Origin of the sequence: Sphingobacterium sp. BIGb0116 (assembly GCF_024808035.1) — a bacterium.
GTDB classification, from domain to species: domain Bacteria; phylum Bacteroidota; class Bacteroidia; order Sphingobacteriales; family Sphingobacteriaceae; genus Sphingobacterium; species Sphingobacterium paramultivorum.
Genome location: NZ_JANUDT010000001.1, coordinates 634,384 through 749,726 on the forward strand (window position 1 = coordinate 634,384; position 115,343 = coordinate 749,726).

A 115,343-nucleotide genomic window follows, 5' to 3' on the forward strand; every position below is an offset into this window, starting at 1 on the left:
TATGCGCCGATAGATCTTGCTGTAGACTATAGTGATAACAAAACAGCAGCTAAAGATCTTGGTGCGATCAAACTGGACAATGACACGCGTAAACTCGATGAAGTCACTGTTACGGGCCGCAAAGCACTACTCGAAATGGACATCGACAAAAAAGTCTTCAATGTAGAGAAAAATATCGTTGCAGCTGGCGGTACAGCGATCGATGTACTCCGAAATATGCCTTCTGTACAAGTAGATATCGACGGAAACGTAAAACTGAGAAATGCAGCCCCTACAATTTTTGTCGATGGAAAACCTACAACACTCACCCCCGACCAGATTCCTGCCGATGTGATCGATAAAATCGAAATTATCACAAATCCTTCCGCCAAATATGATGCTTCGGGAAGTATGGCCGGTATCCTCAACATTATTCTGAAGAAAAATAAGAAAGCTGGATACAATGGTATGGTCACCTTAGGTGGAGACCGCTTTGGTGGAACCAACTTTATGGGTAGTTTAAATCTGCGTCAAAATAAATTCAACATCTCACTGACGGGAATGAATATGCGCATGCGGACCAACACCGAGGGCGACAGCCACCGTACCAGTACAATTAATGGCATAGAATCAACAGTAGATCAAGATATTGAAGGCAAAACAAAAGGTATGATTACCTTTGGCCGACTCGGCATAGATTACGACTTAAGTCCCAAAACAACGCTATCTGTAGCCGGCGTATTGGTTCAGGGTAAATTTAAGCCAAATGAGAACTCGTCGATCTTAACCACCTCTAGCAACATCGAATCACGCAGCGATCGGATTTCCGAATCTGAAAGAAGCTTTAAGCCACGCGGGTTGCAGGCAGGTCTTGTTCAAAAATTCAAAACTGAAGGCGAAGAATTATCTGTCGATTTCAATTATTTTGGCGGTAACAACACATCCAATGGTTTATACACCACCAATTACCGCAATGCAAGCAGGGAAATCAGCGGAACTCAAATCCAAAAAAACATCGGTTCCGGTGACAATAAGTTCATGACTGTGCAGGCAGATTATGTCAAACCATTCAAAAATGGCATGAAACTCGAAACTGGTGTGCGTGCACAGATCAATAAACTCAAAAATCTCAATAATAATTCCTTAAAAGCAGTGGACAAAGATGATTTTGAGAATATCACCGCAGCTTCAGCGAACTATAACAATAAGAACAGCGTCTATGCAGCCTATGCCTCACTTGGAGGAAACCTCAAAGACTGGGTATCCTATAAAGTTGGGCTGCGCGCAGAAAGCTCAACTTACGACGGTGAACTTTTGAATACAAACGAAAAGTTCCACAACAAGTATCCCCTGAGCTTATTTCCTTCTTTGTTCTTGAGCAAAAAGCTAACCGAAAAAGACCAAATACAGATGAGCGTAACCCGTCGCGTCAACCGCCCGAACTTCTTTCAGCTCATCCCATTTGTTGATTACACGGACAGCTTGAATATTACACGCGGTAACCCTGACCTTGTTCCTGAATTCACAACATCCGGCGAACTTTCCTACAGCCGTACACATGGAAAAGGTACATTTTTGGCAACGGTATACTATAAACGCACAAACAATCTAATTACACGTTACCTGACACAGGAAGTCAATCCAGTCACGAACAAAATGGATTTCATTAACACCTATATCAATGCCAATTCCAGCAAGAATTATGGGGCAGAATTCACTTATACCAATAATCTCAAAAAATGGTGGGATCTGACTGCAGACCTTAACTTCTATAATTCCAAAATTGAGGTGGATGAGAAAACGCCTTCGGAAGGTATGTGGACAGTATTTGGAAAATTGAACAATACATTTAACTTACAGAAAAACTGGAATCTACAGCTAGCGTTTGAATATCAAGGCAAAACAAATATGCCAGTTACGCAGGGTCAAACATTCGGTCCACCAATGAACCAGGCGCAAAGCTCTTCACAAGGCTATATCAAACCATTCTATGGTATCGACTTTGCCATTAAGAAAAGCTTCTTGAAAAATCAGGCTGCCTCAGCAACATTGGCAATCAATGATATCTTCCGAACACGTGGCAATACCATTGTTTCATCGGGTGAAGGATTCTCTCAAACCTATTATCGACTGTCGAATCCACAGTTGATCAAATTGAATCTTTCCTACCGTTTTGGAAAAATGGATATGAATATGTTTAAGAAAAACAAAAACCAGAATTCAATGGAAGGCATACAAATGCAATAACATGTGGATCATATCACAATCAAAAGCGGGTATTTCTTGTAGGAAATACCCGCTTTTTTATTAAACAGCGTCAAAGACTAAACGACTGTATTGGATATATTCTTCTTTTCAAGTATTTCAACAATTTCCAGTAGATCATCAATCACATAATCGGGATTTGCCGATCTGAGTTGAGCCGCATCATGTGCGCCTGTTGTTATGCCAATACTCAAAGCGCAACCCGCTTGTTGCCCCTCCTGTATATCAATAATAGAATCACCAATTTTAACGACGAAACCCGGATCCGTAATTTCAAATTTTTGCATGGCCAGATGAATCATATCTGGATAAGGTCTGTTTCGAGGTACATCAGAAGCAGTAATTAACGCATCTACATCTTTGCCAACTTTCCAATTAAGCTTCTCCAAAAGTGACTCGGCTGTCTTACGATCATAGCCCGTATTGAGCACACGCAAGATACCCCGCTCTTTCAAGATCGCAAAAAGTTCTTCCGCATTCGCATTAGGGTAAATTTCCTCGACTTCATAAGCATGTTCCAAGTCTTTCAAAAACAAAGTAAACATCCGTTGAGCCAATTCATCATCATCAACATCCAAACTATTTTTGAGTACAGTCTTGATCGCCTGTAACTTCTCCTTACCTGCAGCGTGGGCCAATACCTCTGTTAATGTCAGTTCGTATCCCCCTACCGTATTTATAGCATTTCTAAGTGTCTTATAAACAATATTATTTTCGTTTACTGTCGTACCTGCCATATCAAATACGACCATATTGATGGCTTCTTTCATTCTATTCAATCTAAAAGTTTAGCAAAAATAAAAAAATGTTAAATAAAACTAAACAAAACCGTGTTAATTTATTGCTATGATTTGGTTAAGAAAACTACTTTAACGCACCACAAAATAATAGGTCCAGGCGATCAGCAAGATTTGAAACGGAATACGAAACCACAAATAGTTTGGACCGGCGCCATCAAAAGTAGCCGTCTCGTAATTGATACGCCTTAAGTTTGCCCGAATATTTGTAGGTAATACCAGTAGAAAAAAGACAATTAAAAGGATTCCCGTTATGCGACTCACCTGTGGGACAAATAGTCCAATTGCAGCCATGAATTCCATTAAACCGGTTCCATAGATCATTTCTTTTTTAAATGGAACGAAGTCGGGTAACATCAACATCATTCCTTTGGTATAAAGTAGGTGTCCCAATGCAGTGAACAACAGCATCACCGCCAACCCAACTTTACCCGCTAAAAGAATATCCATCTCCCCCTTCAACAGCAATAGGATGAGATTGGATATAATGCAAAAGACAATTAAAACAAAAAATGGTTTCATCTTTTTTATAACAAAAATAGGTGCCCTTCCTTTTGTTATCAATGAACATTTGTTAATAAATTTCTTTCCTGATCCGGCTTAACGATTGCGGTCTAATGCCAATATAAGAAGCCAGATATTTTAAGGGAATGTTGCGAATCAGTTCGGGTTGCTCACGCATCAAATTGATATACCTGGTTTTTGCCGAATCTTCAAGTAGCGTCAGTTCCCGTTTCATTTTTTTTAGAAAAATGTCCTCAACCGCTTTCCGACCAATTAGGTTCCCAACCGTTGTTGTTTGATATACCGCATGGAGATCCTCAAACGATATCCGCCATAAAATACAATCTGTTATTGCCTCGAGATGATACGATGAAGGCTGCTGCGTCAAGAAGGAATCGTACCCACTTACAAAAGAGTTTTCGAAAGCAAATCCAAAAGTAAAATCATAGTCCAGTTTTGGGATATTGAAACGTACAATTCCTTTTTCAATAAAAGATAAATACTGTTCAGTTTTTCCGATTTCCAAAATCAATGACTTTTTTGGAAACTCCATCTTAACAAGCTTAGCGGAAAATACTTCCCAGTCCGTATCATTCATGACAACGAGCGATTCAAAATATTCTTTGATCTTGTCCATGATTCTTATTTTTTAAGAGCAAGATAAAAACTTCTATTCAAATACATCGTAATGATTATTTACTATTTAATCGATTATTTATTTCAATAAACATACGACCTATTTTATCAAAAAATATTAACTTAAATACTATAAACTTTAATCATGAATATTCTTAACGAAAACGGCCCAGAACGGTGGCCTGCCTTTAGAAAATTAGGTTTTCGATTTTCCTTTATTTTCATTTTGTCGTTTATTCTTGTTTTTAATAACGGCACTTATCCCTTATATGGATATATCAGCACCCCTCTTACCCATTTTATGCAAAGGTTGACTCCCTGGTTTGCAGAAAATATATTGGGCTATTCTTACGACCACAGCATCTTCATCAACGGAAGTGGAGATACCTCCTATGCCTGGGTATCCCTATTGATCCTACTCCTACTGGCATTAGTTGGGGCAGCTTTATGGTCCATATTGGATCGAAGAAGAGCCAGCTACACAATCCTTTCCTATTGGTTAACCACAGCAATACGCTATTATGTTGCTTTTATGCTTATTAACTATGGACTATACAAAGTCTTCTATATGCAAATGCAGCCGCCGAGGTTAACACAACTTCTCCAGCCATTGGGCGAGTATTCTCCTATGGGGCTGGCATGGACCTATATTGGTTACTCTCAAGGCTACAATATACTTATTGGTTCAGTAGAAATATTATCCGGCTTATTGCTTTTCAGAAAAACGGTGGTTGCTGGTGCACTAATTACAGTTGCGACAAGTATTAATATTATGGCCGTTAATTATTTTTATGATGTTCCTGTTAAAATGGTCTCCACAGCACTCCTGCTATTTTCCATATTTCTACTGCTTCCCTACCTAAAAGCATTGTTCGCAATTTTTATTTCAGGAAAACCTGCGCAGTTACTCCCGATCCAACAACCCCTATTCAACAAAAGCTGGAAAAGAAAAAGTTTGTTTATCGCCAAATTGGTGGTGTTACTGCTCTTTATCGTGCAACAGGGCATGGGCATATTAAGTACAAAAAAAAAGATAGCTGAGTACCAAACGAAGTCACCACTATATGGAATCTACCGTATTGAACAAGCGGGAACACAAGGCAAATCAATCCCCGAAGATTGGCGACTTATTGTTTTCGAAATTGATAACAACCAGGTATTAATACGCAACACAGACTATACCCCACAAAGGGAGAGTGTTGTAATTGATGCAGCCGCGAAGAAAATTACCCTAAACAATTATCAATTTGATTATCAGATCAACCCTGACGGAAATATTCTTCTGACAAAAACCTTTAATGAACATACAGCGCACATTAAACTTATTAAACAAGAAGTGCAAGCGTTCGAATTAATACAGCGCAAGTTTCATTGGGTACAGGAATATCCCTATGGCCACTAAAATAAGAATCGTAAAAACTCAATAAAACAAATCGTACACTTAATACCTCCCCAGACCAAAACAACTATGTTTAATGCTGCAAACATAACAACATGCGACAACGAGGTAGAGCATCTCGGTTTTTTATATCGAATGCGGAATATCAGGGTCCACACCTACCATATGCTCAAAAGTAAAGAAGTGGTGACCCTTATCTTAATACATTCGAGCGGAGGTAGGCGTGAGATTGATCAGGGGCAACATAATATCATGGGTTATCAAATTCATCTAATGTTCCCCGGTCAGTCAAGTTCTTTCTATTTTTTCAAAGAAACCGCTGTTTATCATTTTAGAATTCCCTGGCAAAATTTTGAAAAATTATGTCATTCGCTTTCAATCAACATAAAACTCCTTAAAGATTATCCGATACTTCAGGTCACGCCATATGAATTTGAAACGCTCCGCTATGAATTCGATAAGATCCGTAACGAACTCTATCGCTATCAGCCACCATTATCACTCATTTTATCACGTTTGGCAACTAGCTTACTAGAGATTAACCACTCCTTAATCAAACACATCGATAATTTAGCACCATACGCTTATCCAGCCATCCTGAATCGCTTTCTTGAATTAGTAGAACTTCATTATAAACAAGAACACCATGTCGCTTATTACGCAAATTTACTGAATATAACTGCAAAAAGTCTTTGGATGCAAACACAGCAATACATGGAGACTAGCCCCCTCAAACTGATTCATAATCGTTTATTAAAGGAAGCTATGCACCTGCTGAGTTTGGGGGCCAATCCAATAAAGACTACACTGATTGAATTGGGTTTTGAGGACTCCGCTACTTTCTCTCATTTCTTCAAAAAACAGACAAATATGTCACCTTCAGCATATCAAAAGAAACATTTACCGCATAAAAAAACATAAAAAAGGCTCCTACGTGATATACATGGAGCCAATATTTATTAAGAAAACCGCATTATAACTATCTTTTCTTCAACGTGATATTATCCAAAGATGCGTTTCCCTTTCCTACATTGGTAAATCCGATCCGAACAATTTTTTTATTCGGATTGATCTCCTTGCCAGTAACAAAATCAAGCTCCTGCTTGCCCCCTTTTTTTCCTAAATCAGGTATTAACGTCTTTAAATTCGACAACTTTCCTGTTACGACAGCGACATCATCGACTTCCACCTGGACTTTGTCTCCTTTACTCCAATAGACAAGTTTGAAGTCTTGTTGGGGATCCAAATAAACATATTGCTCTATTTTTTGACCCGGCGCAAGTACCACCGCTTTACTCCCCTTTTCTCCGCGCCCTTCTTCGATGACCGCTGCTCCTTCCCAAGGTGCAAGGGCAGACTTACTCTCAAAATCTGGATTAGGCAATTCATTACCATCTTTTAAAGGCCAATTATACGCCCGAATATAATCGACCTCCATATTGACTCCGCCTTCAGATCCATAAGCTCCAAGAAATACGTTCAAAAAGTGGTTGGGTGAATAAATCTGATTTTTATTCGTATACGCTTTGATCAGATCTCCATTGATATAATGTTTAATACTTGTAGGTGTCCACAATACCCCATGTGTTACCCATTGTCCGACATGTTCATACCCCTCCGCAATATGTGTAGCAAGATTACGTTGAAATACCCCTTTTTGATCAACATGTCCATGTATCACAAACTGAGCTGTAATATATTCGAAAACGTCGATTTCGAAAAGCTGTCCCTTGGGGCGAATGCCTTTAATTCCGTCGACTTCGGATCCTTCTTGAAGATAATAACGAATATCTGGTCCAGGTGAATCAAACCAAAAAGCTGTATTTGTTCCCTTGGGACTACCCTGTCGGTTACGTCTTACCTTAACTTCAAAGTACCCACCTTTGCTGTTGTCCAGTAAATTTTCATTGGACTTCCAATCGTAGGTTTGGATGGATGAAATCTTCTGGTTGCCACCCGCTGTAAAAATCCGTTTGGGAATAGTATCATTGACATACAAATTGATCGCTGATCCATTTAAAGTATAAGCGGGTTGTGGCAAACGATCATGCAACATTTCATCCTTGGATTTTGCATTCAGATAGTTCAAGGATGAAAAATAGTTGGTCGTCCATTTATTCCGATTAAGTAATTGATCGTTAAATTCATCCTGCCAATAGACTTCCATACCAACAGGAACTGCTCTTGAACTTGGATTCTTTTGCTCTTCATCGAGTTCAGTATCATCCAGCTGCCATCTCTTGCTCGTATACACTTTTCCATTCGCCAAGGATTTTCCTGTAGCAGATTCTATCCAGATATAATAGGTCGTTTCAGGATCTACCTGCTGAATATAATAACGTTTGACACCTTCTGCCAATATCGCATTGGCTGTCTGCGGTTTCTTATTCGTTTTTGCCCAAAAGACTTTCGATCCGGACATGCTCGGTTGATTATCCTTCATGTCTACACGGATCCAGCTCCGGGTACCAAATAGCTGTAATGGTACATTTGACCTTGTCATTTGAGCCGATAGCCCTAGCACTGACAATACCTGAATACCTGCAAGAAATAGATATTTTTTCACAATTTTCTTATTTTATAAACGAACAAACTATAGTCAATCTGCTTACGAACAGGCTATAACCTTACGATAATAACGAGAATTATCAGCATTGACAACTCTGATCAAAACGCAACCGTTTGTTCAATTTAGCTATTCCGAAAAATAATAGACCCGCGAAGGTTTCAACCGAAGCTTGACTAAAAAAAATCTCCACAGGACGACTTGTGGAGATTTTTTCGGTTAATTTAAGGTGATACTGATTGCCTGCTGGCTCAAAATTGGTTTTTGAATGAGTTGACCATCTTGCTGTTTCACGATAAGAAACTCTTGTTTGCCTTTCCGGGATACCTCAATATCAAACACCCGGTCAAAAGCCTTTATACGTCTAAGCCGCATATACTTCCATTCCTTTGGCAAACTGGGACTTATACTAAACTTTCGAAAACCAGTGGGTACAATATGAAATAATCCTTCTGTTATGACCCGGCAATACAAGGCACTTTCGGCACTTAAATGCCTTTGTCCACCTTCAGGCCAGGCCTCAACCGGATAGGGTACATGATCCCCCAAAAGACGCATTGAAGAGTAATACTTAAAATAAGGCAGCGCCCTTTCGGTTGCTCCCGTCATAAAAAATCCCTTAAAAGCATATAAGGTTGCCCGATCCCAAAATACCTTATCTCCGGATTGTGTGAGTATACCGTTGTTTGTCCAGAGATATTTTGATAATAATGCATCAACTGTTCCAGCACTCCGCTCGGTGATCCCCATGGTCATAGGCAAACATATCCAAGCCCTTAAGATGGTATTGCCATCGTAATAACGGTAGGTGGAGTAGCCTTGCACATCAGCACCAAAATAACGCACAATCGAATGACGGAGTTCTTCAGCCTGTCGTCTGTATTGCAGAGAAAGATCCTCCTTTCCCAATTCATGAGCAAGGTCTGCCGCACTCTGAAAGGCACCATAGGCGATACTGTTTGTCGACAGATTAATTTTACCTGCCGGTGCTCTCCCCTCCAGTTCGTCACTATCCGATCGATAAACTCCTTCACTTGTCTTTTGCCGTTCCAGGTACTCAAAACACCAGTGGATCAATGGCCATAATTCGACAGCAATATCTTTCTTTCCCAATGCCAACGCATACCGGGATGCTCCATAGGCAATCATAGCCATGTCCCCTCTATCTTTAGCACCATTCCAATAACTATCGCCCTCCGCTACAATTGAGCTCGGAATTGGTTTATAATCCGAATTCATAAAATGGGCAAAATGGCGAAAAGAGTTTATGGCGCTTTCATTGCCGTTGCGATTGCCCAAGAAAGGAAAGAAAGGATTGGCATATTCAGCCTGATCATTTGCCCAAATAGCAGCATAGTAGCTTAAGCCCCCTGGACCGTGCATCAATCCGCCTTTCGTATCATAAATACTTTCAGTTGCACGAATCTTAGCAAAAGCAAATGCTGTATTAATCGTATCATTAGGGGTTTCCAGCATTAGATCGTCGGCTAAACTTTTCACAAAATCCTCCCTTTTCTGTAATTCATAAGAAGGAGAATACTGATAAACAGGTGTTGAAATTTTCTTCCCTTCATACACAATATCAAACAGATAACTCTGCTTTGGCTCAAGATTTGGCACCAGACTATCTCTTACCAACGCCTGTACAACATATTGTCCATAAACACTTTTCACAGGGTCGGACAGGAATTTCGAATACTTGTTAATCAGATCGATTCGCAGGGGTTTATTCCCCGTATTCACCAACTTAACGCGTTCAATCAAAACAGGTTTATCGACAGATGGGAATAACGTCCGCTGTACTTCCAGTGCTGAATTCGTCGTTGAATAAACAGCTAATTTTCCGTCAAGTACAAAACGTCGCGGATACTCATCGACCGCTACGCCATCTACTTTTATCAATAAAGACTTAGTATCCTGAAAAGGTACGGTTAAACTTGCATGTGTATTGTTGGGAACTGTCCGCAACATGGGAAATACGATCTTTTTGTCCAATAACAGACGACCTTCGCGAACACCGTAGTAAACGACCGCAGCGGATTGTAAACCGGCCATTTCAATATGATCTTCGTGATTCTCACCCTGCTTAACCTTCCATTCAATCCTATTCCCATTTAATAGTGCCCATTTTTTTGAATTTTGAGCTAACGTCAAATTCCACTGCAACAGGCTCATGGCAATGATGCCCAAATAATATAATTTAATTTTCATGACGATCTATAATTGAGTTGCTACGGTATATTGCCTATCGCGGCCAATCTTCACCTCGATATAGCTGTAAGTAAAACCATTTTTCTGACCAATATGACTTTTCTGCTTGATACCATTAACGTAAAGATAAGGGTGACTTCCCGGAAAACCAGCCTGCCAGTACTGCGTCGCCTCTCCTCCTGAGTACGACAAAGTAGTTCCCGATATCCCCTGTTGATTCACCGTATACATTGCTCGACCAATCTTCACATTCGACACTTTAACCCGCTCAATATCCTGAGGAAGGTGGGAACAAGTTTCTAAAGAATTACCTTTTGCCCCAGGGTTAATCCCCATCATATCTTGCACAACGTTGCTTATCAGCACAAAAGAAACTTCGGGGTAATCACCATTGGTACCCGTCAATGTAGCCATGGCATGCACCGTATTAATTTTTGATATAATATATTTCAGCCATTTCCAACCTCGTTCGTTCTGTCCATATTTGAAAAACAATTCGGGAACATAAGTGATTGCTTCGATATTTTCGGGTAGTCCTTCTTTTGAGCCAAGTTGTGCATCGATATAATCCAAATAATTCAGATGTCTATTTGATCGCTGGTCCGTAATTTCTTTTAAGGGGAGAAACCAAGAATTTTCTTTCCCCCATCCAGACACGGGCAGATTATTTTTATCGTAGCCTCGATTATACAGTTCTTTATTGTTTTTTACCCCCCATTCTGTATTAAAATAGTTCCACAATACTTTTGCCTTCTTGTTGTAGGCCTGAGCTTGGGAGCGTTTACCCGTTAATCGTAAAAGTTTAGCGAAGGCCAAATAAGCCTGATACTGACTTCCAATACCGTCACCGGCCTCAATTAAAGTTTGGTCACGGTGTTCATTGTAGGTAGCCGTACCTTTGAAAATATTGCCCGAACCTTCGCTTTCGGCCACGCCGTTTGGTTTTTTAATATCATGCAATGCTACAAAATCACTTACCGCTTTTGTGTTGAATAACAACAAAGCCGCATCATTAAGATACCGTTGATCCTTGGTCCAGTCATAGAGCTGCGCATTCTTTTCAACCAACTCAAACACTGCCGGTATCTCACGGACAAAGTCATCGTCATTTCTGTAGTCTAACGTATAAGGGCTCCCATCAAAATTGATCGCCCACAGAGGAAACCACTTTCGTTCCTTCGTAGCACTTGCCGCGAAAGCCCGAAGCATCGTAAAATTCTCTTCTTCCAAACCCAACAGATGCGCTCCCACCGCTTGGTGACAGAAATCACGCGAATAGAAGGCTGTTCGTAAAGGATATCCCGCCCAATAAGCCGGTTGATACGAAGCAATGTCTGCAGATTGATTTTTCTTGTAAACATTGACTGGTCCCCGCGTTCCGGTAACAACAAAAGATCGTGCTTTCTGCTTAGCCCAGTCGAAGACCTCCTGGAGTTCCTTTTGGTCCGTATCGATTGAAATATCTTGCTTCTGCGCAAAAACACTGACAGAAAGCATAGTCTGTACTGCAAATAATAAAAAGGTTTTCATAAGGAGTAGCAATTTAATAAACCAAGGATCTGCATAGGACAGACCCTTGGAGGTTGGTTGATTAGTCGTAACTTGGATTCTGTTTCAACAATGCATTTCGTTGAATCTCACTGCGTGGAATTGGAAGTAAGTAATGCTGAGGAAAGAACTTCCGCTCCTGAAGCACCTCAATTTTATAACTTTTCTTCTTCGTTTGGTCGTCCCGTACAATGATTATTTTTCGTGCCGGTTTGTTTTCAGTCTGTTCAGCAATTTTCCAACGTCTTACATCAAAAAAACGATGATCTTCAAAGGCAAGTTCTATGCGTCGTTCCTGCTGTATCTTTCCCAAAAGCGCGGCACCCGTGCTCGTAATTGCAGGAAGTACGCCTACCTTCCCACCACGTGCACGCTCTCTAATCTTATTGATGTACGCGCGAGCTACCTCTTCATTACCCAATTGATACTGGGTTTCTGCATAATTTAGATATATCTCACCCAGACGCATATAAATCCAAGGTTGTGCACTTTTATCATTCCACGGATTACGCAAACTTTCATCCATAAACTTACGAATCGTATAATGGGTCTTCGATGCATTCCAATCATCAATACCGAATTCGCTATCCTTACCACTATTAGCCCGGTTTCCTGTTGAGGATACATAAAACTCAATCTCTCTACCCCTGAACTGCTGACCATCACAAACAATAGAGGCATAGAATCTAGGCTCACGGTTTTCCCAAGGTTTGCCATCCGCATAGGCCTGTGCAGAAGGCATAGAACCATCTTCCATCTCATAGGCATCGACCATGTCCTGAAGCACACAGGTTCTTGACCAACCTGTAAAACCATTCGGAGAATCGGACCAGTCAAAAGAATGTCCAAATTCAGTATTGAACTGCTTCATAAAGATGATCTCTTTACTCTTATTACTTGTAAAAAGCTGTTTGTAATTTGCATCAAGCTGGTATTGATTGAGGTCCAGCACAGCCTTTGCCGCATCAGCAGCTTTTTGCCATTTCGCTTTATCATTGGATGGATTCCAATATGGACTTGCAGCATACAATGTTACCCGTGACTTCAGTGCCAATGCTGCACCTTTAGTTGCCCTACCAAAATCCTTTCCTTCGTAACTGAGGGGGAGCAACCCAGCAGCTTTGTCCAATTCTTTCACAATAAAGTCTATACATTCATCGTAGGAATTACGCGGCACCATCATATCGCTGTTCAGATCGAAAGTTTTTGTGATCAACGGAACACCTCCAAAACGCGAGACAAGATCCGCATAAAAGAATGCGCGAAGAAAGATCATCTCGCCATTCAACCGATCGACTTGCCCTTTGTCGGCTTTCAACTTATCAATATTATCAAAGAAGATATTGCAGTTCTTAATCGCTTCATAATAAGCATTCCATGTGGAATAATCCCCAAACTGGTCTGCCGTCACTTCTCCCCGGTTATATAAATAAGGATTTCCCGAATTGAAATTATGATAAGCCTCGTCCGAAATATACCTTAAACCAAGATTTCCAAAACCGTCCTGTATTTCTGTATAACGTTTATTTACATACGTTTCGGTCAATTTCAGATCCGAGAATATAGCATCTCCGGTAAAGGAATCCAACGGTTTAACATCCAAATAATTTGAACAGGATGTCAAACAGCTTGCAAAAAAGATCGTTATATATAATTTTATCTTTGTATTCATCTGTCAATAAATTTTCTTTAAAAACTCAAATTCACCCCTGCACTATAAATCCGTTGTTGTGGATAGTACATACCACCTGCATTTGTTCCTTCAGGATCCTGTATCTTGATCTGATCGATCGAAAACAAATTAAATCCACTAATGAATACCCGTAAGTTTTTCATTTTGATTTTTTCCAGCACTTTAGGCGACAATGAATACGCCAACTCCACATTTTTCAGTCTTAAAAAAGAGGCATTCTTTAACCAGAATGTCGAATTCATGCTATTGAATGTATCGTCACGGTCGAAGGCTCTTGGATACAGGGCATTGGGTGTCTCTGTTTCAGAAATCCATCTGTTCTCAAAATAAGTTACATCTCTGTTGTAACTCCCGGGTTTAATGATCTGTTTTGCACGTCCCTGTCCTGACCACAGGATATTTAAATCAAAATTTTTCCATTTGGCCCCCATTGTTATACCATAGGTAATTTCAGGAATCGGACTTTCATAGATACGGACCATATCATTGCTGGTAATTTTTCCATCGCCATCAACATCCATATACTTGATATCCCCTGGCATTGTATTCAGCAAATGTGGTGAGGCATCAATCTCAGCCTGATTTTGATAGATACCGTCTGTCTTATACACCAGCCATGAGTCTATACTATGGTCTGTCCGACGCTGCCATTCCGGTGTATTTTGTGCTTCGTCAAAAAAATGAATCTTATTACGTACAAAAGTGAAATTTCCACCTACCGAATAGCTAAAATCATTGATCTTATTGCGATAAAGCAAACTACTTTCCACCCCTCTGTTTGATATTTCACCAATATTTTGGTCAGGCAGCGTTAATCCTGTATAGCGTGGTACAGAAGCTTGTTTGGGTGTTAGGATGTCCGTACGCATCGAATAAAAATACTGCAAATCAAAACTCAAGGTATTCTTGAAGAAAACAGACTCAAAGCCGACGTTTTTCGTATCCACTTTTTCCCAGGTAATATTTGGGTTAGCCAATCTCCCGACGGTAAAACCCTTTGTTCTTTTGGGGTCAAGACCAAACATGGCACCATCTCCAAGAACATAGGTACTGATATATTGAAAAGGATCCACCCGGTCATTTCCTAGCTTGCCCCAGGAAGCCTTGATTTTCAACTCATTGATAAAAGACACATTTTCCTTGAAAAAATTCTCCTGAGAAATACGCCAGCCTGCCGATACCCCTGGGAACCAACCCCAACGTGCATTGCTGATAAAGTTTTGTGAGCCGTCTCTTCGCACTGTAATATCAGCCAGGTACTTATCCTTAAAACCATAACTTACACGACCAAAATAATTCTGCCTTGCCGAAATCGTTGCTTTTCCGTCATTATTTTTTTGATTGTCACTTCCCGCAAATAGGTAATCTACGGCATCACTCAAGAAGTCTCTCCGATATGCCGAAAACCAATCACCTCTGTTCTTGCTCTGCTCATAAGCAATGAAAGCATTGACACTATGTGAGCCGAATTTCTTATCGTATCCGATTTTAAAATTCCAGGTCTCAGTACGTATATCATCGTTTCTTTCAGTAAGGTTGATATTTGCATCGCCCGTTGTCTCACGGATATTATCGTAATTCTTTGTTGCAGGATTATAACGATAAGCATCCCACATATCATTCAGCTTCTTTTCATGTCTATATTGTGAATCGAATGCTGCATAACCCGAAAAACTTAATCCATCTAATAACCAGGGTGTTTTGAGATCAAAACCTGCTTTTGTATTGACAAAATTATCCTTTACACGCTGATAGCCGGTCTTGCCCGAAGCCAAAATCGTTAAATTGTTACCCCACGAAAGACCTGGACCAGGTAATCCATTCGGATAATAGTCAGGCAAAAAAGGATAGGCATGGAACGCTTCCCAAAAGAAGGTTCCCATATCGTAGTTTGAATTATTCCGATTTTCCTGTCTGGTGGCTACCTCAACTAATACCGAAAGGTCTTTGGTTACCTTAGCATCCAAGTTGGTACGAAATTGAACCGTCCTAAAATTTAGATCTGTATTTCTAAATCCTGGCTTTTGATAAAGGTATCCTCCAGAAACATAATAACGCACTTTTTCGTCTCCGCCACGAAGTGACAAAGAATGTTGCGTTTGTGGAGAAGATTTAAATATGGACTTCATCCAATCGGTGTTGGCATACAATAAGGGATCAATCGTTCCATCCAGATATTTCCCCTTGATATCTTTATACTTTTCAGCACGCCCAAAATGTGCATTGATTTCATCATCATACACCATAAATTGATAAGAATCCATCAGCTTTGGTGTTCGTGTATGTTCGGAGAAACCGTAACTACCATCATAGGTGATCGTAGGTTTATCACCATTACCGCGTTTCGTAGTTACCAAAATAACCCCATTCGCAGCTTGGGCACCATATATTGCCGCCGAAGCATCTTTTAAGACTGAAATTGTCTCGATATCGCTTGGATTTAGCCGTTCTATTCCTCCGCGATTGGCCACACCATCAATGACATACAAAGGACTGTTGTTCCCCAAAGATCCCTTGCCGCGGATATAGATCTGCGATTGATCATTTCCAGGTTCACCTGAGCGATTATTTGCCACTACACCCGGCATTCTTCCTGCTAGGGAATTGGACAAATTCGGCGCAGGAGATCGCTGCAGCTCGCTTCCTGAAACCTGGCTCACCGAGCCGGTCAATGTTGCTTTCTTCTGTGTTCCGTACCCAATGACCACAACCTCTTCAAGCTGTGCGAGATCTTCCTGGAGAACGACGTCAATAGCCTGCCGCTGATAGGCAATCTCTTGCGAAAGGTATCCCAAATAAGAAAATTGTAAAATACTATTTTCTTTTTCAACAACAAGCGAAAATTGGCCGTCGCTATTCGACTGCGTCATTTTATCCGTACCTTTTATACGTACAGATACTCCTGCCAAAGGCTTTCCTTGCTGGTCTTTGATTGTACCGGAAGCGATTCTGTCCTGAATCTTCGCTATGGAACGTATAATAATACGGTTTTCGCTGACCATATCCATTTCTAAGGATTCTTTAGCCAAAATAGGCGACAAAAGATCGATCCATTTTTTATTGCGGACGTCAACATGTTTTATTTTAATCGCATTGATCGTATTATCGTTGTAGATAAAATTGATCTTGGTCTGCTCTTCAATTGAAGTCAATAGGTTTTTGAGTCGGATCTCTTCAAAACGTAAAGAAACTGTCTTCTGCGCTTTCGACTCTTTTGCAAATCCAGTGGCAACACATGCAAATAAGAAAATGATTACAAACTTGGCCATTAACAACCATTTTAGATAATACGAGATAGGCACATGATAAAGAACATGTGATTTTTTTTTCATAATTTTGGTATTTAAGAAATAATCGATTGGCATCCTACTTTCCTAGGGTCCGATGCCATTGGTTAAAACATTGGGTATTGCTCACTATGAGGGATACCCTTTTTTTATATTACTTTACATAAAGCGTATCATTTTGGGTATAATAATTTAGTTTAGTACCTGTGCGCTTGATGACATTCAAGACTTCTTCACAGGTTGTTTCGTCAAATATACCGGTGATGGGCTCTTTTGCGAGCTGCTCATTTTCGACTACAATGGGTTTACCGAACCAACGCTCCATCTTCTTCGCAACCACTTCAAAACCTTCGCCATTGAAAACCAATCTATTTTTCATCCAAAGTGTTTCAGTAACTTCGGCATCAACGAGGTCAAGCTTTGCAAAGGTCACTTTTGGTTGCAGGACAACATGCTTGCTCCGATGATCATTCGTTGATACAGGTTGATTGATCACAGACACCTTATTTCCTGGCAGGAGTTCATATAACTTCTCCTGCTTATTGTCCATAACCTTCAGTCGTACTTTCCCTTCGATCAGGGAGGTCGTCGTCATGTTCTCATCCGGAAGCGCACGAAGGTTAAATTTTGTACCTAAAACCTGTACCTCTGCGTAGGCAGTTTTGATCTTCAAGGGTAGATTGGGATTCTTGGCAATAGCAAAATACCCTTCACCAACCAATTCCAATACGCGATCAGTTTTACCAAATCCAGCCTTCAATCGCAATACACTTTCATTGTTAAGCCATACCTCCGAGCCGTCGCTCAATTTGATCGATTTACGCTCGCCCTTTCCTGTAGCAATCGTCTGCCATTCCGTATCTTCAGCTACCTTTTTATCATTTTTGATAAACCAAAAGGACAATACTCCAAAAACTATAAATAGGCTAGCCGCAATGGATAGTAGCTTAACTTTATGGCGACCTATAAATGGACGGGCGGTTATATCCTCGACAGCAGTAAGTTCTATTGGTCTTGACTTTTCATAGCTTATTTCAGCTTCTAGATCTTCTTCCCCATGCTTCTGCTCTAAATAGGCCAATAATTCCCTCTTACTTTTGTCGGCACGTAGCAAGTCATCCAGCGCGATTCTCTCCTCTGCTGTGAGCTCTCCCGCTAGTAACTTAGCCGCTAAAAATAAAAAGTATTGTTCCTCAGATGAAAACATGTGCATTCGGTCTATTTGGGGTAGAGACACCAAAAGAAACCAAAACCCCCAATAGAAAAATTATTTTTTTTCTTTAATACAGGACCACAGCTTTTCTAAAGCAATTTGAATGTGTCTGTCTACCGTTTTCTTGGATATCCCCATCATTTCCGCAGTTTCCAAATACGTTTTTCTTTCCTCTTTCACCAGTTTAAAAGCCTCCTTAGTTTTGGGCGGGAGCCCTTCGACAGCCCGTTGAATCCGCTGTATGCTTTCTGTAGATATTAAAATCTGTTCCGGGGTATTTTTATCGATCAACGTATCCTGATATTCCGTTCCGTCAGTGAGTATGACCTGACGGATGCGCAGGAGGTTAAGGCATTTGTTTTTTATCGCCCGAAGCAAATAGCCCTCGACGTTTGCGATGTTCATTAGATCAGGACCCAGGTACCAAATTTTCCAGAGGACTTCGGAAACCACATCTTCGGCTAGTTGCTTATCCTTGATAAAAGAAATAGCATTACTCTTCAAAACCCCATAATTGGCCACGAAATAAGCCTTAAACGAGCTTTCATCTCGATCAATGGCAATATTCTTCTTATTTTCCGCAGATAAGGGTTTCAAATACATTGGTTACGTTGCAATTCGCAGCACAAGTTAAACAAATTCATTCCAAGAATGCAAAAAAAATCGAAAGCTCCGTGCCGGGGCTTGCTCATCAAGTACACAAACTACATGTTCAAATCGTGTATAAAAAATGGATCAGACAACTCGAATTTTCCGCGCCAACGCGTTCTGCAGCATTAGTAAAGTCAAGAAAAAAGCCGCTTGGAAAATCCAAAACGGCTTGATATATAGCGTAAAAAAAGTTTCCACTCAGATTATTCATGCAAAACCAAAATCGCTTTAACTGATCGGTTCAAAACTTCATTCACCGTACTACTTGCAAATAAACGGTAAATCATATTATGGTTGCGTTTGACCAAACACAGAATATCGGTCTGATTGTTTTCAACAAAATCAACGATCGCATGTGATGGGCGTGTATCATCCTCATCCACATAATTAAAGTTGATATCTACGTTAGGAAGCAACTGACGCATTTTTTTCTCCCCATTGCGCACTAGCTTTTCGTCCAAATCCCTTTCTGAGACGTGTAGAATTTCCAACTTCTTGGGGTCCGAAAGTTTTAAAATACGATTGAGTGCCTTGACATCACGAACAGACAATTTTGTTGTTTTATAATCCGTTGCCAATGTAATGACCGGAATAGCGGACAGATTACTTTCAGGAGGTACAATCAAGGTTGGAATACGCAATTTTGTCACAGCCATACTCGCATTACTACCGACAATTTCTTTAATGCCTGTCGCCCCGGTAATTCCCATCACCAAAAAAGAAACATCTGTATATTCAACATACTTTGTGACTACATTACGCAGATAACCTACTTCAACAACGGTTCTCACTTTGAGGTCATTGTATTTATTTTCCTGGACCACCTGATCAGTCCATTCTTGCAAAGCAGCACGTTTTCTAGCGTAATAATCTTCTATAAAGATCGCGTTATAAGTACTGTTGTTGATCCCTTCTGTCGGGTGTATGGCATGTACAACAGCAACTTCCATATTCAAACGAGAAGCCAAAGACAAGGCGTAACGCAAAGCATGACTTGCATTGATTGAAAAATCGGAGGCAACAAGAATTTGTTTCATTTTTTAAGTTTTTAATATTAACCTGTCAATAGCCATGTGTACAAATGCAATGGATGACAAAAACATTTAGATAACAATCAACTAAATAAAAAGATGGAAGAATACAAATAGTAATAATGCCAAGCCAATTGACACGGGTAAAGTAAGTACCCAAGCAAGACCGATGCTTTTGAGTGTCCCTTTATTCAGATTGCTCTTTCCTCCGGAAGCGACCATTGAACCGGCAATACCACTTGAAAGCACATGCGTTGTACTAACAGGCAAACCCAATACGGTACTGATACCAATTGTCGAAGCGGCAACAATCTCGCTTGAGGCCCCTTGAGCATAACTCAAATGTTCATTTCCTATTTTTTCACCAATCGTTACTACAATACGTTTCCAACCGATCATTGTCCCAAGACCTAAGGCGATTGAAATAGTTAAGATCACCCAGATCGGTGCAAAGTCCGTAAGATGTTTCAACTCGCTCAACTTACGATTGAGCTCCAGTCGATTTTCAGTATTGATATCGATCTGTTTATTGCTCTCTAATGCAGCAATGGATTTGACTAAACCTTCAACCTCTTTTCTGAATTTAAAAGTCCCGGCTTTATCCGTTACACTTTTATCCATCAAATGCAGCTTGACTTGCTCAATCTCCTGGTTGACTTGCACAAACATCGTTCCCTGAGCGACATTACTGGAAGCAATTGTCTGTAACACGATTTCCGTTTGATCGAGCGTTTTAATGACAGCCGCATCTGGTACGGAATGGTTTATTGCAAAACGAGCAGGCAGAAATGCAATTAAGATCAACATAAACAGTCCTACTCCTTTTTGTCCATCGTTGCTACCGTGAAAAAAACTGACCAATGTACAGGTCAGTATAAGAATACCGCGTACTAACAAGGGAGGTCTGTCATCTTCCCCCTGTGGGATGTGAAAAAGTGCTTTATAACGGACGACATGCTTTAAAAAGAGCATCAATAACACCGCTAGACCAAAACCAATCAAAGGTGAGAGAATCAAAGAAAGACCAATTTCCTCGGCCTTATGCCAATTGACACCACTGCCACCATAATACCAGGTGAAGCCTATACCCGCCCCGATAAGGGCACCAATCAAGGTATGTGAACTCGAACAAGGAATACCAAAATACCAAGTCCCCAAATTCCAGATAATAGCCGCTAATAATACAGAAAGGACCAAACAAGCGCCTACCGAAACCGGTAGTGCCATTAAAGTATCTAGAGGCACCAATTTAAGTATTCCCATAGCCACTGCGATCCCACCTGCAAAAACACCTAGAAAATTCCAAAAGCCAGACCAAGGAATGGCTACAATTGGTTTAAGTGCTTTGGTATAAATTACCGTTGCAACGGCATTCGCGGTATCATGAAATCCATTGACAAATTCAAAGGCCACAACGGCAAATAAACAAAGGGCAAAAACAATAAGAAGTCCAGTACTAAGATCGGTTTCCCCTAAGAGAGGAATCATGTTGCAGAAAATTTGCATATTATTCTTTCATAAGATTTATGGTTGTCCTTGCTGAGTTTTTCTTACTTGTTGAGTTTTCCTTAAGGAAAACTACCGCAGGAACAATCGCTTCATTCAGCTCAAAAATAATTTTCAGATGTTAACTTTTGATAAAGGATATATTACGTTATACAACACGAAAGAAAAACTTAAAACACTGTTAACGAATCTTATTCCGCCGCTATTTTATTTCCTACAAATTCTCTTAATTTATGGGGAGCTAACACGGACTTTATAGGGACCTCATTCGGACTTCATTCGGATGAAAGCGAATAAAGAACGAATAAGTTCCGTAGAAATAACGATTAAAAAACGGATCAAAAGTAAATTTGATCGCTAGTTTTTACCCACAAAATATAGACAAACCAAAATCCCGTATAAGACCAACCGTAAAGTAAGAGCCATATTAGACCTTTTGTAAACTTTTTTCAGGAATGGACATAGCCTATCTGCGAAATACCAAGCAGAGGATTCGAGAGAATTTTAGTCCCCCATTTACAGCGAAAACAGTACGATTTACCGATTCAAATCCACAGTCCACCGAAAAACACAAACTTTTTAGAATTAAACCCATTACTTTAGACAAAAGTAAATTTAACACCGAATTAATTATGCCTAAAACTTATTCATTAAACTGTTCCTTGACGAACTATTCTCCCTTACAGCGGATTACATTTAGTACGCTACCTTTTCTTATCGCCATTTATTGTGTGTTCTTTGCACAGCATACAAAAGCGCAATCTTTAGACTGGTCTACAAAAGATATTGTATTTAAGAGTGAGGGTATTAACTTGGCAGGAACCATGCTTCAGCCTCGAAGCGCCCATGCTGCCATTGTCCTCATACATGGTTCTGGACAAGAGAAAAGAATGATGGAGTTTGCCTCATATTTAGCCAAAAACGGTATTGCCGTATTTACTTATGACAAGCGCGGAGTAGGAAAATCTGAGGGGACCTATGCTGGCCCTGAGGTCGGTACCAATAATATCGATTCTGCCAACCTCCACCTCCTCGCTAAAGATGCACAAGCAGCGGTAAAAGTATTCCATCAGCAGCTAGGGAAAACGAACATTCCTATGGGGCTATTGGGATTCAGCCAAGCGGGATGGATCATTCCTTTAGCTACTAACCAAAATCCTTTGGTCGACTTTTTTGTATTGTACAGTGGAGCAGTTATCCCTGCCCGTGAGCAGCTCCGCTTCCAGTTCTTTACAAATGGAAAAAAAGATTTTTGGGATAAACATACGGAAGCCGAGGCCCGACAACATGTAGCGAATGATCCAGATCGCTATCAATTTACAAATACCGATCCGATGACATCACTTAAAACGATAACAGCTCCAGGACTCTGGCTTTTTGGATCCAAAGATATCCAAATACCTGTAGGCTTATCGATTGAACATGTCAATGCGCTGAAAGCACAAGGAAAGCCCTTCGAATATTGCTTATTTCCTTTATTAGATCACAATACAAGCCTTTCGGCATCGCGTGAACCAAGTGCTATTGCATTGAATTGGATTAAAAATCAACGTAAAAAAAAGTCATAAAAAACGTCTTTTGACAACGGCTCATTAGCATAAAATCAAGCATTAAAAAGGCCTAAGTAAAAAACTTAGGCCTTTCTTCAATCAATTGAAATGTTTAACTCGCTAGGTTCATTCAAATCCGCATGAAGCACTTTAATAATTGTTTATAGCTAAAATGGTATTGAAACAAAAAGGCTAATGTTTAGGCCATGTTAAAATAGATAGACAAAAAAAAGCACTATAGTACCGTTTGCGACAATAGCTAAAATGTAAAAAACACCCTTTAATTATCTATATTTTTAAATAAAAATCACTCTTTTTCCTCACGGACGAGAAAATCATAAGAGTACCAGAATTTCAGGTGCCCATGGGAATTAAGGCCTCCTAGACTATAGCTAATGGGATAATCAAAGCTATTCTGTTGCAGTTCAAGTTCATTTTTATAATCAATGACAAGTTTTTTAATTTCGTCCAGGCCTGTTGCGCGTCTAATAAAACTTGTTTGACGTCCACCACGCAGATAGACCAGTATGTCGGACCCTTTTAATACCGTTTCGTCGGTTTTCGTCAAAAATTGATTGTACAGCAATTTTTCCAATACGTTTTTAAGATCACCACGTGGAAAATCACTTTCTCCCATCATAATCGAGTGTGTACCGTAGTTGACTGATGAAACATAGTAGGGATTATATCCTGTATTTTTTAACTTCCCAAGTGCATCCTTATTAAAAGCCTTTTCATAGTCTTTCAGATCCGCATGGAGACTAAATGTAATATGTTCTCGACGCAACAACAGGCTATTAGCTCTTTTTATCGTGGTGGAATCATGGTGACGGACCAATTTGAGTACACTATCTACGTCAGGGCTATTATTAAGATGGTAACGTATCGCCCTATAATCGAAAAATGCCCCTACCGACGATTGCTTCAAAACAGCAGGTTCCCCTTTGCTTTTCTTCGCGAAAGCTCGCACAGCATCAAATCCAGGAATGACATGAATAGGAGATAAAGTCGGCTGTGTAGAAGAAATTGTGCTTTTGAAAGGTTTATAATAATTACGAAGGGAAGTTAGTTTTAGTTGCGGTGTGGTATCTTTTAATCCCCAAACTGTCCCCAAATAGAAGTTTTTATCTGTGGTACCATCCACGTAAATCTGGCTAACCGAAAACCCGACGGAACGCCCTTCAAATTGATACCTTTTAGCCATTGTTCCACCACCGACCTCCGTAGAGTCAAAGTCAATATCTTCTTTGTCACAGCTGGACAAAAAACAAATGCTTAGTAACAACAGGAAAAGATATTTCATAATTTAAAAAATTAATCGTCAGCTCTGGTGCAGCACTTCGATCTCATCTACCCGTCGGACAATGGCCTTTAGATTCTTCTCAAAGATATACAAAATTCCTAATCCAACATACATAAAAATAAGAATAACAACACGATACAAAGTCAAAGGAATATAATTAACTATCCATTCCGAAGAAACCAACCCGATGATCAAAACCATAATCGGTATCGTTAAACCAAGATAATTGCGATAAACGCAGTATTTGCTCCCTCTAGGTCGATGCCGCAATAAGTATACTGGAATATAAAAAACGAGTGTACCGATCATCCCTAATTTTAATCCCGTCCAAAAAGCATCTGCATCGAGCGGCACAAAATAATAGAACAATGTGAAATAGACGATATAAATTGCACTATGCCAATGCTTGACGAATTGTAAAAAATCAGCAGGAAATTTATTGATCTGTTTACGTTGCAGATTTAATTCATAGCTAGCTGCAATGCTTCCAAAACCCGCCGCTCCAAAACTGGCATAAGCAAGATCAATGGCTCGATTGAAATATATACCGGCATCTGAAGTCATGAGTTCCTCTACCTTACAAGCAAAGTGATCCAAAATTTCAAGTTGAACATCAACATAACGATATCCTTTAGAACGAATAAAATCCATCAGAACACCTAATTCCGCTTTGGTCAATTTCTTTTCTGTCATGATACAATTGGTTTAGTGTTCAAGATAACCTGCAACTTCTCCACAAAGGTCAACGCATCTTTCATTTTACTTACCTGAGCTTTTTTTCCCTTCACTGTCAGGGCGTAATATTTTCTTGCTCTTCCATCGACTACTTCTATTGCTGTATCCAGGAGTCCTTCCGCTTCTAGCTTATGTAATGCAGGATAGAGCGCCCCCTCAGTCAGGATAAACTCTCCTTCGGTTAAGAGTTTTACCTGTTGAGTCATTTCATAGCCATACATTCTTTTCGTTCCAGACAATAGCTTTAGAATAATCGTTTGTAAAGTGCCTTTTAATAACTTCGTATCTTTCATTCGTTCATCTTAAACAATTAATTAAATATACCTAATTTTCTTATATATACAAAAAATATAAAAAATTATGATACAGCAGCTTGCATTTTGACCCTCGCCATTAGTTATGGCCCTTGCACTGCCTTTTGACTGGACTGCTTCTGCACTGCTTTTGCAATTAACCGATCAAATTCCTATGAATCGCCTAGTGTTTACCTAGTGAACCAGGTAGACACTAGGTCTCAGGTAGGTGTTTACTAGGAACAAGATCGAACAATGGCAATGGCAAGAGCGAACAATGGCAATGGCAGGGATAAAGCGAAAAAGCCGCTAGAGCTGGGAACTCCAAACGGCTTTGCACTAACAATTATATATAGAATGATATGATTATCCCGCTTTCAGGAGATCAATAATAAGGCGATCTCTATTTTCATTCAATGAGGGATAAAATTGATTTAAATCAACCAATATGATTGGCATCCCCTTATTTTCGGGTTTATACAAGACATTATCTACCAAGTCCCGACAGAAAACTAACGATTCATCATCCGTGAATACTTCTCTTGACCTTTTGAGGAAACTATTAAAAAAACGTCTTGGATTGTTGATAATTTTAAGATGTTCTTGATTTGGAAAAACCGTGCTGGAGAGATCTAGCCCTCGAGAAAATATAACGTCCTTCAATTCCGCATGACCAAAATTTACTAAGGGAGTCCTTAATGGTTTGGCTTTTTTGAGAATAAAAAGATTGGTGGAGTATAAATCTTCTGTAAAAGGAATTCCATAAAACCATGAAGAACTGATCTTTCCTTTAAAAACCACATGAACCAAATTCGTCCCGTCGAAAGTTGTTTTGTCAAATGTATTGTAAAGGAAGGAAGACTTTTCAATTTTTAAATTTCCAATAATGGCTTTCGAAAAATCATTCGCTTCGAATGTACTTTCTATCCAAAGCCCAGATTCCTGAAAAACAACAGACTGAAAGTTACAGTCTACAAAGGTACAGCGAATGAACTTACAATCACGAAACATGGAGTTCATGAAGCTTTTCCCTTTTATCGTACAATCGATAAATGAACAATTTTTTAAAACTTTGTGATTGAATTCAAAACTTTCAATCTCACTTTGTTGGAATATTTTATTAGTCAGTGCCATGCTAAAAATGATTAATAGGCTAAAATTTCATAGTAGTTGCATTGCAAATGGATCTTTAACGGCCAAAATCTCCATTTATACAATGATGACAACGGGAAAGACAAAACGTCCTAAAGAAATTTTGACTTTTTTTATTTTTTTTACCCTAGCCTAAAAACAGCCAAGACCTATAAGATCTCCTAGCAAACTGACTATGGGAATACGCTAGTCAGCGATTCTTATAACTGGCCAATAGGCACAAAAAAAGCCGCAAGAACGGGGAGTCCTTTACGGCTTACTACCTATGAAAAACATTCACCTTAAGTATAAGGCACTATCTACTATGACAATTAAAATTAAAATGGTGCACATAAATCTACTGCACAATGAATTAGCGAATTAAAATCGGTTCATTCCCCACTTCAAAAAAGCTCCAATCTATGTTCTTGGCATTTCTTGGAACCAAATATAAAGTGCTCGGTCAGAGATTCAACCCACCGTTTACAATTCGCCAAAAATGATTTACGATTCGTCTGTTGTACTATTTTAATCGGCCGGTTAATCAGCCCTTTACTGCTAAAAGAAAAAAAAGTATATTGGTGAACACAATTAAAACTGTTTATGAAATTGATAAAAAATATTTTGGCGGTGCTCGTACCGCTTACCTTATTCAGTGGCACAGCCTTTTCCCAAACCAAAGAGGAGCTTAAAAAAAAATATGAAAACAGCAGTATAGATGAAGAGCTCAAGAAGAAGATGGCTACAGAATATGTCTTTCCCGATAGTCTCATCTTACCCCCTTTACACTATACCAATTCCTATTATGTATTGGACTCTGCCGTCAATGATTTCCATTCTATTTCCATTGATATTATTGTACAAGATGACATCCCCGACCACTATTCATTTTACATTTCACCCTTTAATATATCCCTAAACAATATGCCTTTATATTGTGGTATTCAATCTGCCGGTGGCGGTATCAGTGTTAAGACAGGCAAAGAAGAGGAGATCAAATTTAATGGCATCTTTTCGCGTTGGTTTGAACAGACAAAAAAGGCTTTAAAAACAACAGGATATTATGCCAGTTCAGATGCGGAGGGTGATTTTATCAGTGTCCGCAATACCGTAGGCTGGCACAAAGGTTCTTATCGCATCACACTAAAAAAAGAAGGCTATATCGCTGGCAAAGCCGTTCCAGATGCTATTAACCCCAAAGAAACCTATTTCAGCTGGGGCGATTATGAACATTCCTGGGTCACCATGTATGTCGAAGATTTAAGCACAAAAAAAGTGGTCAATGTAGGGTCCCTAGCCTTCCCGGGTAAAAAGATCCAGATGAAAAAGCACATCACTTCGTTCTTGGAACAATACAAGTATTTTATCGATTTCGCCCAAAGACCGCGGGACCTCGAAGGGTTGAATGTCATCCGATACGACAAATTGCCTAAAGTAACCGTTGTTCAAAAAAATCTACGCATCAATGGTAAATTGATCAAGCTTGAAAACGTGCCGACTTACCATAACCGTACACATAATCCCGAACAAAGTAAAGTAGCCGGTGAAATCCCTATTCTATCCAAGGATAGTTATAATGCTGCAACTGGTGAACTTACGCTCGAAACGGGCGTGTTTGTAAAATGGCCGGAGAAAAAAGACGTTAAGTAAAAAGAACCTTTTTAATTAAGTCCAAAACTGACAATAAACGAGTTTTCTTCTTTTGCGATCCTATCTGACTTATTCTTAAAAGGCTCTCCAATGGAAGCAGCAGCATATAACACCTGTGGTCGTCCGTTTTTATCGAATTATATAAACGGACGTTCCAAATAGGCCAGCACTGTTTTGTGTTGTCCGTCAACCTTTAATTCGCGTAGTGATACCAAAGGGTGATGGGCAGCATGCCAATGCAGGCCATCTGCCGACGTAATCAGTGCCAAGGCGCCAAACTGTGCAACCAGTTTACCGGAGTGGGCCTTTTGACCAATTTAGGGAAGCAAAGGTTTCAATCGTCTTTATTAGAAAGAGAAAATTATGCAAAAGCCAATAGATAAACCCATAAAACAGCAAACTGTAACAGCGAACAAAAATAGGTTCAGGAAGACTTTTATAGCGGTTCTTTTCGGTACAAGCTCTCTTTCTGGGCTTGTTTATGGACAACGGACCACAAAAACCATCGCTAATCCTTTGGCATTGGAATATCGTTTTATGCCCGAAAGTCCCAGTAGACGGGAAGCAGCAGATCCCATCATCGAGCTTTTCAACGACCAATATTATTTATTTGCGTCAAAGTCCGGTGGATATTGGCGCTCCTCAGATTTAAAAGACTGGCTGTATATCCCTTGCAAAAGTATTGGCAGCATTGAAGCTTATGCACCTACTGTATTAAATTACAATGGTGCACTTTACTTTTTGGCTTCGGGTGGAAAACCTCAAATTTATAAAACAACCAATCCTGATCAGGATCAGTGGGAACCCATACCGACCAAATTTACCATTGGCATGACAGATCCAGCCTTCTTCAAGGACGATACTGGTAAAGTCTATCTGTATTGGGGATGTTCAAACGTTGATCCCATCATGGGGGTGGAGGTAGATCCTAACGATGGTTTCAAACCCATTGGTACCCCACAAGTATTGATTCAACATCATGAAAAACAATATGGCTGGGAAGTACAAGGCGAGCATAACGAACTGGGAACTCCAGGTTGGAACGAGGGGGCAACAATGATTAAACACAAAGGGATGTACTATCTCCAATACGCATCTCCGGGCACGCAATTCAGAAGTTATGCCGATGGTGTTTATACTGCCAATTCACCTTTGGGGCCGTTTCGCTATGAAGCCAATAGTCCTTTTTCTTATAAACCAGGTGGTTTTATTCCAGGCGCAGGTCATGGACATACCTTCCAGGACAAGCTGGGCAACTATTGGCATGTAGCGACCATGAAAATTTCGGTGCGAGACTGGTTTGAACGACGTATCGGCCTTTTTCCAGCATTTTTTGATAAGGAAGGTCAGCTTTACGCGCAAACGGTATATACCGATCTCCCTTTTCAGATCCCCAATACCAAAGTCGATATCGAGAAGCGGGATCTTTCTCTACCATACAACCTTTTATCTCAAAACAAGCCCATTCAGGTATCCAGTGAACTGGATAAATTCCCTAAAATTTACGCTAACGATGAACGGATAGAAAGCTGGTGGTCGGCAGCTTCGGGCGCTATCGGTGAATATATACAGATTGACCTCGAAAAGAACATGTCCATCCGTGCCCTACAGGTGAATTTCGCCGATCAAGATTTCCAGCTTAAAGCGCCCCAGTCTTATTGCTATCAATATGTGATCGAATACTCCAGCGATGGCAAAAAATGGCTCCCACTGATAGACCAAAGCAAAAACAAAAAAGATCACCCGCATGAATTATTTAACCTCGATCGCAAAGTCAACGCTCGTTATGTCCGCCTGACCAATAAGAAAGAGATTCCTGGTAAATTTTCGCTTTATGATTTTCGAATATTCGGTCATGGTTTGGGGCAAAAACCACAGGGAATCAACACCCTGACAGGACAACGCAATACGGAAGATCGTCGCCAGATTACACTACATTGGCTGGCATCGCCGAACACCAAAGGCTATATTCTCCGTTGGGGCATTAAATCCGACAAATTATACAATGCGATCGTAGTCTATGAAAACAAATTTGATGGCCGTAGTTTCAACAGCGGTCAGGACTACTATTTTTCGGTGGAGGCTTTTAATGAAAATGGTCATTCAGAACAGCGCAAAAAATTGCTCCATATTGAATAACGTATAGCATGGCTTATCCCATTGCGTAAACGACGACAAACCTGATCCGAAAAGACACATATGGTGAACTCTTGTCAATCAGATAAAGTCGCACACAAAATAACACGTAAGTCAAGTCAAAAAAAAGTCTTCTCATCATTGTGATGAGAAGGCTCTTTAAAAAATTGAAATCTTGATCCGAAACGTTCACCGAACGACTTACTTAATGACAAACCAAGTTTGACTTTTTGCCGGTATATTGACCTCAAAGATCGCTTCGGAGGCTGCATTTAATGGCATTGTCCTACTGTTCTGATCTTGCTCAACCACTTGTACATTTCCTGTCAGTCCGGTATAGTACAAGTTGACCTTAATTTTTCGTTTTATCGCTTCGTCCAATGGATTATAGATCATTAGTAATCCTTTTTCTTTCCCCGCCGGATTCACGTGCAAAATAGCATCATAATCCATCCCGTCAGGACGTCTCACATGGATAATATCACTGTCCAAAACTTCGCGGTGTTTCTTGTAAAAATTCACCCATTTGGCCACTACGTTTTTCGTCTCTGGGGAGTCATAAAGCTGTGGTCCACGATAACAAGCCTGTACACCTGCACCAAACAAGTTGGCTAGCCGTTGCTCGTAATGTGGCAGGTGATCCTTCAAAGGCTCGATCGTCGCCTCTTTGCCTCCACCTTGATATTCTACCAAAGGGACAAACATCCAGCCCATAGACGGCGCCTTTGCCCAGGTACCATCAAAAATATTCTGTCTTTCCACAATCTCCTGTTGTGCCCTCGGTAAGGACCAGTTTGCCTCACGGTAGCCCATCCCGACTTTGTTGCCGCCATTCAAGAAATACATATCTGGAATATTCAGGTAGATTCCCTTTTCACGGCACCATTTGTAAAAATCAGTGATCCGTTTAAACTGATTCCATTGCGAGTCTTTTTCATTATGATGCCCGGGGTGATCGGTGGAATAGCACCAATCTCCAGGATAGGATCCATCGTGCTCAAATACGCCCAATCCCGAACTTTCATACAGGTTATACAGCTTTTTGAAGTAAGCCTGCCCCCATTCACTCTCAATACAGGGTGAGCTTCCAAAGCGAGGATGCATGCCTTCAGGTAGCACAATGTCATTTTTTGCATCAATATGCCGACTGGCAAGGAGCGAATAGCCTCCAAGTTCAATTCCTTTGCTATGTGCATAGTCAGCAAGCTCTTTCATGCGTTTAATATTCTCCGGAGAATCATCTTCGGCATTGAATCCAGACCAAAAGGTCATAATCACCATTTCAAAACCAACTTCCGCTGCTTGATCAATTGCCTTTTTCACCGACTCGTTATCCGAACTCCGTACATGCATCAATATCGGATTTTCAGTTGCCCATGGCGCCATAGAGCGCAGCATTTTTCGGTATCCAAGGCTCTTACGTTCGCGTTCCCAGCTATCGTTCAACAGCTCCCAAACCCGATAACTTGCAAATTTCCCACCGGCAGCAACCTGTTGTTCAGGTCCCATTTTAGGTGCAACTTCCAACAGACATGGTGTCTCCCGATCGTAATGGACCTGTGTGGTATATAGCGGGTCTTTTTTCCACTCCAGACTCGAGGAATAAACGACTTCCTCGCTCATACCGCCAAATGTATAATCTGTTTCCACGGTGATATTAGGGTATAACCAACGGCTTCTATGATCCACCGAACTTTCGGGTTCAAATACAGCCAATTGCTCACTCTTAAAGCTATTAACCACAATTTCCCGGTCCGACTGATTCTGCACGGTAATCCACTTACTAAAGATCGGCATGTCATCATAAAGATCATAATGAACCTGTACCGTAACGTTTTTCATATAAGCAAGTTTACTGGACAGATCGCCTGCAAATTGGGATGGAAAATCACCGTATGCCCAAAAACCTTCTATTTTGGAGCGACCTTCCTTTGTCGAAGCCTTACCATCCTTATTCCCGCCGTTTGGATCCATTTTTCCGACACGGACCAGTTGTATCTTGTCACCTGACTTTAGTGGAAGATGACCAACAGTACGCCATTGTTGTCCGTCCAAAGAGGCTTGTGCCAATAATTCCTTATCCGCTATTTCATATCTAAACCATAGCTGATCTGCTTTACCAACTTCGAAAGTTCCGTTATCGCGTTTGCCATCAAAAAAAACAACCTTGCCTTCGCTTGCTCGCCAATAAAGTCTGGGACTACCATTCGTTAGGGTCAGTCCAAAACCCAATCCCCAATCGTTGGATTGATCAGTACCTTTATTCATCTTGGCTACGAGTACCTTTGCCTCTTGAGGAATTGTTCTTTCAGCGAACACAGCAGCATTTTCCAGTGCCATAATTTCGCCCACTTTTCCTTCATTGACAAAGGAATTACGCTCATGTGATTTTGAAACCATCAACTTCCATCCGGAATTTAGCTGCTGAAATTTATCTTCCAACAGCAATGCCCTGTTTTGGTCACTTTTGCTCTTTGCGGCAAGCGCATCGATCGCCTGCTGATCCAATGTATAGGTAAATGTCAGCTCTTTGCCCGGCACAGGCCAAGGCATATCTTTAGGCATCCAGTTTGGTCTCTTTTTCCAGCCAAAACGGGGTTTTGTATCTTCAATTTTATAGTCATGGAATTTAAAGGCCATGGGATCTGCCTTTAAACCCGGGATCCATTCTTTCAGTAAATAATTATGTACTTTCTGTCCTTCCAATCCGCCGACATCAAAGGTAAACCCATCGATTGTTACGCTGGCTTCAGGTCGAATTGACCGTAGAAATGCTGTATTTCCAGTCAATTCATCCAAACCAATACTGGCCACATTTGGAAAAGTCGTAAATGTACGGCTGACCAAACCATTGGAAAAGACCAAATGACCTTCTTTCGTCTTGAAAAGCCCTGCTTTCGCCTGGGGAGTCCCTATTAACCAGTCTCCAGACAGGCTGTTGCTTTCTTTGCTAAATAGCGGCAGCTGCTGACTATAGCTCTGCTTTGCCTGGCCCAATACGCCCAATAGACACAGGATATAGAGTTGTTTTTTAAAGTAATTCATCTTTTTATTTTGCCAATACCTGTACAGTAGCCACTTTCAAACCCTTACTCGATGCGTTGATTCGGATTGCACCCTGCGCTCCTTTTTTTGCTTTTACGATGACCAATGCCATTCCATTATACGCTTTACGCGAATGACTTTGGAACGAGGTAAAATCAATTGCATTTCCATTATCTGTGGATACAATTTCACCTGCACCTTCGACCGAAAAATCAATCAACGCCTCCGATTGAGGCACCAAGGTTCCCTTTTTATCAGTCACTTTTACCGACACAAAAACAAGTTCTGAGCGTCCGCCATCGATCGTCGCACGATCTGCTTCCATCTGGAGTTTTTCAGCCTTTCCAGCGGTTTGGATTTCTGCTTTGGACCATTCCTTGCCGTCTTTGTAAGCAATTACCTTAACCGTTCCCGGTTCGAAACGCACACTATCCCATTGCAACCGAAAATCCTGTCCCGCAACCTTCTTCTTACGTCCTTGACTTTTTCCATTGACAAAAAGTTCTGCTTCTGTACCGGAGGTATACACATGTACCGGTGTAATCTCCCCTTTTCTGCTTGTCCATGTCCAATGTGGCAGGATATGCGTCACTGGTAAGTCTGGTCGCCAATGGGATTGATAGAGGTAAAACCGATCTTTTGGAAAACCTGCAAGGTCTATAATACCGAAATAGCTGCTCCTTGAAGGTGGATTTTTCTTCTTCAATTCTTCCAATGCGGCTTCCAATTCAGCACGTTTCGCAGGATCCGTTCTAAAATTCAACAAATTGGTCTCCGCCGAATTATAAGGTGTCGGTTCGCCCAGATAATCAAAACCTGTCCAAACGTATTCTCCCAGCAAGTTTGGATACTGAGCCAATATCCGGAACTGTGCATCCGGTGAACAGCCCCATCCCGGAGCAGCACGATCGTAAGAGGTGACCTGCCAGCCATCGTAATCGGTTCCAAAAAAATATTCTCCGCGGGAGGAAACACAGGAAGAAGTTTCACTGCCCAAAGTCGGCATATTCTGATAACGCGCATCTTTATCCCAACGCCCCTGTTGACTGAAGAAATAATTCACGCCCATGATATCCAAAGCGGTTGCAGCGCCCGATTCACGGCCGCCATCCGGGTCATTATAACCATTGGAAACTGGTCGTGTTGGATCTGCCCGACGAATAATATCGGCCAGATGCCTAGTCATGTTGACATCCTGTTGTTCAAGCACCTCATTACCAATGGACCATATAAATACCGACGGATGATTTCGGTCGCGGTGTACCATGGCCAGTAGATCGCGTTCATGCCACTCATCGTACAATTTATTATAATCTTTTGCGCGCTTACCTGTACGCCAAGCGTCAAAAGCTTCATCCCAAATTAAAATCCCCATTTTATCAGCCAACTCCAATAATTCTGGTGCTGGTGGGTTGTGCGAAGTGCGCAGGGAATTCATACCCATGGCCTGTAACATTTTGAGCTGACGCTCCAAGGCACTTTTATTAAAGGCAGCCCCTAATGATCCCAAATCATGATGGTTACACACCCCTTTTATATCTACACGACGGCCGTTTAACTTGAAGCCTTCATTTGCTGTGAATGCGATAGTCCGTACACCAAAAGGACTGTAATAAGTATCGCTTGTTTGGCCATCAACGATGACTTCGATCTTTTCTACATAACGATTTGGCGATAGAATATCCCATCGTTTCGGTTGATTGATACGCGTTTCAAGATTCAGTTTGCCACTTGCATTGGCATGAAGGTCTACAAATCCACTGGCGGTAGCCACCTGTTTTCCAGGTTTATCTTGAGCATCTAACTCAAAATAAGTCGCTTTGACCTCAGCATGTACTGAAAAAAAACGAAAGTTATCCAACGTCACTTCATTCATCACCGTTGCATATTGATCGTTGACAACAGGTGTTGTAATAGCGGTTCCCCAATGTGCAACATGCACGGCCGAAGTACGTACCATCCATACGTGGCGATAGATTCCAGCTCCGCTATACCACCTTGATTCCCAATTTTCGGTATCCAAACGTACCGCCAGAACATTCTCAGCATCTTTTTTTAGGTAAGGTGTCAAGTCCATACGAAAAGAACTATACCCATAAGGCCAAGTTCCCACATAACGGCCATTTAACCAAATTTTAGCATTCGCCATGGCTCCATCAAAATCCAGATAAACACGCTCTCCAACTTGAAGGTTTTCGACTTTAAAATGTTTTCTGTACCAGCCTATTCCTTTATAAGGCAGCTTTCCGGATTCACTGGCCAACTCAATACGGAATGGCCCTTCGATAGCCCAATCATGCGGTAGATCCAAGCTACGCCAAGTATCATCATTACATTCGGTCTTATGCAAATCATTAGGTTCAGCCAATTGATTGCCATCAGCCTGCAAACCAAAGCGGGAAAACTTCCAGTCCCGATCAAAGAGCGCTACACGCGCATTTCCCATGCGTGTAATTTCCTGCTGTTGTCCAAATAAGGAGAAGGATAACATGGCGAGGAACATTCCGAAAATTACTTTCATTTATTCTTATTTATTTATTGATTATTTAACAGTAAGGTCCATACAAACCTTCTTCTATTTTGCCTTAATATGGTCGATACGCTGTTCCTTGCATTTTAATTTCGGCCTCTACGCCTACAGATTTCCCCGGCTGACCACCACCAACATATATTTTGACAGCGCCACCTTTTTGTATCAACTCGCCTCTTTCGCTCACCAAAGCCAGATCTTCTGGTGTCAAGGTGAAGGTTATTTTCTGCGACTGACCCTTTTTGAAAAATACGCGCTTAAAACCTTTTAAAGCATTATTGGGCACTTTATAGTTTCCTTCTTTTGGATGAACAACATATAATTGAACGACCTCATCACCGTCGCGCTGACCGTTATTTGTCACCTGTACAGTTACCTGAACATCAGTACCCGTTTCAACGAAAGTAGGCACTTGTAATTGTTTATAGTCAAACTTCGTATAGCTCAGGCCGTAACCAAATGGATAACGCACCTCCCCCCTAAAATAACGATAGGTGCGGTTTGCCATGGAGTAATCCTCAAAATCAGGCAAGTCTGCATCACTTTTATACGTTGTCAAAGGCATACGTCCTGCCGGATTATAGCGACCAAATAGCACATCCGTTATAGCATCGCCAGCCGCCTGTCCACCATACCATGCCTGCAATAGCGCATCTACATGCTGTGATTCCCAATCGAAGCTCATCACTGATCCCGACATATTGACCAATACAAGTGGTTTCCCTGTTTTTTTCAGTTCTTTTAAAAGTGCCGTCTGCACTTCAGGAGAAGCCATAGTCGATCGGTCTCCATTCACAAAAGCACCATAACCCGCTGCACCAGCATCACCAGCTTCACCTTCGTAGTCTGCCGTTATACCGCCAACGAAAACAATAACATCTGCTACCGCAGCCTTTTTAACAATTTCTTCAAATGAAGGGCCGCCATCGATTTTTTTCATGATTTCTGTTCCCGGAAGATAGTCTATAGCGATTTGCTTTCCATAACGCTTTTGTAAACTGCTCAACGGTGTTACAATTTCCGAAGGCGTACCAAAGTAATTTGCTAACTGCGCATGTCCATTATCGGCATTGGGGCCGATAAAAGCTATTCTTTTTATTTTATTGGGATCAAGGGGTAGCATATTATGCTCATTTTTCAACAGCACCATAGACTCCTGCGCCATTTTATAAGCATGTGCCTTATGCGATTTACTTTCAATAACTTCACGACCAATCTTTGCGTAAGGTACCAGTTCCTGTGGATCGAACATTCCCAATTGAAACCAGATCTGCAAAAGTCGGGCTAGTGAAACATCAATATCCTTTTCGGATAATGCACCTTGTTTTACCCCCTGTTCCAACAATTGATAGAGATTACCACATTCGAGATCTGTTCCGGCCAAAACTGCAGCACTGACGGCCGCTGTATTATCCGGATGTGTGTTATGTCCGCTGGCAAAATCATTGATACCCCCACAATCCGAAGTTACATAGCCTTTAAAGCCCCATTGATGGCGTAAAATAGTATTGAGCAACACATTATTGCCGCAACAGGGCATTCCATCCAAGCGGTTGTAGGCACACATGATCCCATGTACCTTGGCCTTGGTCACCAATTGCCGAAATGCAGGGAGATAGGTATCCCAAAGGTCATAAGCTGAGACTTCTGCATTAAAAGAATGTCGATTATGCTCGGGTCCACTGTGCACAGCGTAATGCTTAGCTGCCGCAACTGCCTTCAAATACTGTGGATCATCACCTTCCAGCCCGCGCACGATAGCTGTTCCGATCTGCCCTGTCAAATAAGGGTCTTCACCATACGTCTCCTGCCCTCTTCCCCAGCGTGGATCACGAAAAATATTGATATTTGGAGTCCAATAGGTCAGTCCACGATAGCGTTTACCTGTTTTTCCAGCTTTGAGATCTTCATTGAATAATGCGCGACCTTCTGTTGCCGTATAATCCCCCATCTGTTTGACCGCAGCCGTATTGAAAGTAGCCGCCATGCCTATAGCCTGCGGATACACAGTTACTTTTTCTTCTGTCCGTGCAACACCATGCAGCGCCTCATTCCACCAATCGTATGCAGGGATGCCCAATCGTGGAATGCCCTTAAACTCGTGCTTCATCATTTGCACTTTTTCCGATAGGCTCAGTCGCGCAATCAGATCCTGAATACGTTCCTCCCGACTTCTTTTTACATCAAGAAAAGCGTAACTTTTGCTTTGCGCCATTGTCACTTGCTTTCCCCCGGCAATAATTAACAAAAAAAGAACATTCAGTCTCAAAAAACAACGGTTAAATTTCATTTTATAGTTTTATTTTCTCAGGTATACCTTTCTAATTTCTCAAACAGCAACAGTTCACCACTGCTTACTGGACAGCAACTTGCAAGTAAATACGATCTCCTTTTTTCGTTGCTATACGCAGGCGATCGCCCTCAAAAGGCTGCATTATTTTTCCATTTTTGCGCCAGGAAATTTTATGTCCGGGCCAAGGATTGTCAAGCATCAAATTTCGTCCTTGCTCACTTAAGATCTCTACATAAGTAACAGCCCCATTGTCGAGTTTTGATGACACGAGGAAGGCGCCGTCCACACGTAGGTTGCCAAATTGCCCATTCTGTTGTTTGGGCCATACAGGAAATAATTTTAGCACCTGCTGATGGACACCACACAACATCTGATTAATGGTTGTCGGTACAGTACTACAATTTTCTATACCATGCGGGTTGTTCCGTTGAAATCCATTGGGATAAGTATGTTGGCTATATCGATGCAAATGATATAGTATACTATCGGCACTGTAGCCTACACGAACCGCTGCAGGAAAAAAACTATTGGTGCCATTGTTATCTGTCCAACGTCCCATTTTTTCGATCGTGTTACGTGAAATAGTAATCCAACGCTGATCACTTTCCAGATCAATCTGCATAGCCGGGAAAATATGCTGTATGCCCAGTGTATTATCATTCCACCATGCGGGGCCCTTTTCGGTATAACGGAAGACTGATTGCCCCTCTTTTTCCTGAACCAGAAAAGTAGCGAGATTCGCCTTTACCTGTGTCCAATTCGCCGCCAACTGACGGTCCACATCCAAATAGGCACTCAAATCGGCAGCCAGCTGCAATGTCTGCCTTACCAGTCCAAGACTTAGAATTGGATTACTATCCCCGACCGTCCCTTCGTGAATGGCATCGTTAAAAATCACATAACGACCATTTTCATCTTTCTTGACATAGTTGGTCCAAAACACAGCTGCACCACGCACATAAGGGTATATTTTCCGTGCATAATTGCGATCATAAGTCGTATAAAACGCTGTAGCCATATTGGTGACACCATAGGACACATTGCTTTTCTGACCAAAGAACAAACCTTTATGCTCCACCTGTCCACCTTGGATATATCCACCAAATACGCTTTCCATGATTGCATTTTGACGGGTTGTTTCCATCCCTTTCGGGCCTATTCCCACTGGATATAGCAATCCCTCTGAAATCCCTGTTATTTCTTTCGAATAGAACTTACCCCGTTCCATAAAGTCGAGCAAAGGTTGCTCATACGAACCTGCTGCAGCAAGATGATTGGAAGAATAAAGCCCATAGTAAGGCGCCATATAGTTATAATTCAAATGATAATCACCATTCCAATTGGGAATCTCCCGCGTAATCCATGTTCCAAAAATGGGTGGGGCAAATTGCGGATCGCGACTACAGGATCCCATCACATAGTGAGACAGGTAATATTGTTTTTCGATCACTTTATCAGGAATTTCAACATAAGACTCCGACCAAAAATCTGCCCACCACTTTTTATGTTCGCGTTCGAGCAGTTTTACATTTTTCAGATCTAAACCATCCACGGTCTTAAGCACCTTTTCCACACAATTCTTACTTTTAAAATTGGAAGATAAGGCACATACATAAGTTAGTGACTCGCCTGCATGTAAGTTGAAATCAGGTTGCTGCTGTGTGATTATTTTTCCAGCAACAGCAGCCTTTGTCGGAATATCTACCAGCTCCTCAAAGCCTCTACTGATGAATATTGTTCCATTTCCTCTCGTCCCCTGCTGCGTGACAGCTGGGAACAGTGATTCCGCTGGTGGATTATTTTTAAATTGGTCTTCGGCAGGGAGTAGCAGATTAATCTGCCCATTGATTTGTTTTTTGCCTTTGTTTTGAAATTGTAAAATCAAGCAGTCATCTTTCTCGGAAACAAATGATCTGATCTCCAGCAGCGTATCTCCTGCCTGAAAGGTTGAGGTTGCAATTGCTGTATAAAGATCCACATCAACCTGATAACTAGCCTTCTTTAACATTGGAATAGCCACTTCTACTTTACCTAATACGGCAGGATAAGACTCGTTAAATCCAGATTTTAACCGCCAAAAATCATTTCTCGCCAGGTAATAGGTCTGCCTATCAGGTGTACCCGCAATTGCTACTCCTGTACTGCCATTACCCAACAAAGGGGCATCCACGGCTACTTGGGATGGTATCCGTGTTGCAGGACGATCGAATTTGGCTACATATTGTGATACAACAGCTTTGCTCCTATCCAACATACCTGACGGTATCGGACTTCGTTGAGCCAGACTTTGCCCAAAGGAGCAAAAGCCAAGAAAACAGGTAAAAAAAACGAGCTTAAGATTTGGCAATTTCATGATAATGCTTTATTTAAAAGACGACTTAGGCTAACGAATCCCTAGTATTTATTTGCTTTCAACAATTTTACTGAGCCCCCACTGTTCATTCGGTTCTTTCCCCATAAACAATACCAAGGTTCCTCCTCGCATAATTTCATTGTGATCTATAAAACAGTTATTATAAGGGACGCCATTAAGTTCAGCTTTTTGGATGTAGCGATTTTCAGGCGAGTTATTTTCTGTTTTGATTACAAACTGTGCCCCAGGATAATATTTGGGATCAAGTTTAAAGGTGATCGTATCAAACACAGGACTTGTAATCTCATAGCGTGTGTCACCCGGACAAATAGGGTGTAATCCAGATGCCGCCAATACATACCATGCTGACATCTGCCCCACATCTTCATTACCTATCAGACCATAAACTGAATTATGATAGGCACGTGAACAAATTTCACGCGTCCATTTTTGCGTGAGCCATGGCGCTCCTAAACGATTAAACAAAAAGGGTGCATGGTGTACCGGTTCATTGGCATGGTTATAATAATTATTCCACATCATATCTTGCGGAGCGAGTTCAAAAAAACTGTTGAGATCCGCGATGGTTTTTTGCTTACCACCCAAAAGGCCTGCAAGTCCATCCACATCATGAGGGACAAACCATCCTTGCTGATAAGGGTTGCTCTCCACACAGCCGTAATTTTGAGTTAAGCGCCCCGTCTCCGGCCATTTACTCCATGTACCATCCTGTTCTTTCGGTCGAAACCAACCAACTGTCGGATCAAAGAGATTTCTATAGCTTTGCGCACGATGAGCATATAAATCCACATCAGCCGTTTTATTTAATCGTTTCGCTAATTGAGACAGGCACCATTCTGTATAAGCATATTCCAATGTCGTCGAAATTTCCCCTGTAGTTCCATTTTCTCCATTTCCAAATTTTTCAACCGTTTGTCGCGCATATTTATAAGCTTTTTCTATATCAAAGTTGGATATCCCTTTCATATAGGCGTCCGTAATAACTGATACGGCAGGGTTTCCGATCATACAGCCACTATACGCGTTCAAAAATTCCCAACGTTCTAAATAATCCTGTTTACTTTCTTCGGCCAATGTCACCAAAGAATTGATCATATCATTTACGATAGTCGGATTAATAATCGTTTGCAAAGGAAACTGACTTCGAAAAACATCCCAGCCGCTAAATACTGTTCGCTTGGTAAAATCTTTCGTTTGGTGAATATGTCCGTCACCGCCAACGTATTTTCCATCTACATCCGAGAAATCTCGCGGATCGATCATCGAATGATACAAAGCCGTGTAAAAAACAGTTTTCTCGTCTTCTGTCCCACCGTGAACCTCGATTTTCCCTAATGCATCATCCCATCGTTTCTGCGTCTGCTCCAATACATTGTTAAAGTTCCAATCTTTGATTTCTGTTTCAAGGTTATTTTTGGCTCCCTCCATACTGACAAATGAAATTCCAGCTTTCATTAAGACCTGCTCATTTGCTTGTGTAGGGAATTCGGTATAAAACCCCAAATGTTTACCTTCCTTAATGCCGATATTTTTTGTGACGACAGATTTGGAAACCATCTGTTGATAACTGGCACTTGTAACATCTTCCAATTTCCGTTTTTGCCCCTCTGGAAGGGCACAACTCCATACCCCCGTATCGGTAAAAGGCTTACTAAATTGGGCATAAAAATAGACCGTATAATTTGCCTTCCCATCACCATTTCCCCAACCTCCACCTTCGGGCGTGCACTTCATCCATCCTTGGATGGTATGGTTGTCCACCACTTTCACATATTGTTCCGTAGATGTACCACCTACTCGCCGCGCTAAGTCGATCTGAATCCGCGACTTTTTATGTTTGGGAAAAGTAAACCTAAGCATACCGCTATGCGGCGTAGCGGTCATTTCAGCTTTTATATTATAATCTGAAAGCACCACTTCATAATAACCGGCACTTGCTTTCTCATCTTTTTTGGAAAAACGAGAGCGGTAGCCTTTTTCCGGATGTTCGGCACTGCCGGCCGAGGTTTTCAGCTCCCCTGTGGTCGGCATGATTAAAAAATTACCTAGATCACCGTACCAGCCTATCCCACTCATTTGTGTAAAGGCAAAGCCTTCGATGGAGGTATGCTCGTAGTTATATCCAGAACCATTATCTCCACCAGTGATTGTGTTGGGGCTAACCTGTGTTAAGCCAAATGGAGTTGCTGCCCCCGGAAAAGTTTTACCGAAACCGTGTCCTCCCGTTTCGGCTTTTTCACCACTGGTAACCGCACCGATAAACGGATTGACATACCTGGACTGTGAATTGCAATTGAAAACTACAAAAAATAAAATGATACTAAATTGAATACGGTTTATCATAAAAAAAAGATTCATTTTCCTTCTCCTTTCACTATTTTATATTCGCTTCTAATTTCCTGTGCTGATAACTTTTCGTTATATATTTTGAGTTCATCGAGTACGGCTTGTCCAAGTTTGATTTCGGCCAGCGGAAATACTAAAGTCTGTATTTTCTTAAATTTTACCTCTTTGTCATTTTTATCCTTATAAGGCTTCACAACATCAAAGGGTTTCATATCTTTAACCAGTTCGCCATTGCGAAAAAACTGCGTACCCACGGCATCAGCAACAACAGCAACAAAGGACCATTCGCCTACGGGCAACTTACAGTCGAAGTCATAATGATACCCATCTCGATCAAATCCCAATCCTTGTTCATTGGCGGATATCGTTGCGTTTTTAGATACAAAAAGGTTTCCGTTCAACTCTTTTTCAGGCTTGATCCAAAACGATACCGTGTAGTGTTCGCCGATCTCATCTATCGGCATTTTAAGCGTGCTGGCCGGCGTACTAAAATGCAATCCTTTGCCCTTCACCCCCGCGGCATAGTCAATCGTTGTACCTTCCGCCCTTTTCCACTCATTCGTGATTTTATTGTCGGCTTGGGACTCAAAATCAAAGTAGCCAAATAACGGTGAGGCTGTTTTAAAATGTCCCCTTAGATTTAGTCCCGGTGCTTCCCGAACATCCCGGCGTTTCTCGTTAAAGCTATAAAGACTAAGGTGCTGGTCTTCTGCGGTCCACATTTTTTCGGCGAGAACCTGTATACCTGGAAACACGCGGTTGTGCACATCTTTCTGTGATACACCATTTCCGACAACATCATTCCATACTGCAAAACTTCCGCCCCTAAGGATGGGATCTCCTTTCTCAAAAGTCACACTTCCGATATTTCTCGGACTCCAATTATTATACAGATAATCGGTATTTAAATAGTCATAGTAGTAGCCTGCTGCAGGCACAATATAGAGAAAACCATCTGGCGTACTAATCTGAGAATACCCCAACTTTTTCATTTCTAATGGGTCGGCATAACCATTATACCACATATTTAAGGTAACATCTTTCACGCGCACAGGCGTTTTCCCCTGCGCATGGGTCAACGCCCCCCAAGCCCGTACTTTTTTTCCATTGTCCTGAACAGTCTTAAACACAAAATCGGTAAACTTGCGAAAGGGCTCGGCCTCTTTCTTATCATACTCATCCGTCCCTACATGCACTTCCTCCCCAAGAAAAACGGGATGATCCCCTTTTGTATATTCGTCGAAGATATTCTTAACAACTTCATAGGTCTTTGGATTGTCTAGATCTAAATGATCCATACCAAATTTCTTGCTTCCGACTTCGGGAATCGCATGTGAGATCGCCAAGGAATGCGCTGGCACATCGATCTCGGGGATAATAGTAACCCCGTATCGTAATGCTTTCTTTTGGAGGTCTATAAACTCAGATTTGCTATAATGTCCATCCCTGGAAGTTAGATTGGGATAACGCTCATTTTCTAAACGAAACGCCGCATAAGTACTGTCCCAATCAAAGTTAAAGAACTTATGAAAACCGTTATCTGTCAAATGAATATGGAAGTCTGATAATTTATAATAGGACAGAATCTCAACATAGTCATTCAAGAAATCAATCGTAAAAAACTTTCTGGCTACATCGATAACAAATCCCCGAACCTCATACGCCGGATAATCCCTTGAATCGCCTTTTGGAATACGCAAAGCTGCTCGGTCACGATCCAACAATTGAAGTAAGGTTCTCGTCGCAAATACCTTTCCTTTATAATGCCTGGCCTTGATCGTAAAGACATCATCAATATGAAGCGAATAGCCTTCTTCACCCAATTCTTCTGCTCCGGAAGCCGTTATAAAAATATCTCCTTTTTTAGGCGTTCCTGCCTTAACGATCAAGTGAAGTCCAAACATCTTACGGATATCGTCCTTCAGCAATTCGGCCACCTGCTCAGCCTCCTTATCTTTAGCCGATACAACAATCGCTGTCCCTTTGTTTAAAGCATAATATCCTACTTCTCCATGCCACTCCCGGAGGGACGGAATTACAAATGGTACCTCACCCACACCGGTTCCTTGATACCGTCCTTTGACGTAAATATCTTTCACCGGTATTTCGGCATAAGCAGTATCAGACAGTCTTGTAACCTTGAATAATAAATTTACTTTCTTATCAACCAAAGGCGACGAAATGTTTCCTTTTAGATCGATTATTACCTTGTTATCTGAACCGATTAAGTTAACTTTATAACCTTCGATCTCAGGAATGCCAATCTTTGGTTTGTTGCCATTGACATGCAAGAACGCAGGATTCAATTTTGCGACTGTCGTACTGTCCAGTTGTTCTTGACCATATCCAGACAAAACGCAAAAAAGGATGCTCAACAGCATCCCGTAAGATTTTAATTGTATTATTCGGTTTCTATTCATAAATCAATGTTATTTTTTCTTCCTTCTTCCCTGTATATTCAAATGGACCTGGAGACGGATTGGATTTTTTTCGAGCTTTACCGAAGTAGTCCCGGTCAATCTGCAAAGGCCGCCCATTTCGATCCTCAAATGGCAACTCGGATATTACCGTTGGACTTAATGATCTTGAAGTCACCAAATCTCTCTTCTGTTGCAACCATTTTGCTTGAAACGGAAAGTCCAAATAGACCTTACCTTGTTTTTCCACTAAATTGACAAGAACAGCCTCATTCGTATCGATCAACGCATTATGTTCTACTGCAAGTTTGCTCACATACGACTTCATCTGCTGCTCGGCGTTGGCATGTATTTCCCCCATTCGTGCATTTACTTTGGCAGTTGACACACCAATACTACCCTTAGTATAGACGTTAGCATCCAACAACACTGGAAGATACGCTTTATAATAATCACTGATATCAGATCCTTTTGTAAAAATATTATTGACAAACTGCACATCCCCTGCCGGATTATCTTTTATTGCCACAAGTTGTGTAGCGTGCGGTTTTAGGTAAGGAGTCAATCGGCTATCGTATGCAATAACTTCGATTTTTCCGGCAAAAAGATTATGAGCGAAAGCCGCTCCTTGCGCATTCATTGACAGATTTTTCGGGGAAAGCATAATGTTATTGGCAACCAACGCAGGCCCATGCGTTACTTCCAAAAATATATCGAGATCATTTTGATAAAACAGGTTGTTCATAATCTGAGCGCCTTGCGCCATCCAGTCCAACCAAATTGCCATATTCGTCCGATAAATCCGATTATTTCGAATGCTGACATCCACTCCACCATGAAATTTTATTCCAGCCATTTCAGCACCAGTAAAAAGGCGCTCGATATGGATATCATGTATTGTATTGTGCTCTACCGTGCTGAATGAACAGCCCATACTACCCACAATACCGGCCTGTTCGCAATAGGCTATCTTGTTATTTCCCACATAATGACTGCCGACACTGTCTTTGTTCCAGCCAAAAGCCAGCGCTCTTTTTATTGTGCCGACATACCCTTCAGCGGACTCCGTATCTTTATTATCATAGGCATCACCATATTTGCCTAGGGCAATTCCAACACATTTCGAATATTGTATGGTATTGTTGACTATACGCCAGCCCTTACTCCAATGTGTACCGATAAGTCCTTCCTGTTCGGCAGTGGGTGGTGCCCAGTTAGTCGCGGCCTGTTCCATCACAAAACCATCCACGGTGATGTAGTTGACAAAAGGGCGATCCGGATAGAAGACTCGAGGTCGAACATTGATTTCTACCTGTTCCTGATTCGGATCAACCTGTGGAAACCGGGCCCAGATAGCCGTTTTTTGCCCATCAACCGAAGCCCACCATTCCCCTTTTGGCGAATGAATGTCCAAGAGCTGTTCTTTGGAAGAAGCTTCCATCAGCCAATGACCATGAAGATAAACTGCCCCGCGGTGATATTTCCTTTCTTTCGGTGTCGGCCAAAACCAGTCCCCGCGGATTTCTTCCTGATAGGGATTGAATGTACCAAAGAATGAATTTGGCAATTCGAGCTGCCAAATATCGTCACCGATTAGCTTCCAGCCCTTCACTTCTTCCGAGCCTTTAATAACCACTTTTTCACCTTTTGCAGCACGGTAGGTAATCGGTTGTTTTGCCGAAAGACCACCACGTGGTGGAACGATACTTTCGCGGTATACCCCTTCGTGAACCGTAATAATATCACCCGGCATTGCAAACCTGGCCGCAGCCATTATAGTACGGAGTGGTTTTGTAGGAGTACCACCCTGCGCGTCACTTCCAGTAATCGCAACATGGTATTCCCGAGGTTCCGATTTTACCTGCGCCGACGAGGCTCCAAATCCCAAAAAGAAAATACAGGTTAAGAAAAAAGTAATTTTCATTTTCATCAGTTTAATGCTATAAAAACTAATCCGGCCTGAATGGGCCGGATATAGTTTTTTTTAATATCCTTTTGCTCTTGTCAATTTTGTTAATAGTTTCTTACCCGAACCATCCCTATTGATACGATAAAGATTCCAGTGATCTTTATCGAGTTCTTCTAATCTAAAACTCTGCGTTGGATCCACCAGATACTCTTTCACCCAGCGCGGGAAAGCATTTGCCCTCCGGGCATTTTCCCAGGTGCGGATCGCTTGGAAAATAGCATCTTTCTGTGGACAACTTTCTACCTGTTTCTGATTCAGTTTTAAACTATAAGTTGATCCCGTACCCACGGACATGGCCTGGATATGCTCATATTCCTCTACAGTAGACTTTTCGGTAATCGGGAAATTCCCGCCCATTCCGACAGGGAAAAAATTAGCGTAGGAGACATCACGTAAATCTTTTCCTTGACTTGTCGCACTTCCCCATTCCCGCGTCTCTGCATCATATAAGTTTTTACCGCCACCTACGTTCCATATACTTTGATAATGCCATGATCCTTCAGATAAAGTAGCCCCTGTAAAACGAATATCTGCCAATCCACGTTGTTTCGCACGTTCAAACATTTTACGAAAAAAACGTTTCGCCGAATAGTAGCCATGACCATTATTAAATAAGAATTCCTGTCCATCAAAATCATAATAGCCTAAGCCATTGATTGCGCTGACGTCTGCATAATATTCGGCTATTTTATCTTGCAACTGAATATTGGGGATCAATCCATCATAACCGTAGTTGATCGTTACCTGCAACTTATATAGTGTATCTAAGGCGGCATGCGCTGTAGCCTTGGAATCCCAATAGCCCCGTTTCACATTGAGTAAACGATAAGGTTTGGTATCGCTCACGCCCAAATAATGGATAAGCTCTTTCCCGATTTTAATCATATTCAGGCTTTTAACATGCCCTTCCCAACTGCCAATTTCCTCCAGATGCGTCGGGTCATCCACATAGATCAATGTATCTGTAGCACTAATTGCCTTAGCTAAAGGACGTTTTTGTTGATACCAGATGCTATCGCTCGGCACCGGACTGGCATCTTTGGTACCCGGAGCCAATGCATTTGTAATTGGCGTCCGACCAATAACAATATTATGTTTGGCCGCCATCTGTGCATACTCTTTATGGGAATAGGCATCTCCGTTTGCAAATTTTAAAGGCTTACGTTCAAAGTTCTTGCCGTCAATATAACCTGCGTTTCCACGGTCCGGACGTAAGAAGGCCTGATCATATAAACTAATGGCCTTAAATCCAAGTCGGTCTGCATAGGCAATCATATTATCATACTGCCCGCCCTCTGTCAATATATCCGGCACAAAAGCTGCAGGATCCTTGATCCACTTTCCATTGACTGTCGGATGTGGCAAGCCTTCTTTAAGGGCAATATCTTGAACCACGTCCATTAGGGCTGTGCTATCCGGGCTGCCCCAAAAAGCGATAGCAGAACCGATATAATCCACCCCCGGAATAGGCTGTACCAGCAGATGATTAGGTTTATTGGACGCCATATTCGGAATGAGGGAGTAGTACACTTCGCGTTCTTGCCTGCGATCCCGCGATTGGTAGGAAATGGATATTCGTCCATTTTTATCCACCTCAGCCGCATTTCCGTACATGATCCGATAATAAGGTTCTTTGTGCGCATAAAAGGCGACATCGCTGATACCGTCACCTCCTAAAGAAAATATTTGTCCTTCATGCAAGTGATTTGGCAATGGAAAACGCGCTGCATCCGGCGAGTGGATAATATACTGAAACGGTGCTGCATCGCCTTGAATATCTGCTGTTCCGCCCAATGTATTGTCATTGAGCGCCAACATGCCGATCGCGTAATTGGCTGCTTTACTCGTATCCCTGCTCACGCCAATAATCTCGCCCAATAAATTGGTAATATTGGTATGATAGGAACCCCATTGTATAGCTTCGATATCGGTTGAATTGGTCAATGAAAGTAATTTCATTTTGAAATACTTAGCCTGAGGTAAGATGCTGATGCGTGCGGTGGAACCGTTCGGATAAGCCAAAGTCATGATTTTATCACTTGCCGAATAACTTGCCTGCTCTGGATATGTATATACCCGTTTCTTCGCATTATATAAGACCATTAGCGGGGACGGCTTATCTGCTGGACTAAACTCCCTATTCGATTTCTTTGTAATATTCTGCATACTCGTGATATAACCTTTCTGGTCAATCACGATTTTGAAATAATTGGTCTTTAATGTTGTTTGACTATAGCCCATTGTTGACAAAGCTGTCAATCCAAGAAATAGCAAATTCGTTTTCAAAAGTTTCATTCGTTTTAGATTTTAACAAAATATATCCTTAGCAATTTATCCTTAGCACATGCACTAAAGCGTAACTACAACTGTATCTCCAGCTTTAATATTGACCTTTTTATTCCAATCCAAAAAGGCATTTTCTCCCAAAGGTCGAGCAGCTTCAGCCGCATCCTCAGCCAATATGCTAACATTTGCATCATAAGCCGTTGGATTATGAAGTGTTAAAGAGAGTCCCTGGCTAGTTTTCTTGACAGTTTTAACTAGGATATGGTCAAAGGCATAGGCTGTTGCCTTATCCTTACGAACATAAAGGCCAGGTATTTCAAGTGCCATTAAAGCACCATTTGTTTCGTTCCAGCCTGTTTTACCGCCATCACCACGTGATCCCCTGCTATCGGCATCACAATAGGTCAAACGTTCGGTGATCTTACCATTGGGTTGTATGCCTTCGGCATGTGCATGGATTACATCACGTATCAAACCGGCATATAAGCTCGTTCCAGTTTCACGGAAAAGCTTGAACAGTACGTCGCCAGATTGCGTACAAAACCCTGGGGCACCATGTTTGTTTTGTGTGCTCGCCCAAACCGCCCCTGTAAGATTAGCACCCAATTTTGCCAAAGCAGTATTTTCAGGTAGCTGATAAGGAAAAGATACTGTCCAGGACGCGGTATAATTCGCTAGGTTTTTGGCCTGATCCAAGTATTCGCGTTTGCCAGTTTGCTCAAAAAGCGTCATCAACGAAGTCGTCAATGCAATTGCAGTTTCCGAATCGGCATTTTGGAGAATATCCCCACAAGCACCGGATGTGAAACCAACCAACGCAAAATTGTCGTAATATTTTTTCGCAGCATCTTTTGCTACGGCGAGGTACTGATCGTTATGAAAATAAGAAGCGGCCAAGGTTAACCCAGCAACGGCCATTGCGCCACCTGTTGTATTATAGGCGGCGATTTTACCCGATTCGATCGCTAAGTAATTGCCCCACGTCCCCTCTTCTTGCCAGGTTTTCACGAAAGCATCGGCAAGTTGTTTGACTTCATTTTCCCATGTTTTGGTAATGAGCGAAGATTTCCCCTGCTTTTTCAAGAGCATAAACTGCTTGACCATCCAATAAAGCACATCGGCATTTTTACGTGTTAAGCCGATACCCGGATTTAATTTTGCCCCGTCCCGGTAGATAACCTGACTGTCTGCGCCAAGCACATCATAATAGTATCCGCTTGCTCCGCGGCCCTGTGGCAAAGCAAAATTAAATGTATGGCTTACACGATTGAAATGTGCTGTATCCCCTAAAGCCAGCATAGGATAAGTATTGATCAATCCACCCACCCAGCCATAGGACATCCAATCCGCATTCTCTGGGCAATAAAATCCAACACCGTCTTTTGCATAATAGCGTTCATCAATATTTTTTGCCATGCGTGTAAAAACCTCGCTCATCGGCATTAAATTGCGAGGGGTAGCTTCCTTGATATGCAATTTTCGTTCTTGCATAAATCGAGTGTACAAATACGGTACATCTGTGGACTGAAATTCTAATCGTGTAACGCGAATCTGCAATTCATCACCTTGGGCAACTGATATTCCCCGATCCGGGCTTTCGCTAAAACCGATAAATTCAGGTTTACGCGACCGTACACCTGGCGCACTGACAACAAAACTAGCGACACTCCGATCCTCACTTTCTTCAACAATCAATGCATGGTCTTTCACCTCATTTTTCCAGGTTATTCCCTGATCGGTAAACAGGAATACACCCTTATGCTGTTTTCGGTCCAAGTAGGCCATCAAAGGGGTACTTGTATTACTGATATTCACTTCCAATTGTGATTTTGCACCATATTCTGGTGAAAGCTGTGGGATTGGATTGGAGGTTAGCGCCAAATCTTTTCTATAATAATCTGTTTTGTCGAGACCAGTCGCATATTCCCGGTTGACAATCCGTTGGCGATTGCCATTATAAACAACCGCGGGGATCATCACAAAATTATCACTCGACCAGTTATAAGCATCAAAAGCGACAGCTACCCCTACATCCTTCATCGCTCTTTTCGCCTTAAAGGTAAATCGGTAAGTCACCTCATTCGTTCCCTTCTTTTGCAAAATCTCCTGCTTGACATCCCAATTATCCGAGCGCCCTCCTATTGTCGAACTATTAGCCAATTTTGCTCCTTCATATTGGCAATCCAGCAATCTGAACAGCACATTTTTATCCCGCTTTTGAGGGAGCCAGTCTTGCGAAAAACTATTTAGCGCTAACGCACAGAGTAGAAAACTTCCTACTATTTTTTTCATCCGTATATTATTTTTACTTTTCTTTCAATCTTAACAGAAGAGTTGGACCGTATACACGGCCCAACTTTTACCACTTTAACACTAAATTACACTCTGTCGGTTCCCACATCCACTAAGGCGAACTTGATTATTATGCATCTCTATTCGTCATAATTGATAGCAGGAATAAATTTCAATATAATAAATAGGGATAACCACCAATAATTTGCTCTATTGTAATGTTTTTTTGCATTAAATATTTTACAAGCAAGATTTTCAAATTTTACACTTTCATATTTTTTTTCTTATCTTTAACTAACTTATGCAACCGGTTGCTAAAATACATTGACTTTTTAACAAATATTGTCCTATGATGCAGCATATTTATGAAAACTTTACTTTCCCGCCGGATCAATCTTTTACGGTTCGCAGTGAAGAACTGGAGATCAAAAAATACACTTCTTTAAAGTCGCATCTCAACTTTGAGATTGTCTTACTGGAAAACTGTATGGGAAAACGGTTTATAGGCGATCACATTGAGGATTTTGAAGGTGACGAACTGGTATTGTTAGGAAGCTATCTTCCGCATTGCTGGCAATATTACAATACAATCGATAAGGATAGATCGGCTAAAGCCTCCATAGTTCACTTTTATCCTGATTTTCTAGGGAAGGATCTGCTGACCAAACCAGAAGCAATTCTTCTGAATCAGTTGTTTATTAATGCTGCAAAAGGAGTGCTATTTTCTGGGCCTATAGTTAGGCAGGCGAAAGATATTCTCGATGATATGTTGGTCGCCTCAGGACTGTCCCGCGCGGTATTGATGCTACAACTATTGGATAAATTAGCCTTGTCAAGCTCTTATAAGACTTTATCTTCACCATCCTTCAATATCATTGAAAATTCCACAGATGCTAATCGGATCAACCGAGTTTTCGATTACATATTTAAACATTTTAGGGAGGATATTACATTACAGGATGTCGCTTCTATTGTTCCCATGTCTTCATCTGCTTTCTGCCGGTTCTTCAAAATGCAGACCAATAGAACCTTGGTGGATTTTATCAAGGAAATCCGTATTGGGCATGCAGCCAAATTATTGATGGAAGGAAAATACAATATTACAGAAACCTGTTTCAAAAGCGGTTACAATAATATTTCCAATTTCAATAAGCATTTTAAAGACGTAAAAGGCAGTTCGCCCCGGGACTTTCTAAAGCAGTATCGGACACCTGAAGCTATTTGTGTTTAAATTCATAAAAAAGCTTCGTCTCTGCCCATTTTTGTCCTGCTACCGTTCCACTCACACCTTGTTGGTAGGTATTCATACGTGCATTCCATTCTGCACATTTTGGACTGTAAGCCTCAGCTTCTTTACCCATTTTATCGAGATCTGCTCCTGCCGGAACCCTAACCGTCATAACAATTAATTTATCAAACCGATACAATGCAATCTGCTGATAACCTGCTTTTTTAAACCCAGCCTCAACCTCAGGCCATACCCGATCGTGATAGGCCAGGTATTCCTTTAGTTTTTCTGGATTGTCTACAATACTGACCACAAATACATGCTCTTCATAATCTGGTAAATGGGAGGGTGCTTTCTCCCCTTTACACATCACAAATAGCACCGAACTACATAATATTAGCAGGCGAACAAGCAATTTCATCTTTATTTTCGTTTAATTTTTCACTAAATGAAGTATATGCTAATGAATCATCCCACGCTATGCTCAATCATTGACTGATGAAATTATTGATGGATGACCTCAATTAAAATAAATATAGATCATGATCATGACGATCGCCAATCCAGCCCAGGTCAGCCAAACTGATCGGGATTGACCAGACTCGCGACTGCGCGTTCGATCAAACAGGGTCGGTATTTCCGAATGCTCCTTGGATTTGGTCAAGAAAGACACGGCGACAATGACCACACTCAAGGCTACAAAAATATAAAAAGAAAGCATTAAAAAATGAGGCCAGTACCCTTGATAAGGATAATTCATTACATGGCAAATACCCAGTACCAAACAGATCAAACCGCCACCATATAGCACAACCTCTGCGGCCGTACTATTGATTCCGCGCCAGATGACTCCCCACAGAAAGACCACCGCCAATGGTGGAGCAAGAATCGAAACTAAACCCTGTGTGAGGTCAAAAAATCCTTTTCCCGAATAAGAGAACAACATCGCTATCGCAATACCTACCAATGCAACTAGGACAGTCACCCATTTCCCCATACGCCTTTGCTGATTACTGTCCAGTATTTTAAACTGCTGGACAACATCCAATGTAAACACTGTACAGAATGAGTTTAAACTTGAGGATACTGTATCCACTAGCGATGCAATCAATGCTGCAATACTTAATCCCAGTAGACCGTGAGGCATCAATTGTTTGATCATCGTAATATAGGCATTATCCGGTGCGGTATCTTTGAACAATACAAAGCACATGATACCGGGGAGAATAAATATAATCGGCATAATAATCTTAAGTGCCCCAATAAATAAGGCACCATATTGGCCTTCTTTTAGATCTTTCGCAGCCAGCACCTTCTGTACGATCGTCTGATCGGCGCACCAATAATATATGGCCACTACAGGGTATCCCAAAACAATACCTACCCACGAGTATTCGGGATTGGAAGCTGGCAAAAATAACTTCCAATACGACGCTGGTGTCTGACTGATCAACGTATCGAGCTGGCCGATCTTTTGAAAGCCTAAGAAGGTCAGTATAATCGACGATATAATAATAATTACAGACTGGAAAACCCCGGTACGAACCACAGCCTTCAATCCTCCAATTGCCGTAAAACTGGTTGCGATGGCACCGATTATTAAGATCGCTGTAAACAACTGACAACCAAATATCCCTGAAATAAGCAATCCTCCGGCATACAAGGCACTCCCCAGCCAAACAACCAAAATGGAAATAAGGCTATAAACGATCAGAAAATTGTATGATTTTTTACCGAAGCGAATCAATAGAAACTGGGGAATTGTACTAATCTTGGCTTTCAGATAATAGGGCAAGAACACCATCGCCAACAGCATCAGAAAAATCCAAGCCAACAATTCGAAGTTGCTGGCGACTATCCCATGGGAAAAACCAATACTTGCAAATCCGATTAACATCGTGGGTCCTGCATTGGCACCAAAAATGGAAAAACCAATCTGCCACCATTTCAGAGAACGTCCACCTAGAAATATATCCTGCTGATTCTTCTCTCTCCTAGAAAAACGAAACCCTACATACAAAAGAACCAACGCGTATGCTATTAAAACTAAATAGTCAATATAATTAAATGTTAAGTTCATGATCAGGTTTGTTTTTACTGCATTACATACTCACCAGCGGATTATATCCAGGAACATCTGCTTTTAACCAGACTTGTTCTCTTATTATTTTATTTTCGTTCAAACAATACTCCCAATTGATCCGGACAGGTAGTCCTTCAGATTCGGGCAAATGAAAATGTCCTTTTTCCAAAGATGGTTTAATCAAGAAATACTTTTCTAAACCATACATCAACGCATATAAATACTCGATCATCCCACTTTCACTGGCCGTAGTCATTAAAAAGCTCGAATATAAAGAATAACCACCAGAAGAAAGTTGCAAATTGCGATTGGAACATAAATCTCGTACTTCCATCCATTCCTTTATCCCGCCGAACTGTGTCGGAACAGGCTGTAAGTGTTTTACTCCACAGTTGGCAAGCATGGGAAATATCTTCGATGTGCGCTCGGATTCACCATAAGCAACCGGAACGGCTGTGCGCTTACAAAGCTCTTCAATCTGATCATATGCCGCAGAATGTATAGGTTCCTCGAGCCAGGCCAACTCATTTTCACCAATGGCATCCAGAAATCTAAACACATCTTCACAAGACCAGATCTGATTGACATCCACAGCGATCTGCATATCTTTTCCCGATAGTTTACGTACATGTTTCACACGGTCAATATCGGCAGCTATATTTGTCCCAAAATCTTTTCCGATTTTCATCTTGTAGCAGTCCACTCCAGCATCCAAAAAGAGTGCGACTTCCTTTTCCAATTCTTGCAACGTATAATTGGTTCCGCCGCCACTTCCATAAATCTTCACGGTGTTGCGATCTCCACCAATATAGCGGTACAAAGGCAGTCCACGTCGTTTAGCAGCCAGATCATGTAAGGCCATATCGACTTGCCCTAATAGCGCCGATGCTGCACCTTTGAAGCCTTCATTTCGAATGGACCAATACAGCTTAGGAAAAAATTCTTGATAGGTCATACCTTCGCAATGGAATAATATCGGAAATAGACAGGTCTCCAAAATATTGGTATAACTATTATACACGGGTGCTTCACCTACAAATCCCTCGGCATCTTCGATACGGATGATCGATAGTCCAAAGTTCGGAAAAGGCCCCATGGTTGCGTCCTGGAAAGGAGTTATTGTTGCGACGGGTGCCAGGACCCGAATGCTGATTTTTTGGATATTAAAGGTTTCCAGATCTATACTATTCATCTATTATCATTAAACGTTTGGAGGATTTCGTTATAAATATCTATAGGCAATATGCCTTGGTTGATTGCATTGAGGGAACCATGCAGTTCGCGCTGATTAGCGGCACCTATGACCATTTTAAAGGAAGCATCAATATTCAATAAAAATCGTAAAGCCAATACATCCAGCGATAGGTTATATCGTTCCGCAATAGTCTGTATTCGTCTTGCCTGTTCAACCGTCAGCACATCCAACCACTCGGGCACTACCAGAGAAAAATCTTGAAATTTACGTCCCAATAGCCCCATATTTAGCGGGCTCGCGGCATAGTATTCCATTCTCTTCTCCTCACAGATCGGTATGGAGCTATGAAGTGCTTCTATGTGACATGCGTTTAACGTATTGTATTCCATAATCACATCGAATTGTCCTTCGATCAAGTATGGCATAAACCAGTTTGGAGGGTTCCCCCCTATTCCAATTTTTTTGGCCACCCCTTGCTCCTTAAAACACTGCATATCCGAGACTACTCGCCCCGCAATTTCAGCCGTCAAGACAGCAGCTTCATGCAGAAACAGCACATCTACCTGCGCCAGCCCCAATGTCTTTAAACTCCCCTCTACACTTCGCTGCATACCAATGGTCGTATAATCATACCGAGCTTCGGTTGCGACATAACTTTTTAATCGTCCTACTTTTGTACTAATAGCAGGTTTTGTACCTTTCCATTGCGATAAAGCCTGTCCCACAAAGTATTCCGCATCGCCGTAAGCCGGGGCCGTATCTAATGCACAGATTCCACAAGATAAAGCCTCATGTATAGCTTGAATGGACTCCTCGGGTTGTACGGCTCCCCAAACACCACCCAAGCCAGCAGTGCCCAATATTATTTTATCTATCCCCGGATCGCGCATCTTATTTCAGTCAAAATTTATAGCATCTAAATTACTAAGAAGCAACCATATAATCTTTAAGATTAATGGTCAATACCTTGAGTACTTTTGTGATATGATACTCCACACCTTTAAGCGAAATCCCCAGTTGCTGGGCGATATCTTTACCACTGATATATTGCTGTCGACTCAGCTCGAACACGGCCCGCGTCTTTAAGGGCATTGCATCGAGTGTCTGTTGTGTTATTGTCTTAATTTCCTGGAGGAAAACCCGCTCTTCATTGATTTCGTTTAAGCTGTCTATACGAAGCTGCAATTCCCACTCATCCCAATTATCTAGAGGTTCTATCAATTGCCGATGGATCCGCTGGTGTTTCAGATAATCCAGCGCCTTATTTTTTATAACTCTCAAAAGAAAACACCTAGGAGACAACAGGGTCTCCTCTTGCATCTTTTCCCAAGTTGCCAATAATGCGTCGGCGGTAATATCTTCGGCTACCGCATCAATATGGACAAAAGATTTCGCGAATAGAAATGACCGCTGGTGATATTCTTTAAATAATTGATCAAAATGTTGTGTTATCTGCTTCATTACATAACTAAGGCCATAGGAAAAATCAAATCCAATTTATTTTTATGTAAAGTTTCAAATATGCCCGCGACACAACTAGGTCAAATTTGACCATTATCGGTGTTTTATTTGCAGGTGTTTCATTATTGTCATCTGGCTCCAACCACGATGTTAGCATTAAAAATGAGCGTAGTTAAACAAAAACAGCTGCGAATAAAGAAGTCCACAGCTGTTTTGAATTGTTAAGGTTGTAAGCTTTTACTTTATTTTATCCAGTATCAATACTGCACCCGCATCAGGTTCAAGTGTCAGATTGAATGTATTGTTTTTTAATGCAAATTCCGCTCTATCGACCGTATTTTTAGCCAGCCCATGCTCATCTTGACTCCACAACTGCGCTTTGAAACGATCAGGTGTTCCAAGAAAGGAAAGATCAATTTTGATATCCTGTTTTACCTTTGCCCCAAGCATCGCAATATACCAGCGATTACCCGAGCGACGGGCAATAATACCACATTCACCAATAGCCGATTTTAGTACTTTAGTTTCATCCCATGTGACAGGAAGGCTACGATAGAATTCTACTGCGTTTTCGGATTCATTGATCAGCGTTTCGTGCTCTCCTCCGGCTCCACCCGCCTTATGTGGCGCATCTGCCGGGCGATCGTACCAATAGATAAACTGCCATGGACTGTACAACATAACGGCTTTGGCCATTTGGGCAGCCTTTCCCCCCATTTTGGTATTTACGCGAACAGCATGATAACAGTTGGTATAATCTCCAGCGCCAGCAATAGCACGTGTAAACATCGTGATCAGACTTTGCTCAGTGCTCGGTGATTCTTCATCGCCACGGATACCTTCTTGCGTAATGAGATTGGGAAAAGTCCGCGAATACCCGGTAGGTCGGTATTCATCGTGTACGTCTACCATCAACTTATATTGGGCAGCCTTACGGATCGCCTGGTGTAACCAGGCTGTTGCCTGTTGACTACCGACGTTGACAAAACCAAATTTAAGCCCCTTGACGCCCCATTTCTGGTAGATCGGTAAGATTTGGTCCAATTGTGTCTCCAAAGCTTTTTTATTCACATAAAGTAAAATGCCTATATTTTTCTTATTTGCATAATCAATGATATCGTGTAGATCTAAGGGGCCCTTAGAACGTGCGGGATCAACATCTACACGAGACGCATCCGACGCAGTAGACTCTTCTGGACCATACCATCCCGCATCGAACTCGACATAGTCAATCTGGTTACGTGCTGCGAAGTCCACTGCAGCAATACCGCCAGCTGTCGTTAATGTCACTTCACGTAATACTTTACCTGGTTTTATCCAGGAGCCATCTGCTATCTCATCGGGCTTATTTAAATTGAGGATGAAATAGTTATTCTCCACCAATTCTCCCGCTGTCTTTCCAACCATCACGTAGCGCCACGGACTTTCATAGGTTGCTTTATCAAGCGCTACAGGTCCAGACAATGCAGATTGAACGATATAACTTTTCGCGTCAGTCTTATAAGTAAACTTCATGCGTGCAAAATCAACCAAAGCAGCCTCACCTATCGCCATAAATAATTGCGGCGCCGGATTAACCACCAAAGGTCTTTCAAATTCTCCCTTCAGCTGGCTCAATGTAGTTTTTATATAAGCACTTTGTGCTGCTCCCGCAATCCAGGTTGTAGCATCGCTATCAAACTGGAAAGCCGTAGATTCGGATTTAATGGTTGATCCAAAAAAGTCATTTTTGTCAAATCCATATTTTAATGCGATTCCTTCATCATAAAGCCTTAAATAGAGACGCATTTTTTTATGGTTTCCGCTAGACTGTAATTGTAACTCCAGCTGATTATAGTTGTCTTTGATATTGTTACGTTCACCAAAAAGAGGCTTCCATGTCTGACGCACGACCTTTCTGTCGCTCTTTATCAGCTGCCAGTTACCTTGAACGATATTTTCGGTCCAGTCAAAATCTAAGATCTTGATGTCCGTCAACGTTTGGGAGGCTGAAGATAAATGTATCGTATTGTTACCCGAAGCGACATCAACCTCGGCCGATAGAACCTTATTTGGACTTTCCAATTGCAATTTCTGACCTTGCACTGCTGTAACACAAGATATAACGAGGATTGTTAAAATAAATCTAAACATAAATTTAGCACTGAATAAATTGACACAGGTTTTTCATAATAAAAAACGACTTAATATTAAGACGTATTAAACCTATCATACCCTAGTGTATCTTGGGAATAAAATCTCAAATACCCGTTCTTTGCGCAATAACCACATGCCTAACTTTTCTTCGGCAACGCCATCCAAAAGTCGGTATGTAAAGATAATTCCCTCCTGTTCATCCAACTGGACCCCCAAATATTTCAGCGCAATACCATCTTTATGCAGTATGGGGCAAATTTCTGTAATATGTGAAGACAATAAGAATACACTGCTCTTATATCCTTTCAAACAGTTAACTAACTCCAGGGTTGCTTCACTCGCGTCACTGTGGTTTGTCCCCTTAAATAACTCATCCATCAGCACAAACATTTGCTTACCGGATGCTAATAACTCCGCCAAATGTTTAACCCGTAATACCTCATTAAAAAAGTGACTTGCACCTACATTTATATTATCACCTAAATTTATCGTCGCCGATATTCCATCAAAAAGTACAGTCTTCATCGCATCCGCTGGAACCGGAAAACCAAGATGTGCTAGATATACACAGCTTCCAATTGTCTTCAACAAGGTAGATTTGCCCGTCATATTTGCTCCCGTCAGATACCAGAGGTTATTTTCTTTTTTAATATCGACATCATTTTTAATGGCATCTTCAATAAATAAATTATAAGCTCCACGTATGGTGATTATATCTGATCCGGTTATTTGTTCGTCAATCTGAGGAAAAACAAGCTCTTTCCCTTTGCTGCATTTTGCCACACTGGACAAGGCGTCCAAGTGATATACAAGATTGAAGATTTCACGAATTGCATTTCGTTTTATGTTTCTGAAAATATAATCGTATTTAATCATTAGCTCCGTTGAAAATTTGTTTTTCAATAGCTGTGTAAACTCGTCCCGATCTATACCTTCGAAAACACGTTCAACATGATTACCATATTCTTTGAGCACATTTAATGTATAATCCGCTAATTTTGCAGATTCTAGAAAAATAGCAAGACCATCCGTGATCTTTGCTATTTCGTGAATAGATCGCTTAATAAGTATCTCACGTTTTTTAAAATCCAAGGAGAGAAAATTAGTTGATACCATTTCCAGATAATAGGTCGATCGAGAAGCAGAATAGGGTTCTTGCGGCAGAGACAAATATTGCTCAAGATCCTGCATCATATACTTATCCAATAGATCTGAAATTTCCAAGCCCTGCATGAAACAAATCAAATGCTGTCTATTTTCTATCTCCCATTTGGAGGAGAGGGGTTCAAGAAAATAACTATACAACATATCGCGTCCACCTTGTGTAACTGTACAATCGAAAAAATCAATCATATCCCTGTACCTGTTGTTGGTAACATTTAAATCCGTTAAGGTCTGCTTATCAATGATCAACATAATTTATTTATTGTGGCTCTTTCCTTAAACTTACTTAAAGTCATCGTAATTAGCAATACTGTAAAGAAAAAGAGCCCAGTATCGCTGAATAATACTAGGCTCTCTTAACTAACATTTATTATACCGTAGGCATCGTTTTACTTATTGGTAAACCTAAACCAGTTAAAGTCAGCATAACCGTCTACCCCTTCCGATGTTTTGCTATAATTAAACAATGCAAAACGGTTTGCTGTCCAAGGTAAGCCTAGTTGCATCGTTAAATCATTTCCAATGACATAAAAGTTTTCACCATCAGTACTATAATAAAATTTCGCAATGCCACCCCTATCAGTAATGCGTGCCCGCACCCATAGTTTATCACCAGCTAAATTCTCTTTGATTTCAATAATCTTGTCATCATTGCTCATGATGATTCTTCGCTTGCCTTCTATCTGTTCTACCGCAACGAAAGCATACGGAAATTCAAAGATGCCGAAGCCAGCCACGTTGCCATTTTTTAATCCCGTCAGATCGATTTCAACAGTACCTTCTGAACTTGGTCCCTGCACCCGCTGTGTTAAGGTATTACGGGCCGTCTTTAAAGAATCCGCACGGGATGCATGCAAGCGCATATATCCCTTACGTTCTTGAAGTGACCATTTGCTATTGTCCGGGTTATGATTCCATTGCCATTGCAGTCCCAGCTTTGTCCCATTGAACTCATCAGTCGTAGCCGGAGTTTTTATCGGGTAAGTTTTTCCGACATTGGGTTTCTTGTAAGTAATCACGTCCTTGTTACCGGTTCCCAGCATAGGCCATCCATCCTCCCATTTTACAGGTAAAAGATGAGGGACCCGACCTATGGCACCACGATCCTGCATAATAATAAACCACCAGTCCCCGTTTTTCAGCTGTACCATACCGCCCTGATGTAAACCGTTGTCAGGATAAGAACTGTTATCATTCAGAATCAATTTATGCTCATAAGGTCCATAGATATTATCGGAGCGCAAGCAGATCTGCCAGCCTTGTGTTCCACCTGCCGGACAAGTGATATAGTACTTGCCATTGATCTTGTACATATGCGCTCCTTCCATTCCAAAATGACCACCAAGTTCGTTCGCATTCTTGAAGCTGCCTTGCCAAATTTTGACTTTATCACTTTTGACAGATTTAACATCCGCATTCAGCTCTGTTAGGTATAATGTACCTTGACCATGTACCACATAGACTTTACCATTATCATCAAAGAACAATCCCGGGTCATAGAGGTATTCAGGAAAGATTGTCCGCTTCCAGGGACCTTCAGGTTTATCGGCCTCGCAGATGGAAAAATTACCTTTTTCCCGCCCCCAACCATATGGCGTACAGAATCCAGCATAGAATTTTCCATTATGATGTTTCAATGTTGCCGCCCATGAACCATTCAAATACAATGTACCGCCTTCCATATTGTAGCGCGGATCTTCATCATAATGATCCACAGCATAGCCTACCATTTCCCAGTTCACCAAATCCTTCGACTTCACTATCGGAGCTCCGGGTACATAATGCATACTCGTCGAGATCATGTAAAAATCGTCCCCTACACGGATCACATCAGGATCGGGCCAATCGCCCCAAAACAACGGATTGGTGAATGTACCATTACCATTGTCAGGACTCCAAACCTGCTGTGCCGACACTTGTCCAAAAAGTGATAGTGTCAAAGCCAAAGCAAGCCCCAGCTTCGTGGATGACCTACCATAGCGTTTCGTTATAATCGTATTCATATTTATTTTTAATTCCGTATTATTAATTATTGAAATAGGGTCACTTCAGCCAATCCTGCCCGTCCTTCCGAAACCTCCAAAATACTAACCCTTATAAATTTCAGCACCTTCTCCAATTTGACCGGTTTAAAATCCCATCCTGTACATTCTTTTTCATACAACTCTTCCCATGTCGTTCCATCTAACGACCCTTCTACTTTATAGCGATATTTCGAGCTATCTTTCTGTAAACGTACACGCGTGCCGACTACCTTGGTTGTTTGGTCCAATTCAAAGGTGACAACTTGCGGGAACTTATCCTGATCCGCAATCCACCACGAATAGTCGTCTCCATCGGTCACCTGAGTGACCGGAAAATCAGGATGTGATGACGTTGCTGTCACCTTTTTGAATTTTACTTTTGGTCGGGCCAACAGCTCTTTATCCCATTTCGTGGGTTTAATAACTGAATGATCTTCTTCATTTCCGCGAAAGACAACGTGGTCACCATCAGGAATTTCGCTGGATGTAGGTCGGATCGATCTGACATCTTTGCTTCCGCTTTCCAAGCCTGCGGCTGATGCGCTAATATGAATGGTCCCACTTTTTTTGCTGGTACGCACAAAAGCAAATCCAATACCGCCTTCAACGACCTGTGGATTCACTGCGATACGCGCTGAACCATCCCCTATTAAATGTCCTTCACCTGCAACCTGAATACGGATCGCTGTCGATGCATCATGCAGCAGATTGCCCTGTTTGTCACATATTTTAAAATACACCGGAATCATATCGGATCCATCCGCAACTGGCTGGATGCCATATTCCGGTATCAGGACTTCAATATGATGAGCTGCACCAGCTGTATGCACGGCATGTTGTGCAACCACTTTCCCTTTTACATAGGCTAATGCCTTCAGTTCACCGGCTTCATATCCACCCGCATCGAAAACAAAACTCGGACTTCCACCCTTTTCTACGATGTAAGGGTAGACTTTTGCCCGTTCTTCACGGGATTGCCGTCCGATAAATTTTCCATTCCGATAGAGTTCGACAGCTTCACAATTTGAGTAAATCGTGATCTCTGTACTTGATGTTTTCAGTTTTTCTGGCGAATTATAAGAGGCTATAAATACCATCGGCCCTTTAGAAATTCCCTCTTGATCCAGCTGATAGGGACGCATACTTTGCATCATGTAATAAGCAAATTTAGGATATCGGTTTACATCAACTACCCCAGAATACATAGTCTCTTCCTCGGCACCACGGGTATAATCATTATAACTCCACATAAAGTGTCCGCCCATACGTGGATTGGCATCCAACATACACCAATCGAAATAGCCATTTCCATTCAGTTGATGTAATCGGCTACGTCCCTGCCGCATTTGCTCATATTCGTTTTCTGTCAGGCTTACCCTTGGCTTTTCCCCTACTCCATCGCCCCATTCCCGGGTCAACAAAGGTTTAACTGCTATTTGATCTTCAAGATAATTGCTCATCACATTACCATCTTTGGGGTATTTGGACACCTGTTTGTAGAAAACATCATAATAAGGTTCTGTTTCCTCATGACTAAAGTAATCTCCGGCAGTATAAAACTGATCCCCGGGATATTCGGCATGTGCGGCTTCAGCAATACGCTTGACCACCGACAGGGGGTAACTGGTTTCATTTAATGCGGTCTCCCATAGGACTACAGAAGGTCGATTTCGATCACGACGGATCATACTGCGCGTGATAGATTCCAAACGATCTGTAAACTCTGCTGCCTTATTAAAATACTGCCATCCGGGTACACACTCAACAACCAAGAGGCCGTGGCGGTCACAAGCTTCCAAAAATGCAGGGTCGTGTGGATAATGTGCTGCCCGAACGGCATTATATCCACCACGCTTCATATCGATTACTTCCCGTTCCTGTACGGAATTAGATGCGGCATCACCGACATAGGGATAACCTTGATGTCGATTGGCACCGACCATATAAAGATGTTCGCCATTAATAAAGAATCCTCCATCTTTGGTATACCGAATCTGACGGATACCGATTTGATCTGTACGGCAATCCACTTCGACACCATCGGCAAGATACACCCGATTTTCCAAGTGATAGCAGATAGGATGATAGGGATGCCACAGTTGAGGATTTTTGACATCTATCTGTTGGTCTATCCGGCGACGTTCTTGCGGTTTCAACTCAAATGATAGTCGCTGCTGACCCACAACTTTTCCGTTAGTATCTTTCAGTACGGTCAAGAGATACCCCTTCTTGGCCGCTTTATCGTCATTTTTCAACTCAGTATTTACAGCGACAGTGGCCCTACTCTTATCCACCTCGGGATAATGTACGAATACACCCGAATTTTGGGTTGCATCTGGTTCCAATTCATCGGTAATGCGCAAGGGATTGGAAACAATCAATTTGGCGTCCCGATAAATTCCGCTATAATAATAGAAATCAAGTCTATCTTGTGGCTTACCCGGAGGTGTCATTGGATCGTACTCAGCCGACACGCGAACTGCAATCACGTTATTTGTCTGATCAAAATGAAGCTGATCTGTGATATCCAACGTGAAGCCAACATATCCACCACGGTGCTTACCAACGCTTTTACCATTGACAAATACCTCACAGCTGTTCATCACCCCTTCAAACTGCACAAAGACCTTCTTACCACGATACTGATCCGATAGTTTGAAATAGCGCCGATACCAGCCTATCCCATCGTAGATAGCATCACCACCATTGTGTTTCTTTTCGAGTTGCATTACATGCGGCAACACGGCAGGGATCCATTTGGAGTCATCTAAACCTGTAGCTTCTCCCCTTTTAAGATCACCACGATAAAAGGCCCAATTCGTGTTCAGTTGATATTCGATACGGCTTGCGGGCTTTTTCCCGAAACTCTGAAAAAAAAGTCCCAGCAACAGAAAAAGCGCGACAGTTAATTTTTTTATAAGTTTATTCATTCCTCATAAGTATTGATTATTTACTTTTTCTTACCTCAGCAGTATTAGGATAAGGTACGATCTCCAATGCGTGTAAAAGTGCTCCGTTTTCTGTCTGTCTCAGCCCAAAAGTGAGTACATTTTTCTTCGCACCAAAATTCAGCCAACATTCCGGAAGAAAAAATTCACGTTGAGGTCCTGCCTCCCAATGACGTCCGATATTGTGTCCATTGAGCCACATATAACCGTTGCCCGAAGCATTGACCTTAGCCATCCAGGGCACCCATAGGTCTTTCGGGAGTTTGTCCAGATTAAATTCAACACGATACCAGGTAACAAGACCGTCCTGTTTGCCCTTGGGCTGTACTTGATTACCTTTACGTGGGATTTCATTGTTTGTTTCCAGAGAAACTGTCGACCAGCTTGTATCATCAAAATTGGGTAAGTTCCAGCCTTGCTGTACACCGGCAAGATCTGTCGAAAACTCCCATTCTAAAGGATGCGTAAGCGCTGTTTCACTTAGCGAAAGTCCCGCTTGATGAATACCAGCCAGCTCCTCCATCGGTACATAACCATGTGCGTGGCCCAAGTTTTCATAAGCCACAACAATCTCGTTTTCTCCAGCTTTCAATAGGCCGGCCACATCAAAGCGGTTGTCGTATTCGTCCGCGCGAATACGCTCAAAGGCATTGCGCGTTGTCCAGCTTTGCGCATCAGCACGGTCTGGAAAAAGTCGCTTGGCAGGCTTCCCATTAACGAGTACCGACACAATATCCCGTGTATACATATTGAACAGTAAATAATGCTCACGTTCAGCTTGTTTTGCCGTAAGGATCACATGGCTTCGATAACTGCTGTATCTAAAATCGTTGATGTCCATATCAGAAAGACTGACCAACTGTGGCATCGTGTTCCAATCGGCCTGCCCTATAGCGTCCTCAGCCTTACGGGCTGTATTGACACGGACTCCCGCAGGTACTTTGGAAGGTCGTTCAATAGCATCAGCCTTCTTGGGCCACCAATCCCCCCTATGCACTGGCTGCCCTTTTGCCACAACCAATATTTTTGATTCCAAACCCGCAAGATCATAATCTACTTCAATTTTCTCCATTTGCTGAACCTGATTGACCAGCTGATCATCGGTTTTGATCAGTACTTTCTCGCCATTTTGATTGACATTATAGATCGGATCTTTAACAAGATTGACACTGTTTGGCAATAGCGTTACTTTTCCCTTGATTGCTTGTTTAGGGTCCGTATTGTGGAGGAATATAAACTTTGTACCATCACTGGCTACTCTCACTCCTCCAAATAATGATTTTGGAGCGCCTCGCAGTTCACAGGGTCCTCCTTCCGTGCGGACCAGTTTGGATTCAAACTGTTGAATGAATGTACCTATTTCTTTAGCAGCAAGGTATTTCGGTCCAATGGCGCCATTTTCATGGATGGCAGCATTATAGTCATAACTTGTTGTCATACCCCGCGCTCCCCAGCCGTCAAAATGTGTACCGCCAAAGAACATATAGTAATTGATACCCGTTCCGCCCCCAAGCATAGTCATTAAACCGATAGCCTTAAAATGTCGGTCGTCGGAATAATGCTCTTCACTTAATCTTCCTGTAACCAGCGAAAACCATCCACCTTGCAACTCGGTTACAAAACCAGGAGCATCAGGTTGCTTTTTGCGCAGATCCATCATGCGATAAGCGCAGCTTGGCGCGTCCGACGGCCCGCTTACATAGTAATTATCACAATCGAAAACCTGCGATAATTCAGCGTCTTTGCTCCCCCTTGTTTCATTGGTCAAGCAGGTGAACACCGGAATATCCATTCCACTTTTCTTTACCGATTCATTGAGGGCCTTCAGCACTTTATCTTTTCCGGGACTCCAATGCGCATCGTATTCATTTTCAATCTGGATCATGATAATCCCTTTTTTACCCTTTTCCTTACGTGTGATCTGCTCAGGCACCAATTCTTTGCACACTGCGTTAAACCAATGCTGGGACCAGGCAATATGCTGTTCATCATTACCACGCAACCAAAAACCTTCCAGATTGTCAGGGCGGTATTTTGCTAGCCATCTTGGGTAACCACCACCAGAAAATTCAGCACAAATAAAAGGGCCGGGACGAACAATAGTATAAAAACCAAACTCTTCCTGCGCCATCTTTAACCACCTTTTGAGGTCGGAAAAATCAAATTTGGATTGGTCCTCCATGTCTCTTGGAATATGACGTTCATGCCAATTCCAGGGCACATAGGTTTCTACCGTATTAAATCCCGCTTCCTTTATTTTTTGAAAACGATCACGCCACAATTCCTCTGGACATCGAAAATAATGGAAAGCCGCGCTATAGATATAAACGTCCTTTCCCTCAATGGTCATACAGGATCCATCGTAACGGATCCGCTCTGGATGGGCAAATTTTTTGACGGGGCGTACCTGGTCACCATTTTGTCCAAATGCCATCGAAGCATAAAAAATAATCGAGCAGAAAGTCAAACGCAACATCAATAGGAGCGCGTCCTTTCTACTAAAAGTTAACTTGAACATATTCATATTTGATTTAATACTAAGGGCTTGTTACGGCTTATTTTTACTTTTTTGACCTGATTCTTATACCGAAGCGTAATTGTGACATCCTGATCAGCCGCTAATGTGACTGAGGTCAAAGCCCCTTTACTCCACTTCAGATCAACGGTTAATCCCTGTCGGGCACGCAAACCTTTAATTTCACCATCGGACCAAAATGACGGCAATGCAGGCAATATATGTACCTCTTTATTATGGCTTTGGATTAGCATCTCGGCAATTCCGGCAGTACCGCCAAAGTTTCCGTCAATCTGAAAAGGTGGATGTGTATTGAATAGGTTGTTTAATGTTGTCTTGGCGAGCAATGCCTGTACATTTTTACCCGCTTCTTCGCCGTCGAGCAGTCGCGCATAAAAGTTAATCATCCAGGCCCTGCTCCATCCTGTATAGGAGCCATTGCGGTTGCTTTCGTTTTCATTATAGAACCGACGACGGGCAATCGTTTTTCGCGCGGCTTCAAACAGCTCCTTCTTATCTGAAGTAATCGACTTCCCCGGATAAAGCCCAAAAAGATGCGAGATATGACGGTGGCCCGGCTCGACCTCTTCGTAATCTTCAATCCACTCCTGGATTGTCTGATACCGCGGGCTGATTCGGATAGGAGGCAATTTAGCTAACACATGTTTCAATTTTTTAGTAAAATCAGTCGCCTCTCCAACCATTGAACCTGCTGTTAGGCAAGCCTCAAATAACTCACGAATAATCTCGATATCCATGGTAGCACCATATGTCAATTGAAATTCTTTTCCATCGGCCATACGATACCTATTCTCAGGAGAATTGGATGGCGCAGTAACAAGGTAGCCCTTATGATCTTCCACGAGATAACCCAAAATAAATTCAGCAGCTTCCCGCATGGAGGGATAAGCCTCCTGTTTCAGGTAACTCTTATCGTTGGTAAATAAATAATGATCCCATTGATGGAGTACCAGCCATGCTGCGGCAATAGGAAATGTTCCCCAGCCGACGCCATCTGCAATTGCTGTACGTCCAAATGGGTCCGTCAGGTGATTCATTGTCCAACCCGAGGAATTGTAGGTTTTGCGGGCTGTCACCCGCCCCGGTTCACGCAAAGCCGTTATCAGATTTGAGAAGGGGACAACAGTCTCCGAGAGGTTACAGACTTCGGCCGGCCAATAGTTCATTTGGATGTTGATATTCGTATGAAAATCGGAACTCCAGGCGGCATTCATGTCCTTATTCCATATCCCTTGCAAATTGGCCGGGAGCACACCTGGGCTACGCGAAGAACCCATCAGCAGATAGCGTCCATACTGAAAATAAAGACTGATCAAAGAAAGGTCCTGACCGCCTTCTTTTACTTTTTTCAAACGTTGGTCCGTCGGTAAATCCAAAGGCTGTCCAATATTGAAGACCACACGGTCAAAAAGTTGACGGTGATCGGCAACATGTCTGGAAAGAATCTGTTCATAGCTCTGTTTCTGAGCCTGATCCAATAGTGCCCGACAACGAGCCAAAGGATCAATGCGGTGATCAAAGTCCAATTTTGACACATCATAATCTGTGGCCGCCGTAAAATAAAAAAGGACTTCATCCGCATCCTTGACAAAAAAAGAATTTGCATTGGTTATCATGCTTCCGCCTTTGTGACTCCCCTGGACGAGTCCTGCAAATTTCATATGTGCACCTATCTCACCACCATCTGCCATCGGTAGATCCACCACCTGTCCCTGAATTTTCAGCTCATGGTCAGATAAGGGTGTCGCAACCGCATCCTGTTCACGTGAATAGGAAAACCGGAAGGTTAGCTTTCCAGGCTTGTCCGCCGATAGACGAATCACAATCATATTATCGGGTGCTGAGGCAAATACTTCCCTGGTATATTTTACCCCATCGATACGATAGCTCGTTGTTGCTAATCCGGTCTGTAAATCAAGGTCGCGACGATAGTTCGTAACCTGTTCCCGCCAAAAGCCTTCAGTTCCAAAATCAACACGAAAATTCCCGAATGATTGATAGGATCGTATACGCAGGGGACTGCTCTTGAGCTCCTTTTCAGACAGCGCAGCAGCTTTTTCGATCTCTCCGGCGACAAGTAAACGTTGAATTTCGGGAATTTTGGCTGCAGCATCTGCATTGGCATCCACTTTGGAACCACCCCATAGGCTCTCTTCATTGACCTGGATATTTTCCCTATTCCAGTCTCCATAAATCATAGCACCCAAACGTCCATTGCCCACAGGAAGGGCATCCTCCCAAACCTTAGCCGGTTCTTGATACCATAAAACGTGATCCTGATGCTGTGCTTTTAGCTGCATGCCAGAAAGCATCCATATGCAGCCCCATAAATATACTTTCATTTACAATCTATTCAATGAGCTTATAATGCCCGTTTTATACGTTATTTGTCTGTTTAAACTTCCCACTAGAACAACAAGTCTAGTGAGAAAATTCGTTTTTATTGCAGCTATTTAAGTCTTAGCGTTGTCCATACACCAATGTACGTTGTCCGTCCCATGCTACTGCTTCAATGCGCGTTGCACCAGTAGGATAGTGCACCAAAGTCGTACTTCGGTCTTCAGAATCTGTCCCCACCATAGCAACTTTGATCAGTTCTGGCCCTTGATAGGTTTCAAAAACCGTTACATTCTTCCATACGTTATGGCTAATTTTCCCAGTCCCTTTCACCGGGTCGACCGAAACGCCCTGATTATAGCTACCAGCTACAGGCAAACGTTTTTGAAAAGCATCCAAGCTATTGGCAGTCATATAATAAATAATGGGACTTGCCGGTTTCTTATAGCGCTTTGCATATTGTTTCAATTGATCACAGTCCGCTTGCGAGATGGTTAATTGTGCTCGAGCATAGTCATCCATATCCTTATCGATCGGTTTTAACATCCCAACCTTCACAAAAAAGTCACTGAGGTCCTCTTTAACGATATTGCAGACATTCTTCATAAAATTAAGCTGCAATTGCCCATCACTCATCCCGGATTCATTTGTATTTCGAACAATTTCAGCGATATCAGCATACCAGTCGGGCTTACGCCAAGGTGTACCTTCTGCCACACGGTAGTAGAGCAACAATTGCCAGAGTGGGCAAAGTTTCACAAAATGATCGCCGCCGTTTTCATATCCTTCCATCTTATCCTGGCCACGCTGACAAAGCCATTGTTCCCCTTTAACAACACCATAATTCAAAAAGGAATTAAAACGACCTCCCAATACATTATTATTATCACCATCATTAACGCGTTCATGCTCCAGAGGCATGTTATTCGGTGTAAAATGATAGCGTACCAAAGCAGAATAAATATTGTTGGTAACCTCTGTGGTGCTTACCCATTTCAATCCTGGCCGTATTTGATTAACGTGCCCCAGCTCATGTGCAATGGCCCAGGATCCACCTGTTTTTGCCTTCTCAGGATTTGCTAATTCATTCATAAAATCACGGGCAAATCCAGCGCCCCAACCGTCTGCAAACAACCCCGATTCAACAGTTCTCGCAAACATGTGGTTTTTAGGAATTCTATTGTACTTGGTCAGTCCCATAATATCATATTCCATTTTGGTTATTTCGTCATAGACATTGATCAGTTCAAGTCCATCCGTACAATACTGTTTTAGTTCAGCCGTTGTATATGCCAAATTAATGTAATTTCCTTTGATATCGAAAAATCCTGAAATTGATGCATTTAGCAACCTATTCCAATCTGCAGCAGTATGCTTTGTTTTATCAAAATAACCATTCACCTTCGCACTTGGAATATGAATTTTAACGGATTGAACACTTTTATAGTTATCTGTAAAAAAATTGATATACCCCAATCCGCTGTTGGTTAGTTTAATCTTATTCAATCCGCTTTGTAAAGGATAATACCCGTCTCTATTGCCATTAAAATCATGTACACGAAGAGAGATAGGTTCACCTTTCGTATCATCGACCAGGATCACAGCATCCGATTCTGAGGAAAAGTAAATTCCTGTTGGATTTTCAAATGGATTGTAACCACTGGTTTTCAATGCCCGCGCTGTCGTTTCAATGGTCGGATAAGCCTGATATTCCTGAACACGAAATTCCCTTGGATACTTATCATGCAGCATGCTCTGCGCTATGGTTCTAAAGAAAGGATTCTGCATCGAATTAACCTGCTCGGCTGTTACACCATTCTTTAATTCAGTACAGATTTTGTCAGCAAAAATATTGGCAAGTTCTTGCAGATCCTCACCTTTTCTATAGAATTCCATTTCGGAGCAGCTGACAAAATTATTTTTGCCAGACTTAACCACAAACTTAAATGCGACAACATCTTTCAGTTGTTTCTTAAATACGATTGTAGAAAGCTTATTTTCCTCTTTAAAATCATACTCGGCTATTTTTTGATACACGGTGCTACCATTTGGAAGATACCAGAGTTCAAACTGGCCAAACAGACCGTTATCCCCGCTGGGTCTGGGTTTGTAGACCAAATAATCTACATTTTGTGCCTCAGCGAATTGGTAAGTTAAGTGCACAGGAAATTTTGTATTATTCCATGGCGAATGGTAGATCGTTGACTGATCGCCATCAAACGAGTTCTCTATACCCTCTCCAGGTTGTCCTGCAGATGCTGTCCCTTTAACCACCTTTAACTGTGTATCGCCCGCAATACCATCTGGATTTCCAGGATCGTAATTTGATGGAACAAGGTCTTCCGTTAACGATAATTTACTCTTGCACTGCAACATAACAGTAGACAATAATAAAAGTAAGAGTACTATCTTTTTGTTCATACTATCCAAAATTTAAAGTTTACAGTTATCATTGGGCACTCTAATCTTAACTAAAGTGCCCAACTATAAATTTACTTGCTTTCGGGGTCCTCTATTACAAACCATGCTTTATACAGCTCGATTTCAGCCATATTAAACCAAGTATTACCACCTCTACCACGAACTGCATTATAGCGGATTTTGGTAAAGGTCTTACCCTCCTTGGAAAAGATAGGCGATTCAAATTTGGCCCCACTTGCACTTGGCAATTTATCGGGAAGGACGCGTCCAAGCTCAACCCATTCTTTTCCATCATTGCTTCCGGTTATGGATACCTCGTCCGCATTTCCCCCACTTCCCCCATTACGATTCCAGGAAATATACTTGACCCCTTCAACGGGTTCCTTGAGATTAAATTGAATCCATTGCGGGAAAGGAATGTCCTCATGCCAATTGGTATGATAGAATGTTTTGAGGTTTCCATCAATAAGATTCGCCAATTTCCCCTCTTCCGGATCAGAAGCATTGGCCGAAAGATCACCGACTTCAAGCTCAATTTTTTCGGAATATTCTGTTACAACTGGAGGTTTTCGCAATGCCGTGCAACTGACTTGAAGTTCACTTGAGTTAATCATACCTCCGTCGGCCACAGTATTTAATGCAAAAGCATATTCACCATCTTTTGCCAATAGGTTTTCAATAAGTAGGGAGTCTGCGAAATGGCTTACATTTGTTTTTATTAGTTTCCCTGTTTTTGGTGATTTATAGCTAATGGTTACGTATAGAAAATTTCCATCCTGAGGATTTTCCCAGCGCAACATGATACTGCCAACTCGAGCTTCTGCCTTAAGGTTTTTTGCATCCGAAGGAAGAGCTACCTCTCTTTTTTTACTACAAGAAGCCAATGTTAACAGCATCAATACTGATAATGTTATCGTATGTATCGTTTTCATTTGTTGATCGTTATTTATTACACTATCTACCTAGTATCCTGGATTTTGAACAAGCTTCGGATTGATATTCATTTCCTTATCTTGTATGGGCAGAAGGTAGTTTTTAGGTCCAACGAACTTCCATGCCAATTCAATTTCCGTTTCTTTAAAAAAGGCTTCATCTGTAGCTCCGTTTAGATTCATGCCCTTCGGATTCTTACCCATATATTGTTCTGCAACTTTCCAACGTTTAATATCCCAGCCAAACTGCCCCTCCATAAACAATTCGATACTTCTTTCTTGATGGACGATTTGACGGAGCTTATCCCTAGTCAGGGTTGCAACATTCGCCCAGGACTCATCCACCGTTGGAACCCCCGCTCTTTTACGGATTTTATTTAAATATTCCTTTCCAATATCAAGTTTATTGCTCTCAATAGCTGCTTCAGCAAGGTTTAGATAGAGTTCGCCAAGACGAATCAAAGGCCATGGATAATTTGTAAATCCATTTCTGGTATCATAAGAAAGTCCAACTCCTTTTTTGATCAGATAACCAGACATACTATAATTGCGCGAACGATTTCCTTTGCCGTGCGGATCTTCATTTCTATATTTAGTCACGATTCTTTTCTCGCCATCGCGTGACATTTCATACCAACCGTTATGGAAAGAAATCCATGAATAGAATCGAGGTTCACGTTTCAAATGCAAATTGGCCGTTGCTCTTCCATCATAAAGCCCTGTTGAATAATATTGTTTCGTCGTAAAATATTGTGGATCCTCATCAATTGGTAGCCCATTCTCCGAATAAAACATTTTCACTGAAGCCAATGTTGGTGCGAGATTATTCCATGATGCGCCATCATCTGTCGGATGACGTGGCGTCGCATTGTTCTGATAATCATAAAAACCCTCGGCCCGGGTATCGGCCCAGATCATCTCATTTGAATTACGGTCGATAAAGGTCATCCGTAAGCTCCATTGTGTTGCGTCTGAAGGATAATGAAATTCTTCTGTAGGCGTTCCTTTGTAAAGCGTATAACCATTCTTCTCGGCATAATTAACCGCATCCAGACAAGCAGCGTACGCTCTTTCCCATTTGGCAGGATCTTTTTTCAGATTCATCAATGATTCATTGCTTTCGGGATCCTTAAGGTTATTGCCATAAAATTCCTCGTTTCCGTTGAAAAGTGGAGATGCAGCATACAGTAGTAAGCGGCCTTTCAATGCTTTAGCCGCCGTTTTTGTTGCACGCCCATAGTAAGTCGTGGCCTGCTTTTCCAAGAGATCATTAAACGCTTCATCATAAAGAGCGGCAATCCAATTAACGCATTCATCAAAAGAGCTACGCTTCGGATACTCACCTTCACGAATGTCCAACGCATATTCATTTTTGGCCAAAATAATAGGGCCGTATGCTTTCAATAGGATAAAGTGATAATAGGCAATCAAAAATTTCGCCTCAGCTTTATAGATTACTTTAAGCTCTTCATCCATATGAGCGACTTTGTCCACATTATTGATCAGTGTATAACAGCGTCTTATCCCACCGTACATTCTGCTCCAAAAAGTAAAATTCCCTAAATTTGAAGCAGAATACGTCCCCAAGAGATATTCTAGGTCGTTGGTTGTGGCAATCTCCGAAGTCTGATAGATATTGGCCCCCTGCCGCTCTTTTGGCATAAAGGAATAACAGGAATATAAGTAACGCTCGGCAGCATTTTTATCTTTAAATGCATCTTCCTCAGTCGGACGTTCATCGGGCACAACATCCAAATAATTACAACCCGAAAAACCCAAGACCAATAGCAACAATAGTATAATTTTATAGTTCATTTCAATCAAAATTTAAAAGGTATCATTTATTAAAATTCACCTGTATGCCCACATTGGCTACGCGCTGTGTTGGATACCCCAACCCATTACCTCCACCCTGCTCCGGATCCCAATATTTAAATTTGGAAAACGTTAATAGATTCGATCCACGAAGGTAGATGCGGAACATCCGGTGGTTGTATCCGATCTCGGCATTTTTTAGCTTGATAAAAGCTCCATCACGCAACCAGTAAGTAGAGGCTACCGTATTGTTGCGGTTATCCATCTTGCTTAAACGTGGATATTTCGCATAAATATTGGGATTAGCTCCTTCACTCCAGTAATCATCAGCAATAAACTGTAACACATTTCTCGTACCGTCCGTACCGAAGGGATGGAATCCGCTCATCACGATAGAAGCGTTCGCAACTCCTTGAAAGAAAAAGGAAAAATCAAATTTCTTATACCGGAAAGACGGGCCAAAACCGTAGACAATCTCTGGAATTTCTGGGCTTCCTACATATTGACGGTCATTCGCATCGATCACATTATCAAATGCGCCATTGACATCAGCCACATTATGGTATTTGATATCCCCACCACGAATGAATCCGCCGATATTCTGCGTTGGACTATTTTTAACTTCCGTGTCATCAATAAATAGGCGGTCGGCAAGGTATAATAATGGTGTCGAAGTGGAATGGCCTACGCGCGATAAATTAGGGTATTTGGCAAACGACGGCTCATCATATTCAAGAATTACGTTTTTGGCATAGGTGAACGTACCTTTGATGCTGGCCGAAAAATCACTTGAAATCTGCTTTGCATAGTCAATCGAAAGATCAAATCCCTTGTTTTTGACACGCCCCAAGTTACCATATACCTTTGTGGTCAGATCTATCCATTTATCTTTGGGACTAATTCCCACAAATTCTGGAATACTCCGTCTTTCCATAAAGATATTTCGACGAATTTCTCGGAAAAAGTCCACCGTAACGTTGAGGCTATTTTTGATACTTAAATCCATCCCTAAATTGATCTTTTCACCTATTTCCCATGTGATATTGGGATTTGCAAAACGGAAATATTTAGGTCCATTTTTAGTGATATTCTGGTCTCTTCCTGTTGTATACCCCAGGTCTCCATTTTCCAAAGCAATATCGGATAGGTACAAATAACGATCACCGCTGATCTGATCATTCCCAACCAAGCCCCAAGATCCTCTAATTTTCAAATTGGTCACTGTCTCCGCCCATCGCTTGAAATAATCTTCCTTGCTAATGACATACCCCAGTCCGACCGATGGAAAAAACCCAAAACGGTGACCTTTGGCAAAATTCTCCGTTCCATTATAACCAAAGTTTACTTCGCCTAAGTATTTACTATCGTAACCATAAGTTATCCTTCCCGCAATTCCCTGCTTACGTTTTGGTAGGGATTGAATAAGACCCGAAGGACTATTTACATTGTACTCTTCTTGATTATAGAGAAGCATACCCGTCACATTGTGGTAGGTGCCAAAAGTACGATCATAGTTCAACATACCTTGGATATAGATTTGGCGATCTCCTGTTGAACTATTGTCTGTATTCAAAGTGGTGACCTGCTCGGCCCCTACGCGACGTAATTCATACTGAGTAATAGCTGACCGATCAGGATTCCAGGTATATTTAGCAAGTTCAAATTGATTGTATCCTCCGGAACGTGACGTATTTGTCGAGCTCCAGTTTTTGAACGAAAATAATGCACTAGCAGAAAGTCCTTCCGTAAAAAAGTTAAGCTTCTGATTCAGTTCAACCTGTCCGGTCACTGTACTTTGAAAATTGTCGCTGTATCCACGTACCATTTCCGCATAAGGGTTACGGTAGCCATTATTATATGCACCACCACTTTTCCCACCCCATTTGATGTAACTATATTCGGGATCGCTGGGATAGCGAATTGGAAAATCAACGGGGTTGGCTTCCATGACTAAACCAAATACATCACTTGCCCCCATGTGCGGGCCATGATAATCACGTAGTTGCGCATTCAATTTGACGGTAGCTTTCGTCGTTGGTGTCAGATAAACATTGATATTGTTCTGTAGGACATAACGGCTTATTTTAAGATTATTATCATAGGAAAAGTCCTTCACATCCCGCAACATTCCTGTCTCCCTATTATAGGATACGTTGCTAAAATAGTCCATTTTCTTACCGCCACCGCGCACGCTGAAATTTACGTTTTGATTTATTGCTCCTTTTCTAAATAATTCTTCATACCAGTTGACATCGGGAAAAACATATGGATCTATTTTCCGTGCTGTACCATCAATTTTATCTTCTGGGTATAAAATTTCGCCGGTCTTTCGTGTTGTAACGGCCTCATTAAACATTTCCATGTATTTGACTCCATTCACAAATTGGGGTACCGTCGTCGGGGAGGTAAACGATGTCTCAAATCGACCATTGATAATTGGCTTATCAAGATCCCGACCTGATTTGGTGGTTACGATCATCACCCCATTAGCCCCACGAGTTCCATATAATGCGGTAGCCGTTGCATCCTTTAAAATGGAGAAACTTTCAATTACTTCCGGATCTAATACGTTTAAATCTGTCGCAGATGCCTGTACACCATCGATAACGATTAATGGCGAGGTCATTCCACTAAAGGTCGAGATTCCCCTGATCCAAAAATCCGCACCATCCGCGCCCGGCTCACCAGAACGTTGCACAGCGACAACACCAGCCAATCGTCCGGCAAATCCCGTAGAAAGATTTGAACTCGGAACGCGCAGATCATCTACTTTGACTGTTTGCACAGCACCGACAATACTCGCTTTCTTCTGCGTTCCGTAACCAACAACGACAACTTCGCCGAGGTCCCCGACCTTTTCATTAAGCGTAATGAGATAATTATTGTTTTTTCCTACCGTCAATATGTATTGTGCATAACCGATAAGGTCAAACTGAATTTGGTCCCCCTCCTTAGCCTGAATTTCAAATTCCCCTTTTCCATTTGTAGCCGTGGCAGAACCATTACGTACTTTAACCGTAACTCCGATGAGTTTATTACCCTTTGTATCGATAACATTCCCCGTTACTTTCCGCTGCTGCTCTTCCCGCTTTTCGATCATGGGGTGAACAGGGATGATATGATCACCTTTTTCAACAATGACCCGAGTTCCGCGAATGACGTAACGTAAACCATTTGCAGCCAACACCCGCTCTAACGCCTGCTCCAGTGAGGCATTCTCTAACTGAACAGCGACCCGTTCGTTCGGCTTAAGGTCTTTTTCTAAATACAAAAAATGATAGCCCGACTGTTTGCTGATCTTGGCAATAATTTCTTTCAAGGTAGATGTCTTTGAATTAATGCTGATCCGTTGCCCAAACACATTGGCATTCACCTGACTACTCATTAAAAGAATAATAAGAAAGGTAAATTTGGTCATAATGAAATACTTGATTAGGGCATAATCATACCAATAGAAATATGCCGTATATTTTTTATACATTTGATTTAGATTTAAATAGTAATTAATTGGTATTTAATGCATTTAGATCGATGCTTAGGCATTCCGACCAGAAGTGCTTCCAACACTTCTGGTTTACCTGATTTTGATCGATCTGAGGTCTAGGGTTTAGTTTTTATGTCAATTGATAACCTGTACCTCCTTCCCGTTTATTTTGAACTTAACACCGCTCAGTATTGTCAGATCTTTCAAAAAATCATTTAGAGGAACATTGTTAGGGAATGTCCCACCTATCTTCTTGTTCCTAACTGGCGAATTTGATACCACAGATATATTGTACCAGCGAGATACTGTCTTCATCACATCGACAAGGTCCATGTTATCAAATACGAAATATCCTTCTTTCCAAGCCAGCAAATTGTCCGTATCAAATGCTTGCGATCTTACTTCTTTTCCTTTAGTATCAGCTATGACTTCAAGCCCAGGAGCCAATTTATATGCATTATGATCCATATAAAAAGTCACGACTCCTTCCATCAGGGAGGTTTTTACCAGATGTTCTTCAGCAAAAGCCTGCACATTGAATTTTGTTCCTGTAACTTTAACTTCCGTACCAGCCGCAATCACACGAAATGGGTGCTTTTTATCCGAAGTAACTTCAAAGTATCCCTCTCCATCCAAGGCCACTGTCCTTGCTGTTTGCTTTGTAAATGTCGTTGGGAACTTAAAGGTTGTTCCAGCGTTCAACCATACTTTTGTGCCATCTTCGAGGGTTAAGTCAAACTGCTTTTGACTTGGCACTTTAATAATTACACTATCTTCTGCAACCGAGGCTGTACTATTTTGTAACGCTAATTTTTCTTTTACATCCGCAAAAGAAGCCGATGCCCCCAGTTGTAATTGCTTGCCATTGGGGCCAATCAGTAAAACCTCATCACTGACGTAGTGTTTTGCTTGGGCAATAGGATAATAGGTTATCGACCGAATTTGGCTTAAATACAGGTAAAAGAAAACAAAGAAACACACCAAAGCCGCCGCGATAGCTGCTGCAAAACGGATACTCATCCATCTTATTTTAGTTTTTTTGGCAACCTGCACTTCAATCCCCGCTTTGATTCGGTCTTTCATTGCTTCCCGATAGACATTATCCTTCCAGTCCCAGGAATCTCCAGCAGGATATTTTAAGATCAAGTGTTCCAGCTTTTTTATTTCTTTCACAGACAGACGCTCTGAAGCGTAGTCGGATAGAACTTTTTTAAGTTGTTCATCTTTACTCATCATCTCTTTTCTCAGATTTTTTAGGTCTATATAGAAAAGAGCCTTAAGTGGCGGTTAGGTAGTAGAAAAAAAATTAAAAAAGTAAATCGGTAAGCAAGATTGCCAAAAGTAGCGGTTGGTACTCCTTATCCACCTTAAGACGAATAAGCTTCAAAGCATTACTAATCTGCTTCTTAACTGTTTTATCCGATATATTTAATTTTTTTGCAATTTCCGAATAAGTCATCTCAGCATGGCGGCTCAGAATGAAAATCTCCTTCATTTTATGAGGCAACTTATCAATTTCCTTCTCGATCAGATCATCCAGTTCCTTAAACACAATCCATTCTTCAATTAAGGAAGATGCTTCTTTGTATTGGTTTGCGTAAAAGTCACGATAATTATCGCTGACAAGTTTTCGTCTGAGCTTTTTGAATGCTAAGTTCCTGCCCATGATAAAAAGAAAAGATTTGACCGATTTTATTTCGGGAATCTTTTCTTTCATTTCCAGCAGATCTAAAAATGTTTGTTGCACCACATCAGCCGCTTCATCTTCATCCAAAAGAATGCGCATCATCTGTTTGAATAGGCTCTCCCAATACTCCTCATAGAGTACCGCGACATCAAATTCAACAGTTGATTCGGCTTTGTCAAGGATGGTAGATCGGCGCATACTGCGAATGAAATTTTTATTGGTTACAGCACAATCTTAACAAACAAAATTTTCATTTCAAAATCAATTTTCATATTCCTTATTTAAAACTCCTCAATACTCCAACCTTATTTCCACTCAACGCCCTACTTCCGTACTAAATTCAATGGTTCTCCTGTCATGCGAGTATTGTACCTTACAATGACCTCTGGTTTTTCCTCGCCGTGTGTATCACAAGAAAATGCTACTGCGGAACCACCTTTTGGCAGCATGGCCGTCCCCTGTACAGTCAGATCAGCAATAAAACCATAATTCTTGTCTGTCAATAGTGCTTTTCCTTTATGATCCAATAGGATATACTGGTCCTTTTCTAATTTCCCTAAGATTTTAACAATCCCTTTATCGGTTTTAAAAGATGGGTTTTCGATGATACCGTCACCTTCTACTTTTATCCGTAGGGCAAATGAACTCTCTTCCGGAGACTCCCAAGACCAGTCTGCTCCCCCTGGTTGTCCCGGCTGCATCGAAGATAGATCACAATGGAACCGTTTAGAGACATATAAAGGATACAACATGAATTTGGTCTCATCCATCTTCTCCAAATGCCATTCGGTCTTTGGATCCTTCAACCTGAGCTTTTGTTCGGCCGTAAATACATCGGTAAGCCGCAATTGATCCCAATTTTTCATACTTTCCAGGAGCTGATCGATCTGTCCATGCTGCTGTAAAGTCTTCATATCGATACTCATGGCATATCCTGAGTCAAAACCTGCAGATTCGGAAAGTGCCCATTCAAGATCTTCAAGAGAAGTAGCCTCAAATTTACGATCTGCCAAACGCACCAAAAACCAGCCCAGCATGCGCGGAAACAGATTCCGCTGAAAGTAAGCCTGATTCTTGATCCGATTTTCGACCTGCCCTGCACGCATTTCTTCGCCCCAAGGCTCTCCCCAGTTCATCCGGGTATGGATATGCCATAGGTAATGATCGAGACGACTAGCATCATTGATGAGACCAGTTTTATTTTCAAGACCCTGATAGAAATCAGAAACAAATTTACCCGTTGCATAGTAATCCTGTCCGGTATACATACAGCCTTCAAGACCATCAAATGAAATCTGCTTCACTCCCGTTTTATTAAAAATGGCCGCTAATCTCTTAGCGTACTCATCCTGAAGCGTTACATCTGGGAATAAGGTCTTATAGGGATAGTCCCACAATTTATAAACGACTTTTTCTACCCCGTGGCTTGCCTTATGGGTACCAAAAGCACCCCGTACACAATTTGTCAATACCCATTGTTCGCCTTTCTTTTCGGCCTTAGCATAGGTAATCAGTTCATCTTCGATCTGGAGTGTATTGAGTGTCAAAGGCAGCGAAAATAACTCGCTATGTTGAACTATAATCTGCTGTTGGCTATCATCCAGTGCAGTCGTAAGCTTTAATTCGCCCTGTTTAAGCAAATGCTTGCTGGGGACTGGTGTCACATAAGGATCGTTTGTTGTCGTAAAATTAGAAAGTGTATGTATACCGATATTGATTCCTTTCTGTGCCGCCCTATCGACTAACTTCTTCATACCCGCATCGGATTCTGTGCTCAATTCTTTGCGCCATTCAAAATGCCCCCAGTTCAGGAAGGGATCGGGATGGTAGAGATTTTTAAATCCCGCACGTTTTGTTTTTTCCAGTGCAAAATCCAGATTGGCCGCAGAGAAATTGGTGATCAGATAGGAGCCCATAGCGTTACGAGATACCTTAGCCCATTCTCCTGCCATCATTGGATGGGGTAAGCCCTGCTCCACTTCAACTTTTCCTATCCGTGACAATATCTGACTTCTCTTATCTCCGAAAAGTGCCACTTTGGCTCCTACAATTAATCCATCGGGACCTTCAACAGGCAAGGTCATCATATTGTTCAATCCTTTCACCTGTTGCAATTCCCTCTCACTCCGGTTTTTGGCAGACAACTGAAATACAGCTCCGTTCCCAGCATCTACTGCTGCAAAATGATCAAAGGAAATACTGGCCACCGAAAGATTACTGTTCTGTCCTTCGTAGCCAAATTTTGTACTGTAGGCCCCAACACAATCTTCTGGAATACCTGCTACAGTTTTAACATGTAATGACTGCATACCGAATGCGAGATCCTCCCCTTGAGCTACACCGACCACTTCACCCACCACTTCATGAAGCTTGATCTTAACCGGCCCAAATACCAACAATTTATAGGCAGGTGACACCTTTACGACCTCATATGTTATTGCTTCCTTTTGTTGGCCCACCTTCAGTTCCACAGATTGCCCATCTTCCATAGTGAGCGAAAAGCGATCACCATTAACCTTTAGTGCTTTCGGTTGTATAATTTTTTTGTCTTTATAGACCGATACGATCGGGTATTTACCCACCTCCAAAAGCTCTTTACCATCTACCTTAATGGAGGTATAAAATCCCTGTTGGTCAAAATGTACCTGTGTCAGAGTTGTTTTTACTTCTTGCGCCAAGACAGAATTACCAAATCCAGCAATCAATAGGCCAGCGATCAGTGTACTTTTTTTTATCGTAACTAATTTATTCATTTGTAAATAACCATTCATAGTGTTTGTTTCAATTGGATGATAATTGTATTGTCGTCGATTTGCTGTTATTCGGTATCAGTTCAACATCGAACCTATAATTCACTGTTCCACCAAACCACATGCTAAAGTTTGTTCCCCAAACATTGTTATACAGACAAAAGTGCAGGCCTCCATGTAAATCAGGTTGGTCTGTGGAATAGTTCAACAAATCCCGTTTGCCAATTGCGACCAGCAAGGCATCTTTGCTACGGATACGAATTTTACCTGCATCCGTTACAATATCCACATAGTGATCTAATCCATGCATCTGTCTATTCCCGCCTTCAACAACATCCAGTACACGAACAGGCTGGCCTACTTTCTCAACGAGCATGTCCACCACCCGTTCCGGATAGAAGCTTAACCAATAAGCTTCCGGGAGACGATTGGCAGGTTTATCCACCAAAGTATAACTCAGTTCGATATGCTTTGTTGTATCGTCGAAACGGTAACTGCTATAGATTTGTTTAGGAAGAACCTGTTGTTCAATTTTCCCAGCCCCAGTTAAACTCAATTGGCCATATAGCTCATTTTTAGCTTTATTATAGACTGATTTTTGAAGGGTGGCCACCAAGGTACGGCTTTCCGCCATATCCAGAGTCAAGCCCGGTTTTCCAAAATCCCGGATTGCCCAGTCTACTTTTTGGGTGATATAGGAATCCCTGAAACGTTCAAAATCTCCTGTCGAAAAACTCTGATAGCTGAGCTCTCCCATTTTCATCTGAAAACCTTTTTTATTTAGTTGAAACGATCCGTCTTTTGAAAATCGCTGTGACGCATCCACTCCTTCAAATGTAGGCTTAGGAATCAATGCTAGTTGCTTTAGGATACTTTCCGCCTCCGCGCGCAGATCTTGAGGCAGATAGTGTAGCGATTGATTGATATGAGCTTCCTTTTCGGCCCAGGAGGTTTCTATTTTTTTAAACTCAGGTAATGCTAACGCTTGCGTAAAGTCTGAAAAACGATACTTATCCCAATGTTGCAAATGTGTCTTGACATCCAATCCCCAGGTATGTTCTGCAACCAGCCCCAAGTTGATTGCAAATTGAATTGCAGCATCGCTATCCGGTTTTATACGCCCATCTTTCACCCAGGTTTCATAACATCTAGCCAATGCCCTAAACCGGGCCATCATCAGGGGAGAACTACCGAAACCATGTATCCAGGTATCACCAATCTCTTGTGTCACCAATGGCAGTTTATCCTTCATGGGACGCAAAACCGCAGCTACATCACTCAATGTCGAAGCTTGCAATGTAGCATTAGGGTAGCGTTTCTGAATAGAGGCATAGATTTCTTTAACCTGTTGTATAGTATGTGGTCCGTGGTTATCCCCGGTGAAAGCAATGACCACAGCCGTCTTTCCATCAGGCAATAGCATATCACTACCATAATCCTTTTGGTACATCAACGTCACTTCACTACCATCAGGACTTTTCCAGCGACACAACGCTGGTACATTAGGAACCTTACTTGCGGGATTCACACCGATCTGCAAAAAATCTATTCCATTCTTTCGAAGCAAGGGAACAATCCCTCTTGTATGTCCCGGAACATCGGTCATCTTTGCGGCGCTTGTTTGTTTACCATACTTTTGATCCAGCTTCCTGGACAATTGCAACATTGTCCCAAACAAGGCTTTGTTGAGGGATTCCGATTCTACGGTGTAGGGAATTGCATTCCAGACAATATCTCCGCGACCAATCGCAGCCTCCAATTTTGCTTTATTTTCCGGACTCGCCTGCTCCAAATAAGTCGCAATCAACCAAGAACCTGTGGTCCAGACATACCGCTCTTTGGCTCCTGAATTCCGAAGTTCTTCCGCCACAGCAATGGCTTTGGGAATAAATTCGTTCATATAACGCTGCTCTACAACAGAACTAAGTTCGGTAAATCCGATATCGAGATGTGTCTTGAAGATCAGGTGTACCTTTTGCACAGCATCATTCGGTGTCTGTCCAGCGGCAAAAAAGGTCGTGAGCACAAAGAAACAAGAACAATAAAATTTTCTGCGTTTCATGGATAATAGTAGGTTTATCTTAATATCAACTATCGATTATTTCTTTTGAAGACGACCGAATATCGCCTATCCCTAGTCAGAAAATAAGAATAATAGAAAAAAGCGCTCTTTTACCTCTCAATTTCAAGGTTCGCACTAGGGATATGCCGCGTTCAAACGACTCATCATATAGGCTTTAACATCAGAAACATTCCTTGTATAAATCAATATGAAACGTATTAAAATATTATTCTTTCTATCGGCATTTTTTTGTCTTTTAAGTGCCAACGCAGCATCTCGCCCTCTGTACAGATTCAGCACGAAATACATGACCTTAACCATCGATGAGCGAGGTTACATCGTTAATATTATCGGAAAAGGCAACAAAAAAGATTACGCGGTAAAGGGACACGCCTCCCCGCTCCTTACGCTGGACAAAAATGGTAAACGTTTGTTCCCCCAGACCGCCAATTATGAATCCACAAAAGGAATACTAACGTTGAATTATCCCGATTCCTATAGGGCAACAATAAAAATTGACCAGCAGGGTGATTACCTAAAATTTCAATTTCAGTCGCTGAACACTGGGGCTGAAATTAACAATATTATATGGGGACCCTATCAGACCAATATCCATAAAACAATTGGCGAAATTATTTCTGTCGCACGGGACGATGAATACGCTGTGGGGATTATGGCATTGGATGACAATACGACGAGCGGGCCTCCAGTTGCCGGAGATATGGGACAAGGTTCTTATATCATCCATAGCCCCGACCCTGTTAAATTTCCGATTCCATCTTCGTTGAAAGCAGGACAACGATTTCGCATCGGCGGTGATGGGATCAATGACGTAGCTTTTTACTCCCATCCCGAAGAATACTATCGATTTATGAACGGCAATGGTGCTGAATATATGCCGGAATATGGAATCTCGCTCACCTTGCATTCGCGCAATAGACGTAAAAAACAAACCATCTTCTTCCCTCACTTCAATGATTTCCCATCGATAAAATCACCTAGGCATATGGATGTTGAACCCATACCTGTTGATTTCAGCACATCTGGAATTGCGTTCTACGCATGCCCTGATACAAAAGGATTGGATGTCATCGAGCAGATTGTACTCAACGAAGGGCTACCTTATGTTACACGCAATGGAAAATGGGTACGCCGGCCAGAGAATTTTAAAGTTGACCTCGCCTGGTTCGGCAAGCATGACAGCTTAGTTTCTTATGCCAATCAACTCAATCTAAAGGCAGTGCAGGACGAAGGTTTAGGCGAATATTATGTTAATCCAGCGGATCCTTGGGCGGGCAAGAAAGTGATCTTAGAGGGCAAAAAACAGCCTATTACTGCACTAACAGCACAAACCAATCCCCAAGGGATTGCCTATGGCCTGCATACGCTGACAGAATTTATCCAACCCCATAGTAGCGACGTACATCCTTATGCCAATGACAGCCTTTGCACCGTACTCAAGACCATATTGGCCGTAAATATTGGCCCTAATGATAGCTCAATTATAGTCCAAGATACCTCCTATCTCAATGAACATGGCGGTTGGGATGATAATGGCACCAACGTACTAAAAATCGGCAAAGAACTACTGAAATATAGAGGAGTAACGCGAAAACCGCCTTATATGCTGACCGGAGTTGAACGCGGAGCCTTCAAAACCATTGCCACAGCACATCAACAGGGCGATACCCTCGCGAAATTACAAGTGAATTGCTATTCAGGATTTATCCCCGACATGAGACTGCAAGACAAGTACGCGTACTTTTACGCAAAACTGCTTCGCGATGGCGGAATGAACTATATCGACTTTGATGGTTTTGAGAGCTTCGTCTACACAGGACATGGGCAGTATGCCTTCAAGCGGTTTATGCGCAAACTTTTCGATGACTTTAAGTCTTTGGGTGGCGACTACCTTCAGGTGATGGGATCTTGTGTGTTTGAAGGTAACTGGCATTACATGACCACCTGCAATATTGGTGGCGGCGACCACATGTTCAATCCCCGCACCAATAAATGGGGTATTGAAGGAAAAGATATCCGGTATTCGTGGGCTTCTAATTACTTTCCGCCGACTTTCGGCATACAATACCTTAAACCGGACTGGACTGTGCAAATGGTCGAAAATCTACAGGCAAAAGCCATTGCTTGGGATGCGACTTATATGTTTGGGATCAGCGAGGATGTTGTCGAAAAAAATCCACATAAGAAGGAGATTTTCACCACATTCCGCGCATGGGAAAACGCACGTGAAGCAAACGTGTTCTCTCAAAAACTTAAATCCGAAATGCAGAAAGAGGAAAACCAATACCATTTGGAGCAGATCGGTACCAAGGTATGGAAACTCTATTTGGTAGACAGCTCAGGAAAATTCCATTTAAAGAGTCATTTAAAAAAATAGTTTATACGCTAATTGCCAGTAAGAATGCTGATCTATCCGCATTCTTACTGGCAATTTCAAGAGGTGATTCCTAATTAAAAATCTTAAAATAATGCGAAATATCATCCTATTGTATTTTCTCTCGATGTTTATCAGTAGCCCTATTTTGGCACAGACCCAAATGTATTCTATCAAAGGAGTACTAAAGGGTTTAGGAAACCAGAAAGTCTATCTAACAAATAAAAAATCGGGATATTCCAACGCTACAAAACTAAAAATTATTGATTCCTGCTACAGTCAAAGTGACACCTTTTATTTTAAAGGAAGCGTATCAGGGCCAGATTTCTATTCGATAGAAGTGCCATCAATTAATAACAGCTGGGCAACTTTTATTCTGGAAAACTCCAATTTCACCATAGTCGGTGAAATTGATTCATTATACAAAGCATCAATTACAGGTGGTCCTCAACAAATCGCTTATCAAAATTATAAAAACTTAATTGATAGACCATTTTACAAAAACTACTTTTCATATAACGAGAAAGCGGCGAATGAAAAATCAAACGTCTATAAAGATTCCTTGGATATACTACTAAAAAAGTTTAACGAAGACTTTTTAGGCTTTGTGCAATCTAATCCAGATATGTTTATTGGACTTCATGAACTCTATTCCTATGCTGGTATGAAAATGTTATCCCAGTCAACGCAGCTATCTTCCTTTAAGTCTTTAAGCCCAGAACTACAAAAAAGAGGAGTAGAGAATGGAATCGACGTCCTTTTTAATGGTGGATTGAAAGTTGGGGACTATCTACCAAATTTTACCATGAACGATAGAAATGGTAAAAAATTCAAACTATCGAACAACTATCGTAAATATGTTTTAGTTGATTTTTGGGCAAGCTGGTGTGGACCTTGTATTGAGGAACTAAATAAGGTAGCGAAATGGTACAATCGGAAAAATTCTAACACCTTTGAGATCATAGGTGTTTCCATAGACGTTAATCGAAAGCACTGGGTTAGCGCAATTGATACCCATCAATACCCTTGGTTACATGTTTCAGACTTAATGGGATCTAGTAGTAGCTTTTTTAATCAATGTGGAGTTAGATCGATTCCACAAAACTTTTTGATTGATCAAAACGGAAGAATCATTCGAGTTAATATTAAGTCGGAAGAACTATTAATTTTTCTGAAAGAACAGCGAGTATACTAACTTTAATTTATCGTTAGAGAATATAAAAATCTACTATTCATCGCATACGAAAAGGGCTTGTACAACTGACATGTACAAGCCCTTTTATTATTTTGAAATTTGATTTCTATGAAGCGATACTGAATCTATCCAAATTCACAGAAGATAAACTGTTGCTATTGTAAAGGATCGAAGGTTCCCCCCCATTCTTTATTTTGCGGCAGCTGATCCGGTTCAATCGAAATCTGTGCTGGGTTTAGCGAATTGAACCAATGATTGAGGCTAAGCTTATAGGATTGATTCGTTGAGCCCGTTTTATCTAAGTTTTGGATAAGGACGGCTGAGAACTTCGCTCGCACAGTAGCGGTCATAATGTTATCAGTGTTCCCTGGTAGCGCTTCACCTTTATTTAACATCAATAATAATCCTTTTCTTGTGTTCTGAGCATTCAAAATATCATAACGTTTCCATCTTCTCAAATCACTGTATCTAAACCCCTCAAAGGCAAGTTCAACCTGACGCTCATTGATGATTACGTTACGGATGTCTCCTTGCCCAATTGCACTGATTCCATAATTTGTTGCTGCTCCCGGGGCAATTCCAGCCCGTTTACGGATAGCATACAGTGCGTTTAAAGCTTCGTTACTGCGTCCCGTCTCATTAGCCGTTTCAGCAAGATTTAAAAGGAGCTCCGCATATCGCATTGGTGAAAACCAGCTTTTGGCGTTAGCGGCTACACCAACAAGTGCATTTCTGTCCAATAAAGTATCTAAGCCCTTACGCTGGAAAAATCCCGTTACACCATTTTCATCCCCATTTTGAACCAATGGTGAAATTCCTGAAAACATATTAATATCTCTAGCTGGGAGCACAGTATTGGGCGTTGCTGCCGACTTCCAGGTCCAGGCTTGCCAATATGTACGCGACCGAGGTGCGGTCATACCAAGCACATTAACATCAGGAGTTGGGTATACCGTACCGCCACACCAAATCGTCGCGTAAAAACGATCGTCGCGATTGGTATAAAAATCTGTTAAAAATTGCTTATTATAGGCAGGATCTGATAATTGATTTTGATCAAATTGCATTGGGCTACCATCCCTTTTGGGATAAGCAATCAATAGCGGAAAAATAGGCTGATCATTATTTGTACTTCCATTTGTAAATGAGAGCGGTCTAATTGGAGCGAAATTCATGTAGTTATCCGGGTAATAATATTGTTTGGTCATAATCTGTTCTTTATTTCGTGAATACCAGATTAACCTATAATTTTCAAACAAGCCAAACCCTCCAGCATCTGCCGCCTGTACTGCCGCCTTAGCCGCGTTATAGGCGTTGGTCCATCTCCCTTGATCATTTGTCGCATTAAATAATGGACTAGCATACCATAAAAGGATTCTCGCTTTAAGACCTAAAGCTGCAGCACGATTAATTCTACCATAGTCTGCGCCACTATAATTTGGAGGTAGGGCAATAGCAGCCTCATCTAAATCCTTTATTATCTGTGCGACACATTCAGAAGTCTTACTACGTGGAACGCGCAGTGAATTGATATCACTTCCATCCTGTGTGTGCAAGATCAACGGCACTCCTCCAATTGAACTGACCATATCCCAGTATTTCCAGGCACGCCAAAATTTAGCTTCGCCTATAAGCCTACTTTTGGTGCTCCCACTGATTACGGTTTCTGGTAGATCCGCTAATTGATCCATAAAATAATTCGCTTTGTCAATATACGTATAATCCAACCTTGTAAAATTGGTTGCAACATCGACGATTCCTTGTTGAAAACTACCGAGATTCCCTCCAGATCCATTGATACCTTCATCTGCACCGGCTCCACTTCCGAGAGGCCAATTTGGCATAAGGCCGCCATATATATCGTTCAAGTAAGCCTTGATCAATACCGAATCTGTCCAGACATTTTTTGGATTTATAGCACCCGTATTCTCATAGTCCAGTCCTTTTGTACAAGATGAAGCTCCTAACACCGTGAGTAGAACCCCATAAAAAGCCAACTTAAATTTATTTACATATTTCATTTTAATTTCCTTTAATGTTAAGATTTAGAATGTTACACTGACCCCAGCATTGAATGATTTAACAATCGGGAATGAAGTCCCTCCATCCATCTCCGGATCATAGAATTTCTTATTGAATTTACTGATCACGAATAGGTTAGAACCCGACACATAGAATCGGATCTTATCCGCGTACTTTTTATACCAATGTTGTGGAAGGTTGTAGGCAATATTCAAAAATTTCAAACGGACAAAACTGGCATCAGCCAACCAAAAATTACTTCCACTTGTGTTGACAGTCCTTACATCATCATTTGCACTATAGCGATAAGGCAACCAAGCACCCGTATTTTCAGGACTCCAAGATTCATTTGCCCAAGGACGCCACATCCGGTTCCATTCTACGCCGCCACTCAAATTATTAAACGATTTTTTATACCCCAATGAACCGTTAAAGTTGGCGGTAATACTTAAGCCTTTCCAATCCGCACCTAGATTTAGTCCAAAGACTTTAGGATTATTGCTTTTATTCAATACCGTGATATCATTCTCGTTAATGGTATTATCACCATTAAAATCTTTGTAGGCAAATTGTCCAGGTTTAGGCGCATTACCCTTAAAATTATATCCTGGATGAGCAGCCAACAGCGCATCAACATCGGCCTGTGTCCGAAGCATGTGATCTACCGTATAACCCGTAATCATATTTGCCGACCGACCGTTACCGATCAAATTCTCATAGTCATAGGTGATATTTAAATCTCGTATCGTATACCATGAATTACCATACGTAAAGTTTAAACCAACATTATAATTCAAATCTCCTGTTCGGTTAAAATAGTTTAAACTAAGATCTATGCCATTCGCTTTCATTTCCCCATAATTGACGGACGGTAGCGGTCGGCTGAATGTCGGTGGAGTAGACTGGATTCTCGTGCTTAAAATATCATAGGTACGCGTAGCCCAATATTCAGCCGTGGCATTGAAATGTTTCGAGAAACTAATATCAACACCGAAATTTTTGTTCAGATATTTCTCCCAGGTAATATCTACATTTGGTAGAACATCATATCTTATCCCTGGATTAAGTGTCGGCGTCTCACCAAAAAAAGCACTGTTTCCACTTACATATTTATCTTCATATTGCCAACGCTTGGCATTTGCATCATCTCTTCCTCCATTTGGATCAATTGCGACAAAATCATTACCTGTCAATCCGACCGATGCTCTTACTTTCAACGATTCGATGCCATTTACATGACTAAAGAAATTTTCTTTAGAAATCACCCAAGCTGCAGAAACAGAAGGGAAAAATCCCCAACGTTTATCTTTTGGAAAGTTGGCCGAACCATCATAGCGATAGGCAAAATTAGCGACATACTTATCTGCATAATCGTAGGCAAATTGTCCGATATAGGATTTACGGCCCACTGTCGGCAGAAAACCATACGTGTTACTAATGCTCTTGGTAGGAGTACCATTTACAACTCCCGATCCCCCCGTAGAAGCCCACCATTGATCCGTCATATAGATTGGAAAACCATTGATGGTTGCATTTATACCATCATAGCTTCTTTCCTGGCGTTCGTAAACCAATGCCGCGTTAACATGGTGTTTCCCAAAATCTCTTTCAAAATTCAGTTGTAAGTTTGTCTGCTCTTCTTGATTCCAGGAAGCTAGCTTCTGTATACTCGGTGTGTGATAAGTAAGACGCTGCCCTACGATAGTATTCAAATCCCATATGACAGGTTCTATCTGTGCTAATTGGTAATAGGTAAAAGGGTGTGAATATATTTTCTGATTGCTGTTATTGAAGGTTTTGATATATCCTACTTTAGCGCTTAAGCCTTCAAGAAATGGCATTTTATAGGTTAGATTCAAATTCGCTATCGCTTTCAAACTTTCCGATCTATTATAGCCGGAGAGACCTTGTGCTTCACCAGATTTATTGGAAATCCAGAAATAATCTACAGGTAAACCGGTTGCTGTGAAGGAAGGCATATAAGGTTGCCATAGTAGCAATTTAGGATACATATCTCCAGACCAGTCACCTTCAGGCGCGTTAAATTTATTATTGTTTAAGCTTAAGCCTGCAAACACAGACAGGTTTTTGGTTAAATTTCCTGTGATATTACTTCTAACATTGTATTTTTTTTCGTTCGTATTCTTGATAAAAGTCTCTTGATTTACATAAGAAGCTCCGATAAAATATTGAAGTTTGTCTGTACCGCCAGTAGCGCTTAAGTTATGGGTGGTGGTAGAAGGATTAACATACACATCTTTTAAGTGGTCAAAACCATATCCCACACCGCCACCAAAATCTGTATCTTTAAAATAAGCTTTTGCAGTTTCAGTCCAAGGCGTATTTGCTGGTCCTCCTGCCTCGCCCCAGATTCTGTTTTGGATCTGTCCCCACTCCATAATATTGGTTAGTTCCATATTTTTCCCACGGACATCCTTTCCTGTATTTACGGAATAATTAATGGAAACTCGCCCGGCTTTACCACGCTTGGTCGTAACCAAGACAACACCTGCACCTGCACGGGCACCGTATGCTGCTGTTGTTGCTGCGTCTTTTAAAATAGAAATTTCTTCAATTTCATTGGGACTTAGATTATTAAATTCAGCAGCATCAATGGTTACTTTCCCATCAATCACATAGAGGGTTGGTGAAGCGTTCCATGAACTTGCAGTTCTAATTTTAATGTTCGGTTGTTCTCCAGGCTTACCACTCGGTGTAGATACATATAAACCGGCCATACGCCCCGCCAATAGGTTTCCAACTGATGTTGTCGGAATCTCCGCATCTGTTTCCTTAAATTTAACAGAAGCCACCGATCCCGACAGAAGTCCTTTCTTTTGGGTTGTGTAACCAACAACTACCGTCTCATTTAACTCAATAGTAGATGCAACCATTTCAATAACGACACCTTGTCGAGCCGTTACAAGCAGTTCTTGATATCCAAGCATGGTTGTTTTGATATTTGAACCATCCTTAACAGCAATGGTAAACTTACCGCTTTCATCAGTTTTAACTGAATTATTACCCTTCCCAACATTGGTAATAGTAGCACCAGCAAGGGGAACTTTTGATTGGGAATCGATTACCGTACCCGATATTTTAACCTGAGAAAAAACAGGATAGGCATGCAGTAACATGAAAACAATTCCGAGCAACCGCAGATGCTTTTTGAAGATTTCTTTCATAATTTTTAGTTTTTGGTTTAAAGGCTCATATTTTATAATATGTCCATCAAAGCAAAGAAAGGCTGAATCTCTTTCCTAAACCACGCTAATCTTATCAAAGACCTATGTTATTTTTACCTATCAGAGAGCACATTACTGTCGGATTTTTGCCGCTATTGCAAAAAAACGCCCGCCACACATTGAAGTGGGCGGGCGATCATTTTAAACTACCTACCTAATATATGATCATCTTTTTATTTCCCTTTTACCGTCCAGCCGTAATCAATGTATTCCCATTTAAACTGGTCGCCATTGATATCAACCTTGAGGTAACCTTCCTGGGTACCGTTGAAGGCTCCACCCCACCAACTCGCACAGATCGCTCCCGCAGTAATAAACTGTACACCTTTCACCTTGATTTCTTCATAGAGATGCTGATGTCCTTGTAAAACAAGCTTCAAATTGTGACCTGCAAATAGATCCAAAATCGCTTTTTGGTTGGTAAATGTATCTGCATCCGTATAGTGTCCATCCAATACAGGATAATACAGAGACAAGAACGGTACGTGTGCAACAACAACAATAGGTTGCGTTTTTGGGGTTTCATCAAGCACCTGTTTCAGCCAGGCCTGCTGTTCTTCACTCACACAGTATTTGCCATTGCATATTTCCGTAGAGTTTAACACGATAAAACGCCATCCCTTATGCACAAAGCTGTGGTAGCTCTTTCCAAAAACCGATTCGAAAAGTCCAGCTCCATCTTTTCCGTCATAATGCCAGAAACGATCGTGATTGCCAATGGCATAATACCATTTCAACTTCGATGCATCAACCTGATCCTTATACTTTTGAAACATACTCTTCGCTAAAGGCAACTGTTCCGCCTTATAAGCGTCTACATCCACATTGTCTCCACCGTTTAGGACGAAGTCTACTTTTTTGCTTTTGGCATTTTGAATTGCTTTATCAAGACCTTCAAAACAATGTGTTTCTGCACTGGTGTTAAGGTGTAAATCGGTAAAAAACGCGAATGAAAATTTCTGTTGAGCATGTACTAAGACTGTTGTAACGAACAGACTTATCGTTAAAAAAATTGATTTCATGTATATTGTATGTTATTTATATATTACTTCCAACCAAATACCTGTTTAAGATTTGGATTGAGAATGATCTGTTTTGCAGGAACCGGACGATAATAATACATCGGTTCTACAAATCGACGGACATTGACATCTGTTACCATTGTTCCACCATTGACCCCATTTTTAAGATAAACACCGGCATTACCACCAAAATTTCCAATGGTATAGTAAACAAGTGGTACGCCCAGTGAATTCTTTTCTCGATCGCTAGGAATAGTCTGTCCATCAGGAATCAATTTGATATCGGCAACACCATCCCCTGTCATGTCGTAATTACCCACTCCCGGAAAATACATACCTTCCGGAATACGTTCAAGCAACTTACCCACATTCCAGCGCATTAGGTCATCATAACGCGAATTCTCAAAGGCAAACTCAACACGTCTTTCGCGTCTAATTTCAAAAATCACCCCCCGGAAGGCTCCCTTCACATTCGGGTAATCAGCAGCCAATTTAGGATCAGGATTTGCATTTGCTACATCCATTTTAAGCTCGGGCATTCCTACTCTTCTTCGCAACAAATTAACAGACTTGTCGAGATCAGCTTGTGTCAACGTTCCTAGTTCAGCCTTTGCTTCAGCATACATCAATAGAACCTCAGCGTAACGGTGCACTGGAAAATCAACTCCATTCATAATAATTTGATCGGATGAATTGACATAGCCTTTCAACTGGTGATAGCCTGAAAAGTTTTTGTTTAACTTTTGCACGTAATTTGATTTATCGGGCTGTCTCAACCATTGTGGATAGACCAAAGTTTGCATCAGACGAGGATCACGATTTTCAAATTCCTGAACATACAGTTTCTTATCGTAGTTAGGAACATCCGTAAAACGCGAACCATCTTTCATCAAATAGGTCTGTATCAAGTCTCGTGAAGGCGATTGTTCATAATCACCAAAAACATAACCGTTAAGCGCCTGCCCTCTATTTTTGTTTTGATCAAAAGCATTCAATAAGATCACTTCTTTATTTTGGGAAAGATCTTGTGATTCAAATAATGCAGCATAGTCCTCGTTCGGCTTTCCGGTAGAATAAATACTATATTTATTGGTAGCGATGATTTGTGAAGTTGCTTTCTCTACAATGTCAAAGTAATTCTTTGCCGTTTTGTCTAAATTTAACTCACTGTGGTACAATCGATAGGTCCCTTCATGTAAGGCAATCTTAGCCTGCATCAACAATACAGCATCTCTACCTGGCGTTCCAAGCGCGACTTGTTCTTTAACATTTTTTGTCGCAAAGTCCAAATCCGCCATGATGCTATCGACAACCAATGTACGAGGAGACTGCGCATCGCGTAAAGCTTCATCGCTTGGGGTTAATGTTTTGCTATACCAAGGCACATCCGAATACTGCTTTACCATGCCATGGTAAAAAATAGCGCGATAGTAACGTGCCAAACCTGCATAGTGGTTTTTAACATCCGCAGCTACATTCGCACGCTGATAGTTTTCTAAAAAGTAGTTTATTGTGCGTAAACGTCCCCAGGACCAATCGCCTCCAGCTGTTTCTGATGTTGGCTCTGTTTTGCTGGTCATCATTGTCTTAAGCGTTACGGCTGCGGTTGTAGCCGCATTGTCCGAACTCTGATCTCCTACATAAGTCCAACGATCGTTCATACTCAACATCCCATTGATATACAGCGAAAGATCCTCTTCGGTATTAAAGAAAACCTCAGGTGTAATCGAAGTTTGGGGAAAGCGATCCAGAAAATCCTTTTGGCAAGCTGTCATTGTTAATATAAAACCGCCGCTTATAATTCCCAATATTATTTTTGATTTGACATTCATCTCTGTGTACTGCTAATTGTTAAAAATCTAAGTTTAAACCAACTGAAAACTTACGTTGGAATGGATAGGCCCAGGCACTACCATCGGTTCCGTTGTTGATCGCTTCGGGATCCACATATTTTTTGATCTGTGAGAATTCAAATAGGTTTTCTCCCGAAAAGAAAATACGCAAACGTTGAATTTTCCATTTTTCCAACAACTCATGTGGCAAGGTATACCCAAAAGTGATATTCTTCAAACGCAGATAAGAACCGTTCAACATATACTGTGTATTGGGAATAGCCAATCCTTTTCCATCATTGACGTCGGCCAACCAAGATTGTAATACCGGATAACGTGCGTCATGATTAGCATCCGCTAAGCCTGCATTCAAGTACGCCTGAGAGTGTTTTGCACGTTCTTCTGCTGTATCACTGGTTTCTCTATAAAAATCCAAATGCCATGGGTATATATTTGCGTAAGGTTGCTGATAAGGTCCCCAGAACAAATAATGCCGCGGATAGAAATCTCGTTTTAATACACCCTGTAGAAATACTGAGGCATCAAATCCGCCCCAGTTCATGTTGAGGTTAAAACCTATACGATAACGATCTGCAGAATTACCAATTACCTGAAGATCTTTCAAATTCGTTTCAGTCAGCCCTCTTTCAATTTTACCATTTCCGTCGATATCCTTAAATTTTGGCCAACCATTTACAATATTTAAAGCTCCCCAAGGTACTATGCCTGATTCATCCAATGCTTTGATTTCATCGGCACTTTTAAACAGACCATCTCCTTGTAGGCCATAGATTGTACCGAATTCATAGCCATTAAAATACGTCGAAAGAAGACGTTCATCATTTTTGAATTTTGTAATCTTAGCACGTGAATCAGACAAAACAACCTTTGCATCAAAAGAAAATGGCTTATTTGCTAATTCAAATTGATCCTTATAAGTCACTGAAAGCTCCCAACCCTTTGTACGCAAATCAGCTGCATTCTGCCTTGGCACGCTTGTTCCCAATACACCTGGAAGCTCCTGCCCAGCAGTCAACATACCGGTTGTATTACGGATGTAATTATCGTAGCCAACAAAAAACTTATCATTGAATAGCCCCAAATCAGCACCGAAGTTTAAGGTAGACACATTTTCCCATGTATATGAGTTTGGATCAATTGTCAACGGCGGCGCCCCATTCACGACATATTGTTGATTTCCATTAATGAGGTACCCCGAAAGGCTGGTTCCCATTGTCTGGATATAAGAGAAGTCGCCTACATTTTGATTTCCTAAACTACCGTATGATGCTCTTAACTTTAGATTGGACACTTTCGGTTTTAGTGATTCGAAAAAGGATTCATTACTAACGATCCAAGCCCCTGAAACGGACGGAAAAAATCCCCAGCGACTTGCCTTAGGAAAACGGGAAGACCCATCGTAACGACCTGTACCTTCCAAGATATAACGCTCATTAAACGTATAATTCAATCGCCCAAAATAGCTGCGCGTCGCATAAGAACTATAACCAGCATTGAGTGTCATTTCTCCCGTCGTCAAACCTAAATAAGGTAAAGTAGAAGAAATTAGATTATTTCGGTTGACATAGGTAGACGAATAAATATATTCTTCTTGGTTATACCCCACCATTGCACCAAAATTGTGTTTGCCAATTGTTTTGTTGTAATTCGCATATAGATTAAATACCGTATTTTTCATATCGGCTCGCGATTCATTCACATAGCCAGTCCCCCCCTCTTCACGGATGTCATTCGGACCAAAACCAATCTTGAATTTTTTGGCATAACCATTGCCTTTGTAGTATTCCCTTTTAACACTTGCATCGCCAGAGATTTTTAGATCGCCATTTAAAAATGTACCTGTCGCATTGAACGTATTTTGGAAACCAAACATGTCACCATTGCTTTTTCCTCCGTCAGATAGACGAGCAGCCAATCGTCCCGCATCCGTATTTGCCCAACTGCCATCCGGATTTTTAGCAACCTGAATAGGTGTTAAATAATAGATATCGGTCAAACTCGCAGCTGGGCTCTCCCTGTGCGTATTGTACAAATTAGCATTGTTATCCAATTGCAACCATTTGAATGGTGCAATATTTATCTTTCCACGTAGTCCTTTACGTGTCCAATAGTCGGCGGCCAACTTACTCAAACCGTTTTCCTTCGTATAGTCCCCGGACAAATAATATTTAAAAGGAAGTTCATTCACCTTCGCTCCACCTGAAAAAGTCAAATTGTAGGACTGAGAATGTGCAGACTTATTTAGAAAATACTTATTCCAATTGTTATTTCCCATATAAGCCCAACGCTTTGGATCTTTGGGATCTATACGCACATCTTCTATACTAGGGTTATCAGAACGTTCCTTTGCCCACTGATAATGCTCATCACTATAATTGACATAGTCCCAGGGGGTATTATTTGTCGATAATTCCAAAAGTTTAGAGAAGATATACGGATCAGTGACTGGATCGGGCATTTCTGTTGGTTTTCCCCAAGCCGAATTTGTATTAAAAGAAACGGATTGCTTACCTAGTTTTCCGGATTTAGTGGTAATCAAAATCACACCATAGGTCGCTCTGGCACCATAAATTGCTGATGAAGCTGCATCACGTAATACCGTGTATGATTCAATATCAGTGGGATTTAAGCGAATTAAATCATTAGCATCAGTAGCTGGAATGCCATCAATTACAAACAAAGGTGATCCACCATTAATGGAAGTAGTTCCACGAATATTGATATTTGGAATTCCCCCTGGTGTACCATTACCATAGGTAATATTCAAACCCGGACTTACCCCCTGTAATCCTTGCATCACATTGGAAATAGGCCTAGATTCCAATACTTTGCCCGAAATCTGATCAACAGCACCTGTAAGGTTCTTCTTTTGCTTTGTACCAAACCCAACCACAACTACCTCGTCCAAATTAGCCAAATCTTCCTCTAACTGTACATTCAGTTCTTTCTGCCCTTGATAGGTTAACTCTATACTTTTATAGCCGACCGAAGTAAATAGCAACACTTGATTTTTTTTGAGTTTATTCAATTCGTAGGTTCCTTTGTTTGACGTCGACATACCCGAATTCGGAATGTTCTTTATGGAAATCGTCACCCCTCGAATGGGCTCTCCTTTTCGATCCGTTACCTTACCATGCGTTTCAAGGTCCTGTGCATGAACCACGCCTGCAAGACAAACAGCTCCAACTACCAGCCCCAGCCGATACCTGAAATTGCGATTCCTCCCTAAGGATTGAAATTGTTGTTTTTTCATAAATATTTATTATTATTAATTGAAAGGCAAAATAAATATACTAATATTAAATTAATATTAATCAAAGGTTATATATTGGTTTAAATTTAGTTTTCTATAGGTTATATTTAGTAGATAGACACCCGGGTCTACCTTCCTTAATTGAATAGACGACTGAAGGACTGGCATCCCTAATCCGTTTTGTGTTTTTTTTTTAAAATATTTTATGTGGTACAAAAACGAGTACAGCGACGCTGTTCAAAAAAATAGATGAACTTTACTGAATTCGTCCCAAAGAAAAGAAAGGGTTTGTATCTACAAGCAAGAGAAATCGCACGGTCAGAGCCACCCCGATTATGTATTGAAGACCGATTTATAAATATCCCGACCTATGTTGTTAAAATTACTTGGAGGTATTCTAGGATCGTGGAGAAGGCAAAAAACAAAAAAACACCCGAAAGCATGGGGTACTCCGGGTGTTTTAGCCATATTATTAACCTATTTTATGAAAAGTGCCCTTGAATGGGCAACACTAAAATAGAAAATAACTTTGTATAAACAAAATAAAATCAAAAAAAAATCATTTTTTCTAAATCACTAAACCGGTTAAACATTGATTTGGCCATCTGAAATACCCGTTAAGATAATTCAATATAATTCCCTAAATTCAGGTTAAATAACCTGTATACTCTTACATCACTAACAAGGCCAAGATGATAGAAAAGAACCAAGGTACACGTAATAGCCATTTAGATTCCTTCTGGAGCAAGTCATCCGAAGAACTACTTCATGAACTCAATGCGAAGGAAAACGGTATATCCGAAAACGAAGCCAATTTGAGGATCACCAAATATGGTCCCAACAGACTGAAAGGAAAAAATAGTTCAAGTGCATATTTATTATTTTTTAATCAATTTAAAAATCCCATTACACTTATCTTAATCGCCGCAGCCGTTCTTTCCTCTTTGCTTCAGGATCGCACCGATGCAATCATTATTCTGCTCATTGTAGTCATTAGCAGCTGCTTGGGATTTTGGCAAGAATATGGAGCATCCAATGCCGTTGCCAGATTACTAAAAATGGTACAGGTGACAGTGACAGTTATTCGAGACGACCATGAGATAGCAGTAAGTACAGAATCAATCGTTCCGGGGGATGTCGTCGTACTGTCTGCCGGTGATATTATTCCTGCCGACTGTATCCTTTTGAACTCCCAAGAGTTGTTTGTTGATGAAGCTGCATTCACAGGAGAAAGTTATCCCGTTGAAAAACAAAAAGGGAAACTAGAAACAAATACGCCTCTTTCCAAACGTTCTAATACTTTGTTTATGGGGTCAAGTGTCATCAGCGGAAAAGCGACCGCGCTAGTCATTGCAACAGGATTGAATACCGAATTTGGGAAAATATCCGCACGCTTAAGAAACAACGCGCCCGAAACTGAATTTGAAAGAGGTATCAAAAAGTTCGGTTTTTTGCTCATGCAAATTACCTTGATACTGATCCTGGTCATATTTGCATTGAATGTATTTCTCCATAAACCTGTTCTCGATTCCTTTCTATTCTCCCTGGCCCTTGCGGTTGGACTTACACCACAATTACTTCCAGTTATTATTACGGTCAATCTTTCTACTGGAGCAAAAAAAATGGCTGCGCAGAAAGTCATTGTTAAACGCCTTTCCGCAATTGAGAACTTCGGCAGTATGAATATCTTATGTTCAGATAAAACAGGTACAATCACTCAGGGGAAAGTAAAGCTTTACAAAGCGTTCGATATTAATGACACTGAAAATGAACGCGTAAGCAACTATGCGCTCTTCAATGCCGCTTTACAAACAGGCTTCAAAAATCCTATTGATGCAGCAATTATAACAGGATTAAAAAGTGAAGGGCAACAACTCCCAGCTATATTGGACGAGATTCCTTACGATTTTATACGTAGACGGTTAAGTATTTTGGTTGAGCTTCAAGGATTCAAGATGATCACCAAAGGAGCCTTTCAGGAAATCCTCGCCATATGCAATCAAGTGCAAACTGGCAGCGATAGCATTGAACCACTGACGAGCGAACTAAAACAGACCCTAATGCAACTCTACGAACAGTATAGTAGAAAGGGTTATCGTACATTAGGAATTTGCTGGAAAACCACAACAACAAACTCCATTTCAAAAGAAGAGGAAAGCAGTATGATTTTTCTTGGCTTTGTTACCTTCTTCGACCCGCCCAAGGAAAGTGCTATTGCCGCAATAAATAACTTGAATTCCCTGGGTGTCAAGTTAAAAATAATTACTGGCGACAATGCGCTGGTAGCCGAAAGTCTTGCTAAACAAGTGGGAATCGAAACCCCTATTGTTGTCACCGGAAGTTCATTGCGAGGAACCAGCAGTGAAGCCCTCGTAACAAAGGTATTGCAAGCTGATATATTTGCTGAAGTGGAACCCAGCCAAAAGGAACAAATTATTCTAGCACTAAAAAAAACAGGACAGGTAGTTGGTTTCATGGGGGATGGCATCAATGATGCCTCGGCATTACATGCAGCCGATGTAGGAATATCAGTAGACACCGCAGTAGATGTTGCAAAAGAAGCCGCCGATCTTGTATTAATGGATCAGGATCTTGATGTACTCGCTAACGGTATAAAGGAAGGACGTAGAACCTTTGCAAATACAATGAAATATATCTTTATGGCAACGAGTGCCAATTTTGGGAATATGTTTAGTATGGCCGGAGCATCCTTATTGCTGCCCTTTCTACCGCTTTTACCAAAACAAATTTTATTAACCAACTTACTTACAGATGTTCCTGAAACGACCATAGCAACAGACAATGTCGATGAAGAGTACATCAAAAAACCGCATCGCATTGATATTGGTTTTATCAAAAAGTTTATGTTTATCTTTGGTTTACTGAGTTCGGTATTCGATTATTGTACATTTGCGGTACTGATTTTAGTTCTGAAAGCCAATGAACAACAATTTCAGACAGGTTGGTTTCTAGAATCCGTTGTATCTGCCGCACTTATTGTCCTTGTCGTTCGCACCCGACTGCCCTTCTTTAAGAGCAAACCGAGTAAAGCTCTTCTATTTTCGAACTTAATCGTGATTTCATTTGTTTTACTTCTACCTCTCAGCCTATTGGGTGATATATTTGGTTTTGTGAGGTTGCCATTTCAATTCTATGTTTATATGGTGTTGATTGTTGCTGTCTATGTATTTACAGCCGATTTTGTAAAGCGTTGGTTTTACAAGAAAATGGCGTCGGGATATTAGGTACCTGATATCCCCCATAAAGTAGGACTAAAATATTCCAGGCGATCCCTTCGGCTCAATCTCAAAAAGGATCGAACGAGTAAGGATTGTGAGATTCCATCTTTTTTAGGAAGTTCCCTTTTTGTTTGGGCACAAGTTAAAATCTAATTGATATTATCTTAATATATTACAGGGAGATTACAGGGGGTTAACAGGGGTATAACAGGGGGTTAGCAGGGGTATATCCCCTACTAACCCCTTGTTAACCCCCTGTAAAAGTAGTGTTATTCCCCTCTTAATTTTGAATCTGAGGGGAACTTGATGCAGGCCTTCGCTATCATTGTGAGATTTTGTTTAATTTTAAATCGATCAAGTAACTATTAGCTATGACCGAGCGTGAAATTCTGAGACAACATATCGACAAGACCGTCCAGTTAAACGACGAACAATTCGACTACTTCTTTTCTTTTTTTAAACCGATCTCCTTTAAAAAGAAACAAATGATTATCCGTCAAGGAGACCTTGTGGAACAAGAGTATTTTGTGCTCAATGGCTGTCTAAAGACCTATTTCACCAATGATGAACAAAAGATGCATATCTTACAGTTCGCCACAAAAACCTGGTGGGCTTCCGATTATAATGCATTGCATAATCAAGGCCCAGCTACTGTCAATTTAGATTGTGTCAGCGATGCAGACACTCTTTGCTTATCGAACGAGGACCGTGAAAAAGTATGTAAGGAAATTCACGAAGTTGAAACCTTTTTTAGATGGCGTTCCAATAAAGGATATATTGGGCTACAAAAAAGAATAATGTCACTGCTGAACAACGATGCTCGAAGCCGCTACGAGGAACTCATGCAGCAATATCCCGAACTCTATAATCTCGTTCCCAAACATTTGATTGCAGCATATCTGGGTGTTTCCCGCGAAACACTGAGCAGGCTATACCAAGCCAAATAATGTGATCTATATCACAAAAGCAAAACCATTCGCTAAATTGTGATGTATATCACATAGGGCTCTGGCAATTTATCCCCTACTTTGTACTATCGTTTTAAACATATAATTTTTTAACAGACTTGGTTATTTAATATGAAAAAAGACAAATTAAAAGTATTGGTTGTATTGACATCACATGACCAATTGGGAGATACAGGAGAAAAAACAGGTTTTTGGATAGAAGAATTTGCAGCGCCTTACTATGTTTTACAAGATGCAGGAGTGGACGTCACAATCGCATCTCCAAAAGGAGGACAGCCACCGATAGACCCTAAAAGTGCACTTCCGGATTTTCAAACCGAAGCAACCAAACGTTTTGATGCCGATAAGGAACTTCAAACAAAATTGGCAAATAGCATTCCTTTGGATCATATCAATGAGCAGGATTATGATGCTGTTTTCTATCCTGGGGGCCATGGACCTTTGTGGGATTTAACCAACGATAAGACATCCATTGCATTGATCGAATCATTTTGGGCCCACAACAAACCTGTCGCTGCCGTATGCCATGCCCCAGCTGTATTTCGCTATGTCAAGGATAGTAATGGTCAGCCACTGGTCAAAGGCAAAAAAGTTACCGGATTTTCAAATAGCGAGGAAGAAGCGGTTCAACTAACGGATGTTGTTCCCTTTTTAGTGGAAGATGAACTCGTAAAATTGGGTGGTCAGTACAGCAAAGGGGAAGATTGGCATAGTTATGTAGTCAAAGATGGTCATCTCATTACCGGGCAAAATCCTGGGTCTTCGGAAGAAACTGCTAAAGCTTTGTTTGCGCTATTGCGCAAGATATAATAAACAATTAGCTAAAAATCAACAAGGTTATTTCCTTTCAAGGAAATAACCTTGTTGATTTTTATATAGGTAGCAGCAAAGTACAAACTGGCTTTGGCCGTTTATATTTTTTGTAAGCAATATTTAAAAACCAGCTCCATTTATCTGTACATTCTCCCCTCCCTTTTTGAGGTTGGCTGCATCCTGTTGGATTTTAAAATATTGTGCTTCTGGGCAGGCCATCTGCGTCATCCGTCCCGCATGCATAGGCACTTCGATCACTTGCTTTGCATCATAGCGGAGTAAAGTGGTGTAGGACCAAATCGCTTCCAATACTTTCGTTTTTGTTGCCTGTACAGGTTTGCCTTCATTGGCCACCTGATCGATAGCGTTCACCCGCTTAAACTCACCCAATCCACCCAAGGTATATCCTGCACTTTCAAACGTAGCTTCATATTTCTTGCCGTTACCCTGTATAGCAAATTTTAACATCCCTGGACCAACAATTTCCAATGTCATCAGCACCTTTTCTCCAGGATACCAATAATATTCGTCCTGTGCGGGTGCATTTTGGTAAAGACTTGTCTGGCCAGAGCTATGTGCAGCTCTTCGTAAAAATGGTCTGAAAGCCCGTCTGTCTTCGGTCACATTTCCTTTTTCATCCTTAACAACTTCCCAGGTAAGACCAATATCAGTTTCCTGTCCCCCCATGTTACCGCCCATATAAACGGAGGGATTATCCAGGTATTGCTTGGGTTTGCTCGGGTTCAACCGCGCCGGATCAAATTCCATCTTTGGTAAGGTAACTTCGGCCTTAATGCCGACCCAAACATCTGTACTGGAAACGACTTTTCGATAGTAGGCTCCTTGAAAACAAGCTTTTGAAGAAGCCGGACGCACCTCATTTTTGAGATACTCATTCCCATCAACACCAACAACCGGAAATTCTGGTTTAACAAATTCATTTTTTGCACTACAGGCGGTCAAGCCTAGTAAAAAAAGTAAGAGTATGTGTTTCATTATTTCTTCGGATCAATGGGTACAAAAATTAATGGGGTCGGTAGGCAGGAAGCTCCCGGAGGAGAATAGGTAAATTCAATTTCCTGTATTTCCTTCTTCGGGTCGGGCCAATAAGTTTCGATGAGAATTGCCTCTGGATAACCTTTTGTAATCAGCGCATTTTTGGGATATTGCATCACTGTCTTTTGACCGTCTTGCCCCACAAGTTCCATTGTCAGCCCCATACCACCACACCATTGGTTGTCACCAGATCGACTGTTCCAGCTGACCAAAGCCAATCCTTTTCCGTCTGTACTCTTCCATTTGATCTTTGTTTTATACAGCACTCCGTAGTTTCCGGCATTCTTGGCAAATTCCTTTTTCGCACCAATCGTTCCCGTGATCCATGGATCGTCCTGCCCGTCGGCAACAATCAGCTGCACTGCTCCCTTTTTGGTGTCAAGCGTATCTTTCGGATTAATCTGATAATTGGAAATTGGAAAAACACCACGCCCAGCGTTTGCGTGACTATGTGGAATCAGCGTCTTTATCCGCGGAAACACTTTTGGTCCAGACTCATTTGGGGCAAATTGTATGACAGAGATCTGCGCCGGCTGGTCCACCACAAATTCATAGAATCCATGGACAAGTTCATCGTATTGTACCAGCTGTTTTTCCAGTTTTTCATCGATAGCCATCACTTCCCCTGGTTTAAGTACTTTCACCTGATTGTTTACAGCAGATAAAAAGTAGTCCTCAAGCCCCTTCTTTCCAATTTCAAAGTAGTTTGAACTCGGTTTTTGTGAAGCATACTTCAACATGCGAAAATGCATATTTTCATGCCCGAGGTTTTTTATCACCGCCGAAATCTTACGGGGCATTTTTTGAGGTTCTTTGACACCATTGACGTTATAGACATACAACCTAACTGCTCCGGGATCAACCGTCTCCTGTAGTGCAATGGCTTCCGGAACACGGATATACTCGGGATCATCAGATATAATATACTGCGGCCCCGGTAATACGGTCTTTGTGTAAGGCAACTTGGGAAAGTCCGTTTTTAGAAAATCCTCCAACAAAACGATATCGCCTTTATTTGCGCTGACAATCTTTTTGGACACGCTACTTAAATCATTTTTTTGTGCAAATCCAACTTTACACGAAACTAAACCTAACATCAACAATAAGCTTGTTTTGATGTGCTTGTTCATAATTTTATTTTTTTACGAATGAATACAATGTTCTTCCACTGCACACAAGCTGCGTGAAGGAACGATTATTTTAATTTGAATCGGCATAAATTGTAAACTCCTGCGCAACGAGATAACCAAAGGTCGTCAACATATACACCTGAAGCCTTTGTCCATTTTCTGAGGTTCCCATACAGATGTCGCTGGTTGCATTACCATTGGTACCGCCAGTAAACAGTTCGGACTCATAAACACGTAATTGGTTATAGGTAGGTGAACTCAGTGTGGTACCAATGCGGGCTCGATCGCTAATATCATAAACATACATCTGACCAATCTCATTGCTTCCAAACAATTTGACCTGAGCCAAAATATCTGCATTGTTAAAACGCTGAAAGGCGATACCACCATTCATAGCAGTACCTGTAATTGCCGGGAATGCTGCTAGCCGTCCCCATGTACTTCCCGAAACATAGGCAAGTTCGGCGTTAGTGCTCGCGATCAGTTCGGCGTTAGCGCCGACCCCTAAAGGAAGATATTCCGGTAGGAAGCCTAATGATGCCGCACCATCCTTATATTCCAGGACATCGGCAGCGGTAGATTTTATCTGGCCATTTTCGACTGTCCAACGCAGGAGGTAACGACTGGTTGCAACCGAAGCGAGTAACTGACCGTTTCCGTCCATATCCCCTACCCAGTTAAGTTTACGACCGATATTGCCATCGCCGGCAGCTACCCCAGCAGGTTTGCTATAAGGTAGATCCAATAGCTTGGCAGGACTGGTATCAAAAACATCTTTGTATTTGTATAGCACAAAGCTCTGTCCATTCGGCGTATAAGTTCCTAACATAAATCGACCTTTTTCATCGCTCACGCCTTGGAAGATCAAACGGCCTGCCGGGAAAGGATTTGTTAGGTTATGGGAATAAGCTCCTGTGAAACGGTTGTACACCTTAAATACAGATGGTGAAGTCCGGCTCACAATCACCAAGTAATCGCCACTCACAAAACAGGACGTTTCACTATTAGCCGTGAAGCCCAAGTCTGCCGCTTTCTTCAGGAACAAGCGCCGGTTAATGCCCACCCCTTTTTCAAGTTTGACAGGTTCTTTGACAACCAATTTGAGCTGCCGCTTGATATTTCCGGCTCCAGAAATCGTCAGGGGTACTTCTGCACCGTTTGCTAAATTGACCTGACCTCCGCTTGCTATAGAACCACTGGAATGTTTATTAATAACGTAACTCAGCGTAGATTGTGAAAGATCCATGCCCGGCACCACATAAAACGTCACCGTATTCCCGTTTAAGATCCCCTCAACCTCATTTTCCTTTTGTTCGCTGTCTTTAAATGTAATTTTGATTCCCGAAATATCTGTATTGCCTTTCTTCTCGGCAATGACCACATAATCCTTTGCGTCACCGTTTCCCGCGGTAACAGTAATTTTCTTGGGTGCCGTCAAGTCTGTAAATCCATTTAATCCCGGCGTCACCTGGGCATCAGCCGGAACGGAAGCACGCAACATCAGTCGCGAAAGATCTACTTCATTGTCCGAATCGATCGGATAATAATAATCTACGTGCAAATACACCGTATCATTGCTGATCGTACTCAAGAAGAGGCGATCTTGCCCTTTCCCATCAATCGTAGCGTAAAAATCCATCAATTGATTTTTCACATTCCGCTCCAGATAATTAGGTTTTTGACATCCTCCCAAAAGGATCGCACAGGCCCATAAACTGTAAAATTTTATTTTGTCCATTGCTAGTCTTTCATGTTTTTACCAACCTTTAATTTGAGTCAAAGCGCCGTTCAATTGCACTTCATTTTCAGGTATGGGCAGATAATATAATTTTGTACTGAAACTTCTGTTGGTTGCGTCTGCTGAGACAACTTCATACGTTAATCCTGTTGCGTTCGGACTGATCTTATGCCCTGTAAATTTCACATTATCCAACAGGAGGTGAGCTTTTCTCCAACGGCGCAAATCCCAGAAACGATGTCCCTCAAAAGCCAGTTCAACTTTGCGCTCGTGCTCCACCGCGGCCATTGCCTGATTATTGTTGGAAAGGCTAAGGGCATTAAGTCCACGCTTCTGGCGAAGCTGATTGATGTAGGTTGTTGCAGTCGCAAAATCGCCCAATTGCGCTTTCGCTTCCGCCATAATCAACAAGACCTCGGCATAGCGCATTTCGATCCAGCTTTGTGTACTCTTATTTTGAACGAATGTGGTATTTGTAGGATCAAGCATTTTGCGTACATAGTATCCCGTAACGGTACGTTTTGGGTCGCCACTCGCGCCAAATGTTGTGAATCCTTCTATCGCATCGGTCGTCGACGTATTCAGCGTTCTTCCTTTCCAGGTTGCACCATTGTACAAGATCGTCGCATAGAAACGAGGTTCACGATTTGTATAGGGAGCCGCTGCCTGCGCAGCATTCTGCCAGGAGAATTTGGATCCATCGTTCATTTCAAATTCATTGACCAATTCCGCGGTTGGTACACCATAAACCAATGTATTACCCTGAGCATCTCGAGGTGGGGCATAGCCCAGGTCGTATTGATGCGTGACATCAGGTGCTGCAAAATCTACCCGGAAGATTGCTTCCTTTGTATTTTTATTGGTAAAAATGCTTGCAAAATTATCGTCCAAGGCATAGAGTCCCCCATTAGCCATATCGATGACTTTCTGCGCCGCATCGGCTGATTTTTTAAAATACTCCGCGCTCCTCGCCTGTGAAATGCCTGTCAAAGGATCCTGATTGAACTGCTTTAGATCATATTTAGCAATAGAGCCTGCATACAGTCCTACACGTGCCATCAAGGTATAGGCCGCGCCCTGGGTAGCCCGGCCGGCAAGATTGTTGAGCGGAAGATGATCCGCCGCAAATTGGAGATCCTCCAGGATAAAATCATAAACGGCTTCCTCACTCGAGCGTTCGTGATCTTTTTCAGTATACTGATCCATACTCTTGAATAGAATCACGCTTCCATGGATCTTTGCCAGCCAGAAATAGGCATATGCTCTCACGAACCTGCCCTCAGCCTCATAAACCTGCTTTTGCGCATCGGAAAGGCTGGACTTGGTGTTAATCCCATTGATCATTTCATTGATACGACGGATACGTTCATATCCGCTCGCCCAATAATTCAGCCCCACGCTTGCGGAAGAAAACTGGTTTGAGTTGGATACAAGAATATTGACGGTACCATTCCCAGCCGTATTTGAGGTAAATTTCATTCCATCGGCTAAGGCATCCATTGCATTGTCATAGCCTAAATTGGGAAATTGACCAAACTGGAATTTTTTAAATTCAGCATAGATACCCGACACATATAGTTCGGCCGAATTGGGGTCAGCCCATACTTTCTCTTCTGCGATCCGGTCCTGTGGAATTAGATCGACAGAACAACCTTGCAACGCCATAAACAACAGGCCTAAAAATGAAAGCTGCCGACAGCTGGTATATAGAGTTGATTTCATCTGTAATAATAATTTTTAGGAGATTAAAAAGTAACGCTTAAACCAAATTCAAAAATCCGTTGCTGCGGATAAAATCCATTATTGACATTTGGCATTTCGGGATCGAGGTATTTCAAGTAATCCCATGTGAAAAGGTTTGAGCCCGAAGCAAACACGCGTACATGTTCAATCTTCGCTGCATTCAGCAATCCTTTCGGGAAAGTGTAGCCCAACTGCACGGATTTAAGACGCAGATAATCTCCTTTTCTGATCCATCCTGAATTGGCATTTGCATTGTTCGTCGACATACCTGTTGCTTTATAAGCACTCATACGTGGAAATTCGGCATTCGGATTGTCTTCGCGCCATGAGTTTTCAACCAAGAAATAAGGGGAGTTTCCATAGTTATAAAAAGGTCGCGTAAAAGGTGTATTATCCTCTACCCCTGAAGTTCCTGACGATCCTTCGTAGGCTCCTGCTAGGGCAACATCAACACGTGCAGCACCTTGCAACAATGCTGAGAAGTCGAAGCCTTTATAAGCCATATCTAAATTCAAACCGAATGTTAATTCAGGCACATTGGAGCGTCCAATATAGGTCATATCATCTGTTCGGGTAATCCGGCCGTCGCCATTCAAATCTTTAAATTTGAAAAAACCGGGAGCCATAAATCCTGAACTTGGTGAAGGTGTATTGCGTGCTTCCTCCCAGGTCTGTACCATCCCCTCTTTGACAAATCCAATTTTTGTTCCGATAGATTTGCCAATGAGACTCTGCCAAGAAGGGATGCCGTTCGCTTCATCCAGTTTCAGATACCTGTTTTTCGCCCAGTTGATATTGCCGGTTACGCCCAGTTTGAATTCACCAAAACGGTCGTTATAACGCAATTGAGCATCAAAACCGCGGTTATCAACTTCGCCAATATTGGCCAAACTCGGAAAATAACCACCCATCGACGCTGGATAAAGGTTTCCTACCTGTCCCAGAATACCGGAAGTATAACGGTAGAACCATTCGAAATCAAAACCAAATTTTCCATTTAAAAACCGTGATTCAAATCCAACATTGGATGTGGTGGATTCTTCCCATTTCAATAGTGGGTTTTGAGGTGCATTGGTATATAAGGCTTTGACCGGCTTGCCGTCTATGACAATGACTGGTGTTGTATTTTGCGAAAGGGTATTAATGTAAGGGAAACTACCCAGTTGTGCACGATCGTTTCCTGTACGCCCAATAGACCCTTTTAATTTAAGGAAATCTGCAAAAGGGACAGCTTCCTTAAAGAAAGACTCATTTGAGACAACCCAACCCAATCCAATGGCCGGGAAAGATTTCCAGCGATTTTCCTTGGCAAAGTTAGCGGAGGCATCCCAACGCGACACCAACTCCACCAAATAACGATCGCGGAAAGCATAATTCAGCCGCGTCACAAATCCCGCCCGTGCAGATTCTGGATCGCTGGAGCCTGTAGACTTGATAATGTCTTCCTGGGAAGCCGAACCATAGTTTATTTCCTGAATAATACTGATCGGAAAATTACTTGCGCCGGCACCAAATTGATTACCATGAGTTTTTGCATATTCATATAAACCTAACACACCGATGCTATGATCACCAAAAGTCCGGTTATAATTTAAACTGGCCTGCCAGGTGCTGCGATAGTTTGCAGCAAAGCTCTGACGAAGAGAAGTCTTCGTGATTCCAGGCAAAGTGGTCATGGCCACAAAGTCGCCTGCAACCTGGTCCCGCTGTCTTCCCATCGTCGGATAGGGTGTCAGCCAAGATTTGGATTCATCCGAATTATAGTCGTATGCGCCCTGGACTTTTGCCAGTAAACCTGTTACTCCTGGAACTCTAAAATCGATGTTTGCTGTTCCCTGAAAGATATTGCTTTTGAGCTTCTGGTATCCCGAATTTGCAACGGAAGCAATTGGGTTGACCCATCCTGCTCCTGCCTGATATGCTACCGGAAGTCCATTTGGGGCATACATAGGCAGATTCGGCAGCATTCGAACAGCTTGGTAAAATGGATTCATATAGGCCGAGTTATCGGGTGAAATACCGGGCAAATTGGTATTCTGATTACGCAAACCAATGTTCAAACCAACCGTCAGGTATTCGTTAAGCTCACTTTTAAGGTTTGTACGGATATTGTAGCGTTTAAAATTGGTATTGTCGATCACCCCGTCCTGGTTCATATGGCTGACCGAAGCAAAATACTGCGTTTTGCTCGCTCCACCAGAAATTGTTGCGGCATGATGTTGCGAATAGCTATTATTATCTGCCAATAGGCCAATCCAGTCTGTATTCCCAAATAACGGATTGGTATTGGTTCCATTTGCCACAGCATCGATGAGTTCCTGCGTGTAGATGTAAGGTGCTTCAGTTTGCTTCGTATTGCGGAGAAAATCATTGTCCAGTTCTGTTCCTTTGTTATACCAGTTCATATAATCCGGTCCATTGAGGAATTTTGGAAAGCGGGTATTTTGGCCAATGCTGTATCCAAAGTCATAGGTTACTTTGGTCTGCTCCTTTCGTCCATTTTTTGTTTTAACCAATATAATACCATTGGCGGCCTGTACACCATAAGCGGCCGTGGAAACTGCATCCTTTAAAAAGGAAATCGTTTCTATCTCACTTGGGTCAAGATAAGCCAAGGTAGAAAGCGGTCTTTCGATATCGTCGACAATCACCAAAGGACTTCGATTACCACCATAAGTTCCTACCCCGCGCAGATACAAGGTCGCATTATCTGCCCCCGGGCGTCCTGATTGTTGCAATGCCGTCAATCCGGGAACACGTCCTACAAGTGCATTGGTCAAATTCATCGACGGGGCTTTCTTGAGCTGATCACCTCCGATCTGTACGACAGATCCAACGACGTTGTTCTTCTTTTGCGTACCATAAGCCACAACAACGACCTCGTCAATCTGACGTTCATCGGACTGCAAAACAAAACTTTGTGTACCGGCAACTGTGATCTTCCGCGACTGCGACAAATAGCCGATATAACTAACCTGAAGTTCGGCCGGAAGTCGGTCTACCTGCACGGTAAAACTCCCTTTTTGATCTGTACGTGTTGTTACAGAAGTCCCCACTACTTTAACCGTCGCCCCAGCAATAGGCTGTTCATCGCGATTTCGTATGGTACCATTTACAATGGATTGAGCAAAGCTTATTGCGGATTGCATAAAAACAATAAGTAATCCCAATGCCTTAAAAAGATACCTGCGTTTTACATGTGTTGGTTTCATAATTTAGGAATGAAAAAATAGTGTTATGTTAAAAAAATAGTATTTATGGTCACTCGGTTACCTACACCATGATCAGACGTTTTCCATTGGATAAAACACGCAACGTTCTGACACGGACAAGGCAACGTATTTTGGCTTACAATTATTAGGTATATTATTTATACAACACTAAATAAGAAATAAAATTTTAAATATTCAAATTATTTCTAATTTTTTTTATTAATTCAAACAGACTAAAGAAGAAAAAACATAAACTTAATTTGCGATGATGAGATATTTACTATATTTACCCTGAAGTTAACGTAACAAAGTTATGGGTATAAAATTTTTGAGTGACTTACATGATGCGAGCTATAGCGGTGTAGCGTATAAAAACATTTTACTTAAAAAGGAAATTTTAACCTTTTTTGCGACCAAAGGTCCCTCGACAATTCCTGAGTTAAGTAAGGAATTCAACATTAGCATTCCCAAGATTAACGAATGCATCAATGAACTCATCGAAGACGCATTGGTACAGGACAATGGAAAATCGACTTCGGGAATTGGCAGAAAACCGAATT

At 41.6% G+C, this 115,343-nt stretch carries 67 protein-coding genes (2 of these 67 only partly in view); 13 read left to right on the forward strand and 54 right to left on the reverse strand.

Annotation, left to right across the window (positions count from 1 at the left end):
• A protein-coding gene (locus M2419_RS02965; RefSeq protein WP_259254193.1) for a TonB-dependent receptor domain-containing protein crosses the window boundary here: on the forward strand, nucleotides 1–2,226 show its 3' portion. The gene continues 306 nt to the left of window position 1, outside the view; the window shows 2,226 of its 2,532 coding nt (coding positions 307–2,532); the start codon falls outside the window, past its left edge; the stop codon is at nucleotides 2,224–2,226.
• Between the two features lie 77 nt (nucleotides 2,227–2,303).
• Here M2419_RS02965 and M2419_RS02970 read toward each other — a convergent pair whose 3' ends face one another.
• The 3 genes from M2419_RS02970 to M2419_RS02980 form a co-directional block, all read right to left on the reverse strand.
• A complete protein-coding gene (locus M2419_RS02970) occupies nucleotides 2,304–3,014 on the reverse strand; it encodes an HAD family hydrolase (RefSeq protein WP_153845765.1) in 711 nt (236 codons plus the stop codon).
• 99 nt (nucleotides 3,015–3,113) lie between these two features.
• Nucleotides 3,114–3,563 (reverse strand): hypothetical protein, encoded by a 450-nt coding sequence (locus M2419_RS02975; RefSeq protein ID WP_153845764.1) that lies wholly within the window; start codon nucleotides 3,561–3,563, stop codon nucleotides 3,114–3,116.
• A gap of 52 nt (nucleotides 3,564–3,615) precedes the next feature.
• On the reverse strand, nucleotides 3,616–4,182 hold the full coding sequence (locus M2419_RS02980; RefSeq protein WP_153845763.1) for a Crp/Fnr family transcriptional regulator: 567 nt from the start codon (nucleotides 4,180–4,182) through the stop codon (nucleotides 3,616–3,618).
• A 144-nt stretch (nucleotides 4,183–4,326) separates the two neighbouring features.
• On the opposite strand from M2419_RS02980, the gene M2419_RS02985 reads away from it, so the two are divergent.
• Together M2419_RS02985 and M2419_RS02990 are read left to right on the forward strand one after the other, a co-directional pair.
• Nucleotides 4,327–5,583 (forward strand): hypothetical protein, encoded by a 1,257-nt coding sequence (locus tag M2419_RS02985; RefSeq protein ID WP_153845762.1) that lies wholly within the window; start codon nucleotides 4,327–4,329, stop codon nucleotides 5,581–5,583.
• A 132-nt stretch (nucleotides 5,584–5,715) separates the two neighbouring features.
• Nucleotides 5,716–6,501, forward strand: coding sequence for an AraC family transcriptional regulator (locus M2419_RS02990; RefSeq protein ID WP_194932864.1), 786 nt, complete (start codon nucleotides 5,716–5,718; stop codon nucleotides 6,499–6,501).
• Nucleotides 6,502–6,559: 58 nt separating this feature from the next.
• Here the strand turns inward: M2419_RS02990 and M2419_RS02995 are convergent, their stop codons facing one another.
• From M2419_RS02995 to M2419_RS03035, 9 genes are all read right to left on the reverse strand, one after another.
• Complete coding sequence (locus M2419_RS02995) at nucleotides 6,560–8,146, reverse strand: glycoside hydrolase family 16 protein (protein ID WP_259254194.1); 1,587 nt, start codon at nucleotides 8,144–8,146, stop codon at nucleotides 6,560–6,562.
• 219 nt (nucleotides 8,147–8,365) lie between these two features.
• Nucleotides 8,366–10,357 carry a hypothetical protein gene (locus M2419_RS03000; protein ID WP_259254195.1) on the reverse strand — a complete coding sequence of 664 codons (1,992 nt, stop codon included), beginning with the start codon at nucleotides 10,355–10,357 and terminating at the stop codon, nucleotides 8,366–8,368.
• Between the two features lie 6 nt (nucleotides 10,358–10,363).
• Nucleotides 10,364–11,887, reverse strand: coding sequence for a hypothetical protein (locus tag M2419_RS03005; protein ID WP_259254196.1), 1,524 nt, complete (start codon nucleotides 11,885–11,887; stop codon nucleotides 10,364–10,366).
• A 61-nt stretch (nucleotides 11,888–11,948) separates the two neighbouring features.
• On the reverse strand, nucleotides 11,949–13,577 hold the full coding sequence (locus M2419_RS03010; protein WP_153845758.1) for a RagB/SusD family nutrient uptake outer membrane protein: 1,629 nt from the start codon (nucleotides 13,575–13,577) through the stop codon (nucleotides 11,949–11,951).
• Between the two features lie 17 nt (nucleotides 13,578–13,594).
• Entirely contained in the window at nucleotides 13,595–16,930 is a 3,336-nt protein-coding gene (locus M2419_RS03015) for a TonB-dependent receptor (protein ID WP_259254198.1), read from the reverse strand.
• A gap of 109 nt (nucleotides 16,931–17,039) precedes the next feature.
• Nucleotides 17,040–18,092: a FecR family protein gene (locus tag M2419_RS03020; protein ID WP_159727768.1), complete on the reverse strand. Its 1,053-nt coding sequence runs from the start codon at nucleotides 18,090–18,092 to the stop codon at nucleotides 17,040–17,042.
• A 60-nt stretch (nucleotides 18,093–18,152) separates the two neighbouring features.
• A complete protein-coding gene (locus M2419_RS03025; protein ID WP_120332520.1) occupies nucleotides 18,153–18,701 on the reverse strand; it encodes a sigma-70 family RNA polymerase sigma factor in 549 nt (182 codons plus the stop codon).
• 251 nt (nucleotides 18,702–18,952) lie between these two features.
• Nucleotides 18,953–19,786: a universal stress protein gene (locus tag M2419_RS03030; protein ID WP_153845756.1), complete on the reverse strand. Its 834-nt coding sequence runs from the start codon at nucleotides 19,784–19,786 to the stop codon at nucleotides 18,953–18,955.
• 81 nt (nucleotides 19,787–19,867) lie between these two features.
• Nucleotides 19,868–21,268 (reverse strand): inorganic phosphate transporter, encoded by a 1,401-nt coding sequence (locus tag M2419_RS03035; RefSeq protein ID WP_182331158.1) that lies wholly within the window; start codon nucleotides 21,266–21,268, stop codon nucleotides 19,868–19,870.
• Nucleotides 21,269–21,741: 473 nt separating this feature from the next.
• Between M2419_RS03035 and M2419_RS03040 the strand changes: the two genes are divergently transcribed.
• Entirely contained in the window at nucleotides 21,742–22,854 is a 1,113-nt protein-coding gene (locus tag M2419_RS03040) for a S9 family peptidase (RefSeq protein ID WP_200845556.1), read from the forward strand.
• A 289-nt stretch (nucleotides 22,855–23,143) separates the two neighbouring features.
• On the opposite strand, the gene M2419_RS03045 is transcribed toward M2419_RS03040, so the two are convergent.
• From M2419_RS03045 to M2419_RS03060, 4 genes are all read right to left on the reverse strand, one after another.
• A complete protein-coding gene (locus tag M2419_RS03045; protein WP_159727772.1) occupies nucleotides 23,144–24,139 on the reverse strand; it encodes a hypothetical protein in 996 nt (331 codons plus the stop codon).
• Nucleotides 24,140–24,157: 18 nt separating this feature from the next.
• Nucleotides 24,158–24,832 carry a hypothetical protein gene (locus tag M2419_RS03050; RefSeq protein ID WP_259254200.1) on the reverse strand — a complete coding sequence of 225 codons (675 nt, stop codon included), beginning with the start codon at nucleotides 24,830–24,832 and terminating at the stop codon, nucleotides 24,158–24,160.
• Nucleotides 24,829–25,167 carry a PadR family transcriptional regulator gene (locus M2419_RS03055; RefSeq protein WP_153845752.1) on the reverse strand — a complete coding sequence of 113 codons (339 nt, stop codon included), beginning with the start codon at nucleotides 25,165–25,167 and terminating at the stop codon, nucleotides 24,829–24,831. The genes M2419_RS03050 and M2419_RS03055 overlap by 4 nt, the downstream gene beginning before the upstream one ends.
• 366 nt (nucleotides 25,168–25,533) lie before the next feature.
• Nucleotides 25,534–26,301 carry a pentapeptide repeat-containing protein gene (locus M2419_RS03060; protein ID WP_259254201.1) on the reverse strand — a complete coding sequence of 256 codons (768 nt, stop codon included), beginning with the start codon at nucleotides 26,299–26,301 and terminating at the stop codon, nucleotides 25,534–25,536.
• Between the two features lie 600 nt (nucleotides 26,302–26,901).
• On the opposite strand from M2419_RS03060, the gene M2419_RS03065 reads away from it, so the two are divergent.
• Both M2419_RS03065 and M2419_RS03070 read left to right on the forward strand, forming a co-directional pair.
• Nucleotides 26,902–27,948, forward strand: coding sequence for a hypothetical protein (locus M2419_RS03065; RefSeq protein ID WP_259254202.1), 1,047 nt, complete (start codon nucleotides 26,902–26,904; stop codon nucleotides 27,946–27,948).
• 363 nt (nucleotides 27,949–28,311) lie between these two features.
• The gene (locus tag M2419_RS03070; protein WP_259254203.1) at nucleotides 28,312–30,087 is read left to right on the forward strand and encodes a family 43 glycosylhydrolase; all 1,776 of its coding nucleotides are present in this window, start codon (nucleotides 28,312–28,314) and stop codon (nucleotides 30,085–30,087) included.
• 198 nt (nucleotides 30,088–30,285) lie between these two features.
• On the opposite strand, the gene M2419_RS03075 is transcribed toward M2419_RS03070, so the two are convergent.
• The 9 genes from M2419_RS03075 to M2419_RS03115 form a co-directional block, all read right to left on the reverse strand.
• Nucleotides 30,286–33,129: a hypothetical protein gene (locus tag M2419_RS03075; protein WP_182331155.1), complete on the reverse strand. Its 2,844-nt coding sequence runs from the start codon at nucleotides 33,127–33,129 to the stop codon at nucleotides 30,286–30,288.
• A gap of 4 nt (nucleotides 33,130–33,133) precedes the next feature.
• Nucleotides 33,134–35,650: a beta-galactosidase GalB gene (galB, locus tag M2419_RS03080; RefSeq protein WP_159727784.1), complete on the reverse strand. Its 2,517-nt coding sequence runs from the start codon at nucleotides 35,648–35,650 to the stop codon at nucleotides 33,134–33,136.
• 64 nt (nucleotides 35,651–35,714) lie between these two features.
• Nucleotides 35,715–37,874: a glycoside hydrolase family 3 C-terminal domain-containing protein gene (locus tag M2419_RS03085; RefSeq protein ID WP_153847116.1), complete on the reverse strand. Its 2,160-nt coding sequence runs from the start codon at nucleotides 37,872–37,874 to the stop codon at nucleotides 35,715–35,717.
• Between the two features lie 139 nt (nucleotides 37,875–38,013).
• Entirely contained in the window at nucleotides 38,014–40,305 is a 2,292-nt protein-coding gene (locus M2419_RS03090) for a glycosyl hydrolase family 95 catalytic domain-containing protein (protein WP_259254205.1), read from the reverse strand.
• A 48-nt stretch (nucleotides 40,306–40,353) separates the two neighbouring features.
• Nucleotides 40,354–42,669 (reverse strand): GH92 family glycosyl hydrolase, encoded by a 2,316-nt coding sequence (locus tag M2419_RS03095; RefSeq protein ID WP_259254206.1) that lies wholly within the window; start codon nucleotides 42,667–42,669, stop codon nucleotides 40,354–40,356.
• 11 nt (nucleotides 42,670–42,680) lie between these two features.
• Nucleotides 42,681–45,092: a family 20 glycosylhydrolase gene (locus M2419_RS03100; protein ID WP_159727788.1), complete on the reverse strand. Its 2,412-nt coding sequence runs from the start codon at nucleotides 45,090–45,092 to the stop codon at nucleotides 42,681–42,683.
• Nucleotides 45,085–47,013, reverse strand: a complete 1,929-nt coding sequence (locus M2419_RS03105; protein ID WP_194932905.1) for a right-handed parallel beta-helix repeat-containing protein — start codon at nucleotides 47,011–47,013, stop codon at nucleotides 45,085–45,087. The genes M2419_RS03100 and M2419_RS03105 overlap by 8 nt, the downstream gene beginning before the upstream one ends.
• Nucleotides 47,014–47,073: 60 nt before the next feature.
• Nucleotides 47,074–49,353: a hypothetical protein gene (locus M2419_RS03110; protein WP_259254207.1), complete on the reverse strand. Its 2,280-nt coding sequence runs from the start codon at nucleotides 49,351–49,353 to the stop codon at nucleotides 47,074–47,076.
• A gap of 54 nt (nucleotides 49,354–49,407) precedes the next feature.
• A complete protein-coding gene (locus M2419_RS03115; RefSeq protein WP_259254208.1) occupies nucleotides 49,408–51,636 on the reverse strand; it encodes a hypothetical protein in 2,229 nt (742 codons plus the stop codon).
• 349 nt (nucleotides 51,637–51,985) lie between these two features.
• On the opposite strand from M2419_RS03115, the gene M2419_RS03120 reads away from it, so the two are divergent.
• Nucleotides 51,986–52,867, forward strand: coding sequence for an AraC family transcriptional regulator (locus M2419_RS03120; RefSeq protein WP_153847123.1), 882 nt, complete (start codon nucleotides 51,986–51,988; stop codon nucleotides 52,865–52,867).
• On the opposite strand, the gene M2419_RS03125 is transcribed toward M2419_RS03120, so the two are convergent.
• The 19 genes from M2419_RS03125 to M2419_RS03215 form a co-directional block, all read right to left on the reverse strand.
• Complete coding sequence (locus M2419_RS03125; RefSeq protein WP_259254210.1) at nucleotides 52,854–53,285, reverse strand: L-rhamnose mutarotase; 432 nt, start codon at nucleotides 53,283–53,285, stop codon at nucleotides 52,854–52,856. The two genes, M2419_RS03120 and M2419_RS03125, sit on opposite strands and share 14 nt — an antisense overlap.
• A gap of 99 nt (nucleotides 53,286–53,384) precedes the next feature.
• Nucleotides 53,385–54,944, reverse strand: coding sequence for a sodium:solute symporter family transporter (locus tag M2419_RS03130; protein ID WP_153847125.1), 1,560 nt, complete (start codon nucleotides 54,942–54,944; stop codon nucleotides 53,385–53,387).
• A 22-nt stretch (nucleotides 54,945–54,966) separates the two neighbouring features.
• Nucleotides 54,967–56,139, reverse strand: a complete 1,173-nt coding sequence (locus M2419_RS03135; RefSeq protein ID WP_153847126.1) for an enolase C-terminal domain-like protein — start codon at nucleotides 56,137–56,139, stop codon at nucleotides 54,967–54,969.
• Nucleotides 56,136–57,032, reverse strand: a complete 897-nt coding sequence (locus tag M2419_RS03140) for an aldo/keto reductase (protein WP_259254211.1) — start codon at nucleotides 57,030–57,032, stop codon at nucleotides 56,136–56,138. Before M2419_RS03140 ends, M2419_RS03135 begins: the two co-directional genes overlap by 4 nt.
• A gap of 34 nt (nucleotides 57,033–57,066) precedes the next feature.
• Nucleotides 57,067–57,603 (reverse strand): RNA polymerase sigma-70 factor, encoded by a 537-nt coding sequence (locus M2419_RS03145; protein WP_153847128.1) that lies wholly within the window; start codon nucleotides 57,601–57,603, stop codon nucleotides 57,067–57,069.
• A gap of 237 nt (nucleotides 57,604–57,840) precedes the next feature.
• Nucleotides 57,841–59,736, reverse strand: a complete 1,896-nt coding sequence (locus M2419_RS03150) for a glycoside hydrolase family 97 protein (protein ID WP_153847129.1) — start codon at nucleotides 59,734–59,736, stop codon at nucleotides 57,841–57,843.
• A gap of 75 nt (nucleotides 59,737–59,811) precedes the next feature.
• A complete protein-coding gene (locus tag M2419_RS03155; RefSeq protein ID WP_259254212.1) occupies nucleotides 59,812–61,155 on the reverse strand; it encodes a MutS-related protein in 1,344 nt (447 codons plus the stop codon).
• A gap of 137 nt (nucleotides 61,156–61,292) precedes the next feature.
• A complete protein-coding gene (locus M2419_RS03160; RefSeq protein WP_153847131.1) occupies nucleotides 61,293–62,906 on the reverse strand; it encodes a glycoside hydrolase 43 family protein in 1,614 nt (537 codons plus the stop codon).
• A 26-nt stretch (nucleotides 62,907–62,932) separates the two neighbouring features.
• Nucleotides 62,933–65,857 carry a glycoside hydrolase family 2 TIM barrel-domain containing protein gene (locus M2419_RS03165; RefSeq protein WP_153847132.1) on the reverse strand — a complete coding sequence of 975 codons (2,925 nt, stop codon included), beginning with the start codon at nucleotides 65,855–65,857 and terminating at the stop codon, nucleotides 62,933–62,935.
• A gap of 16 nt (nucleotides 65,858–65,873) precedes the next feature.
• On the reverse strand, nucleotides 65,874–68,393 hold the full coding sequence (locus tag M2419_RS03170; protein WP_200845559.1) for a beta-galactosidase: 2,520 nt from the start codon (nucleotides 68,391–68,393) through the stop codon (nucleotides 65,874–65,876).
• 2 nt (nucleotides 68,394–68,395) lie between these two features.
• Nucleotides 68,396–70,753, reverse strand: a complete 2,358-nt coding sequence (locus M2419_RS03175) for a glycoside hydrolase family 95 protein (protein WP_259254213.1) — start codon at nucleotides 70,751–70,753, stop codon at nucleotides 68,396–68,398.
• A gap of 118 nt (nucleotides 70,754–70,871) precedes the next feature.
• On the reverse strand, nucleotides 70,872–73,169 hold the full coding sequence (locus tag M2419_RS03180; RefSeq protein WP_259254214.1) for a M60 family metallopeptidase: 2,298 nt from the start codon (nucleotides 73,167–73,169) through the stop codon (nucleotides 70,872–70,874).
• Between the two features lie 71 nt (nucleotides 73,170–73,240).
• Nucleotides 73,241–74,101, reverse strand: coding sequence for a discoidin domain-containing protein (locus M2419_RS03185; RefSeq protein WP_153847135.1), 861 nt, complete (start codon nucleotides 74,099–74,101; stop codon nucleotides 73,241–73,243).
• A gap of 30 nt (nucleotides 74,102–74,131) precedes the next feature.
• Entirely contained in the window at nucleotides 74,132–75,916 is a 1,785-nt protein-coding gene (locus M2419_RS03190; RefSeq protein ID WP_259254215.1) for a RagB/SusD family nutrient uptake outer membrane protein, read from the reverse strand.
• A gap of 22 nt (nucleotides 75,917–75,938) precedes the next feature.
• Entirely contained in the window at nucleotides 75,939–79,397 is a 3,459-nt protein-coding gene (locus M2419_RS03195; protein ID WP_227550262.1) for a TonB-dependent receptor, read from the reverse strand.
• Between the two features lie 138 nt (nucleotides 79,398–79,535).
• Nucleotides 79,536–80,636, reverse strand: a complete 1,101-nt coding sequence (locus M2419_RS03200) for a FecR family protein (RefSeq protein ID WP_153847137.1) — start codon at nucleotides 80,634–80,636, stop codon at nucleotides 79,536–79,538.
• Nucleotides 80,637–80,706: 70 nt separating this feature from the next.
• Nucleotides 80,707–81,285 (reverse strand): RNA polymerase sigma factor, encoded by a 579-nt coding sequence (locus M2419_RS03205; protein ID WP_153847138.1) that lies wholly within the window; start codon nucleotides 81,283–81,285, stop codon nucleotides 80,707–80,709.
• Nucleotides 81,286–81,410: 125 nt separating this feature from the next.
• Nucleotides 81,411–83,840, reverse strand: a complete 2,430-nt coding sequence (locus M2419_RS03210; RefSeq protein ID WP_200845561.1) for a hypothetical protein — start codon at nucleotides 83,838–83,840, stop codon at nucleotides 81,411–81,413.
• Nucleotides 83,841–83,868: 28 nt separating this feature from the next.
• Complete coding sequence (locus M2419_RS03215; RefSeq protein WP_259254217.1) at nucleotides 83,869–85,899, reverse strand: DUF5054 domain-containing protein; 2,031 nt, start codon at nucleotides 85,897–85,899, stop codon at nucleotides 83,869–83,871.
• A 208-nt stretch (nucleotides 85,900–86,107) separates the two neighbouring features.
• Here M2419_RS03215 and M2419_RS03220 point away from each other — a divergent pair, with 208 nt between their 5' ends.
• A complete protein-coding gene (locus M2419_RS03220) occupies nucleotides 86,108–88,297 on the forward strand; it encodes a hypothetical protein (RefSeq protein WP_153847140.1) in 2,190 nt (729 codons plus the stop codon).
• 91 nt (nucleotides 88,298–88,388) lie between these two features.
• Complete coding sequence (locus tag M2419_RS03225) at nucleotides 88,389–89,489, forward strand: TlpA disulfide reductase family protein (protein WP_159727806.1); 1,101 nt, start codon at nucleotides 88,389–88,391, stop codon at nucleotides 89,487–89,489.
• Nucleotides 89,490–89,644: 155 nt separating this feature from the next.
• On the opposite strand, the gene M2419_RS03230 is transcribed toward M2419_RS03225, so the two are convergent.
• The 5 genes from M2419_RS03230 to M2419_RS03250 all read right to left on the reverse strand — a co-directional run bounded on the left by M2419_RS03230 (nucleotide 89,645) and on the right by M2419_RS03250 (nucleotide 100,884).
• A complete protein-coding gene (locus M2419_RS03230) occupies nucleotides 89,645–91,510 on the reverse strand; it encodes a RagB/SusD family nutrient uptake outer membrane protein (protein ID WP_153847142.1) in 1,866 nt (621 codons plus the stop codon).
• 24 nt (nucleotides 91,511–91,534) lie between these two features.
• Nucleotides 91,535–94,696 carry a SusC/RagA family TonB-linked outer membrane protein gene (locus M2419_RS03235; protein WP_259254218.1) on the reverse strand — a complete coding sequence of 1,054 codons (3,162 nt, stop codon included), beginning with the start codon at nucleotides 94,694–94,696 and terminating at the stop codon, nucleotides 91,535–91,537.
• 233 nt (nucleotides 94,697–94,929) lie between these two features.
• Nucleotides 94,930–95,778, reverse strand: a complete 849-nt coding sequence (locus tag M2419_RS03240) for a metallophosphoesterase (protein WP_153847144.1) — start codon at nucleotides 95,776–95,778, stop codon at nucleotides 94,930–94,932.
• 23 nt (nucleotides 95,779–95,801) lie between these two features.
• Nucleotides 95,802–97,610, reverse strand: a complete 1,809-nt coding sequence (locus M2419_RS03245; RefSeq protein ID WP_159727808.1) for a RagB/SusD family nutrient uptake outer membrane protein — start codon at nucleotides 97,608–97,610, stop codon at nucleotides 95,802–95,804.
• A 19-nt stretch (nucleotides 97,611–97,629) separates the two neighbouring features.
• A complete protein-coding gene (locus M2419_RS03250) occupies nucleotides 97,630–100,884 on the reverse strand; it encodes a TonB-dependent receptor (protein ID WP_259254219.1) in 3,255 nt (1,084 codons plus the stop codon).
• A gap of 692 nt (nucleotides 100,885–101,576) precedes the next feature.
• Here M2419_RS03250 and mgtA point away from each other — a divergent pair.
• The 3 genes from mgtA to M2419_RS03265 all read left to right on the forward strand — a co-directional run bounded on the left by mgtA (nucleotide 101,577) and on the right by M2419_RS03265 (nucleotide 105,901).
• Nucleotides 101,577–104,129 (forward strand): magnesium-translocating P-type ATPase, encoded by a 2,553-nt coding sequence (gene mgtA, locus M2419_RS03255; protein WP_259254220.1) that lies wholly within the window; start codon nucleotides 101,577–101,579, stop codon nucleotides 104,127–104,129.
• A 365-nt stretch (nucleotides 104,130–104,494) separates the two neighbouring features.
• Nucleotides 104,495–105,070, forward strand: a complete 576-nt coding sequence (locus M2419_RS03260; protein ID WP_088162307.1) for a Crp/Fnr family transcriptional regulator — start codon at nucleotides 104,495–104,497, stop codon at nucleotides 105,068–105,070.
• 132 nt (nucleotides 105,071–105,202) lie between these two features.
• Entirely contained in the window at nucleotides 105,203–105,901 is a 699-nt protein-coding gene (locus M2419_RS03265) for a type 1 glutamine amidotransferase domain-containing protein (protein ID WP_259254221.1), read from the forward strand.
• A gap of 123 nt (nucleotides 105,902–106,024) precedes the next feature.
• Here M2419_RS03265 and M2419_RS03270 read toward each other — a convergent pair whose 3' ends face one another.
• The 5 genes from M2419_RS03270 to M2419_RS03290 all read right to left on the reverse strand — a co-directional run bounded on the left by M2419_RS03270 (nucleotide 106,025) and on the right by M2419_RS03290 (nucleotide 114,783).
• Nucleotides 106,025–106,900 carry a hypothetical protein gene (locus M2419_RS03270; RefSeq protein ID WP_153847150.1) on the reverse strand — a complete coding sequence of 292 codons (876 nt, stop codon included), beginning with the start codon at nucleotides 106,898–106,900 and terminating at the stop codon, nucleotides 106,025–106,027.
• Nucleotides 106,900–108,090, reverse strand: a complete 1,191-nt coding sequence (locus tag M2419_RS03275) for a copper amine oxidase (RefSeq protein ID WP_182331131.1) — start codon at nucleotides 108,088–108,090, stop codon at nucleotides 106,900–106,902. Before M2419_RS03275 ends, M2419_RS03270 begins: the two co-directional genes overlap by 1 nt.
• Before the next feature lie 70 nt (nucleotides 108,091–108,160).
• On the reverse strand, nucleotides 108,161–109,828 hold the full coding sequence (locus M2419_RS03280; RefSeq protein ID WP_259254222.1) for a DUF5018 domain-containing protein: 1,668 nt from the start codon (nucleotides 109,826–109,828) through the stop codon (nucleotides 108,161–108,163).
• Nucleotides 109,829–109,846: 18 nt separating this feature from the next.
• Nucleotides 109,847–111,550: a RagB/SusD family nutrient uptake outer membrane protein gene (locus M2419_RS03285; protein ID WP_259254223.1), complete on the reverse strand. Its 1,704-nt coding sequence runs from the start codon at nucleotides 111,548–111,550 to the stop codon at nucleotides 109,847–109,849.
• Between the two features lie 23 nt (nucleotides 111,551–111,573).
• On the reverse strand, nucleotides 111,574–114,783 hold the full coding sequence (locus M2419_RS03290; RefSeq protein WP_159727816.1) for a TonB-dependent receptor: 3,210 nt from the start codon (nucleotides 114,781–114,783) through the stop codon (nucleotides 111,574–111,576).
• Nucleotides 114,784–115,096: 313 nt separating this feature from the next.
• Here M2419_RS03290 and M2419_RS03295 point away from each other — a divergent pair, with 313 nt between their 5' ends.
• Nucleotides 115,097–115,343 carry the start of an ROK family protein gene (locus tag M2419_RS03295; protein ID WP_182331128.1) on the forward strand. It continues 983 nt past the right edge of the window, so only the first 247 of its 1,230 coding nucleotides appear in the window; the start codon lies at nucleotides 115,097–115,099; its stop codon lies off the right edge, out of view.

What these genes read in the sequence shown, in the direction of transcription:
- M2419_RS03160 (WP_153847131.1), bottom strand. Translation starts at nt 62,906, where the DNA reads ATGAATACGATTATAACGAAACGCTATGGTAGGTCATCCACGAAGCTG.
- M2419_RS03010 (WP_153845758.1), bottom strand. Translation starts at nt 13,577, where the DNA reads ATGAATACAAAGATAAAATTATATATAACGATCTTTTTTGCAAGCTGT.
- M2419_RS03110 (WP_259254207.1), bottom strand. Translation starts at nt 49,353, where the DNA reads ATGAAACTTTTGAAAACGAATTTGCTATTTCTTGGATTGACAGCTTTG.
- M2419_RS03105 (WP_194932905.1), bottom strand. Translation starts at nt 47,013, where the DNA reads ATGAAAATTACTTTTTTCTTAACCTGTATTTTCTTTTTGGGATTTGGA.
- M2419_RS03165 (WP_153847132.1), bottom strand. Translation starts at nt 65,857, where the DNA reads ATGAATAAACTTATAAAAAAATTAACTGTCGCGCTTTTTCTGTTGCTG.
- M2419_RS02985 (WP_153845762.1), top strand. Translation starts at nt 4,327, where the DNA reads ATGAATATTCTTAACGAAAACGGCCCAGAACGGTGGCCTGCCTTTAGA.
- M2419_RS03270 (WP_153847150.1), bottom strand. Translation starts at nt 106,900, where the DNA reads ATGAAACACATACTCTTACTTTTTTTACTAGGCTTGACCGCCTGTAGT.
- M2419_RS03210 (WP_200845561.1), bottom strand. Translation starts at nt 83,840, where the DNA reads ATGAATAAATTAGTTACGATAAAAAAAAGTACACTGATCGCTGGCCTA.
- M2419_RS03205 (WP_153847138.1), bottom strand. Translation starts at nt 81,285, where the DNA reads ATGCGCCGATCTACCATCCTTGACAAAGCCGAATCAACTGTTGAATTT.
- M2419_RS03225 (WP_159727806.1), top strand. Translation starts at nt 88,389, where the DNA reads ATGCGAAATATCATCCTATTGTATTTTCTCTCGATGTTTATCAGTAGC.
- M2419_RS03240 (WP_153847144.1), bottom strand. Translation starts at nt 95,778, where the DNA reads ATGAAATCAATTTTTTTAACGATAAGTCTGTTCGTTACAACAGTCTTA.
- M2419_RS03275 (WP_182331131.1), bottom strand. Translation starts at nt 108,090, where the DNA reads ATGAACAAGCACATCAAAACAAGCTTATTGTTGATGTTAGGTTTAGTT.
- M2419_RS03155 (WP_259254212.1), bottom strand. Translation starts at nt 61,155, where the DNA reads ATGTTGATCATTGATAAGCAGACCTTAACGGATTTAAATGTTACCAAC.
- M2419_RS03115 (WP_259254208.1), bottom strand. Translation starts at nt 51,636, where the DNA reads ATGAAAAAAATAGTAGGAAGTTTTCTACTCTGTGCGTTAGCGCTAAAT.
- M2419_RS03005 (WP_259254196.1), bottom strand. Translation starts at nt 11,887, where the DNA reads ATGAAAACCTTTTTATTATTTGCAGTACAGACTATGCTTTCTGTCAGT.
- M2419_RS03235 (WP_259254218.1), bottom strand. Translation starts at nt 94,696, where the DNA reads ATGAAAGAAATCTTCAAAAAGCATCTGCGGTTGCTCGGAATTGTTTTC.
- M2419_RS03245 (WP_159727808.1), bottom strand. Translation starts at nt 97,610, where the DNA reads ATGAATGTCAAATCAAAAATAATATTGGGAATTATAAGCGGCGGTTTT.
- M2419_RS03040 (WP_200845556.1), top strand. Translation starts at nt 21,742, where the DNA reads ATGGACATAGCCTATCTGCGAAATACCAAGCAGAGGATTCGAGAGAAT.
- M2419_RS03035 (WP_182331158.1), bottom strand. Translation starts at nt 21,268, where the DNA reads ATGATTCCTCTCTTAGGGGAAACCGATCTTAGTACTGGACTTCTTATT.
- M2419_RS03135 (WP_153847126.1), bottom strand. Translation starts at nt 56,139, where the DNA reads ATGAATAGTATAGATCTGGAAACCTTTAATATCCAAAAAATCAGCATT.
- M2419_RS03075 (WP_182331155.1), bottom strand. Translation starts at nt 33,129, where the DNA reads ATGAATTACTTTAAAAAACAACTCTATATCCTGTGTCTATTGGGCGTA.
- M2419_RS03180 (WP_259254214.1), bottom strand. Translation starts at nt 73,169, where the DNA reads ATGAACAAAAAGATAGTACTCTTACTTTTATTATTGTCTACTGTTATG.
- M2419_RS03120 (WP_153847123.1), top strand. Translation starts at nt 51,986, where the DNA reads ATGATGCAGCATATTTATGAAAACTTTACTTTCCCGCCGGATCAATCT.
- M2419_RS03100 (WP_159727788.1), bottom strand. Translation starts at nt 45,092, where the DNA reads ATGAATAGAAACCGAATAATACAATTAAAATCTTACGGGATGCTGTTG.
- M2419_RS03175 (WP_259254213.1), bottom strand. Translation starts at nt 70,753, where the DNA reads ATGAAAGTATATTTATGGGGCTGCATATGGATGCTTTCTGGCATGCAG.
- M2419_RS03215 (WP_259254217.1), bottom strand. Translation starts at nt 85,899, where the DNA reads ATGAAACGCAGAAAATTTTATTGTTCTTGTTTCTTTGTGCTCACGACC.
- M2419_RS03195 (WP_227550262.1), bottom strand. Translation starts at nt 79,397, where the DNA reads ATGTATAAAAAATATACGGCATATTTCTATTGGTATGATTATGCCCTA.
- mgtA (WP_259254220.1), top strand. Translation starts at nt 101,577, where the DNA reads ATGATAGAAAAGAACCAAGGTACACGTAATAGCCATTTAGATTCCTTC.
- M2419_RS03000 (WP_259254195.1), bottom strand. Translation starts at nt 10,357, where the DNA reads ATGAAAATTAAATTATATTATTTGGGCATCATTGCCATGAGCCTGTTG.
- M2419_RS03015 (WP_259254198.1), bottom strand. Translation starts at nt 16,930, where the DNA reads ATGAAAAAAAAATCACATGTTCTTTATCATGTGCCTATCTCGTATTAT.
- M2419_RS03025 (WP_120332520.1), bottom strand. Translation starts at nt 18,701, where the DNA reads ATGTATTTGAAACCCTTATCTGCGGAAAATAAGAAGAATATTGCCATT.
- M2419_RS03055 (WP_153845752.1), bottom strand. Translation starts at nt 25,167, where the DNA reads ATGAAAGATACGAAGTTATTAAAAGGCACTTTACAAACGATTATTCTA.
- M2419_RS03150 (WP_153847129.1), bottom strand. Translation starts at nt 59,736, where the DNA reads ATGTTTAGATTTATTTTAACAATCCTCGTTATATCTTGTGTTACAGCA.
- M2419_RS03190 (WP_259254215.1), bottom strand. Translation starts at nt 75,916, where the DNA reads ATGAACTATAAAATTATACTATTGTTGCTATTGGTCTTGGGTTTTTCG.
- M2419_RS03090 (WP_259254205.1), bottom strand. Translation starts at nt 40,305, where the DNA reads ATGAAATTGCCAAATCTTAAGCTCGTTTTTTTTACCTGTTTTCTTGGC.
- M2419_RS03140 (WP_259254211.1), bottom strand. Translation starts at nt 57,032, where the DNA reads ATGCGCGATCCGGGGATAGATAAAATAATATTGGGCACTGCTGGCTTG.
- M2419_RS03250 (WP_259254219.1), bottom strand. Translation starts at nt 100,884, where the DNA reads ATGAAAAAACAACAATTTCAATCCTTAGGGAGGAATCGCAATTTCAGG.
- M2419_RS03095 (WP_259254206.1), bottom strand. Translation starts at nt 42,669, where the DNA reads ATGATAAACCGTATTCAATTTAGTATCATTTTATTTTTTGTAGTTTTC.
- M2419_RS03070 (WP_259254203.1), top strand. Translation starts at nt 28,312, where the DNA reads ATGCAAAAGCCAATAGATAAACCCATAAAACAGCAAACTGTAACAGCG.
- M2419_RS03230 (WP_153847142.1), bottom strand. Translation starts at nt 91,510, where the DNA reads ATGAAATATGTAAATAAATTTAAGTTGGCTTTTTATGGGGTTCTACTC.
- M2419_RS03200 (WP_153847137.1), bottom strand. Translation starts at nt 80,636, where the DNA reads ATGATGAGTAAAGATGAACAACTTAAAAAAGTTCTATCCGACTACGCT.
- M2419_RS03050 (WP_259254200.1), bottom strand. Translation starts at nt 24,832, where the DNA reads ATGACAGAAAAGAAATTGACCAAAGCGGAATTAGGTGTTCTGATGGAT.
- M2419_RS03220 (WP_153847140.1), top strand. Translation starts at nt 86,108, where the DNA reads ATGAAACGTATTAAAATATTATTCTTTCTATCGGCATTTTTTTGTCTT.
- M2419_RS03045 (WP_159727772.1), bottom strand. Translation starts at nt 24,139, where the DNA reads ATGAAATATCTTTTCCTGTTGTTACTAAGCATTTGTTTTTTGTCCAGC.
- M2419_RS02975 (WP_153845764.1), bottom strand. Translation starts at nt 3,563, where the DNA reads ATGAAACCATTTTTTGTTTTAATTGTCTTTTGCATTATATCCAATCTC.
- M2419_RS03280 (WP_259254222.1), bottom strand. Translation starts at nt 109,828, where the DNA reads ATGGACAAAATAAAATTTTACAGTTTATGGGCCTGTGCGATCCTTTTG.
- M2419_RS03170 (WP_200845559.1), bottom strand. Translation starts at nt 68,393, where the DNA reads ATGTTCAAGTTAACTTTTAGTAGAAAGGACGCGCTCCTATTGATGTTG.
- galB (WP_159727784.1), bottom strand. Translation starts at nt 35,650, where the DNA reads ATGAAAGTAATTTTCGGAATGTTCCTCGCCATGTTATCCTTCTCCTTA.
- M2419_RS02990 (WP_194932864.1), top strand. Translation starts at nt 5,716, where the DNA reads ATGCGGAATATCAGGGTCCACACCTACCATATGCTCAAAAGTAAAGAA.
- M2419_RS03130 (WP_153847125.1), bottom strand. Translation starts at nt 54,944, where the DNA reads ATGAACTTAACATTTAATTATATTGACTATTTAGTTTTAATAGCATAC.
- M2419_RS03145 (WP_153847128.1), bottom strand. Translation starts at nt 57,603, where the DNA reads ATGAAGCAGATAACACAACATTTTGATCAATTATTTAAAGAATATCAC.
- M2419_RS03060 (WP_259254201.1), bottom strand. Translation starts at nt 26,301, where the DNA reads ATGGCACTGACTAATAAAATATTCCAACAAAGTGAGATTGAAAGTTTT.
- M2419_RS03020 (WP_159727768.1), bottom strand. Translation starts at nt 18,092, where the DNA reads ATGTTTTCATCTGAGGAACAATACTTTTTATTTTTAGCGGCTAAGTTA.
- M2419_RS03030 (WP_153845756.1), bottom strand. Translation starts at nt 19,786, where the DNA reads ATGAAACAAATTCTTGTTGCCTCCGATTTTTCAATCAATGCAAGTCAT.
- M2419_RS03290 (WP_159727816.1), bottom strand. Translation starts at nt 114,783, where the DNA reads ATGAAACCAACACATGTAAAACGCAGGTATCTTTTTAAGGCATTGGGA.
- M2419_RS03265 (WP_259254221.1), top strand. Translation starts at nt 105,203, where the DNA reads ATGAAAAAAGACAAATTAAAAGTATTGGTTGTATTGACATCACATGAC.
- M2419_RS03085 (WP_153847116.1), bottom strand. Translation starts at nt 37,874, where the DNA reads ATGGCGCAAAGCAAAAGTTACGCTTTTCTTGATGTAAAAAGAAGTCGG.
- M2419_RS03285 (WP_259254223.1), bottom strand. Translation starts at nt 111,550, where the DNA reads ATGAAATCAACTCTATATACCAGCTGTCGGCAGCTTTCATTTTTAGGC.
- M2419_RS02980 (WP_153845763.1), bottom strand. Translation starts at nt 4,182, where the DNA reads ATGGACAAGATCAAAGAATATTTTGAATCGCTCGTTGTCATGAATGAT.
- M2419_RS03065 (WP_259254202.1), top strand. Translation starts at nt 26,902, where the DNA reads ATGAAATTGATAAAAAATATTTTGGCGGTGCTCGTACCGCTTACCTTA.
- M2419_RS03125 (WP_259254210.1), bottom strand. Translation starts at nt 53,285, where the DNA reads ATGAAATTGCTTGTTCGCCTGCTAATATTATGTAGTTCGGTGCTATTT.
- M2419_RS02970 (WP_153845765.1), bottom strand. Translation starts at nt 3,014, where the DNA reads ATGAAAGAAGCCATCAATATGGTCGTATTTGATATGGCAGGTACGACA.
- M2419_RS03260 (WP_088162307.1), top strand. Translation starts at nt 104,495, where the DNA reads ATGACCGAGCGTGAAATTCTGAGACAACATATCGACAAGACCGTCCAG.
- M2419_RS03185 (WP_153847135.1), bottom strand. Translation starts at nt 74,101, where the DNA reads ATGAAAACGATACATACGATAACATTATCAGTATTGATGCTGTTAACA.